Here is a 113,246-nt window from a genome sequence, read left to right on the forward strand (position 1 = left end):
GACGTCCCTTGCGATTGCTCGTCTGGCCAACAGTGTCCACAGTAGTTCCCATCAAAAAGTAACGGGAACTACTTTCGCAGAGCGAGTTGGCTAGGTACAGACGGTGCTGGGAGGACGCTTACGGGCCAAGCTCCACCGAGATATTGCGCGCGCCGGACGTTCGTTCAACGCGGCCGTGATAGCGCAGGGAGCCATCGCCCCATCTCAACACGTAGTCTTGCGCCACCCTCCACTCGGTCGATCGATGGTCGATGACGACGCGCATTTCTCCGGTCGCGTATTCGATCGAATGCCCCGGCTGTGGCACTGACACGCAAATGGGTTCTCCGTTGTAGGTCCTGCCGTAGGCATTGGCCAAGGCGCCACGATGTTCTGACTTCACGACTTCGCTGAACCCCAAGGAGCATTCGAGCAAGGGGCGGATCAGCCTCACTGGCCCCTCGTTGAAGCTCGACGAGGCGTCGCACCACCGCGCGCGCCGCGCGCGAACCCGCAATTCGCCAGCGGTCAAATCCACCGCGATCTCCAAACCATCCGCCGCGAACGTCCAGTCCGCCATGCGGCCGCTTTTGTCGCGCAGCACCGACTCTCCCTTGCTAAACCCCATGTCGCGACGGACCCGACTCCATCCGTCCGCGGCTGCGACTGCGATCAGCGGTCCCCAGGCGGCGAGAAGATAAGCCATCCCCCCCGCCGGGGGATAGCGTCCAAGCAGATAAAAAGACCCGAGGAATCCCCAGAAAAAGCAGAGGAACTTCAAGCTCCCCAGCGGAAACAACAGCGGGCCGAATCCCACTGCGGCGATGAAGACCACTCTCGACACCCATACGTTTCCGAACAGGCCCAGAACGACCTCGCCGACCGCGCTCAACGACAAAGCCGTGATCAGGCATCCCCAAACAACTCGAAGCAACAAACGCATAAGCTTTCCTCCACGTGGCCGTCGACCGGCTTAGATTGCTGCATGCCGAGGCCGATCGACGGCTGAGCCCGTTCAGTTGGCGACTGACCAGCCGGCGTCGGTTTTCACAAAGCGCGCGTTCGCCACGGTGCCCTGGGCAGTCGAGACGTCGCAATCGAAGCCTCCACGCTCGGCCTTTTCGCAACCGACGAGCTTGACCTTGGCGATCGTCTCTTTGTAATCCGGCGCGACCATCCTGACGCCGCTGGCTTCGGCTTGCTTGATCATCGCCTCGCGCACGTCCGACTCGCTCGGGCCGCCACTGCAGGCCGCCATAGCGATCGCGGTTGCGGCGATCAAAACTGCGCGAACGCAAACCATGGATGCATCCATTTCTTCTCCTTAGTTGTGTGGTTTGGATATCTGACGCGCCCGCCTTGGGGACGCTCCGCTCGCAGACGCGCGAATCGGTGAAGTGAAAACGAATATTAAACTAATTTGGTTGACAGTCAACTTTTAAAGTCCTTCAAAGCGCAGCGTCGACACTCGACCATTGAAGTCGAGGAGGCTTCATGCAACATTCAGTTCACACCCAGCCCAGCGACGCCGCGTCCAGCAACGTCTTGGGTATTCGCAAAACGATCGGCTTGGCCATTTCCAACGCTCGACAAAACGCCGGACTTACCCAAGAAGATGTCGCCGAACGCTTGGGCATTGGCCCCGAGGCGGTGTCGCGCTTGGAGCGTGGCATCGGCTCGATCACCGCCGAGCGATTGGTCGTCCTCGCGGACATGTTCGGTTGCCGCTCCGACCAACTCCTGTTGGGGTCGAGCTCGCGCCAAGACGATCAAGCTGCCGCAATCGCTCAGCTTCTTGATGGCTTGGCGCCGGCAGATCGCGCGTTCGTGCTCGAAAATGTCGAGCGCCTGACGGAATTCCTGCGCTCGAAGCCTTCGGGATCAAAAGGCCGCCGCCCGTAAGTGCGCGCGCGACTGTCCATCTCGACGCATGATCGAGACGTTATCGAAAGTTGACGAAAAAGAATTGAATTGGCGCGACAGATCTACAAAAGATCGCGCTTCAACGCGCTGGGCATTTGGCGACGGCGCCTCAGCTATCCAGGCTAGATCGCTAGATCTCGCTTTCAGCATGCAGAGATTCTTGCGGTCTCCGGTATGGCAATCGGGACGGGGAGCCGCTGAGCTTATCGTCATGGCGCGCGATGGCGATGAGCATCGACGGGGTCATGCCGCACGCAGTTCGAAACGATCGGCTCATGTGCGCCAGATCCGAGAAGCCGCTGTCGAGCGCGACCGCGGTCGCGCTGTCGCCCGAGAACAGGCCCGCGGTGGCCCGCAGCATGCGGTCGGCTTGCCGCAGCGACTGGGCGGTGAGGCCGACCTCTTTGAGGCGCCGCTCCATTGTGCGCTTTTGGCATCCGAGCTTTCGAGGCAGATCCGCCACGGGAGCGAGCCAGTCGTCTTCGATAGCGCGCGAAACGTCAGCCGCCACGCCATGGCCGCGCCCAAGAAACTCCGCCAAGCGCGACAGCGACGTCGGGCGATACATGCGCTGTCCTCCGCTTTGCACATGCTCGAGAACCGAGCCCATGACGCTGAGGGTTGCCGTCCTGCAGGGCTGGGGGTCGTCGCTGTCGGCGACCATCGCTCGGCTCGCCGCCAGGCTCCCGACTCCCCGAACACCGGGATAAGCTATCGTGACGCTGGTGCGCACGCCCAGGTTGGCGGCGGCGTTGTAGGCGTTATAAGCCATCAACGCGCTGGCGGGATGACGCAGCCCGGAGATGAACGAAATCGCCGGGTTGACGTCGGTTTCCAGAAAATCGTTGACCAGCCGCGCGACGCCCTCTTCTCCAATGCCTTCGCGAGCCCGCTGCCGGCCGGCCGCGTGATAGCGGGAATAAGCCAGGTGGCCGTGGATCGCATGGTGGACGGCGACTGCGAAGCGGCGCTCCTCAGTCCAACCGCGCCTCGCTTCCAGGGCATGAACGACAGTGTGATACGCGAACGGCTCCATGCGAACTTTCTGCCCAGCCGGGCGGGCGCTCCGCGAAAGCGGCGGCGCAGATCACAAAAAAAGCGCCGCGACACACTCGCGGCGCCCACCTTTGCTGATATCCAAAACTGGGGATCGGCCGTCGCGATTCGTCTCGCGTCTAGCGCGCGCAATTTTCGCACGCGCCGATATCGATCGCTTGAATCGGCGCGACACGCGGCCGGTTTCTTTTGGCGTTCAGGTCAAATCTTTGAAAGCCTCTTCGGTGATCTTCGCATTGATGGCGTCGTAAACCTTGTCTGCGAAGTCCTCCACCGCCTGAGCAAGATCGCGAGCATCCTGTCGGGAGACCGCCACTGGGTTTCCGTCTTGGTCATGGCCGCTTCGATGAACGATGTGGTGGCGCTTCTCGAGCGCCTCCTGAAACGCCTTGGTGCTCGGCAAGCGCACGCCCAAGCCGGCTTTGAACAATTGTCCGACCTTCTCCCAACGGTGCCACACGATATGCTGGAGATAGACCATCACCCGCTTCTCGATGCCGTCGTGCTCTTCGAAGATCTGCCCCAGCTTGATTTGCTGGTCTTTCAGCTCGGGCATGTTCGACACGATCCCTCTGAGCACGTCGCGGCTGGACTTGGCCCAATAGGCCATCGTCTCCCACAGATACGCTTCAAGCGCTGAAATGATCGCGCCGAACACCATGGATGGGAGTTGAGAGACGACGACCTCCGGACCTCGAAGCTCCAAAACGGCGAGCGCCTCACGCAGCCTGTCACGCAGTCGAGAAAATGGATCGTTCCTGTCTTCGACTTCCAGGTCGAAACGATCGTAATATTCCTCCGCCACGCTACGAATCGGCGCCCATTCCCAGCCCACGTCGCGATACAGTTCGTTCGCAAGCTTATCGATGACCTCGTCCTCGACGAGATCTCCGAATCGCTCTTGCAGCTCTTCCATGGGGTCGTAAGGCCCGCCCCAAATCCAAATGTAGCCGCCTTCCCTCGATTCGTAGGGAGTCTCTTCGGCCGGGTCACAGTAGCGCGCCAAGAACCAGCGCCGCATGAGCTCGATCTGCTCTTGGGCGTCCGCGACGGCGAGATCAGCGTCGCTCGGATCAAATGGTGGCTCGGACTTCCATTCCTCCGGGGAATCGGGGATATCCTCCAACAGCTTGTCTCCGCGCTGTCGATTGCCGCCCCCATCATTAGGTGGATTCATGGCGTCTCCTTGGAAGGGCCGATCGCAGCGGCGATCTCGCTCGCCTCGAAGCCGGCCTCGATCTTGTCAATCTCGCGCCGCAAGACGCTCACGAGGCCACTGCCAAAAGTGAGATGCTCCGCGATGTCGTCCCACGCCCGGCACGCCGCGTCCGCGGGGCGCATCCACTCGATATCGAACACGCCAAGACGTTCGATGACCGTCGAGACCGAGGCGGCCTCCACCATCCCGACGACTTGGCCATGCGCGTCGACCCAAAAGGCCTCGGGTTGCGCCAGCTCGCCCAACGTCGTGAACAGTTGGCCCTTGCGGACCGCCGCCTCGACAGTTGAGCTCACCTTGTTCGATCGCTGCCAGGCCAGCAAATCAGCTTTCTCATACAAGCATTTCTGATTGGCCCCAAGCGAGCCCCTTCCCCCGCCTTGGATGTATGTTGGGCCGGTGCCTTTCGCCCGCATAGCCTCCAAAGCGCTTACTGAGCTGCGCAGAAACACCGCCGCCTCACTCGTGGTCAACGCCACGGCGTCAGGCAACGCATGGAGGCGGGCCAGGACGTCAAGCTGCGCCAGTGGTTCATTCAGGTCGATCAGTTTCGGCATGTCGAGATTGGACAATGAATTACTCCAACTCTAGCATGGCGTTGCGTCGATCCAGAATGCCTCATCGCTCCGGCGCGCAAGCATTGCCCGCAAGTTCTATCATATATACTGTATATTTATACAGTATCAACTAGACAATCATGTCCATCAAAATGCTCAAGCTGCGGGCCCGCGGCGTCGAAGTTCCCAAGCGCTCCCTGCATGATCGATTCAATATCGCGCGCGCCGGATCTCTGGAAGTCCTCGACACCACGAGTCAAGGCCTGCATCGCATGGCGAAGATCGCCAAGTTCACCTATCGCGATTTCAACCGTGCGGTGGATGAGCTCTACGATCCCCATCTGCTTTGGTGGAACGGCGGACGCTTTGTCCTCAGCGGTTTCGAACGGATCAAGAACGAGAGCCTCGAAGTCGTGGACTTCGCGCAATCTTGGCTTTGCTTCCATGACGTCGAGCCTCCCACGGCGCCCGAAGGCCGCTGATGGTTCACCGCGCCCGAGTCACGGGTCACATGACAGTTCCAAGTCGCTTTCGTCAGCAATGGGACTCGTTTTGCGAGGCCGCCCGGAACGCGCTTTGGCGGCCCGACTTACGTGAGGCTCCGGCGCTGCGAGCATCGGCCAGTCTAACGGTTTGAGCGCGTTGTAGACGTTTGGCGCCTTCGCCAAAATCTCCTGCTCAATACGCGTCATCCACCCCCTCAACATCGCCCACTCAGCGCGGGTGTAGGTGTCCGTGACGCTGGCGTCGCTGTGGTTGAAGAAACGCTTGCGGACGCCCTCGGGCACGTCCAGCGTTGTCATCATCGCGCCGAAAGAGCGGCGTAAATCGTGACGGGTCAGCTTCTCGATCCCGGCTTCATCACGCAGCGCGTCAAGCAGCGTGGTCGCATCCGAGTAGTGGCCGCTTTTCGACTGTTTGCTCCGCGCGGGAAAGACGAAGCTGCGCGACTTTGCTTCAAAGCCGCGGCGCGCGCATTCCTCCGCCGCGGACGTCTGGCGTCGGCGCAGCAGCTCGGTCGCCATCGGCCCCAACGGCAAGCGATGGTTGCGGCCGTTCTTCGTGCGAGCGAAGAAGACATGCGCGCCATAGTCGTCGTCGCCATCCAAAACCACATGGCTGGCCACGCGGCGCTCGTCGCGCGAGAGCAGCTCGCCCCACTGGCATGGGGCATGCTCAGATTTGCGACATCCCCACAGCAACATCAGCACCAAATAGTGCACGCCGGTTTCGTTGTCGTTCACGGCACGCTTCGCCCACGCGACTTCAAGAAACTGTCCAATGGTTTTGGAGGGCGTCAACGGATTGCGCTTGCCCTTTTCCTCGCGGTCGCGCTCGACTTGCTCTCGCGAGCGAAACATCTTGTTGAGCGTCAGGACCATGAACGGATTCGCGCGAAGCAGCGGCTCTCGGCCAGCAGAGGCGGCATCCAGTTCTTCCATACCCATGGACCAACGCACCGCCGCCGTCGCCCATCGGAATGCTTGCTCGTTGGCAGTGGGGTGAACCGACTTGCTCTGCTCAAAACGCTGCTGGATCTCTTCGGCCGTTAGGTCCTTGATGCGCTTGGCCATCCACTTCCAGCCGTCGAATTTGCGAGCGGCGCGGTCGGCGACGCGCAGCGTCTCCTTGGTCGCTGGCCTCTGCGTTCGCGTCGCGAGGTGATGCCGGTATTTTTCGAAGGCCTCGCCAAGCGTCAGCTCCGCCGCGGAGCGCTTGCGCGCCGTCTCATTCGGATTTGCTCGGGTCTCGACGATCTCCAAGGCCATTTTGGCAGCCTTGGCACGGGCATTCGACAGCGCGCTCTTGGTGTCGGCCATGAAGTCCGCGACGTTGCCGACGGTGGGCATGAAGGACTTGCCGTGGACTTTTCTGCGGATGATGAACGTCTTCTTTTTTGCCACCCTGACGCCAAAGCCTGGCGGCGCCTCTTGGCTCGCGTCGTAGATGATGTAGTCCTTGCCAAAGGGGTTTGGCTCAAACACCAAGTCCCCCTTCGCATCGACGCCCACCGGCTTGGAATCAAGCCTTAGGCGCTTGATGAGGGCCATCGTCAGTTCTGTTTTCATCCCGCTCCTCGATGAAGGCAGTCCCCCGGCAACGGGGACTGAGCAAAAAGATTCACGTATAATTCTGTCCTCGTTCTCGCTGGCCGCTGAGGGGACTGAAAAACTTGATGCTTTTCCTTCCATTTCAATGACTTATGAAATGACTCTGCCAGCGGGGGACTAGGATTTATTATATCTAAGTTGCGTTCACTTTAGTTCCCTTTCCGCGCCCCTCAAACGCTGGGCACATTAGGGCAAACGAGGGCAACTTGGGGCAAACGAAGGAATCGAATTTTGCGTAAGTCGTTGAAAGATATGGACATTAGCTTTAACTGGAACTGGCAACGATGAGCGCGGTTTTGAAACCTCAGCACACACCGATGATGCAGCAGTACATGAGCATCAAGGCCGACTACCCCACCATGCTGGTGTTCTACCGCATGGGCGACTTCTACGAGCTGTTCTTCGACGACGCCGAAAAAGCCTCGCGCGTGCTCGGCATCACCCTCACCGCGCGCGGCAAGTCGGGCGACCAGCCGATCAAGATGGCCGGCGTGCCTTTCCACTCGCTGGACGGCTACCTGGCCAAGCTGGTCAAGCTGGGCGAGTCCTGCGCCATCTGCGAGCAGATCGGCGACCCGGCCCTGTCGAAAGGTCCGGTCGAACGCAAGGTGGTGCGCGTGGTCACCCCCGGCACCCTCACCGATTCCGACCTGCTGCCCGAAAAGGCCGAGCGTCCGCTGCTGGCGCTGTGCCTGATCAATCAACGCAAGACCGTCACCGCCGGCCTGGCCTGGCTGTCGCTCGCCAGCGGCAACCTGCGCCTGATGGAATTCTCGGGCGACGCGCGCGCCGTCGAACAGCGCCTGGCGCACGAACTCGAACGCATCGCGCCGGCCGAGATCCTGCGCGCCGATTGCGCCGACATGTTCGAGAGCGACGGCGCCAACGCGCACACCCAGCGCGTCCCGGAATGGCATTTCGACGTGGTCAAGGGCCACGGCGCCCTGCTCGAACAACTGGGCGTGGCCACCCTCACCGGCTTCGGCGCCGACGGCCTGGGCGCCGCATTCGGCGCGGCCGGCGCGCTGCTGCGCTATGCGCAATCGACGCAAGGCCGCGGCCTGCAGCACGTGCGCGGCCTCGCCTGCGAAACCGAAAACGAATACATCGGCCTGGACGCCGCCACCCGCCGCAACCTGGAACTCACCGAGACCATCCGCGGCCAGGAGTCGCCGACCCTGTTCTCGCTGCTCGACGGCTGCCGCACCGCGATGGGCTCGCGCCTGCTGCGTCACTGGCTGCACCACGCGCGCCGCGACCAATCCGTCGCCCGCAGCCGCCACCAGTCGATTGCTGCGCTGATCCACGCCGAAGCCATTGATGCGCTGTCGTCGACCCTGGCCCAGGTGCCGGACATCGAACGCATCACCACTCGCGTGGCCCTGCTCACCGCGCGGCCACGCGACCTGGCCGCCCTGCGCGACGGGCTGAAAGCCCTGCCGGTGGTGCGCGAGCAGGTGGCGCGCTGCTTCATCCCGGGCGATACCTCCCTGCTGCGCGAGATCCACGACGACCTGGCCACGCCGGGCGAGTGCGTCGACCTGCTCACGCGCGCCGTGATGGAAGAACCCGCCGCCATGGTGCGCGACGGCGGCGTGTTCGCGCGCGGCTTCGACGCCGAGCTCGATGAACTGCGCGCGCTGTCCGAGAACGCCGGCCAGTTCCTGGTCGACCTCGAGACGCGCGAGCGCGCCCGCACCGGCATCGCCAACCTGCGGGTCGAATACAACAAGGTGCACGGCTTCTACATCGAAGTCACCAACGGCCAGGCCGACAAGGTGCCGGACGACTACCGCCGCCGCCAGACCCTCAAGAACTGCGAACGCTACATCACGCCCGAGCTGAAGGCCTTCGAAGACAAGGCCCTGTCGGCGCAAGACCGCGCGCTGGCGCGCGAAAAAATCCTGTACGACCAGCTGCTGGGCGACCTGGCGCCGCACATCGGCTGCCTGCAGACCATCGCGCGCGCGCTGGCCCAGGTCGACGTGCTGGTGGCCCTGTCCAGCCACGCGCTGCGCCACAACTGGTGCGCGCCGGTCCTGAGCGACGCGCCATGCTTGACCATCGTCGAAGGCCGCCATCCGGTGGTGGAAAACCAGATCGAGCGCTTCATCGCCAACGACTGCAAGCTGTCCAACGAGCGGCGCTTGTTACTGATCACCGGCCCGAACATGGGCGGTAAATCGACCTTCATGCGCCAGGTGGCCTTGATCACCCTGCTGGCCTACGTCGGCAGCTACGTGCCGGCTACCCAAGCAACGATCGGCCCGATCGACCGCATCTTCACCCGCATCGGCGCCAGCGACGACCTGGCCAACGGCCGTTCGACCTTCATGGTCGAGATGACCGAGTCGGCCGCGATCCTGAACGGCGCCACCGAGCACTCGCTGGTGCTGATGGACGAAGTCGGCCGCGGCACCTCGACCTTCGACGGCCTGGCGCTGGCGTGGGCGATCGCGCGCCACCTGATCGACACCAGCCGCAGCTTCACGCTGTTCGCGACCCACTACTTCGAGCTGACCCAGCTGCCCGAGACTTACCCGAGCGCGTCCAACGTGCACCTGTCGGCGGTCGAGCACAAGGACAGCATCGTGTTCCTGCACGCGGTCCAGGACGGCCCCGCCTCGCAGAGCTACGGCCTGCAGGTGGCACAACTGGCGGGCGTGCCGCAACCGGTGATCAAGGCCGCGCGCAAGCACCTGGCGCGCCTGGAGGCGCAGGCGCTGGATGCGACGCCGCAGCGCGACCTGTTCGCGACGCCGCTCGTCGAGGAAGAGATCGGCGAGGCGCCGGCGCAGACGCTTGCTTCGGCGCCCCAGGACGACGGCCTGCGCGACGCGCTCGACGCGATCGACCCGGACGCGTTGACGCCGCGCGAAGCGCTCGAACGTCTCTACGAGCTCAAGCGCCTCGCCGTCTGATGGGAGCACGGCGCCGATCACTGCTGCTGGCCGCCCTGCTGTCCTTCACGCTGCTTGCCGGCGCGAAGGACAAGGCGGCCGACGGCGCACACCGGTTCGCGGTGATCGGCAACGACTCGGGCGAAGACGGCGAGGCGCGCCTGAAACAGGGGCTGGCCGATTCGTCCGAAAAATCGCTCGCCTTCGTCGTCATCAACGGCATCAAGGGCGAGAAGGAAAGCTGCGGCGACCGGCTGTACCAGCAGCGGCGCGACATCATCGAGCGCGCCCGGCGGCCGACCGTCGTGTCGCTGGCCGGCAGCGACTGGACGGCGTGCCGCAACTCGGCCAACCGCACCAATGCGATCGAGCGCCTCAACCGCCTGCGCGAACTGTTCCACGCCGAGCCCGAATCGCTGGGCCGCGAAAAAATCCACCTCACCCAGCTGTCGGCCAGCCCGCGTTTTCGCAGCTATGCCGAGAATGCGCACTGGAAGGTCGGCAAGGTGCTGTACGCCACCATCAATCTCCCGGCCAACAATAACCACTACCTGGAGGCGGCCGGCCGCAACAGCGAATATGAAGATCGCACGGTCGCCAACCGCTTCTGGCTGAACCGCCTGTTCGCGATCGCCCGCAGCGACAAGGCCGAGGCGCTGGTGCTGTTTTCGGAAGGCGCGGTGAGGCCGTTCTACCTGGACCAGCCGGCGGGACTACGCGGCCTGCTGCGGCGCGATCCGGTGGAGAAGGATGGCTTCGAGGCCGTGAGGCGCCAGATCCAGGGGCAGGCGGTCAAGTTCGAGGGCAAGGTACTGCTGGTCGACGGCGGCACGCCGCATGGGAAGAAGCCCGAGATCGAGTGGAAGGGCAACCTGGGACAGCTGTCGGTGGGAACCAAGGCGGTCGAGGTGAATGTGAAGCTCGGAAAAGAAGCGACGTTCGCGGTCGAAGACGCGAAGCAATGAGGCATCCGCGGCCCTGCGCGCTGCAGGAACCGCGAACGATTCGATGATTACTGCAGCGGCTGGCTACGGAAGTGGTCGCCCTCTTCGCTGTCGTCCATCTCATGATGATGACCGCCCGCGCCATGCACGTGGCCGTGCTGGATTTCCTCGGCGGTGGCCGCGCGCACGTCGATCACCGCCAGCTCGAAGCGCAGCGCCATGCCGGCTAGTGGGTGGTTGCCGTCCAGGACCACTTTATCTTCAGCAATCTCGGTCACGGTGAAGATCACCGGCTCGTCGTCGCCGCCTTCGGCCACGCCTTCGAACTGCATGCCGACTTCGATCGGCTCAGGCAGGCGCGCGCGCTCTTCGACCTTGACCAGCTCTGGCTCGTAGTCGCCAAACGCATCGTCCGGTTCGACCTGGATCGTCGACGAATAACCGACTTCCTTGCCGTCGAGTTCTTCTTCGATCTTCGGCAGGGTATTTTCGTAGCCGCCGTGCAGGTAGACCATCGGCTGCACGCCTTCTTCGATCAGGTTGTTCTGGGCATCCGACAGCTTGTAGTTAACCGTCACGACCGTGTCTTTGGCAATCTTCATCGCACATCCTTTCGTTGTAAGGCTCGGATTATACCCCCGATGGGTCCCGCGACCGGGTTCCACACGCTGCTCGGCTGGTTATAATGACGCATGAAAAAATTACCGCTTCTCGGGAATATCACTCCCGCCGAGTTTCTGCGCGATTATTGGCACAAGAAACCACTCCTGATCCGTGGCGCGATCCCCGGCTTCAAGCCCCTGCTCAAGTTCGAAAAACTGGCCGAGATGGCGCGCCAGAATCACGTCGAATCGCGCCTGGTAACCCAGCGCGAAGGCAACTGGGACATGCAGCACGGTCCGCTGGCAGAACTGCCTCCGCGCACCGAGCCCAACTGGACGATGCTGGTCCAGGGCGTGAACCTGTACGACGAACGCGCCGACGAGCTGCTGCGCCAGTTCCGCTTCGTGCCCGATGCCCGCCTGGACGACCTGATGATCAGCTTCGCCACCGATGGCGCCGGCGTCGGCCCCCACTACGATTCCTATGACGTGTTCCTGCTGCAGGCCCACGGCAAGCGCCGCTGGAAGATCGGTTCGCAGCAAGACCTGACCCTGGTCGAGGGCTTGCCGCTCAAGATCCTGGCCAATTTCAAGCCCGAAGAAGAATTCGTGCTCGAGCCGGGCGATATGCTGTACCTGCCGCCGCATTACGCCCACGACGGCATTGCCGAAGGCGAATGCATGACCTATTCGATCGGTTTCCGCTCCCCTTCGTTCCAGGAATTGGGAGAAGCCTTCCTGCAATTCATGGCCGACTCCATCGATTTGCCTGGCCGTTATGGCGATCCGGAATTGAAGCCGGCCAAGAACCCGGCCGAGATTCCGCGCGATATGCTGGACACCGTCACCGAAGAATTGAACAAGGTGCGCTGGGACGAGGAAGACGTGACCGTGTTCCTGGGCGAACACATGTCCGAACCCAAGCACAATGTCTTCTTCACCGGTCCGGCGAAACCGCTGACCGTGGGCCGCTTCATGGAAACCGCCGCCAAGCGCGGCATCAAGCTGTCCAGCAAGACCTTGATGCTGTACCGCGGCAATCACGTCTTCATCAACGGCGAATCGTTCGCCGTCGGTCGCGCCGACAAGGCAGTGCTGGACGTGCTGGCCAATGAGCGCCGCATCGATGGCGCCGTGCTCGACAAAGCCACCGACGACGTGCTCGAAGCCCTGTACACCTGGTATCAGGACGGCTGGGTCGAGCTGGGCTGAAGGACGAGGTGTCGATGAGCGAACCACGCACGATTGCCTTCGACACCCGCCTCGACTGCGAGGCGCACTTTCTCGCCTGCATCGAAGCGGCCCAGGCCACCCTGGCCGTCTTCGATCCGGATGTCGCGGCCTTTCCACTCGGCAGCACCAACATCGACACCGCGCTGCGGGCCTTTCTTGCCCGCGGCGGCCGGCTGCGCCTGGCGCTGCACGATCCGTCCCACATCGAACGCCACTATCCGCGCTTCCTGCGCCTGCTGCGCGACTACGGCCACCTGTGCGAGTGCCGGCAAACGCCACGCAGCCTGCGCCAGCTCACCGATTCCTTCTGTATCGGCGACGGCCGGCACATTGTGCGCCGCTTCCACAGCGACCACATGCGTGGCGAGGCGAGCTTCGACGATCCTCCTGCCTGCGAGCTGTCGCAGTACCGCTTCGAGGCAATCTGGCAAGAGTCACATCTGGCATTGCAAATATCCAGAACCGGCTTATGATCGCGCTCAATAATTGCACCAAAAACGCCAGATAGTTACATATCGCCGTGTTTCTTAGCCACGTTGCATCTTGTAACAATATGAAGCTTATTCGTCCGCAAATTTCTTTCGCTACGGCATGTGTTCGCTATTGCGAAACTGTAAAATTGTCTATAATATCAATCAGGAAGGTTCCGTTGCGTCTATGGCGTTAACGCTATTTTTGAAAGCACGAGAATTCCACCGAGAAATAATTACCGGTAATTATTAATCGCAACAAGTGTTCGACTCTTGTAAATACTAAGGAAAAATCATGAAAAAATCCCTGCTGATCGCCTCCCTGTTCGCTGTTACCCTGGCTGCTTGCGCTAAGAAAGAAGAAGCTCCAGTCGCACCAGCTGCTACCGAAACCCCAGCTGCTGCTGCACCAGCTGACGCAACCGCTACCCCAGCTGCTGACGCAACCGCACCAGCTGCTGCTGACGCTGCTGCCGCTGACGCTGCTGCTGCTGCCAACACCGCAACCGACGCAGCTGCTGCTGCTCAAGGTTCGGCTGAGCAAGCTGCTGACGCTGCTGCTACCACCAAGTAATTCGTTACTTCGGTAAGAAAGACCGGCCTGCGGGCCGGTTTTTTTACGTCTGTCGAATTCGGCCGGGGCTGGCGTCATGCCGCCCAATAAAAAACCGGCCACGCGGGCCGGTTTTTTCATGCACGAGGCAAAGATTACTTCAGCTCGGTATGCAGCAGGTTCAGGATCTTGCCCGCGGTCGGCGAGGTATCCGCCTGGCCTTCGTTGTTCTGCACCGTGACCTTGCTGACGTTGGCGCCCTGCTCGGTCTTGACCAGCACGCGGTAGCGCTGGGCTTCCTTGAGCTCGTCTTCCGACTTGCCGCCCCACGAGAACAGGCGCTTGAAGAAGCCTTCCTTCTGCTCGGCCGCGTCCGGATCGACGTAGCGCACGAAGTAGATGCCCTGCACGCGGTCGCGGTCTTCGACGGTGAAGCCGACGCGGTCCAGCGCCAGACCGACGCGGCGCCAGGCGCGGTCGAAGCCTTCGTCAACCTCGACGGTATCGCCCACCAGATTGGCGTGCTGCGGCGCCACCGGTGCATTGGCGACCGTCGCTTCGGCCGTCGCCACTTCCTTGGTGCCGGTCAGCATCGCGACCATGCGGCCCAGGAATTGCGATTCCAGGCCAGGATCGTTCGGACGCGAGGTCCAGGTGGTGGTTTCGCTCTGCGGGCCGGTCAGGACTTCCTCGGCGCCGCGGTGGCTGACCCAGATCTCGGTCGAGCCGTCCGGCAGGCGCTCGAGGCGGGTGCGGAACTTGTCGCGCTCGCCGGTCGAATAGGCGCGGTCGAACACGCGGCCGATCGCGTTGCGGATGAAGTCTTGCGGGATCTTCGAACGGTTCTCGACCCAGGCGGTTTCCATGGTGCCGGTCGTGGCCGACTCGGTCTCGATGGCGAAGCCCTGCTCTTCCCAGAACTGGTGCAGCTGCGGCCACAGCTGTTCCGGGGTCTGCTTGACCACCAGCCAGCGCTGGTCGCCGTTGCGCTGCACGCTGATCGCATCGCTCGAGATCGGTCCGATCTGCTGGTTGCTCGCTGCGACGCCGGGGACGAATCCGCCGCCCGTGCCGGCGGCAGCGGCCGCCGCCTGGCCGGACGCGGTGGCGACGCCACGGCCGTCAGGGATGGCGTAGCGGTTGTCGCGCTGCAGCTTGGTCAGATCGGGCGGCACGTCCAGCGGCGCGGCTTTCTTGGCGCCCTTGTAATCGACCTTGTCGCCTTCGAAGATGGTGGTGCAGGCCGCCAGGCTGAAAGCGAGCGCGGTCAGCGTCAGCACGCGCGCGGCAGCAGGAGCGGAAACCAGGGGCGAGAAATTGGAACGCGCGGAGTTGAATCCCGAGTACTTGCTTTTAGTCATGTCGTTCGATATCAGGTCAGGAACCCGAACCCTTGCGGGCCCGGGATTAGGAATGAACGCCGGCTTCCACCAGGGCGGCGCGCACGGTCTCGTGGTATTGGGCAGACAGCGGCGCGAGCGGCAGGCGCAGGCCGGCCGGCATCTTGCCCATTTCGGCCAACGCCCACTTCACCGGCACCGGGTTCGGTTCGACGAACAGCTTGGCGTGCAGGCCGAGCACGCGGTTGTTGATCTCGACCGCACGGGCGACGTCGCCGGCCATCGCGGCCACGCACAGCTCGTGCATCGCGCGCGGGGCAACGTTGGCCGTCACCGAGATATTGCCGGCGCCGCCGCAGAACATCAGGGTCATCGCGCTCGGATCGTCGCCCGAATAGACGGCGAACGATTTGTCCACCATCTTGAGCAGCTCGATGCCGCGGCCGATATTGCCGGTGGCGTCCTTGATGCCGACGATATTGTCGATCGGCGCCAGGCGCGCGACGGTCTCGTTGGCCATGTCGGCCACGGTACGGCCCGGCACGTTGTAGAGGATGATCGGCAGGTCGACGCTTTCCGCGATCGTGCGGAAGTGGCGGTACATGCCCTCTTGCGTCGGACGGTTGTAATAAGGAACGACCTGCAGCGAGGCATCGGCGCCGCATTCCTTCGCGTGGCGGGTCAGCGCGATCGCTTCCGCGGTCGAGTTGCCGCCGGTGCCGGCGATGACCGGGATGCGGCCGGCGACGTGATCGACGGCCAGCTTGACGAGTTCGCAATGCTCTTCCGGCGACACGGTGGCGGATTCGCCCGTCGTGCCCACGATGACGATCGCGTCGGTGCCTTCCGCGACGTGCCAGTCGATCAGCTTGCGCAAGGAATCGCGGTCAAGACTGCCGTCTTCGAACATCGGAGTGACGAGTGCTACGATACTGCCCTTAATCATAATCTTGGCCGTGCCATTCATTAAAAAATCTGATTGTAGCGGATAGCCCGCCCCTATGGTTCATTCCTGACCACAATATGGTCGAGCCGGGCCTCGGTTTTCGCAAATGCCGGACCGGCCGCGCACAGGCGCTGCACCTGGGCCGGATGCGGCCGCTCCACATGGCCGTCCTCGTAGGCCAGCACCTGCAATCCACCGTCTTGCGCCAGCCCCAGCAGCTCGCCGGGCGCCAGCAGGAAGGCAGGATTGGACGGTTTGCCGTAGATCTGGTTCCCCTGCGCGAAGGTTTCGTAGATCAGGATGCCGTCTGGCCGCAGGCTGGCCGCCAGGGAGGCGAACAGGGGCCGGTGCAGGTAATTGGTGACCACGATCGCCGAAAAACGTCCCGCCTCGAAGGGCCAGGGCGCACCCTCGGCCTCGAGGTCGTAGGCCATCGTCGTGACGTTGTCGCCCGCGCTGGCGGCCAGCGCCTCGGGCTTGAGGTCGAGCGCCAGCACTTGCAGGCCGCGCGCCGCCAGCAGGCGCGTGTGGCGGCCATTGCCGCAAGCCAGGTCGAGCGCCTCGCCCGGCGGCGCCAGCGAAACGAAGCGTTCCACCCACGGCGACGGCGGCAGCGTCTGCATGTTTACGCGTGGGGCGTCGGCTTGCATGGTCTCAGAACAATACAAAGGTGAACGGCAGGACCATGAGGTCCACGATCCAGCGGCCCAGCTGCATCACCGGCACCACCCAGTAGCCCACCAGTTGCAGGAACACCAGCCCCAGCACGATGAAGAAGCCGTAGGGCTCGATGCGGGCGAATTTCCAGGCCAGGCTGTTGGGCAGCATGCTGGTCAACACCCGGCCGCCGTCCAGCGGCGGGATCGGCAGCAGGTTGAAGGCCATGATCAACAGGTTCGTCAGGATGCCGGCCTCGGCCATGCGTCGCGGGAAGGCCTCGCTCACGCCGAAGAACACCAGCAAGGCCGCGAACAGCAACCACAGCGCGGCCATGATCAGGTTGGCAATGGGGCCGGCCAGCGCGACCCAGGCCATGTCGCGCTTCGGATTGCGCAGGCGGCCGAACTCGACCGGCACCGGCTTGGCGTAGCCGAACACGAAGGGCGTAAACAGATACATCATGATCGGAATCACGATGGTGCCCCAGATGTCGACGTGCACCAGCGGATTCAGGCTCATGCGGCCCTGGGAATAGGCGGTGTTGTCACCGAAAAATTTGGCGGCGTAGGCGTGGGCGGCTTCGTGCAGGGTAATCGCAAAAAGGACGGGCAGCGCGTAGACGGCGATGTTGCGTATCGTTTCATCCATAAGGAGGATTCTATCAGAGGCGAGTACGCACTTGTCCTGCGGAATTCTTAAGCGAGGATTACAGGCCGAATGCCGCCGGATCGCCCCTGCCCTCGCGCACCAGCTCCGGTTCGGGGCCGGTCAGGTCGATGACGGTGGTCGCCTCCAGCATGCCGGCGCCGCCGTCGATGATCAGCTCGATCTGCTTTTCCAGGCGCTCGCGCACTTCTTCCGGGTCGGACAGCATGTGGTCGTCGCCCGGCAGCTGCAGGGTGGTGCCGATCAGCGGCTCGCCCAGCTCTTCGAGCAACGCCAGCGTGATGCGGTTCTCGGGCACACGCAGGCCGATCGTCTTGCGCGATGGGTGCGACAGGCGGCGCGGCAATTCGCGCGTCGCCTCCAGGATCACCGTGTACGGACCCGGCATCGTCGCCTTGAGCAGGCGATATTGTGAATTGTCCACGCGCGCATATTGCGCGACCTCGGACAGGTCGCGCACCAGCAGGGTCAGGTGGTGCTTGTCGTCGACGCCGCGGATGCGGCGCAGCTTGTCGACCGCCGCCTTGTCGTCCAGGCGGCACACCAGCGCATAGGCGGAATCGGTCGGCAGCGCGACGATGCCGCCGCTGCTGACGATCTGCGCCGCCTGCTTGATCAGGCGGGCCTGGGGATTTTCGGGGTGGATCTGGAAATATTGGCCCATCTAAACGTCCTTGATTGATTAACGCAGTTGCTGGAGCGCGGCGATGCGCTGCTCCATCGGCGGGTGGGTCGAGAACAGCGCGCCCCAGCCGCCGCCGCTGCCGGAAATGCCCGACGCGGACATCGTCTTGGGCAACGCGCCCGGCGCCAGACCGCCCAGGCGGGCCAGCGCATGCTGCATCGGCACCGGCGTGCCCATCAGTTTGGCGGCGCCGGCGTCGGCACGGAATTCGCGCTGGCGCGAGAACCAGGCAACGATGATCGAGGCCAGCAACCCGAACACGATCTCGAGCACGATCACGCTCGCGAAGTAACCGATGCCGGGGCCTTCGCCCTCCTTGCGGAACAATACCTTGTCGACGAAGAAACCGACCACACGCGCCAGGAACACGACGAAGGTATTGACCACACCCTGGATCAGGGTCAGGGTGACCATGTCGCCGTTGGCGATGTGCGCTACCTCGTGACCGAGGACGGCTTCCACCTCGTCCTGGTTCATGCTCTGCAGCAGGCCGGTCGAGACGGCGACCAGCGCCGAGTTCTTGAATGCGCCGGTGGCAAACGCGTTGGGCTCGCCCTCATACACGGCGACTTCGGGCATGCCGATGCCGGCGCGCTCGGACAGGCGGCGCACGGTCTGCACCAGCCATTGCTCGGTGGCGTTGGTCGGCTGTTCGATCACGCGCGCGCCGGTCGACCACTTGGCCATCGGTTTACTCATCAGGAGCGAGATGATGGCGCCGGTGAAACCGATCACCACGGACAACACGGCCAGTTCGCCGACATCGATGCCCTGCGCCGAGACACCCCGGCCCAGGCCGAATATATTGATCACCAGCGTCAGTACCAGCACGACGGCAAGGTTGGTGGCAAGGAACAGAACGACACGCTTCATGGCAAACATCTCCAGTAAGTTCATGACAGGATGCCAAGATTGGGCTGGGCCGCGCAAAATTCAAGGCCCAGCCGTAGGGTGGACCGGGACGCGCAGTCGGCTTTGCCGTCCACGCGGTGATAGTTACCGGCTCCGCTCTCGCGCCGAATGATCTGGCTACCAACCGTCTATCGCTGCAGGAAAAAGCGCAGCATCTCGCGCGATGCGTTCGGGCCGAGCGCATCGGTGTGCGAACCGGCCGCATCGCCGCCCGCCCAGGCATGGCCGGCGCCGTGCACGATCCAGTGTTCCGCCATCGCCCGCCCTTCTTCGTCGCGCCAGGTGCGACAGGTAGCGCGGCGTCCGCCCTGCGTCGATTCCGTTTCGCTCGCGTGCAGCGGCGTGGCGCGCAGGCCGGCGTGGGCGCCGACGAATTGCTTCAGCACCGCTTCGCCGTTGCCCGGAGCGACCACGTGGTCGGCATCGCCATGGAAGACGATCACCGGTACCGCCTCGCGCAGGCTGCGCGCGCGGCCCGGATTCTTCATGGCTTGCAGGCCCGTGATCATGTCGCGCGCGCTGCCTGCCGGCAAGCCGGAATGGACGCCGATCGCGGCGAACAGTTCCGGATACTCGGCGCCGAGCACCGCCGCCATCGCGCCGCCGGCCGACATGCCGGCCACGAAGACCTGCGACGGCTCGGCATCGTATTCCCGCATCACCTGGCGCGTCATGCCGGCCAGGATGCCCGGTTCGCCCGCGTCGCGCGCCTGGTGGCCTGCTTCGAACCAGTTCCAGCAGTGGGAGCGGTTGGCGCGGCCATCCTGCTCGGGATACAGCACCAGGAAGCCGAACTCTTCGGCCAGCGCGTTCATGCCGGTGCCGACCGCGAAATCGTCCGGGTTCTGGGTGCAGCCGTGCAGCATGACGACCAGTGGACGGCGTCCCTCGGCCGGCCTGGCGGGAATGTACAGCTTGTAGCGGCGGCTGCCCGCTTCGCCTCCGTGGCTGCCGGCGATGAAGCGGCCGGGCAGGCGCGAGGACGACTTCGCAGCCGGACGGGGCCGTGACTTCGGCCTGCTCCAGGCCGGCGGCGGATTGAGGTCGACGAATTCTGGCGCTTGCGGCGCTTGCGGCGAGGCGTCGGTCTTTTGCTGGGGCGCCAGCAGGCCGGCCTGGGCCAGCGCCTGCTGGATGATGTCGGTGGCGGCCTTCGGGTCGCGCGCCTGCACGCGGCGCGCCGATTCCAGCATCTGGCCGATGAACTGTTCGAAAGGTTTCATGGGTTTGTCCTTCTTCATGATTGGAGGCGGTCGGCCAATGCTTCGCGCACGGCCGGCGATGCGATGAAGGCGCCCAGTACCTGGATCGAAGCGATCGCCTCGCGCGCCAGGCTGGCCGGTACGTCGTCCTCGATTACGGCCAGGCCGAGCACGTGGATCTCGAGCCGCTGGCCGTCCTGCACGACCTGTTCCAGCTCGCGCCGGCCGTAGCGGTACATGCCCATCACGTAACGCTTGCGCGTCACGGTCTGGCGGATGGCGTCCGCGTGCACCTGCAACTGGTTGCGGATCGCCGTGCGGACGAAGTCGGTGCGGTTCGAATAAAAGCCCTCTTCGACCAGCAGGTCGAGCTGGGCCAGGTCGACCAGGCCGACGTTGACGGTGACCTTGTCACTGTCTGGCAATTTTTGTTGCTGGGCGCTTAGCCTCATCTTTTTATACTCCCTATATACTCTGATTGGAGTATAAACCTGTTTTGACCGATGTGCCGAGGTTGTGGCGCTTTTGCCGCAGACAATAAAAAACCCGCCGCAGCGGGTCATCTCTCGAGTCCGTCCGGACTAGAACCAGTCGTGCCACACCGGCGTCACGCCGGATGGCAACGGCGGCAGCTCGGCAAACTCGACCCGCGCCTCACCCGGCGCATGGAAATCGGTGCCGCGCGATGCCAGGAAACCGTAGCGCCGCGCCACTTCGGCGTAAGCCTGGTACTGGTCCGGCGTATGGCTGCCGGTGACCACTTCGATGGTGTTGCCGCCCATCTGGCGGAACTCGTCGAACAGCACCCCTTCAGCCGTGGGGCTGAATTTATACCGGCCCGGATGCGCGATCACGGGAATGCCGCCGGCGCCGCGGATCCAGCCCATCGCCTCGCCCAGCGTAGCCCAGCGATGCGGCACATAGCCGGGCCGGCCTTCGGTCAGGAAGCGGCGGAAGACCTCCGACGTGGTTTCGCACACGCCGATCTCGCACAGGAAGCGCGCAAAATGGGTACGCGACATCAGGTCGGGATTGGCGACGTAGCGCAGCGCGCCTTCGTAGGCGCCGGGAATGCCGGCCTGTTCGAGCTGGGCCGCCATCTCGCGCGCGCGCTGCTCGCGGCCGTTGCGGGTCGCGGCCAGGCCGGCGACCAGGGCCGGATTGTCTTCGTCGACCTGCAGGCCGACCACGTGCACGGTCTCGTTGGCCCAGGTGACCGAGATCTCGACCCCGGCCACGAAGCGCATGCCCAGCTCGCCCGCCGCCTTGCGCGCGGCCTTGATGCCACCGACCTCGTCGTGGTCAGTGAGCGCCCACACGTCGACCCCGCCCTTGCGCGCATAAGCCGCCACGTCGGAAGGAGCGAGCACGCCGTCGGAGACGGTGGAATGGCAGTGGAGGTCGACTTTGAGCATGGGCGCAATGTGGTATCTGGAACGACACATTGTACGCGCATTTGGCTGCCCGCTATCGCGGTTCGAGCCCCACGCCCAGCCGCTCGGCAAACGCACGAAACGCCGGCGTCGCGAAGCCGTCGCGCCACACCAGGCAGGTATCGAGGCGCCCCAACGGCAGGGTCGTCAACGAAGCCGGCGCCCCGCCCAGCGCCAGCACGCTGGCCGGCAGCACCGTCACACAGGCGCCGGCGGCGACGCAGGCGATCATCGCGTGATAGGAGCTCATCTCGTGCACGCGCCAGGCCGGTGCGCCGGCGATGCCCAGCCGGTCTTCCGCCAGGCTGCGATAGGTGCAGCCCTGCGGGAAGGCGGCCAGCGACCGCGCCGTCACCTTGCGGGCGTCATCGACGCCGGCCTCGCCGGGCGGCATCAGCAACAGCAAGTCCTCGACCCAGACCGGCGTCGCGCGCAAGCCCATCTCGGCCAGGTCGGCCAGGTCGGCGCCGTCATCCGCCAGGGCGGCGAAGGCGCAATCGAGCGCCCCGTTCTTCACCTGCTCGATGAGCTGGCGCGACGGGCCGGTGCGCAGCGACAGCTGTGTGGACGGGTGGTCGACGTGGAAAGCGGCCAGCACGGCCGGCAAGCGGCTGGCCGCCGTGCTTTCCATGCTGCCGATCCGCAGGACGCCGCCCGAGGCGCCGTTCGACACGACCTGCCGCGCCTCGTCTTCCAGCGCCAGCAGGCGTTCGGCATAGACACGGAACTGCTGGCCCGCCGTCGACAGCGCGATGCGCTTGCCGGTGCGCACGAACAGTCCGGCGCCAAGGTCGCTTTCCAGTTGCTGGATCCGGGTCGTCACATTCGACGGCGCCCGCCCGAGCCGCGCCGCGGCCTGCGTGATGCTCAGTTCCGCAGCCACCGTGCAAAAAATGCGTAAAGATTCAGTTTCCATATATCTTTTCTCAAAACAGAATGATACCATCACTTCATTCCCCAATTGAGAATAACAGTCGAACGAAAGGAGCCGCCATGCAACCGTCCCATCCATTCTTTTCCCAGTTGTCCGTCGCGCATCCGATCATCCAGGCGCCGATGGCGGGCGTGAGCACGCCGCGACTGGCGGCGGCGGTGTCCAATGCCGGCGCGCTGGGATCCCTGGGGATCGGCGCGAGCACGGCCGCGCAGGCGCGCGCGATGATCGAGGAAACGCGGGCGCTGACAGGGAAAGCGATCCATGTGAACGTGTTCTGCCACGCGCCGGCCCACCGCGATGCCGCGCGCGAGTCGGCCTGGCTGGCCCACCTGGCGCCGCTGTTCGCCGACGCCGGGGCGGCGCCGCCCTCCTCGCTCGATGAAATCTACCGCAGCTTCAACGATGACGAAGAGTCGTTCCGGATGCTGCTCGACCTGCGCCCGCAAGTCGTCAGCTTCCATTTCGGCCTGCCGTCGGGCGAACGCCTGGCTGCGCTGCGCGCGGCTGGCATCCGCACGATGGCCACCGCCACCAACCTGATCGAGGCGCTGCGGATTGAAGCGGCGGGAGTGGACGCGATCGTGGCGCAAGGCATCGAAGCCGGCGGCCACCGCGGCATGTTCGACCTGGAGGCGACCGACGAACGGCTGAGCATGGCGGTGCTGGTGCGTCTGCTGGTCAAGGGAACCAGGCTGCCGGTGATCGCCGCCGGCGGCATCATGGATGGCGCCGGCATCAGGGCCGCGCTGGACCTGGGCGCGGCGGGCGCACAGCTCGGCACCGCCTTCATCCTGACGCCCGAATCGGCAGCGCACGAGGCCTACCGCGCCAACCTGCAAAGCGCACGCGCCGCCACCACCGTCCTGACCGCGGCGATCTCGGGACGGCCGGCGCGCGGCATCGTCAACCGCCTGACCACGCATGGCGCGTCCGGCATCCCGGCCGCCTACCCGGTCGCCTATGACGCGGCCAAGCAGCTGCACGCGGCAGCGGCGAAGTCGGGCAACCATGAATATGCGGCGCACTGGGCCGGGCAAGGCGCGCCGCTCGCGCGGGCCATGCCGGCGGCCGAACTGGTTGAGACGCTGGTGCGTGAACTGCATGCCGCCGGCGACGCCGCCTGATGCGGGCCAGCCCGCCCTCGCCCTTTACTTGATGGGCGAGCTGCAGCGCTACCGCGCGCAAGGCGGGCCGGTTGGCGCGGTGGCGCGGCGCTTCGCGCTGGCGATCGATGCGGCGGACGACGTCGGGATCGCGCCGGACGTCATGGACCGGCTCGCCATGCTGGCGCAGGCGCCGGAAGCGCTGGACGACGCCGAACTGCGCTGGGTGCGCAATCAGCTGCCGGAAATCGTGCGCCAGGTTGCCCTGATCAGTCCGGCACCAGCATGGAACGGATCGTCCCCTGCTTCGCCAGCACGTAGTCATGCCCCGCCAGCACCAGGTTCGTGGTCGGCTGGATCACCTTGACGTTGATGAAGATGGTGTCGCGCGTCTCGGCATACGAACCCACGACCACCGCCTGCGCGTTGTGCGTGCCCGCCACTTCGCCCAGCTCGCGGGTGAGCATCAGCTCGCCCTGGTTGCGCTTCAGATAGACGCTGTTGCGCAGCTTCATTTCCAGCACCGGCAGGCCGCCCTGGGCCAGGCGGGTGGCGATCTGCTCCGACACCACGCGACCCAGCATCGAAGAATGCTCGAGGGCGTCGATATTGACGAGGGTCGCCATGATCAGGGGCTGGTCGCCGGCCAGCTTGCCGGCCAGCTGGGCCTGCAAGGCATCGGCCGCACGGTAGTTGGCGGCGACGAAATCGTTCGCGCTCACCGAGGTGTAGTTGGGCTGCTCGACCAGCGCGCAGCCGCCCAGCAGCAGGCTCAGGCCCAGCACGGCCGCCGATGTTTTCAAAGTGCGCATATTCAGCTCAATGGTCCTTGACTGCGAAGGTCTTCGATGCCGGCGCCGGCGCGGCCAGCTTCTCCGCCAGCGCGGCGTCGTACAGCGCCAGATCCTCGTCACTGGTGTAATAGACCGAGGTATTGCGCGCGTAATAGCGTTGCTCGTCCGCGACCGAGACGGTCACGATCATCTCGGTCTTCGGCGTATCGCCCGGCGCGAACTGGGCGGTGAACCAGCGATGCGCGTCGTAGCCGTAGACGCCGGCCGTGAGCAGCCACTCGGGGCTGTGCTGGATGCTGGTCAGGACCCAGGCGCCGCTGGCCAGCGCGGTCGGCAGGCCGGCGTAGCGGTATTGCGGACGGTCGGCCGAGAAGGCGACCACTTGCGTGTCGAGCTCGATCTTGAGCGCCCCCGGCACCGGATTCTTGACGACCACGAAACCATCGTTGACCAGAGCCGTGACCAGATGCGACTTCAAGCCCGTGCTGAAGGTCGACGGTTGCAGCGGCTCCACGTACAGCGAGCGGCTGGGCGCCGTCTTCAGGGTCGGGCCCAGCTCGGTCGCCATATGGCGCGCGATCACGCCCCAATGGGCCGCCGCCTGCACCTTGGGCTGGTGCGTGCTGGGGAAATTGGTGGCCACGGGGGCCGGGCTGTAGGGCATGGCGCAGCCTGCGAGCAGCAGGCCGGCGGCGAGTGCGCAGGCGCCTCGGTAAGCCATCGTCAATCCTGTCGGTCTGTGGTGCGACCGGACTGGCGCACGCTCGGGGGCGACTGTAGCACAGAGGTTTCCCGTAGGCAATTTATGTGTCAGCGATGAGGTATGAATGCAACGACAACACGACGCCACTCCACCAGCGACCTTGCCTCGAGGCGCCCGTACACGAAAAGGTGATAGCGCAGCCCCACTTTCGCATCGGGAAAAGCGCGCCAATGCGCCCGATAATGCGGCGGCCGGCACTGCCCGGCGCACCCACGATCCCGACACAGCCGCACTCCCGCGGCACGACGCCACCGAAAGGACATCACCATGAGCAAGGCTCGCACCATCGACACCGTCACTGCCCGCGACGGCACCATCATCCACTTCACCGATTGGGGACACGGCACGCCGGTGGTATTCAGCCATGGCTGGCCGCTGTCGGCAAGCGCCTGGGAAGACCAGATGCTGTTCCTGGCCGAGCACGGTTACCGCGTGATCGCCCACGACCGCCGCGGCCACGGCCGCTCGACCAAGGCCTGGCACGGCAACGACATGGATACCTATGCCGACGACCTGGCGACGCTGCTCGATACGCTCGACATCACCGGCGCCACGCTGGTCGGCCACTCGACCGGCGGCGGCGAGGTGGCGCGCTACATCGGGCGGCATGGTACCCAGCGCGTCACCAAGGCGGTGCTGGTCGGTGCCGTGACGCCGCAGATGGTCGTGTCGCCCGCGAATCCGGATGGCGTGCCGATGTCGGTGTTCGACGGCATTCGCCAGGGCGTGCGCAAGGACCGCGCCCAGTTCTTCCTCGACCTCACCATCCCGTTCTTCGGCTTCAACCGTCCCGGCGCCGCGGTCTCGGAAGGCATGCGCCAGTCCTTCCTCATCCAGGGCCTCCAATGCAGCATCAAGAGCGCCCATGCCTGCATCAAGCAGTTTTCCGAGACCGACTTCAGCGCCGATCTCGCCAGGATGACGATCCCGACCCTCGTGATCCACGGCGACGACGACCAGATCGTGCCGATTGCCACCACCGCGCGCCGCGCCGTCGAGATGTTGCCTCAGGGGCGCCTGTCCGTCTACGAAGGCGCCGGCCACGGCCTGCCATCGACCCACAAGGACCGGCTCAACGAAGAGCTGCTGGCTTTCCTGCGCAGCTGACGTGCGCCTGAAAACACCTGCCCCTCCATGATGTAGTACATAACACGCGTTTTATGTGGCATGCATTACTTCATTAGTTAGGCATTTTTTATTTCTACTCTCTAGTAATTTTTCTTGCCACTAAAAGGAAAGCTCATGCTAAGCTAATAACACACATCAGGGCGAGGGGACTCCAGTGCACCTACCGGACAACGCAGCGGGCCGCATATGAACGGGGCTAACCTGGACCCCGTCCGCACCGGCCCGGTCACGGGAGCGGCCATGGATGCCCCCATCGCGGCCAGGCGCTTTCCCTGGCGCGCACTTGCCGCCGCCATCCTGGCCGGCGTCGCCATTGCCGGCTACACCGCCTGGCCGCGCGGGCTGGAGGTCGCGCGCGCCGACGTGCGCATCGCCACCGCCGAACCCGGCGCGTTTCGCGACGACCTGGTGGTGCGGGCCCAGGCGGTATCGCTGACCTCGGTGATGCTCGACTCGACCGAATCGGGCCGGGTCGAGGAAGTGATCGCACGCGATGGCCTCGTCGTCGCAAAAGGCGAACTGCTGTTTCGCCTGTCGAACCCGCAGCGCCACCTCGACTTGCTGGCCCGCCAATCCGAGCACGCCCAGCAGACTTCCAACCTCTCGGGCATGCGGGTCGCGCTCGAGACGAGCCGCGCCGAGCACCAGCGCCGCATCTCCGAACTCAGTTACGAAGCAGCGCAGGCGGGCAAGCACCACAAGCGCGCCGCCGAACTGGCCGCCAAGGGCTTCCTGTCGCCGGCCCAGGCCGAGGAAGCCGCCGACCGCCTGGCCCAGCAGCGCCACCTGCTGGCCGAGGCCGAGGGCGCGGCGCGCACCGACCTGGCCATCAAGCAGGATGTGGTGCGCCAGATGCAAAAGGCGATCGAGGGCCTGGAGACCGGCCTGGGCCTGGTCGGCAACACGGTCAACGCGCTCGCCGTGCGCGCGCCGGTGGCCGGCCGCCTGACCGACTTCCGCCTGCAGGTGGGCGAGACCGTGCGGCCCGACCAGCGCATCGGCCGCATCGACGACCCGGAACGCTTCAAGCTCACGGCCCAGGTCGACGAGTTCTACCTGAGGCGCGTGGCCATCGGCCACCGCGGCAGCGTCGAGGTCGACGGACGCGGCTACACGGTCGACGTCAGCCGCATCTTCCCCCAGATCAAGGATGGCCGCTTCGTCGTGGAGCTGGTCTTCGCCGAAGCGCAGCCCGACTCGCTGCGTCCAGGCCAGAGCGCCGATACCCGCATCACGCTCGGCGCGGCCAGCCAGTGCCTGCTGCTGCCCAACGGCGCTTTCGTCAACGATAGCGGCGGCGCCTGGGCCTATGTGGTGGCGGGCGATGGCCGCAGCGCCGTGCGCCGCCCGATCCGGCTTGGCCGGCGCAGCAATAGCCAGATCGAAGTGCTCGACGGCATCGCTGCCGGTGAGCGCGTCATCGTGTCGGGTGTCGCCGCGTTCGGCAAGGCCGAACGCCTGCGACTCATCGACTAGCCCCCACGCGGCGCGGCCGCATCGTCCAACAGGAGAACGCATGCTCAAGCTTGTCAACCTCAGCAAGTCATTCATCGGCGGCGAGGTCAGAACGACCGCCCTGGACCATATTTCGCTCGACATCCAGGCCGGCGAATACGTGGCCATCACCGGTCCGTCGGGATGCGGCAAATCGACCTTGCTGTCGGTGCTGGGCCTGTTCGAAACCTGTGACAGCGGCCAGTACTGGTTCGATGGCCAGGACGTCGCCGGCCAGGGCGAGATGGCGCTCAACGCCTTGCGGCGCGGGCGCATCGGCTTCATTTTCCAGGACTTCAACCTGCTCGAAGAGCTGACGGTGGCCGAAAACGTCGAGCTCGCGCTCACCTACACCGACGTGCCGAAGCAGGAGCGGCGCGAGCGCGTGGCGGCGATGCTGGACAAACTCGGCGTCGGCCATCGGGCCCGGCACCGCCCGTCCCAGCTCTCGGGTGGGCAGCAGCAGCGCGTGGCCATCGCGCGCGCACTGGTGGCGCGCCCCGCCCTGCTGCTGGCCGACGAACCGACCGGCAACCTCGATACCGGGCACGGCGATGAAGTGATGCGCCTGCTACGCCAGATCAACGACGAAGGCACCACCGTGGTCATGGTCACCCACTCCGCCGCGCACGCGGCCCAGGCCGGACGCACCGTGCGCCTGCTCGACGGCCGGATCGAAGCCGATGCCGCCGCTCATGCAGCCCTGGCCGAGGTGGCGCCATGAGACTAGACGATTTCCGGATCGGGCTACGCCACCTGGTGCGCGAGCCGGGCTACAGCGCCATCGCCATCCTGGGCCTCTCGGTCGGCTTCGCGGCCTGCCTGCTCCTGCTCGGCTATGTCCAGTACTCCTGGCGCTACGATGCCCACGTGCCGCAGGTCGAACAGATCTACGTCGTCAAGCAGCGCTTCAACGTCGACCCGGTGGCGCCCTGGTTCGACCAGGCTCCGCTGCTGCTGCGCACGATCGCACTGAAGACCCCGGGCGTGGACGACGCCACCGCATTCTTCCGCCCGGAGGCGCCGACCGTCAAGGTGGGCGGCGCCCTGCACAAGATGCCGAGCCTGCTGGTACTGCCCCATTTCGCCCAGGTGCTGGGACTGCGTGCGCTCGAGGGCGACCTGGAGGCGGCCCTGACCCGGCCCGAAGGCCTGGCGCTGACGGTATCGACCGCCCGGCGCCTGTTCGGCGCCGCGCGTGCGCTCGACCGGACCGTACAGATCGGCGACAAGGTGCTGCGCGTGGCGGCGATCTTGCGCGACCCGCCGGCCAATACCACCATTCCCTTCGAGGCTCTGTACGGCGTGAGCTCGGTCCTGAATAACCCGGGCATGCGCACCGAGCTGCAGACCGGCGAGCACGGCGCCTGGGGCCGTCTGCTGTTGCGCATCAAGAACCCGGACGCCGTGCCGCAGGTGGCGGCGGCGCTCCAGCGCGCGCTCGACACCGCGCCCGCAGTCCAGGGGGTGGCGCCGGACGTGCGTGCGCGCCTGGGCGACAGCAAGGTGATGGACCTGGCGCTGTCACCGCTGCGCGAAGCGTATTTCGACCGCGACGTGGCGCGCAATCCCGTCTCGCCGCCCGGCGATCGGGGCGATCGCACCACCGTGACCGGACTGGCCGTGGTGGCGCTGCTGATCCTGGCCATCGGCGCCATCAATTACGTCAACCTCGCCACGGTGCGCGTATTGCGGCGCCAGCGCGAAATCGGCATGCGCAAGGTGCTGGGCGCGAGCGTGCACCGGATCGTCCTGCAATTCATGGCCGAGTCGCTGCTGGTGTCGCTGCTGGCCACCGTGCTGGGCCTGGTGCTGGCCTATTTTGCCCTGCCCCTGTTCGCCGAGCTGGTCGACCGCGATCTGGACCGGCTGTTCGCGCCCGTCAATGTGGCGGCAGCACTCGTCATCGGCCTCGTGCTGGGCGTGGTCGCTGGCCTGCAGCCGGCCTGGACGGCGCTGCGCGTGCGCCCCGCCCAGGCCCTGGCCGGACGCGCCAATACCGAATCGCGCGCCGGTGCGCGCTTGCGCAAGGCGCTGACCGTGCTGCAGATCGCCACCGCCGTCGGCCTGGCCAGCCTGGCCATGGGCATCGCACTGCAAACCCGCTTCGCGGTCGATGCCTCGCCCGGCTTCGACGCCTCGCCGCTGCTGATCGTCGACCTGCCCGAGCGCGGCAAGAACAACGAGGCCGTGCGCGGCTTCATGGCGGCGCTCGGCCAGCAGCCCGGCGTACACAGCATGGTGCTGTCCGAGCACGTGGTCGGGCGCTCCGGCAGTGGCCTGATCCAGGACATCAAGCGCGACGGCGGCGCCAGCGTCTCGGCAGAAACGAAGATGATCGACACCAATTTCTTCGAGGTGTATGACCTGAAGCCGGTGGCGGGCCGCCTGTTCGATCCGCGGCTGGACCAGGAAAACGCGGTCGGGCCGGTCGTGATCAATGCCATCGCCGCCCGCCAGCTCGGCTTCGCCACGCCCCAGGCCGCGGTCGGCCAGACCTTGCTGCACCCGGGCGACGACGGCAAGATGATTCCGTATCGCGTGCTCGGCATCGCACCCGAACTGCGCTTCCGCTCGCTGCACGACGAGCCGCGCGCCACGCTGTATGTGCCCAATACCGACTGGGCCGGCGTGCTCAGCGTGCGCAGCACCACGTCGGTGCTCGATGCCGAACGCGCCGTGGCGGCGCTGTGGGACCGTTACTTCCCGAATGCCATCATGCACACCGAACGTGCGGGCGACGTGCTGGCCGCCAATTATGCCAACGACCGCCGCCTGGCCCGGCTGCTGGCGCTGGCCACGCTGATCGCGCTGGCGATCACGGCCTTCGGCATGGTCGCGCTGTCGGCCTCGATCGCGCAGCGGCGTGCGCGCGAAATCGTGCTGCGCAAGCTCTACGGCGCCGGCCGCGTCCAGATCGCCATGCTGCTCGGACGCGAACTGGGCAGCCTGATCGGCATTGCCGCCGTGCTCGGCCTGCCGCTGGCCTACCTCGCGCTCGGCCACCACCAGGCCGGCTTCGTCGAGCATGCGCCGCGCGTGTACTCGATGCCCTGGCTGGCGCTGGCCGGGGTGGCGCTGGTGACCTTGCTGGCCACGCTGCGCCATGCCTGGAGCGCGCTGACGATCAGGCCGGGAACGGTGCTCAGGTAGGGGCCAGGAACTCCTCGACCATGCTTGCCAGCAGTTCCGGCTGGTCGTGATGCAGCATATGGCCGGCCTGCGGCACCATGCGCGGCGTCACGTCCTTCAGGTAAGCCATCCGCCGGTCGACCTCGGCGCGCGCCTGGTCCTTGGCCCCCATCCAGCGCCACATATCGGTGTCCTCGGCCTCGACCCACAGCACCGGCGCCGTGATGGCGCTCCAGCAAGCCATGATTTCGTCGACGTGGTACAGCAGCGGCGAACTCATTTTATGCGCCGGGTCGCCCAGGATCTTCCACAGGCCGTCGCGGTCCTGCTCCGCCCAGTGGGCGGCAAGGAAGGCGGCGCGCTCCGGGGCCAGGCGTGGATTCGTCTTGCGCAGGCGCGCCGCCACTTCGTCGAGGCTGGCGTAGCCGCGCATCTCGGGCGGCTCGCGCAACTCGTCCAGCCACTTGGCCACGCGGCCCGGATACTGTTTCGGGTGCGTGGTCGGCAGGCCGAAACCTTCCAGGTTGATCAATCTCGCGATGCGCTGCGGCCGCACGCCGGCATAGATGCCGGCGATATTTCCGCCCATGCTGTGGCCGAGCAGGTTCACCGCCTCGTCCGGGGCATAGTGGTCGAGCAAGACGTCGAGGTCGGCCACGTAGTCCGGGAACCAGTAGGTGTCGGCGCCTGAGCGTGCGCTCTGGCCGAAGCCGCGCCAGTCGGGCGCGATCACGTGCCAGTCGCCTGTCAGACAATCGACCATGAACTGGAACGAGGCCGACACGTCCATCCAGCCGTGCAGCATGAACAGCTTGGGCGCGCCGGGCGAGCCCCAGTGGCGCACGTGCATGCGCAGGCCGCGAACGGTGAGGAATTCGGAACGGGAAGGTTTCATGCTATTCCTGAAATTAGTACGGTCGTTCGGATGATTATACGGGCCGGCGGTTGAATTCGCGCACTGCGGCCCCATCTGCCGGACTTCGGGACAGGACGGGGGCGGTAAAATAGCGCCATTTCCACCTCCGCGAGCACATCCATGGCGATTTACCAGCTGGGCGAGCATGCGCCCGAGATCGATCCGTCCGCTTATGTTGCCGATACGGCTACCCTGGTGGGCAGAATCACGCTCGCAGCGAATACGTCGGTGTGGTTCGGCGCCACGCTGCGCGGCGACAACGAGCCCATCACGATCGGCGAGAACAGCAATGTTCAGGAAGGGACCGTGATGCATACCGACCCGGGCTACCCGCTCGAGATCGGCAAGAACGTGACGATCGGCCATCAAGCCATGCTCCACGGCTGCACGGTGGGCGACGGGTCGCTGATCGGGATCCAGGCCGTGGTGCTCAACGGCGCGCGGATCGGCAAGGGATGCCTGGTCGGCGCCGGCGCCCTGGTCACGGAAGGCAAGGAATTTCCCGACCACTCGCTGATCCTGGGTTCGCCCGCGAAGGTGGTGCGGACACTGACACAAGAAGACCTGCTGCGCCTTGAAGGCACTGCCGCGAACTATGTTGCGCGCGGCCAGCTGTACAAGGCGCAACTCAAGAAAATCGGATAAAGAATGACGACTACGGATACTGGCACCACCAACAGGGACACCCTGCAAAAATTTATCTTCGACAATGCGGCCGTGCGCGGCGAGCTGGTCGAGATTTCGGACACCTGGCGCGAGATCCAGGCCCGTCACGCTTACCCGAAGGCGGTGCGTTCGGTGCTGGGCGAGATGGTGGCGGCCGGCGCCCTGCTGTCGGCCAACCTCAAGTTCAACGGTTCGATCGTGATGCAGATCCACGGCGACGGTCCGGTGCGCCTGCTGGTGGTCGAATGCGACGCCGACCTGCGCATGCGCGCCACGGCCAAGCTGGCGCCCGACGTCGAGATCGCGGACGACGCCACCTTGAACCAGCTGTTCAATGCGAACGGCAAGGGCCGTTTCGTGATCACGCTCGACCCGGCCGACAAGGTCCCGGGCCAGCAGCCCTACCAGGGCGTGGTGCCGCTCGACGGCGACGACATGGCGACCGTGATCGAGAACTACATGCTGCGTTCGGAGCAGATGGACACGCGCCTGTGGCTCGCGGCCGACGACCAGGTCGCGCGCGGCCTGCTGCTGCAAAAGCTGCCGCGCCACAGCGGTAAAGAAGATCAAACCAAGCAGGCCACCGAGGCCGAAGACCTGGAAACCTGGAACCGCGCCGCCATGCTGGGCCAGACCGTCAAGCGCGAAGAGCTGCTGTCGACCGACATCTCGACCCTGCTGCACCGCTTGTTCTGGGAAGAGACCATCCGCGTGTTCGACCCGGTGCACCCGCAATTCCACTGCAGCTGCAACCGCGAGAAGGTCGGCAATATGCTCAAGATGCTGGGCCAGGAAGAAGTCGAATCGGCGCTGGCCGAGTTGGGCGAACTGGGCATCAACTGCGATTTCTGCGGCAAGCACTACGCCTTCGACAAGGTCGACTGCGCGCAGCTGTTCGCCAGCGACAGCCCGGTGCAGACCATGATGCCGCCGAGCGGCAGTACGCATTAAGGACGCTGGCTCCGTTCCTTGCTGAAGCCAGCACGTCGTTACTGCCACTGGCAGTAACGACTCCCCGCGAAGGCGGGGACGACGAGCACACGCCAACAATAGGAGAATTCATTCAGCGCACGCAGCGAAAACCCTTGCGCAGCTCATCGGCGAACATCTCGGGCTGCTCCATCGCGGGATAGTGGCCGCCCTTCTCCACCTCGTTGTAATACATCAGCGTCGGATAGCGCTCCTGCACCCAGCGCCGGCTTGCCATGTGCAGGTCGCGCGGGAACTGGCTGAAGGCCACCGGCACGGCACTCTCGCGCTCCTTGAAGGTGCGCATGCTCTCCCAGTAGATGCGGGCCGACGACCCTGCGGTGCCGGTCAGCCAGTACCAGTCGACGGTGTCGAGGATGTCGTCCATCGACACGGCATGGGTCGGATCGCCGTCATGGTCCATCCAGCGCCAGTACAGGTCGAGCAGCCACGCCGCCTGGCCCACCGGGGAGTCGGTCAGCGCATAAGCGATCGTCTGCGGGGTCTGGATCTGCATCAGCTGGTAGCCGGACTGGTTTTCCTTGAAGTCGCGAACGCGCCGCAGCCCTTCTTCTTCCTGCGCGTCGCGCGCTTCCATCCCCTCGAATACCGGGAGCATATTGAAGTGCACGGCCTTGACCGCGGGCAGCCCGATGCCGCCCAGTTCATTCGTGATCGAATATCCCCAGTCGCCGCCCTGGGCCACGAATTGGTCGTAGCCGAGCCGCCGCATCAGCTCGACCCATGCGTGCGCGATGCGCTCCGGCGTCCAGCCGGGTTCGGGCGGCTTGCCCGTCAGGCCGAAGCCCGGCATCGACGGCAGGACGACGTGGAAGGCATCGCGCGGATCGTGTCCGTGCGCACGGGGATCGGCCAGCAGCTTGGCCGCCTTGACGTTCTCCACCACCGATCCCGACCAGCCATGGGTGATCACCAGCGGCAGCGCATCGGGTTCCGGCGAGCGGATGTGCAGGAAGTGGATATCGAGGCCGTCGATGGTCGTCGAGGATGGATCGAGCGCGTTCAGCCGCGCCTCGGTCGCGCGCCAGTCGTGCCGCTCGCGCCAGTAGTCGACGAGCGAGCGCAGCCTGGCCAGCGGCACGCCCTGGCTCCAGTCGTCGACGGTTTCCTTGTCGGGCCAGCGCGTGCGCGCCAGGCGCTGGCGCAAGTCGTCCAGGTCGGCATCGAGAATGGCGAAGGGATGCGGGCGGATTGCGTTGGTCACGGCTGGTCTCCTCGTTGGTCGTCAGGTTGGGTTTGCGCACGCTTGCGCTCTCTTTCGGCAAGCAGGTCTGCGATAGCGTCGTCACCGTAGTGGAGCGCCAGCTCCCGCGGCGTCAGGCCCGTATGCCCCCTGAGATCGTGGCGCGCGCCCGCGTCGCACAAGGCCCGTACCGCGTCGACCTGCTGTTGCCACACGGCGTCGTGAAGCGCCGACAGGCCGTTGTAGGCGCCCTGCGCATTCAGCTCGGGCAAGGCCCTGGCGCCGCGGCGCGGCTCGGCCAGCAGGCGCACGATGTCGGCATGGCCGAAATAGGTGGCGTCGTGCAGGGCGGTGCCGCCCATCAGGCCGATCATGCGGGTCGGATCGGCGCCGGCCTCGAGCAGCAGGCGCGCGATCTCCAGATGCCCCTCGCGCGCGGCGATGCCCAGCGGCGTATAGTTGTCGTCCAGGCTGCCGACCATCGGCACCTGCTCGTCGAGGTTCGCGCCGGCGGCGATCAGCCGCTCGACCTCGGCGCGGTCGCCGGCCTTGACCGCCGCGACGAGGGTCAAGGCGCCCACCCGCGCGGCGTCGGACTCGATCCTGGCCTCGATCAGGCGCGCGATGGCGTCGAGTCCGTCGCCCCTGGCGATGTCGAGCGCCGTCTGCGCCCAGTGGTTGCGGATGGCCGGCCTGGCGCCACGCTCCAGCAGCCGCGCGACGGCGCCGGCATGCTTGTGGAGCACCGCGTCCATCAGTGCCGTATTGCCGAGCACGGGCGATTGCTGGTCGATGAAGGCGCCGCGATCGAGCAGGAAGCCGATGACGTCGGCATTGCCGGACTGTGCCGCCTTGTGGAGCGCGCTCGCCCCCATGCGGGGATCGAGCGCCAGCACGTCGGCGCCAGCGGCGAGCAGCATCGACACCATGTACGACTGTCCCAGGCCGGCCGCGATCATCAGCGGCGTGAAGCCCTCGGGGTCACGGCGATCCGGATCGGCGCCGGCGCGCAGCAGTGCGCTCGCGGCGGGAAGGTCTCCCGCGCGAATGGCGGCGTGAAGGGGCATACCATCCTCCCGTATGATTGCTATCGAAAGCCACAATTGATAAGTTACCGATAGTAGGGAGAAATCGACAGGTCTGCCGTTAGATAGGACACAGATGCGGCCACAGATGGCGTCCATCGCGTTTCTGCCCAAAATGGTAAGCTGATGCTGTTATGACACTGTTGCATTTTCAGACATCAGCACCACGTACCCATTACTGACTTACGGAGGAAGCACATGAATATCGATATTGGCATCAGCACCGAAGACCGCGCAAAAATCGTCGACTCGCTGTCGCACGTCCTGGCAGACAGCTACATGCTGTACCTGAAGACCCACAACTTCCACTGGAACGTGACCGGCCCGATGTTCCAGACCCTGCACGTGATGTTCCAGGAGCAGTACACCGAGCTGTGGAACGCGCTGGACGACATCGCCGAGCGCATCCGCGCCCTGGGCCACTTCGCACCGGGCACCTACAAGCGCTACGCCGAGCTGTCGACCATCAAGGAAGAAGCGAACGTGCCGGGCGCGCAAGAAATGATCCGCCAGCTGGTCGCAGGCCAGGAAGCCGTGGCGCGCACCGCCCGCGCGGCCTTCCGCATCGCCGACGACGCCGACGACCAGCCGACCGCCGGCATGCTGGCGACCCGCATGGAAATCCATGAAAAGAATGCGTGGATGCTGCGCGCCTTCCTTGAGCAGGGCGCGGGCCATACCCAGGGTGAAGCGTCGTCGGATTCGAAGAACTGATGATGCGACTGCGGTCCGCATGAACCGCATGAACAGCTGGGGTCAGGTCTGACATTCGGACACGACCTCAGCTGTAATTGACGTCTGAGAATGGCAACTCAATGCCGCCAGGGCTGATATGGTTGAGGCCGTGTCCGAATGTCAGACCTGACCCCGGTGTCGTGACCCCGGTGTCGATGTCGAGAATGGCAACTCAATGCCGCCAGGGCTGATATGGTTGAGGCCGTGTCCGAATGTCAGACCTGACCCCGGTGTCGTGACCCCGGTGTCGATGTCGAGAATGGCAACTCAATGCCGCCAGGGCTGATATGGTTGAGGCCTTGTCCGAATGTCAGACCTGACCCCGGTGTCGATGTCGTGGACGGCAGAGCCGTCCACGCGTTCAACCAATTCTTGAATGGTCGTACAACCGGCTCAATCGCCGCTACGCCCACCACTCATATGCAGATCGACCACCTTCATGATCTCGAGCGTGAGATCGAGGTCGAACTCGCCTGACGCCAACGCAGCGCCCAGCTGTTCGCGCGGCACGCCGACCGCGGCGGCCAGCGCGCCCAGTCCCGGCGCCTGTGACACCGCCTTCAACGCGGCGCCAACGATGGCGCCATCGCCATCTTCGAAAGCATCGGCCAGGCAGTCCGCAATCGCATCGAGCGAATCGAGGCTGGCGGGGTCGATCGGGGAATTCTGTTCACTCATGACGATGGATCAGTGGGTCGGGGTCGCTTCCGGCTTGGCGCCGTTCTTCGACGGTGGAGGCGGAGGCGGCACGGTCATCGACTCGACCGGCTGCTCGTTCTTGCGCAGCACCTGCACGAAGATCTCGCCCTGCTTGATCATGCCCAGGTCGTAGCGCGCGCGCTCTTCGACCGCCCCCAGGCCGTCCCTCAGGTCGATGACCTCCGAGGCCAGCTTGGCATTCCTCGCGGTGAGCTGCTCGGTCTTGAGCCGCGTGGCCTCGACCTGGCCCTGCATGTCGGCCACGGACAGCCAGCCGCCCTTGCCGAGCCAGAGTGGGTACTGGATCAGCACGAGCAGTGCGGCAAGGGCGATCGTGATCAGGCGCATGGAGGCAAAGAGAGGATGCAATCTGGCCGGAGAACAGGAAGCGCAAGCGCCCTCCCCGCCCGCCGGCCAGGTGGATTACTTCAGGTTGTAGAACGCGTCGCGGCCAGGATAGCTGGCGATGTCGCCCAGGTCTTCCTCGATGCGCAGCAGCTGGTTGTACTTGGCCATGCGGTCCGAACGCGACAGCGAGCCGGTCTTGATCTGCAGGGCGTTGGTGCCGACCGCGATGTCGGCGATGGTCGAGTCTTCGGTTTCGCCCGAGCGGTGCGAAATCACGGCGGTGTAGCCGGCACGCTTGGCCATCTCGATGGCGGCGAAGGTCTCGGTCAGGGTGCCGATCTGGTTGATCTTGATGAGGATCGAGTTGGCGACGCCCTTCTGGATGCCCTCTTTCAGGATCTTGGTGTTGGTGACGAACAGGTCGTCGCCCACCAGCTGCACCTTCTTGCCCAGCGCGGCGGTCAGCGTTGCCCAGCCTTCCCAGTCGCCTTCGGCCATCGCGTCCTCGATCGAGATGATCGGGTACTTGTCGCACCAGGTCGCCAGCATGTTCGTGAAATCGGCTGCCGACAGCGACAGGCCGCCTTCGCCTTCCAGCACGTACTTGCCGTCCTTGAAGAATTCGCTGGCCGCGCAGTCCAGGCCCAGGGCGATGTCCTGGCCGGCCACGTAGCCGGCCTGCTCGATCGCCTGCATGATCAGCTTGATGGCTTCCTCATGGTTCGCGACCGACGGGGCGAAGCCGCCTTCGTCGCCGACGGCGGTGTTCAGGCCCTTCGAGTGCAGGATCTTTTTCAGGGTGTGGAACACCTCGGCGCCGTAGCGGATGGCTTCCTTGAACGACGGAGCGCCCACCGGGATGATCATGAATTCCTGGATGTCCAGGTTGTTGTCGGCGTGCGCGCCGCCGTTGATGACGTTCATCATCGGCACCGGCATCTGCATCGCGCCCGAACCGCCGAAGTAGCGGTACAGCGGCAGGCCGGCTTCTTCGGCCGCAGCTTTTGCAACAGCCATCGACACCGCCAGCATGGCGTTGGCGCCCAGGCGGCTCTTGTTTTCGGTGCCGTCGAGATCGATCAGGGTGCGGTCCAGGAAGGCTTGCTCATTGGCGTCCAGGCCCATGATCGCCTCGGAGATCTCGGTGTTGATATTCTCGCAGGCCTGCAGCACGCCCTTGCCGAAGTAGCGCTTCGGGTCGCCGTCGCGCAGTTCGATCGCTTCGCGCGAACCGGTCGAGGCGCCCGACGGCACCGCGGCGCGGCCCATCACGCCCGATTCCAGCAGCACGTCGCATTCGACGGTCGGGTTACCACGCGAATCAATGACTTCGCGGCCGATAATATCAACGATAGCACTCATGTTTCTCAGTCTCCAGGGGTGGGGAAATCGGGTGGTGGCATCCTGCCGCAGGACGCCTCCAGGATGCTCTTTTACTTGAACTTGGTTTCCATGAAACCGGTCTTCTTGACGATGCGGTCGATCTCGACGAGCGTGGTCAGGAGTTCCTTCATGTGGCCCAGCGGCACGGCGTTCGGACCGTCCGACAGCGCATTGGCCGGATCGGGGTGCGTCTCCATGAACAGGCCGGCGATGCCCGCCGCCACGGCGGCGCGCGACAGGACCGGGACGTGCTCGCGCTGGCCGCCGGACGAGGTGCCCTGGCCGCCAGGCAGCTGCACCGAGTGGGTCGCGTCGAACACCACCGGGCAGTTCGATTCGCGCATGATGGCCAGGCCGCGCATGTCCGACACCAGGTTGTTGTAGCCAAACGAGGCGCCGCGTTCGCAGGCCATGAAGTTATCTTCCGGCAGGCCGGCTTCGCGCGCGGCGGCGCGGGCCTTGTCGATCACGTTCTTCATGTCGCCAGGGGCCAGGAACTGGCCCTTCTTGATGTTGACCGGCTTGCCCGAACGCGCGCAGGCGTTGATGAAGTCGGTCTGGCGGCACAGGAAGGCCGGGGTCTGCAGCACGTCGACGACGCTCGCCACTTCGGGGATCATCTCTTCGTCGTGCACGTCGGTCAGGACCGGCACGCCGATTTCGCGGCGCACATCGGCCAGGATCTCCAGGCCCTTCTCGCGGCCAGGGCCGCGGAACGACTTGCCCGACGAGCGGTTGGCCTTGTCGAACGACGATTTATAGATGAACGGGATGCCCAGCGCCGAGGTGATCTCTTTCAGCGTGCCGGCGGTGTCCATCGCCATCTGGCGCGATTCGATCACGCAGGTGCCGGCGATCAGGAAGATCGGGTGCTCGAGGCCGACGTCGAATCCAGCGAGTTTCATGCTGCATCTCCTTGCAGTGCGGGCGCCGCATTGGCTGCGCCTGCCGCGGTATTGGTATTGGAAGCCTGGTGCGCCAGCGCCGCCCGGATGAACGACGTGAACAGCGGATGGCCGTTGCGCGGCGTCGACTTGAACTCGGGGTGGAACTGCACGCCCATGTACCACGGGTGCACGTCGCGCGGGAGTTCCATGATCTCGCACAGGTCTTCGTTCGGGGTGCGCGCCGACACGGTCAGGCCGGCAGCTTCGACCTTCGGCAGGTAGTAATTGTTGCCTTCGTAGCGATGGCGGTGGCGCTCGGTCACGACGTCGCCGTAGATCTCGGCCGCCAGCGTGCCCGGATTGACGGCGCAGGTCTGGGCGCCCAGGCGCATGGTGCCGCCCAGGTCCGAGCTCACGTCGCGCTTCTCGACCTTGCCGTCGTGGTTCTGCCACTCGGTGATCAGGGCGACGACCGGCTGGTCGGTTTCCGGATCGAACTCGGTCGAGTTCGCGTTCGGCAGGCCGGCCATATTGCGGGCGTACTCGATCAGCGCGACCTGCATGCCCAGGCAGATGCCGAGGTAAGGGATCTTGTTCTCGCGAGCGTAGCGCGCGGCCATGATCTTGCCTTCCACGCCGCGCTTGCCGAAGCCGCCCGGCACCAGGATGGCGTCGTACTTGGCCAGGTGCTCGCAGCCGCGGGTTTCGATTTCTTCCGAATCGAGGTACTCGATGTTGACCCGGCTCTCGGTGTGGATGCCGGCGTGGCGCAGCGCCTCGGTCAGCGATTTGTACGATTCGATCAGGTCGACGTACTTGCCGACCATGCCGATGGTGATCTCGTGCTTCGGATTTTCCAGCGTGTGGATCAGCTTGGTCCACATCGACAGGTCGGCCTTCGGCGCTTCGAGACCCAGGGCTTCGAGGATGATGTCGTCCAGGCCCTGGTCGCACAGCACCTGCGGCACCTTGTAGATGGTGTCCACGTCCCACACCGAGATCACGGCCTGCTCTTCGACGTTGGCGAACAGCGAGATCTTGGCGCGCTCGTCGTCCGGGATGCGGCGGTCGGCGCGGCACAGCAGCGCGTTCGGCGAGATGCCGATCTCGCGCAGCTTCTGCACGCTGTGCTGGGTCGGCTTGGTCTTGAGTTCGCCGGCCGAGGCGATGAACGGCACCAGGGTCAGGTGCACGAACGCTGCGCCCTTGCGGCCCGAGCGCAGCGACAGCTGGCGCGCGGCTTCCAGGAACGGCAGCGATTCGATGTCGCCCACGGTGCCGCCGATCTCGACCAGCGCGACGTCGACGCCTTCGGCGCCGCGGCGGATGTAGTCCTGGATCTCGTTGGTGATGTGCGGGATGACCTGCACGGTCTTGCCGAGGTATTCGCCGCGGCGTTCCTTGCGGATCACCGATTCATAGATCTGGCCGGTGGTGAAGTTGTTCACCTTCTTCATGCGGGTGCTGATGAAGCGCTCGTAGTGGCCGAGGTCCAGGTCGGTCTCGGCGCCGTCGTCGGTGACGAACACCTCGCCGTGCTGGGTAGGACTCATGGTGCCCGGATCGACGTTGATGTACGGATCGAGCTTGAGCATGGTGACTTTGAGGCCACGGCTCTCGAGGATCGCGGCGAGGGAGGCGGCCGCGATCCCTTTGCCCAGGGAAGACACGACGCCGCCAGTGACGAATACGAATTTGGTCATTGTGCTGATGGTGCCGAACGGCACGCGCGGGAAATTGAAATTATACCTTAAAGCTGCAAATACTTCTTGATATCAAGTCGCCAATATCCCGGAAGACACTGTCGTGGGCCGTTCACAAAACCACTATTCTGGGTGCATTTTCGTTTCGGTTGGGCAATAATTGTAACCGGTCGGCCGAGACAATATTTTACCGACAACATTTGTACAGACAGTTCTGGTGTCATAAGCACAAACGCCGCAAGGATGCCGCCAATCCGGCGGAAACCCCTACCTCAAATTACATAAAACATGGGCAATTTCATCAAACTCAACATCGGTACGCGCCTGGCCGCCGGCTTCGCGCTGACGCTACTGATGACCGTCATCATCGCCACCGTCGGCGTCTGGCGCCTGAACCAGGTCGCGCACGAGACTTCGTCGATTCTGGCAGAACCGCTGGCGAAGGAGCGCATGATCGCCGAGTGGTATACGCAGATCTTCGCCGCGGTGCGCCGCACTGCCGCCATCGTCAAGAGCAGCGACCCGTCGCTGACCGAATTCTTCAAGGAAGACTCGGCCGCCACCGGCAAGCTGTCGGCCGACCTGGTCAAGCAGATCGAACCCTTGATCAGCGGCGACGACGAAACCGCCCTGTTCAAGTCTGTCATGGAGCACCGCACCGCCTATAGCAAGGCGCGCGACGGCGCCGTCAAGGCCAAGGCCGACGGCAACGTCGAACTTGCGGAACAGATCCTGACCCAGCAATTCAACCCGGCCGCCAAGGCCTACCAGGAACGCGTCAAGGAACTGGTCGACCTGCAGCACAAGCGCATCGCCGCCAGCGCCGAGCTGATCGCCAATACCGCCAGCCGCGGCAACTTCGTGATCGGCTCGCTGGCCGCCGGCGCCCTGCTGCTGGGCGGCGTGTTCGCCTGGCTGCTGACCCGCTCGATCACCCGTCCGCTGCGCCAGGCCGTGCATGCGGCCGAGCAGGTGGCCGCCGGCGACCTGACGGTCGAGATCGACACCAAGGCGACCGACGAAACCGGCGCCCTGCTGCGCGCGCTGGGCCATATGAATACCTCGCTGTCGAAGATCGTCGACGAAGTGCGCAGCGGCACGCAAACCATCAGCGGCGCCTCGAGCGAGATCGCGGCCGGCAGTTTCGACCTGTCCAGCCGCACCGAGCAGCAAGCCGCGGCGCTGGAAGAAACCGCCGCCTCGATGGAAGAACTGACCGGCACCGTGCGCCAGAACGCGGACAACGCACGCCAGGCCAACCAGCTGGCGATTGCCGCCTCGAGCGTCGCCACCCAGGCCGGCCAGGCGGTCGACCAGGTGGTCGCCACTATGGGCTCGATCAACGATTCGTCGCGCAAGATCGTCGACATCATCTCGGTCATCGACGGCATCGCCTTCCAGACCAATATCCTGGCGCTGAACGCGGCCGTCGAAGCGGCGCGCGCCGGCGAACAGGGCCGCGGCTTCGCGGTCGTGGCATCGGAAGTGCGCACGCTGGCGCAGCGCTCGGCCGCCGCCGCCAAGGAAATCAAGCAGCTGATCGGCGACTCGGTCGAGAAGGTCGACACCGGCACCAAGCTGGTCGACCACACCGGCGCGACGATGCGCGAAGTGGTCGACTCGATCCAGCGCGTGACCGACATCATGGGAGAGATCTCGTCGGCGAGCCAGGAACAGATCACCGGCATCGACCAGGTCAACCAGGCCATGGGCCAGATGGACAATGCGACCCAGCAGAACGCGGCGCTGGTCGAGGAAGCCACCGCCGCCACCGCAGCGCTGCAAGACCAGGCGCAGCGCCTGGCGCAGGTGGTCGACGTGTTCAAGCTCGATCCGCGCCATGTGACCCCGGCGGCGCCGGTGACGCCGGTGAAGCGGCCGCCGGAACGTCCGGCGCTGGCCAAGCCGGTGGCGCGTGCGGCGGCCAAGCCGGCGCCTGTCGCCAAGCCGGCAGCCACCAAGACCACCGGCAAGCCTGCAGCACCAGCCAAGGTCAATGAGGCGGAATGGGAAGAGTTCTGATCGTCTACCGCCCCTAAAAGAAGCCGCCGTCCCTTTTCAGGCACGGCGGCTTTTTCATTGGCGCCGGCCTTCCAGCTGTTCCTTCACGTAGGCCAGCCACTTGTCGTTCGGATTGGGCCGGCCGCGCACGGTTTCGATGTGTTCGAAGCTGCGCCAGGTGGCAGGCTTGCCACGGAAAACCAGATACATCTCGCCCATCTCGAAGTCCGGTCGGAGCACGCAGTCGGAATCGTTGTACAAGCGACCTCCGCCCCGCCTCCAGAACTGTTCGTCGCTATGGTCGGTGGATGACGGCCGCGGCCGCGTTTCTCCAGCTGCGCCGACAACAATGAACCGCCGTACAGGTAAACCCTGAATGCGCTCTTGTACCTCGAACTCGTATTCCACCGTCAGGCGTCCTCCGCCTCCGGGAATCGATGTAGGCGTCTCCCTGACGACTTTGGCAACGGAGACATCCACGGCCATGGCGATCTGCGCTTCAGGCGTGACCATCTGCTCGAGTGGAGGCACACGACAGGCCCGGCTGGATGGACTTGCCAGGATGCCGAGCAGCAAAGCGGCGCACAGTTGGCTCTTCAAGAAAATTGTCGATGGCGGTGCGAACACGTTGCTTCTCCTGTTGACTGGACAGTTCATGCTAGCAGTTGTCTGCCTCGTCAAGATGCGCGCACTGTCACATCTCGGCTGAAACAGGCGCAACTCGTGTGTTGACATTCCATTTACCCCACCGCATACTTGCCGCTGATGTTAGCGTTATCATTCAAGGCACGGTGGACGTCTACTCTCCGTCGTCGCACAAAAATATACTCGGAGACAAACCATGCTCAAGCGCGCGCCTGAAGCCCTGGTTCCTGAAGAAAAAAGCGTCAGTAATACTCTTGGCTGGCGCGAAAAGCTCAGCTATGGCGTAGCTGATATGGGCTTCAATTTTTATTGGGCCAATATCGCGACCTTCCTGCTGATCTTCTACACCGATACCTTCGGCATCTCGGCGGCGCAAGCCGCCACCCTGCTCGCCTCGATCAAGCTGGTCAACGCCTTCACCGACCCGCTGATCGGCGCCGCCGCCGACCGCACCAGCACGCGCTTCGGCAAGTTCCGCCCCTACCTGGTCTGGATGTCGATCCCGCTCGGCGCCGCCGCCGTGCTCACCTACACCACGCCCGACCTCGACGCCGACGGTAAACTCATCTGGGCCTACGCCAGCTACCTGGCGATGATGGTGTTCTACACCTGCGTCAACATCCCGTATAACGCGCTGTCCGGCGTGATGTCGGCCGACCCGCAGGAGCGCTCGACCATCAACGGCCTGCGCTTCATCTTCGCCTTCGCCGGTTCCACCCTGGTGACCGCCGCCACGCCGGCCATGGTGGGGTGGCTCGGTGCCGGCGACGATGAACGCGGCTGGCAGCTGACCATGGTCGCCTGGAGCATCGCCGCCGCGCTGATGTTCCTGATCACCTTTGCCAACACGCGCGAGCGGATCGCCCCGCCGCCCGGCCAGAAGAGCGACGTGCTGCGCGACATCCGCGACCTGGCCGCCAACCGTCCCTGGGTGGTGCTGTTCGTGCTGGCCCTGGTGATCATGGTGACCATCACCCTGCGCACCACCACCTCGGCCTACTACTTCAAGTACGTGGTCGAACGCCCCGAGCTGATGGCCAGCTTCGTGCCGACCTATATGATCTTCGCCGCCATCGGCGCGGCCTGCACGCCGCTCATGACCCGCTACGTCGACAAGAAGCTGCTCATGATCGTCCTGATGAGCGCGACCGCGGTGTTCTCGGCCGCCTTCTTCCTGATTCCCGGCGACCGCATCGACCTGATGTTCGCGCTGCAGGCCGCTACCGGCTTCGTGCTCGGCCCCAAGTCGCCGCTGGCCTTCTCGATGTACGCCGACACCGCCGACTACAACGAATGGACCACCGGCCGCCGCGCCACCGCCATGACCTTCGCCGCCGCCACCTTCTCGCAAAAGCTCGGCACCGCGGTCGCGGTGAGCGTGATCGGCGCCGTGTTCACCGCGCTGGGCTACGTGCCGAATGCGGCGCAAACGACCGGCTCGCAAGCCGGCATCGTGTGGCTGATGTCTTTCGTGCCGGCCTCGTTCGCCCTGCTGGCGGTGCTGGTCATGTGCTTCTATAACCTCGACGGCAAGCTGCTGGCGCGCATCCAGCTCGATCTGGCGGCGCGCAAGGCGGCGCCATGAAAACACTGGAGATCCCATCCATGCTGCACCCGCAAGACGACCGTTATGTGCTGACCAGCCCCACCGCGATGCCGCAGGCCGGCGGCTTCCTGTGGAACCGCAGGATGATGATCCAGTCGACCTGCCGCGGCTATGCCACCGCCCAGTTCATGCAGCCGGAGCCGAGCAAGTATTCGCATGCGCCGAACATGCAGGCCAAGTCCTTCATGCAGCCGGAGCAGCATTACTATGCCCACCATCCGGGCCGCTTCTTCTACGTGAAGGACGAAGACACGGGCGAGCTGTTCTCGGCGCCCTACGAGCCGGTGCGCGGCGGCGTGGACCGCTTCGAATTCTCGGTCGGCCGCCATGACCTGCGCTGGACCGTCGAGAAATTCGGCATCCGCATCGAACTCGTGCTCGGCCTGCCGGTGGACGACGTCGCCGAGCTGTGGTCGATGGAAGTGACGAACCTGTCGGACCGCCCGCGCCGCATCAGCGTCTACCCCTATTTCACGATCGGCTATATGTCGTGGATGAACCAATCGAGCGAGTACCGCCACGACCTGGGTGGCATCGTCGCTTCCAGCGTCACGCCCTACCAGAAGCTGGAAGACTATTTCAAGAACCGCCTCTTCAAGGACCGTACGGTGCTGCTGTGCGAGCAGGCGCCGGACGCCTGGGAGGTTGGCCAGATCGCCTTCGAAGGCGAAGGCGGCCTGCATGCGCCGTCCGCGCTGGCGGGCGAACGCCTGGGCTGCGGCGACGCGCGCTACGAGACGCCGACCGCCGTGGTCCAGTACCGCCTGGCGCTGGCGCCGAGCGAAGCCACCACGCGCCGCTTCCTGTTCGGCCCTGCCTTCGACGATGCCGAGATCGCGTCCCTGCGCGAAAAATACCTGAGCGAACAAGGCTTCGCCGCGGCGGCGCGCGACTACGCGGCCTATATCGCGGAAGGAGAAGGCGTGCTCTGGATTGCGACCCCGGACCGTGAGCTCGACAACTTCGTCAACACCTGGCTCGCGCGCCAGGTCTACTACCACGGCGACGTCAACCGCCTGAGCACCGACCCGCAGACCCGCAACTACCTGCAGGACAATATGGGCATGGCCTTCGTCAAGCCGGCGGCGGCGCGCGCCGCCTTCCTGCACGCGCTGAGCCAGCAGGAAGCCAATGGCGCGATGCCGGACGGGATCCTGTTGTTCGAAGGCGCCGAACTGAAATACATCAACCAGATCCCGCACACCGACCACTGCGTATGGCTGCCGGTATGCCTGCGCGCCTACCTCGACGAGACGGGCGACGACGCCATCCTCGACGTGCCGGTCGCCACTCACGACGGCGTCGTCAAGAGCGCATATGAACGCATCTCGCTGGCGATGGACTGGCTGTTGCAGCGGCGCGATGCGCGCGGCCTGTCCTATATCGAGCAGGGCGACTGGTGCGATCCGATGAATATGGTCGGCTACAAGGGCCGCGGCGTCTCGGGCTGGCTGACGGTGGCAGCGGCCTACGCGCTGAACCTGTGGGCCGACGTGTGCGCGGCGCGCGGCGACGCCGCTTCGCTGACGCGCTACCGCGCCGGCGCCGAAGCGATGAACGGCGCCGCCGAAGCCCATCTGTGGGATGGCGCCTGGTTCGCACGCGGCATCACCGACGACAACGTCAAGTTCGGCGTCGCCAGCGACACCGAAGGCCGCATCTACCTGAACCCGCAAAGCTGGGCGTTCCTCTCGGGCGCCGCCAGCGCCAAGCAGCGCGCACTGATGCTGGAGGCGATCGACGAGCAGTTGCGCACGCCCTACGGCGTGCAGATGTTCGCGCCGCCCTACAGCGGCATGCGCGAGGACGTCGGCCGCGTCACGCAAAAGCACCCCGGCTCGGCCGAGAACGGCGCCGTGTACAACCACGCCGCGGTGTTCTACATCTACAGCCTGTACACGATCGGCGAAGCCGACCGCGCCTTCGACGCGCTGCGCAAGATGATCCCCGGCCCCGGCCTGGACGACTACCTGCAGCGCGGCCAGCTGCCGGTGTTCATCCCCAATTACTACCGCGGCGCCTACAAGGAATATCCGCGCACCGCCGGCCGCTCGAGCCAGTTGTTCAACACAGGCACCGTGGCCTGGGTCTATCGCTGCCTGATCGAGGGCCTGTGCGGCCTGAAGGGAGACCTGAAAGGCCTGACGGTGGCGCCGCAACTGCCCTCCAGCTGGGACGGCATGACGGTGACGCGGCGCTTCCGCGGCGCGACCTTCGAGGTCGAGATCAAGCGTGGTGCGGTCGACCGGGTCGAGGTGGCCTGCGATGGCATCGCCCTGCCAGCGGCCCGCATCGACAGGATCGAAGCGGGCCGCACCTACCGCCTGGATGTCACGGTTCCATGACCGGTCCGGTCATTGCATCGTATGCGTCTGCTGCTGCGTATCCACCGCGAACCCGCGCTGCGCGTCCCAGTAGGTGAACCAGTAGCGCACCACGTCCCCGATCTTCAGCCCGCCCGCCGTGTACGTGTTGTTGGCGCCGCTGAGCTGCATGCGCACGTTCTGCTGCGGCCCGTTGTTGACGGTGTAATGCACGTCGGCCCAGCTGCCGGTGGTGGTGCGGAACTGCAGCATCGTCGACGAGGTCTGGCTGACCGAGGTCGGGCCGCTCGGTTCCGGCTGCGGCGTGGTGCCGCCGCCGCCCGACTCCCACACGATATCGTCGATCGCGAACTGGAAGCTCGATGAGGGCAGCGCGCCGTCGATGCTCGAGATCATGAAGATATCGTGGAGCGACTGCGCCGCGACCAGGGGCCCGAGCAGGGTCGAGACGGGAATCGAGGCCTGGCCCCACTGCCCGTTGCGCGTCAGGCCATACGCCGTGGTATTGGCCGGGAAGTTCACCCAGTTCTGGTTCGTGTAGGTGTCGCCGATGCCGATCCTGAAGCCGACATTGGCCGGGATCCGGATGCGGAACTTCACGGTGCCGTTGGCGCGGTAGTTACTGAGGTTGCGCGCCTGGCGCGCCTGGATGCCGCCGCCGAACCACTGGCCCGGCGTCGTGTAGTTCCAGGCGATGACGTTGTTGCCCTCGAACGGTGCGGTGTTGCCGGCGCCGGTGGAGGCGGCGTTCCACAGGAAGATGTCGGAGCTCGTCCCCGCCACCAGCTTGTTGTTGACCGCCGTGGTGTCGGTGAACACGCCGAACTTGCCTGCGACTTCCGGCACGGTCTGGTCGCCCAGCTTCACCTGGCCCTTGCCGTCCATCTGGTACACGCGCACATAGTCGACGTACATGGTGCCGGGCAGCGGCGCCGTGACCTGGCCCGGGTTGGCGGCGTCGGTGAAGTTGCCGCCCACGGCCATGTTCAGCAGCAGGTAGAACGGCGCCTGCAATGCTGCTGAATTGACCGGCAGCGGCGCGTTGTACATATTGTGCTCGACGCCGTTGTCGACCGTCGTGAAGCGCATCTGGCTCTCGTCCCAATAGAAGCGGTAGATGACGAAGCGGTTCGCGAGCGAGTTCTGGGGCACGTACCAGTTCTTGGTCTGCCACGCGGTCGAGGCGGCGCAGCTTTCGTTGCCGGGCACGCAGGCGGCCTGCTGCCAGGTGATCACGTTCGAGCCGACGAAGTGGTTCGACGACGGCGCGTTGCCGTGCGCCCGCTCGGACGCCTTGTGGCCCGCCTCCATGATGTCGATCTCGCCGTTGCGCGGCCAGGTCTGCGGGCTCACGCCCAGCATCCACGCGGCCGGCCACAAGCCGGTGCCGAGGTTCGGCGCGGCCATGCGCACCTCGATCATCCCGTACTGCACCTGCACCTTGTTCTTGGTGTCGAGACGGGCCGAGGTGAAGACATTGCTGCCGATCGTCTGGCTGCGCGCCTGGATCGCCAGCGCGCGCGTTCCCGATTCAAAGGGCACGTTGACGATGCTGGCGTTATTGGGGCTGTAGTACTGCAGCTCGGCGTTGCCGTAGCCGCACAGGCCGATCTGGCAGCCGTTACCGTCCTGCAGATTCCACACACTGGTGTTCACGCTGTTGCCGTTGAACTCCTCCGACCACAGCAGCTGGCCGATCACCGGATTGGTGACGCTGGCCGCGGCCTGCGCCCCACAGGCCAGCAGGATGCCGGCTGCGAGCGCATGGAAAGGTTTCCATCTCGAGCGATGATTCTGGTTCTGGTTATTCACGTCGACTCCTCTTATCTCACTACAAGAAATGCGGCCGTGCCGTTTGGCCGTGCCGCGGCTCGCCAACTTATGCGTTGGTCTCGAATGCTGTCGTGCGGATTCGTGTGGAATACGGGATTGGAAACCTTTCCAAATCGGAAAGGAAAATATAGTCTGATTTTCTGGACGTGTCTATTGGATACGAATGGCGCGCGCGCGATTACCCCGCCGGCATATGCATGCGGGCGGGCAACTGGTGGCGCTGGATTACGAGCGGATGCTGGCGAGGATGTGCTCGACCAGTTGTTCCTGGCTGTCGCGGATGTCGAGGGTGATGCCGGTTTCGTCCGGCTGCAGGGGTTCGAGAGTGCTCAGCTGGCTGTCGAGCAGCGACGGCGGCATGTAGTGGCCGGGGCGATTGCTGACGCGCTCCAGGAGCAGACTGCGCTCGCCGGCCAGGTGCGCGAAGCGCACGTCGCCACCGGCGCCGCGCAGCAGGTCACGATAGGCGCGCTTGAGCGAGGAACACGACAGCACCGCCCCGCCCTCGCGTGCGGCGAGCTTGTCGCGCAGGTTCAGGAGCCAGTCGCGACGGTCGTCGTCGGTCAGCGCGGTGCCAGCCGACATCTTGGCGATATTGGCCTGCGAATGGAAGGCGTCGCCCTCGATGAACGGCACCCCAAGCGCGGCGGCCAGCTTTTCGCCGATGCTGCTCTTGCCGCAGCCGCTCACACCCATGACTACCCAGGCCATTCCCTTGTTGTCGTCTCGCGCTTGTGTCGTCATTTCTTTATGTTAACGCTAACATCGATAAGGCGATTGTAGCGTCTGCGCATAAAGGATGTAAAGCGCTCATGCACCACGGTTGGGCAGATGCGCGGCGCCGGTGCCTGCTGGTGGAAATTGGAGACGCCGCCCTGCCTCTGCTTGCCGACGCATAAAGCGTCATTTCGTCTTTGAAATGAATGGCTTACCTTTTCCCGATTCCATATGGCACAGCTCTTGCTGTCAGCATGGTCAGGCCGCGCCGTTTCATTTTTTGCGTCATCACCACTACCAGGGATCTTCGCCAATGAAAGATGAGAATCTGTACCGCCCCTATTCGACCGAGTCTTCACTCAACGGCTGCCCCTGCGGCAGGCACGGTTCCCAGGACGAGCACGATCGCCAGGCGCAAGCCGCCCGGCTGCGGCGCGCCGGCGATGCCGAAGCGCTGTCGGGCGACTTCGTCGAGGCGGCCGCGGTGCGCGCCCTGTTTCCCCATGACGCGACGCGACGCGACCTGATCAAGGCGGTGGGCGCGCCGACGCTGATGGCGGCGATCGGTTCGCTGCTGCCGCTGGCCAGCCTGCAGGCCAACGCGATGGAAAAAACGGGCGCGCTCGAGAAGAAGGACCTCAAGATCGGATTCATCCCGATCAACTGCGCCACCCCCTTGATCATGGCCGACCCGATGGGCATGTACAAGGCGCAGGGCCTGAACGTCACCCTCAGCAAGACCGCCGGCTGGGCGCTGGTGCGCGACCAGATGATCAACCGCGAGCTCGATGCCTCGCACTTCCTGGCGCCGATGCCGCTGGCGATGTCGATCGGCCAGGGCGGCACGCCGCAGCCGATGCGCGTCGCCACCATCCAGAACATCAACGGCCAGGCGATCACGCTCGCGCTCAAGCACAAGGACAACCGCGACCCGCGCAACTGGAAGGGCTTCAAGTTCGCGATCCCCTTCGAGTACTCGGTCCACAACTTCCTGCTGCGCTACTACCTGGCCGAGCATGGGCTGGACCCGGACCGCGACGTCCAGCTGCGCGTGACGCCGCCGCCCGAGATGGTCGCCAACCTGCGCGCCGGGAATATCGACGGCTTCCTCGGCCCAGATCCGTTCAACCAGCGCGCCGTGTTCGACCAGGTCGGCTTCATCCACATCCTCACCAAGGACATCTGGAACGGCCACCCCTGCTGCGCCTTCGGCGCCTCGCAGGCCTTCATCGACCAGAACCCGAACACCTTCGCCGCGCTGTACCGCGCCATCCTGAATGCCACCGCGATGGCGCACAAGGCCGAGAACAGGCCCGAGATCGCCAAGGCCATCAGCAAGCCGGCCTACCTGAACCAGCCCGAGACCGTGGTGCTGCAGGCGCTTTCCGGCCGCTTCGCCGATGGCCTGGGCAAGGTGCGCAACGAGCCGGACCGCGCCGACTTCGACGCCCTGCCTTGGTATTCGATGGCGACCTGGATGCTGACGCAGATGAAGCGCTGGGGCTACCTGAAGGGCGACGTCAACTACAAGGCGCTGGCCGAGCAGGTGTTCCTGCTGACCGATGCGCGCAAGCAGATGGCGGCCCTCGGCATGCCGGCGCCGGCCGCCGCGGCGAGCGGCTACCGCCCGTTCACGATCATGGGCAAGACCTACGACCCGGCCAAGCCGCAGGCCTACCTGGACAGCTTCGCGATCAAGCGCGCCTGACACCGGAGACGCCCATGCACAAGCAACTCAGGTTCAGGGCGACGCTGTTGTCGCTGGCGCTGCTGCTGGTCGTGGTCGGCGTGTGGCACATCGCCACCGCGCCGCGCGCCGCGGCGCCGGTGGCGGCGATGAGCGCCGAGGAAGCCGAATACGCGGCCCTGATGGGACAGGCGCCGGTAACCGCCGCGGCCCCGGCGTCCGATGCGGGCAGCGGCTTTCCCACGCCGGCCCAGTTCGCGCGGCTGGCGGCCGGCCACCTGGGCGATCCGTTCTACGACAACGGCCCGAATGACCGCGGCATCGGCATCCAGCTGGGGCATTCGCTGGTGCGCGTCGGCCTGGGCTATCTGCTGGCGATGCTGGTGGCGATCCCGCTCGGTTTCGTGATCGGCATGTCGCCGCTGCTGTACCGCGCGATCGATCCGTTCATCCAGGTGCTCAAGCCGATCTCGCCGCTGGCCTGGATGCCGATCGCGCTCTACACGATCAAGGATTCGTCGATCTCGGGCATCTTCGTGATCTTCATCTGCTCGATCTGGCCCATGCTGATCAATACCGCCTTCGGCGTGGCCGGCGTGCGCAAGGACTGGCTCAACGTCGCGCGCACGCTCGAGGTGTCGCCACTGCGCAAGGCCTTCCTGGTGATCCTGCCGGCGGCGGCGCCGACCATCATCACCGGCATGCGGATCTCGATGGGCATCGCCTGGCTGGTGATCGTCGCCGCCGAAATGCTGATCGGCGGGAACGGCATCGGTTACTTTTTATGGAACGAGTGGAACAACCTGTCGCTGGCGAACGTGCTCTTCGCCGTGCTCATGATCGGCATCGTGGGCATGGCGCTGGACCTGATGTTCGCCGCCCTGCAAAAGAAGGTGACCTATGCCGAATGACCGCTTCGTCCAGGTCGACGGCCTGGCCAAGACCTACCGCGCCGGCCAGCCGCCGGTGTTCGAGCAGGTGAGTTTCACGGTCGAGCGCGGAGAGTTCATCTGCATCATCGGCCACTCCGGCTGCGGCAAGAGCACCATCCTGAACGTGCTGGCCGGCCTTGAGGCAGCCAGCGCCGGCACCGTGATCATGGACGGCCGCGAAGTGACCGGCCCCGGCCTGGACCGCGGCGTGGTGTTCCAGAACCACGCCCTGCTGCCGTGGCTGAGCGTGGAAGACAATATCGGCTTCGCCGTGCGTTCGCGCCATCCCGACTGGCCGCGCGACAAGGTGCGCGAACACGGCGCGCGCTTCATCGAGATGGTCGGCCTCTGCGCCGCGGCGCGCAAGAAGCCGGCCGAGCTCTCGGGCGGCATGAAGCAGCGGGTGGGCATCGCGCGCGCCTTCGCGGTCGAACCCAAGATGCTGCTGCTGGACGAACCGTTCGGCGCGCTCGACGCCCTCACCCGCGGCACGATCCAGGACGAGCTGCTGGGCATCTGCGCGGCCACGCGCCAGACCGTCTTCATGATCACCCACGACGTCGACGAAGCGATCCTGCTGGCCGACCGCATTTTCTTGATGAGCAACGGCCCCCAGGCGCGGATCGCCGAGATCGTGGTCAACACGCTGCCGGCCGACCGCAGCCGCGCCACGATCCACCGCGAGCCCCAGTTCTACAAGATCCGCAACCACCTGGTCGATTTCCTGGTGCGCCGTTCGAAGATGCTGCAGCAGTCCGGCGCCGACGGCGCCGAGCCGCCTGAGACGCGCATCGTGCATCCCGGCCTGGAAGACGATGCCGCGCCCGACCATTACCCTGCCCGGGCTTCGGCCTGAGCGTCCGCCTTTAATACCACCACATCGATGGAGCCAAACATGATTTCATGCCGTGAAGACGTCACCAAAATGATCTTGTCCGCCAAGGTCCGCAAGGGCATCAAATGGCGCGACGTGACCGAGGCCACCGGCCTGTCGAAGGAATGGACCACCGCCGCCTGCCTGGGCCAGATGACCTTGACCAAGTCGCAGGCCGAGGCGGTCGGCAAGATGTTCGAGTTGTCCGACGAAGCCATCGCCTGGCTGCAGATCGTGCCCTACAAGGGATCGCTGCCCACCGCGGTGCCGACCGATCCGCTGATCTATCGCTGGTACGAACTGGTGAACGTGTACGGCACCACGATCAAGGAACTGATCCACGAAGAATTTGGCGATGGCATCATGAGCGCGATCGACTTTTCGATGGATATCCAGCGCACCGAAGATCCAAAAGGCGACCGCGTCAACGTGGTCTTGTCGGGTAAATTCCTGCCTTATAAAACCTACTGAACCTCGCCGGCTCAGGCGCTCTCGCGCTCGCGCAGGGTAAATCCCAGGTCGATGCGCTTGCGTTCGGGCTCCTGGCCCTTGATCACCTGCAGCAGCAGGCTGGCGGCTTCGAAGCCGATCTGGTAGCGCGGCGTGTCGATGGTGGTAAGCGACGGCATCATCCACGCCGACGCCGGCAAGTCGTTGAAGCCGCAGACGGCGATCTCTTGCGGGATGCGGATGCCGTGGCGCTGGCAGTGGTAGACGGCGCCGTGGGCCAGGTCGTCGTTGCAGCAGAAGACGGCGTCGCAGTCGGGCATGTTCGCCATCATCTGCCCCATCAACTCGGCGCCGAGCGCGATCGTGGAACGTTCCGGCACCATCAGCTCGAGCCGTGGGTCGGCCAGGCCCGCCTCGACCATCGCGGCGCGGTAGCCGTCGGCGCGGCGCAGGGTGCGTTCATCGAGCTGGGCGCCGATGAAACCGATGCGGCGGTAGCCCTTCTTGAGCAGGTGGCGCGTCATCTCCATGCCGGCCTCGAACTGCGAGAAGCCGACCGACAAGGCGCCGGCATCGTCGGACAGGTCCATCATCGACACCGACGGCACCTGCGATGCTTCCAGCATCTTCGTCACGGCCGGGCTGTGGGTCTGGCTCGAGAACAGGATGCCGTCCGGGCTCGATTGCAGATAGGTGCGCAGCAGCTTTTCTTCCTCGGCCTGCGAATAATAGGTATTGCCGATCAGGAGCTGGTACTGGCCCGGCGCGACGGCGTCGTGGATGCCTTCGAGGACGGCGGTGAACACGGCATTGGAAAACGACGGCACCAGCACCACGATCACATGCGATTGCGACGAGGCCAGCGCGCGCGCGGCTCGGTTGGGCACGTAGCCGAGTTCCGCCACCGCGCGCTCCACCTTGACGCGGGTGACCTCGGAGACCATCTGCGGCTGGCTCAGCGCGCGCGAGGCGGTCATGATCGACACGCCGGCCATGCCCGCCACCTGCTCGAGCGTCGCCCGTCCCGTTCCCCTGCCCCTGCTGCGGCTCGTTTTATCCATGGTCATCCTGTGGTGGCGTTCTTCATTCCTGGTTCCATTCTATCAACAATGACCGGGCCTTTTGTGGCGGCCCTGGCCGGCATGGAAACCGGCCCGAAAGTCAGTTAGTGATTTTGCTGATTTATCGTTGTATTTTTGCTGAATTCATGGCTTGAACCGCAGACGGTGCCATTGGCTGTCGCTATACTTTTTCACGCTCTGTTGCCCTGTTGAAAGAACCCATATGCGCCTGAACACCCCGATCACCGCTAACGAATACCAGCTCGCCGACGGCAAGACCATCGTTTCGACCACCGATTTGCAGGGCAATATCCGCTATGCGAACCCGTATTTCGTGCAGGTGAGCGGCTTCACCGAGGAGGAGCTGATCGGCGCGCCGCAGAACATCCTGCGCCATCCGGACATGCCGGTAGAGGCCTTCGCCGACATGTGGCAGGCGATCCGCGCCGGGCGGCCGTGGAGCGGCATGGTCAAGAACCGCTGCAAGAACGGCGATTATTACTGGGTGTATGCGAATGTGACGCCGGTGCTCGAGAACGGCCAGGCAACCGGCTATATGTCGGTGCGCACCAAGCCAACGCGCGAGCAGGTACGCGAGGCGGCGGCGCTGTATGCCGAATTCAAGGCCGGCAACCCGCGCGGCCTGGTCTTGCGCAACGGCCGCGTCGAACACGGCGGCCTGCGCGGCCGCCTGGCGGCGCTGGGGCGGCTGCCGCTGCGCACCCAGGTCAACGGCGGCATGGGCCTGTTGACGCTGCTGCTGGCGGCGATCACGCTCGAATGCTGGCGCGACGGCCTGCCGGCGTGGACCTTGTTGTCGCTGGCCGCTTCGCTGGTGATGGTGCTGGGCCTGTGGGCCAGCCTGCGCCGCAACGTGCTGGCGCCGCTGGCCGAGGCCTCCGGCTTCGCGCGCCGCCTGGCCGGCGGCGACCTCACCTGCCGCCTGGCGCCGCGCCGTGACGACGAGATGGGCCAGCTGGTGGCGGCCCTGCGCCAGTCTGCGGTGAACCTGTTCAGCGTGATCGGCGACGTGCGCGCCAACTTCGACGAGATCCGTCACGCCACCGGCGAAATCGCGACCGGCAATATGGACCTGTCGAGCCGCACCGAGACGCAATCCTCAAACCTGCAGGAGACGGCGGCCAGCATGGAACAGCTGACCCATAACGTGGCGCAAAGCGCCGACAGCGTGAACGCAGCCAGCGACCTGGCGCGCCGCGCCGCGGCGACGGCCGGCAACGGCCAGCGCACCGTCACCGAGGTGGTGAGCACGATGGAAGCGATCAGCGCCTCGTCGCACAAGGTGCTCGACATCGTCGGCATGATCGACGGCATCGCCTTCCAGACCAATATCCTGGCCCTGAACGCCGCCGTGGAAGCGGCGCGTGCGGGCGAACAGGGCCGCGGCTTCGCGGTGGTGGCGGGCGAAGTGCGCACGCTGGCCCAGCGCAGCGCGGTGGCGGCCAAGGAGATCAAGGCGCTGATCGACGCCTCGATCGTCGACGTCGAGAGCGGCAACCGCCTGAGCGTGGCGGCCGGCGCGGCGATCCAGGAAGTGGTGAGCGCGGTCGACCAGGTGACCCGCGTGATGGACGAAATCGCGGGCGCGACACGCGAACAGTCGGGCGGCATCGGCCAGGTGAACCAGGCGGTGACGCAGCTCGACGCGATCACGCAGCAGAACGCGGCGCTGGTGGAGGAAGCGGCCGCCGCGACGGCGACCTTGGCGCGGCAGACCGACGAGGTGTCGCAAGCCTTGCAGGTGTTTCAGTTGCAGGCGGGTGCGCCGCTGCGGACCGCCCGCGTGGCCGTCGGCAAACGCACCATGAAATTGGCGACCGCCTAATCAACAAAAATCCCTGCTGCGCGCATCCAGCCCTCCCAGCAGGTGCGACAAGTCCACCAGCCGCTTGGCCACCAGGTGGCGCACTTCTCCCTGGCGCTGCCAGATGCCGTACACCCCGAGCAGCGGCGCGTTGAGCACTTCGCGCCGTTGCTGCTCGACCAGGGTCGGCCACACGATCACATTGACGTTGCCGGTTTCGTCTTCGAGCGTCATGAACAGCACGCCCTTGGCCGTGCCGGGACGCTGGCGCACCGTGACCAGGCCGCAGGCGCGCGCCAGTTGGCCATCCTGGAAATCCATCAGGCTTGAAGCCGGCATGAAGCGCTGCTTGAGCAGGCGCGCGCGCAGCAGCGCCAGCGGATGGCGGCCGAGCGTCAATCCCTGCGCGCGGTAGTCGCCGACGATCTCTTCTCCTTCGCTCGGTGCCTGCAAGGCCGGCGTTTCTTCACGCGGCACGGTCGGGCGCAACAGATCCTTGTCGGGCGCCGCGCCCGAGGCCTGCCACAGGGCTTCGCGCCGGTGCCCGGCCAGCGAGCGCAGGGCGTTGGACGCGGCCAGCACCTGCAGGTCGCCCCGGTCGAGATGCGCGCGCCGCGCCAGGTCGGCCACGCTGTCGAAAGGCCGCACGGCGCGCGCCTGCTCGATGCGTTCGGCCGCCTCCTGGCTCATGCCGCGCTGTAGCGAGAAGCCCAGCCGCACCGCCGGCTGGCGCGAGCGGTCGACGGGGTCGTACTCTTCCAGCGCCGAATCCCAGCCGCTGACGGCGACGTCGACCGGCCGCACCTCGATGCCGTGGCGGCGCGCATCCTGTACCAGTTGCGAGGGACTATAAAACCCCATCGGCTGGCTGTTGAGCAGCGCGCAGAGAAAGGCGGCCGGCTCGTGGCACTTGAGCCATGAGCTGGCATAGGCCAGCAGCGCGAAGCTGGCCGCGTGCGATTCGGGGAAGCCGTACTCGCCGAAGCCCTGGATCTGGCTGAAGATCGCCTCGGCGAATTCCTGCTGGTAGCCGCGTTCGAGCATGCCGCCGACGATGCGCTCGTAGTATTTTTCGAGGCCGCCCTTGCGCTTCCAGGCCGCCATCGCGCGCCGCAGTTGATCCGCCTCGCCCGGCGTGAAGCCGGCGCCCAGGATCGCCACCTGCATCACCTGCTCCTGGAAGATCGGCACGCCCAGGGTGCGGCCGAGCGCGACCTTCATCTCGGGGCTCGGATACTCGACCGGCTCAAGGCCCTGGCGCCGGCGCAGGTAGGGATGGACCATGCCGCCCTGGATCGGGCCGGGCCGCACCACCGCCACCTCGATCACCAGGTCATAGAAGCGGCGCGGCAGCATGCGCGGCAACATGCTCATCTGCGCGCGCGATTCGATCTGGAACACGCCGATGGTATCGGCCTGGCAGATCATGTCGTAGGTGGCGCTGTCCTCGAGCGGGATGTCCTGCATCTCGAACACGTCGCCATAGCGCTGGCCCACCAGCTCCAGGCCGCGCCGCATCATCGACAGCATGCCCAGCGCCAGCACGTCGACCTTCATCAGGCCCAGCTCTTCGAGGTCGTTCTTGTCCCACTGGATGACGCTGCGGTCCGCCATCGTCGCGTTCTCGATCGGCACCAGGCGCGAGAGTTTCCCTTTCGCGATCACGAAGCCGCCCGGATGCTGGGACAGGTGGCGCGGGAAGTTCAGCAGCGACTGCGCCAGCGTGGCCCACTGGCGCGACAGCGGCGCCTCGGGATCGAGGCCGCTCTCGGCCAGGCGGCCCAGCAGATCGGCGCGGCTGTCGAACCAGTGATGGGTCTTGGCCACCTTCTCGACGATGGCAAGGTCGATGCCGAGCGCCCGCCCGCTGTCGCGCAGCGCGCTCTTGGGCCGGTAGCTGATCACCACCGCGGCCAGCGCCGCCCGCTGGCGGCCGTACTTGTTGTAGATGTACTGGATGACCTCTTCGCGCCGCTGGTGTTCGAAGTCGACGTCGATGTCGGGCGGCTCGTTGCGCTCGCGCGAGATGAAGCGCTCGAACAGCAGGCTGGCGCGGGCCGGATCCACCTCGGTGATGCCGAGGCAGTAGCACACCGCCGAGTTGGCGGCCGAGCCGCGGCCCTGGCACAGGATGTGTTGCGAGCGCGCGTAGCGCACGATGTCGTACACCGTCAGGAAGTAGTGTTCGTAACCCATCTCGGCGATCAGTTCGAGCTCGTACTCGATCTGGGCCTGCACCTTGGCCGGCACACCGTCGCGGAAGCGCCGGTGCGCGCCGATCCAGGTTTCGCTGCGCAGGTAGCTGCTGGCATCGTGGCCTTCGGGGACCACCTCATCCGGGTATTCGTAGCGCAGTTCGTCGAGCGAGAAGGTGCACAGGCGCGCGATGCGCACCGTCTCGGCCAGCGCCTCGCGCGAATAGATATTGGCCAGGCGCAGGCGCGCGCGCAGGTGCTGCTCGGCGTTCTGCGCCAGGCCGTAGCCGCAGGCGCCCACCGGTTTGCCCAGGCGCGTTGCGCTCAAGGTGTCCTGCAAGGGCTTGCGCGAACGGACGTGCATGCAGACGTGGCCCAGCGCGACGATCGGCAGGCCATGCTGCCAGCCCACCTCTTCCACCGTGGCGCGGTGGGCGTCGTCGAAAGCGCGGTGCAGCTGGGTGAGACCGAGCCAGGCGCGGCCCGGGAAGGTGGTGGCCATCCATGCGGCCTGGGCGTGCAGGCGGTCGACGTCCTGGGCTTCGTGGCCGGGGTATGGCGGCAACAGGATCGCCAGGCAGTCGGGCATGTGTTGCAGGTGCGCGTATTCCGGGACGGGATTGGCCAGGTCGTCGGGCGTGAGCAGATAGGTGCCCTTCTCGCTGCGCGTGCGGCCGATCGTGATCAGTTCGGACAGGTTGCCGTAGCCGTTGCGGTTTTGCGCCAGCAGGATCAGCGAGGGGGCCGGGGCGCCGTCAGGGTTCTTGAGGTGGAAGTGGGCGCCGATGATCAGGGGCAGGTTGGCGCTTTTCGCTTCGGCGTGGGCGCGCACGACGCCGGCCAGCGAGCATTCGTCGGTGAGGGCCAGCGCGAAGTACCCCAGCTGCACCGCGCGCGCGACCAGCTCCTCGGCGTGCGAGGCCCCTTGCAGGAACGAGAAGTTCGAAAGGCAGAACAACTCGGCGTAGGGGGGCAGCGTCTGGGCTTGGGATGCCGGGGGCTGGGCGGTGGGGGTGGGCTTGGTCACGCTGGGGGGGGGCTGCTGAACAGCCAATACTGTATAAAAACACAGTATAACCGAGCTGGGGGATGTGGCTGGGGAAGTGGTGATTCATGCAGGATATTTCTGCGCAGGCACTAGAAATACCCTTTATGCATTGACGATTGTGAAGCCAAGTGATTTCATTTCTGATCGGAAATTTCCGTGTTTATTTGGGGAGGTTTGAAAATATGATGGCAAAACTCTTGGCCCGCTCGATTCAGTTAATTTGCGCGATCGGTATGGTTTTCGGCATGGCGACCGCGATGGCGCAGGATGCTTCCGTCGTGATGCATCATGCGGGAGCGGTGGATGGCGAACACGTGGTCGTGGTTGCCTACAGCGACCCTGCGGGCGAAGTTGGCAACGGCATCGATCCTCCAATGGAGATCAATAACTTCCCGGAGGCCGATGTAGTTAATGGTATGGATCCTTCAATGGAGATCAACAATTTTCCAGAGGGTGAAGTTACCAATGGAATGGATCCACCAAAGTAATACCATGACTACGCGGCCTCGACCTCACAGCTTACACCTGTGCAGGAAAAGGTCGCGGCATAGGACCGAGAGTCGAGCCAGCAATATCCTGCGGCCCCATCCGCGCACGCAGGCTGGACACACCACCACCCTGCCCACGCCGTAACATCGGTTGGTCCGCACTGACCATGCGCTCATACGCAAGCATGAGTGCGGTGCCGCCCGTGGAATTGATGTAGTCGAGCATGTCCATTGTGGTCTCGTAAGCCCAGTCCGAGAAGCTCTCGCCCAGTTCGCTCCCTGCCGTCGCACCGGCACTCGTGACACCGCCCTGCACTTTCGTCAGGATCGTAACGATGGCCCACGAGATCCCCATCCATCCAGTCGTCGCAAGCGTCATGCGCAGCACCGGCATGAGGATGCCCGCCTCGTGAATCGCCTTGAGCACGCCCAGCAAGGCGCTCGCCGGCATCGCGCGGTTGCAGTCGATGGTCGCGATCAGGATCGCGATCCTGTTCATCACGCCAGGATAGCGCCGCAGAAAGCGGTACAAGGCGAGACCGATCTGCTGCTGGTCGCCGAGCAGCCGGCCAAGGCCGGCGGCTAGAAAGCAGCCGCCTGTGAGCTTCCAAACGACTTTCACCAGCTTCATGTCGACCGGACCGTCCAGCATCGTCGCGCTGGCGAAGGCTTGCAAATGGCTGGCATTGCCGGCCCGCGTGGGGTTCAGCAGCAGGTTGAAGCAGGTGGAAAAATTGGTCTCGTAGCTGCCGTCCACTGCAATGGCGCCGCTTGCGGTCACCGCGAGGAACGGCGCTCCCGCGCCACCGACGACGCCGATATTGATGGCGCCATTTGCCTGGAGCGATGCCATCAACTGGATCGCATCCTGTGCGCTGCCGCCGGCACGCAAGGTGCCGTCGCCGTCCGCGCTCAGGTAGCTGCCGTCACGGCATTGCAGGGTAATGGCGGGTGCATCCAGGGCCTCGGGTACGCCAATGGTGAACACCTCGGCCGCGTCACTCGAGGTCCCGAGCGCCGTGATCTGGCCGTCGGCGGCGATCGACCAGTAACCGCCTGCCGCGGTCTGGAGCTTGATCTCGTCGCCGGTGGCGAGCGCTCCGGCCAGCGAGACGAAGTTTCTGTCAGTGGTGAACGTTGGCTCGGGCTGGGTGATCGAGACCGGCGTATCTTCGGGTACGTTGACGCTCGATACCCCCGCCACGCCCCAGCTATAAACCATCGAGAACGACTTGACGGCGGCCGGCCAGGTGTCGCCGAAGGTCGAGCTGTCGGCCGTGAACGACAGGCTTCCATTCTCCACCAGCGCGGCGACTTTTTCCGTGACGTCGACCGGCCCGTAGGCGGCGGCGATGATGTTCAGGGCGCGTGGGTCGAGCGCCGCCTGTCCGGCGGGAGCGGCCGGGTCGTAGTCGATGTGTAGAAGCTGGTTCTCGGTCGTCGCGGCTATTTCTGGCTTACGGTCGGCGTACTGGTAGACCACGTGCAGGGTCTTGCGCATGGCCGGCCAACCGTCGCCGAATACGCTGCTGGAGGCGGCGACGGACAGCCTGCGACGGCTCACGCTGGCGCGGACGATGTCGGTGACGTCCTTCAGGCCATAGAAGGCGCTCAGGATGTGCAGCGGCGGACGGTAGCTGAGCGCATAGGGATTGTCCTCGACGACGATGTCGATGAATGGAATCTGGCCGCAATAGCTGGCCACGATGACGAAGGTGTTGCGCTTGCCTTTGCCGTCCTCGCCGAAGGTGGCGCTGTCGGCGAGCAGGGATAAGGTTCCAGCCGAGCGGTCTACAAGGTTGCGTACCGTCGCGCTCACGTCGGCGCAGCCGAAGCTGGCGCCCCATACGGTCAGTAATGGCTGGGCGGCGGCGTCTTGCTGCGCTGGGGCCGGAGCCCGGATAGCTTGCTCGAACTGCTGGGCGCCGATGTTCAGCGTCTGGCCTTCCGAAGCCGTCGCCACGAACGTTGGGCCGCCGTCATAGCGATAGACGACGGTGAGCGTCTTTTCGTGGCCGAGCCAGGTGTCGCCGAACGTCCGGTTGCTCGCCAATAAAGACAGGGTCTCTGGAAAAGCTTGACGGTTGACCTGCTTGATGACCTGCGCGGTGACCTGCTTGAGTCCATAAGCCGCGCCAACGATCTGCAGAACGCCTGTGCTCTGGGTAGCCATACTTGAATCTTCTTTCCGGAATGAATAACATGCTTTGCGACAAGTGCGATGGCAGGCGCGACGATCTTCGTGACGTCCTCCCTCGTGGTACGCAATAGTTCGCAAACTCCGTGCCACCCTGAAACATGGCGTAAAAGCAACAAAATCAAGGATTTAGTCGACTAGCTATGCCTGTTGGGTGTAAAACAGCGGGTGTTTTTACATGTCAACGAGGAAGTTGACACGCTGGTTGCCTGAATCGAGGTTAAGAATGTGTATTCGGCAAGTTTCTTTTCCTGTAGCATTTACGGCGCCTGCGCCGACCTAACGAGCCGCAAATGACTTCATCGCCTGACTTGATTGCCACTCCCAGTACCGAGCGATACCGCCTCGGTAAGCTGCTTGGCAAAGGCGGTTTCGGCGATGTGCATGAGGCGTGGGATCCGGCGCTGCAGCGCAGCGTTGCCATCAAGCGCCTGAAGCCTGACTTGGTGCGCGACCAGCCGGACAACCTGCTACAGGAAGCCCGCCTTGCGGCGTCGCTGCGACATCCTGCGTTCATCCAGATTTATTCGCTTGAAGACGACGGGCATAGCAAGTCGATCGTGATGGAGTTGGTCGCGGGGAAAACCCTGCATCAGTTGCTGTCCACGACCAAGCTGTCGCGGGATCAGATACTCGATATCGTTTGTCAGTTGGCGGATGCAATGGCGCAGGCGCATGCGGCGGGCTTGACTCATGGGGATTTGAAGCCGGCGAATCTGATGCTCGAGCCTTCAGGGCAGTTGCGGATCATGGATTTTGGGCTGGCACGCAAAATCGATCCGCTGGCGACCGAGTCGGGGGATGTGCTGCAGACGCAGGGCACTATTGCTTATCTGGCGCCTGAAATCTTGAATGGCAAGCATCCAAGTACGCTCAGCGATATTTATGCTGTTGGCGTGTTGATGTACGAGATGATGCATGGGGAGAGGCCGTTTGCGCATTTGCATGGGTTGGCGTTGGCTGCAGCTCAGGTGCAGTCGTCATGCGCCCAATGGACATTCGCTCCAGATGCAGATCAGGATATGGTTGCGTTGGTACGCTCGATGTGCGCACCAGATCCAACCACGCGCACACCGACAATGGAGATTGTCAAAGAGGCTTCACAAGCTTTGCGTAAGCACGAGCCGACGCCCAAGTTGCCAGTATTTTCCAAGACAACTAAGGTACCGTCGCTGTCCGATCGTGCATGGCGCAATATTGGTTATAGCTTAGTCGCGTCCGTACTCATGCTGTCCGGTTTAGCATATTTTTTAGACACCGAAAGCCCAACCCGCCAATGGCTGCAGCCGGTATCAGATGCAGCACGAATGTCGAATGGCATGGCTGCATTGCGCCACTTCGATCGTGATGGTAGCCTCGACATCGCGATCGAGAATTTCGGCGCAATTTTACAAAGCCAGCCGGACCATGCGGCTGCAGCTGCAGGTATAGCATTAGCCTATGCGCTACGGTACGCGGGGGACCGCAGCGATGCAACCTGGCTCCAACGAGCTGATGCAAGTGCCCAGGCTGCATTAGCATTGGATGACCAACTAGCACTTGGTTATGCCGCCAAATCGTTTGTCCGATCGCAGCAAGGTAGGGATGAGGAAGGCCTACGACTTGCTAAGCTCGCATTGCAACTAGACCCATCAAACCTGTTCGCGCTCAACATTAGAAATGGGGCTCTCATATATATGCAGCGCTACGCGGAAGCTGAAGCCAGTATTGAGTTCGCACGCAAAGCTCATCCCTTGGAACGATTATTTATTGATCAACTAGGAGAATTACGTTTCCGCCAAGGAAATTATTTTGAAGCGGAACAGGCTTTCCGACATAGCATTGAAGTCGAGCCAGATGCGGTATATGCCTACGCGAACTTAAGCATCACTCTGACGAGAGCAGGACGAACTGACGAAGCCCTGCAAGTGCTTCAGCAGGGTCTGCACGTGCGTCCCAACGGACAACTCTACAGCAATCTCGGGAATGCATTGTTTAGCCGAGGGGATTACATTGGGGCAGCCAAAGCATTCGAGCATGCAGTGTCGATTTCGAAAGGTAACAGCATCGCATATCTGCGATGGGCTAACCTCGCGGATACGTTGCGTTGGATTCCCGGTCGGGAGCGAGAGTCCCAGCAAGCCTATCGCAAAGCAGCGACACTGATACAACCGTTGATCGAGCGTGTCCCAGATGATCCCACACTAGCTTCGCGTATGGGATTGTATGCTGCCAAAATGGGAGATATGACTACCGCATCGCTTATGAGCGAGAAGGCTGTGAATGCGAAGCCCCAAAATGCAGATATCCGTTTTCGAGCAGCTGTAGCTTATGAAGTCACAGGACAACGTGATGCCGCTCTGACTGAGCTGACCAAAGCTCAACAGCTTGGTTATCCAATGAAATTAATCGGCACCGAGCCCGATTTGTTAGCGCTGCGGCGTGATCCGCGGTTTGATTTACTTGGAATGGGAAGGAAAGAATGACACAACCATTGATGGCATTGACAGCACGGTTCGACGTCAACCAAATTGACGACGGAATTGACTGGTTGTTCGCTGATCTCGACTCGGCCACCACTGTTGGTCACCTCGCAGCAGAAGCTTATTGGAACCGCGATATTGCTTTCTCGGCTGGCCAAGAGTTTCGAATCGCAATCACTGCGAGCGACCAAGATAAAACTGATTTTGAGTCACTTGAGGTCATCGACTGCTGTCTAATCACACGCCCACGCATCCTGTCCTGCGGACCAGATGAACGCACATATTATGCTCCGCCATCACTATTTGTCGGCCCTAATGGAAAGCAACTCGGTGCCCTCTTCCAGATTGAGCCATCGGAATTCTCCGTGCTCAGCACAGGCATTGATTCGAAAAAGGGACGTAAAATCACCCTGCTTTGGGATGGAAGTTTAAAGGTAGGACCATATAACGGGTACTGGGAAATATCTTTCTATGTCACGGTCCGAATAAAACGTGCTACTGGAGAAAAAGAACAACTTCGAGTTTTCTATTTCGACCCAGAAGGCGAGGTCGGAAATGGGACTTACCCTCCTAGGTAACAGTGCTCAAGCTTTCTCAGTGACGCCCAACAGCCCTAAATGACGCCGCAGCGCCTCTGCCGGCGTCATGAGCCGGGAAGCACACCGTTGGAGATCACCCCCACAAGCCTCCCAGGCTGCACGAATCTCTTCCTCCGAAATATTGGCAGGAAAACGAATCTGAGGGTGAGCCTCCAGCAATTTGTAAACCGTAGGCCGCGAAATACCCAGCGCCTTCGAAGCAGCCAGAATTTGCCACTGACTCTTCTCCATCGCCTCCACAAGATCGTCACTGCTCAACTCCGACGCCTTGCGCCGCACCGGCCTCGACGCGGAAGCGGAAGCCGCAGCGGGAACAGGCAAAGGCTTCACCACAGGCATCATTACCGCCTGTTCCAACACCGGCACAATCCCCGCCCGCAAATCCAGCGCCATCCTCCGCATCGCCTGCGCCAACTGCCGCACATTCCCCGGCCAGCCCCCATTGAACACCTGACTCAGCAACTCGAACGGCAAACTCCACCCATCCCCCGGCGCCTCGGCCTCCAGAAAATGCCGCACCAATACGCCAATATCCTCACGCCGCTCACGTAGCGCCGGCACCCGAATCACAAATGCCTCAAGACGCCGCCGCAAGGCCTGATTGAATCCACCCTCCCCCAGATCCTGGTCGGTGGCGGCAACGATCCGCGCATTCGACCTCGCATCCGCGCCCGCCCCAAGTGGCCGATATTCGCCACTCTCCAGCACGCGGAGCAGCATGGCCTGCACCGACGCCGGCGTATCCCCGACCTCGTCCAGGAACAAGGTCCCATCCTCGGCCTCGGCAAACCACCCGCGCCGACCACTGGTCGCCCCGGTGTACGCCCCTTTGACCGCACCAAACAGTTCGGCCGCCGCCAGCGACTCACTCAAAGTCGCCATATTGATCGCAACAAACCGCCCGCTCCGACGCCCACTGAGCGCGTGAACCGTCTGCGCCGCCACCTCTTTACCGCTGCCGGTCTCGCCCAGCAACAGCACCGGCATGCTGGTCCCCGCCACCTGCGCGATCGCGTCGCGCATCTTGGTCGCCCCATCGCCAACGCCAATCAGTCCAGGCACGTTCACCGCGCGCGGCAGGCTGCGCATCAAATGCAGGCACACGAAGATCTGGCTCCCGAGCCCGATCACGATGCCGCGCTCGAGTTCACTCGCCGTGAAGCGGTCGGTCCCGTTTGACGGCCGCCCATTGAGCTCCAGCCCCATCTTGCCGCGCACGTGATCGATCTGGATGCCGCCTTCGGCCACGAAGCGGATGTGCACCGGCTCGCGCGTGATCGAGCGCTCGCCCAATGGCGTGCCGTCATGCCCTGCGCCAGGACGTACGGAAAGCGGCGCGAACAGCGGCGCAAACCGGTTCAGCGCGATCGCGCCGCCCGCGGCCGGGCCCAGCATCTGCTCACCGATGCGTTCCCGCTGCGGATGCCACAGGATGGTAAGCGCAAGCACCGGCGCCGAGGCGAAGTCCTCGGCCATACCATAGCTGGTCAGTGTCGCGTCGGGATCGCTCACGCTTGTCCGCTCACGACGTTGGCGCCGAGGGCATCGAGATTTTCCTGAAACATGGGCAAGGTCAGCACAATTCGCCTGATGAAAGATATACACAAATTCTAACCGATCGGAACGCCCTGGCGACCTCTCCCGACCCGGCAAAATTGTCATGATTCGGTCAGCGCGAACAGCCGATTCAATCTATGATCCATCCGCCCCCGCTCGCCACGCCAGACCAGAAGGAAACCCATGCACATCCATACCCTGCGCTGCTTCGGCGCCACCGCAAACGCCGGCAACCCTGCTCTCGTCATCGAAGACGACCAGTCAAACCCCGACGCACGCCAGGCCTTCTCGCGCGCGCGCAACACCACCTGCGTCTGGATCGATCCGCCACAGGAAGACGGCACGGCGGCCATCGTCGACTTCTACTACCCGCACACGCGCAGCCCCCTGTGCCTGCACGCCACCCTGGCCGCGGCCGCGCGGCTGTTCGCGCGGCCAGGCATCAACGAGCCACTGACGCTGAAGACCGCCATGCACGGCCAATCGCTCGCACTGACCCGCGAGGGAGAACACCTGTTCGTACGCCTGTCGCCGCAGCCCGCCCCGCAACCGGCACTCACGCCCGAGCTGCCTGCCCGCCTGCTCGGCATCCCGGCAGCAGCCATCGTCAGAGCACCGCAAATCGCCTCGATCGGCAGCCCGAAACTACTCGTGCAAGTACGCGACCCGGCCACCCTGCACGCGCTGACGCCCGACCTGGAAGCGATCACGCAGTGGGGCAAGGAAAACAGCATGAACGGCCTGTATGCCTACGCAAGCGACACGGATGCACGGGTCTTCGAAGGCCGCAACTTCAACCACCTCGACCCACGGCTCGAAGACAGCGCCACCGGCGTCGCGGCCGGCGCCCTCACCGTCCTGCTCGGCCGCGGATTGACCGTGCGCCAGGGCCGTGCTACTGGCCACGATTGCCTGATCCGCACCCGGATCGACGACGGCGCCGTATTGGTCGGCGGCCGCGTCGAGATGGTTTGACACGCCAAATTGTCACGCTTTGTCATCACTTGGTCGAATAAGTTCTAGCTATAGCCATACATCGTTGTGTTATTGATACATTACGATGGTTACCGAAGAAACAATTGAGTAATATCCAAATTTCCTTCGGAGAAAAACGTGATTAAACTCAAAATAATGTCTGGTTCGGTGCTGTTGGCCTTATATGGTAGCGCAGCCCTGCTTTCCCTCGTCCCTGCCATGGCCCATGCGCAGACCACGCCAGGCGCCTCCAGTGGCGATGTGATCCCCAGCGTCAGTGTGGTCGGCTCGCGCCGCGTCGGCGCCGCATCGAGCACCGACACTCCGGTGGCGATCGATTTCATTCCGATGACCAAGGCCGCCGAGCAAAGCGGCCAGTTCGACCTGGCCCAGGTGCTCTCCAACCTGTCGCCCTCGTTCAACTCGACCCGTCAAACCGGCGCCGACGGCGCCGACCTGATCGACTCGGCCGCCCTGCGCGGCCTAGGTTCGGACCAGACCCTGGTGCTGGTCAACGGCAAGCGCCGCCACACGGTGGCGCTGGTGAACCTGTTCGGCGCGCGCAACCGCGGCAATACCGGCACCGACATGAACGCGATCCCCGTGATGGCGATCCGCGAAGTGCAGGTCCTGCGCGACGGCGCCGCCGCCCAATACGGCTCGGACGCGATCGCCGGCGTGATCAATATCGACCTCAAACGCAGCCTGGGCTGCGAATCGGTGCTCGGCTACGGCCAGTACACCGCGGGCGACGGAGAAAACTGGCTGGCGTCGGCCTACTGCGGCGTGGCGGTGGCCGGCGGCGTGCTGGGCATCACCGGTGAATATTACGATCGCGGCCGCTCCAACCGCTCCGAAGCGGGCAATCCGCGCATCATCGGCGACACCAAGTCCGAGAACCAGACCGTCTACCTGAACGGCGAATTCCCCACCGGCCCCGGCAAGCTGTATTTCACGGCCGGCGCGCAAAAGCGCGACGCTTCCTCGGCCGCCTGGGCGCGCGAAGGCCTGGGCTCCGAAGACATCCCGTCGCGTAACTCGGCGGCGATGTACCCGGACGGCTTCGTCCCCTTCATCGACGGCGACGTCGACGACCGCTGGGGCACCGTCGGCTACCGCTGGGCGGTCGGCGAATGGAATGCCGACGTCTCGCAGACCTATGGCTACAACCGCCTGAAGTACGACATCAACAACACGCTCAACGCCTCGATCGCCAACCTCGACCTGCTGGGCGGCGGCCCGGGCGTCAGCGCCAGCCGCTTCTACGCCGGCGGCTTCTCGTTCCAGCAGTCGACCACCAACCTCGACATCAGCCGCTTCTACGGCGATGTACTGAAAGGCATGAACGTCGCCTTCGGCCTCGAGCACCGCCGCGAGAACTACAAGATCTTCGCCGGCGAGACCGGCTCGTGGATCGATGCTGACGGCGTGGGCGAAGGCGGCAATGCCGGCAGCCAGGGCTTCCCGGGCTTCCAGCCGGGTGACGAGACCGACAGCGATCGTCACAGCAACGCCGCCTATGCCGACATCGAGCTTGAGGTGACCGACCGCTTCAAGGTGCAGACCGCCGTGCGTCACGAACGCTACTCGGACTTCGGTTCGACCACCACCGGCAAGCTGGCCGGCGCCTACCGCCTGGCGCCGAACGTGCTGCTGCGCGGCTCGGCCAGCACGGGTTTCCGCGCGCCGTCGCTGCAGCAGATGTACTTCTCGTCGACCTTCACCGACTTCGTCGGCGGCCAGCCACTGGACGTGGTGCTGGCGCCGAACGGCGGCCCGGTGGCCAATGCCGCGGGCATCCCGCAACTGAAGGACGAGGAATCGAAGAGCTATACGCTGGGCCTGACCTGGTCGCCGACGCAATCGACGTCGGTCACGGCCGACCTGTACCGCATCGACATCGACGACCGCATCGTGCTGTCGGGCCGCTTCGACGCCGACAACTACCCGGCGCTGGGCGCCACCCTGCAGCAGCTGGGCGTGGGCCAGGCGCAGTTCTTCGTCAACTCGGTCGACACCAAGACGCAGGGCCTGGACCTGACCGTATCCAACCGCGCCAAGGTGGGCGCGGGTAATCTGACCACCTTCCTGGCTGTGAACTTCAGCAAGACCGAAGTGCAGCGCGTGAAGGCGCCGGCGGCACTGGAAGGTTTCGAGGACGTGCTGCTGTCGGAACGCGAGCGCCTGTTCATCGAAGAAGGCGCGCCGCGCCGCAAGGCCACGCTGGGCTTCGACTGGACGCAAGGCCAGCTCGAGACCTCGCTGCGCGTGATCCACTTCGGTCCGCAGACCCTGGGCACCTTCTCGGGCCCGCCGGTGCCGAACCAGCACTATGAGTCGAAGACCTCGGCCGACCTGTCGTTCACCTGGGCCTTTACGGAGAAGACCCGCCTGACGGTGGGCGGCACCAATATCTTCGACGTCAAGCCGACCCGCCAGGATCCGAACGAGACCGACAACGGCTTCAAGTACGAGAGCGTGCAGTTCGGCCTGAACGGCGCGGCGATGTTCGCGCGCCTGGCGCACAAGTTCTGATCGGCCCGCGATCGGATAGCAAACGGCCCGCGATCATCGCGGGCCATTTTTATTCAGGGCTTGCCGAAGCGCTCGGCCAGCAGGCGAAGCAGGACGAGGTAGACGACGCAGGCCAGCAGGAACAGCGCACCGTGCGGCATGGCCCGCTTCACGTACTCATACGAAAAGCCGAGCAGCACGATGCCGATGATGTAGATATGGGCCTTCCGCATGGTCATCCTCGCGCGTCGAAAAGACGATACACGGTAGCATGACCGGCGCCGATATATCATGCCTGTCTTTTGATTCAACAAGAATGTCATGCAAAAACTGATCGCCGAACTGATGCGGCTTTATCTTCCCGCCGACGCGCCACCGGCCGACGTGCTGACGCTGCATGTGCTCGGCCAGCAGAACGTGCCGATCAGCCTCACGGGCGGCGACGACCAGACGCGCGCCATGATGATCCCCTTCCGCAAGGCCAAGGGCCTCGAGGGCGACGCCCACTGGCTGCGGCTGTGCGAAGTCGCCAACACGCTGCAGGAAACGCTCGGCCTGCCCGCGCCGGCGGTGAGCATCTCGGGCGGCGACGCTTATTACCTGTGGCTGTCGCTGGCGGAGCCGGTGCCGGCCGACCAGGCCCAGACCTTCCTCGAACGCCTGCGCGACGCATACTTCCCCGAAATCGAACTGGACACCGACGCAGTACGCGCGCCGATCGCGCTGCCGCCCTGCCTGCATCCACGCACCGGCAAGTGGGCGGCGTTCATCCATCCGGGCATGGGCGCCTCGTTCGCCGACGAGCCGGGGCTGGACATGGCGCCGCCACCGCTGGGCCAGGCGGCTTTTCTCGAAGGGCTGGAGAGCATCGGCAAGGAACAGTTCGAGCAGGTGTTCCAGTCACTCGATGGGGCGCAGCACGGCAAGCCGGTGGCGCCGCAAACCCCTGCCGCCGCGTCGGCGCCGTCCGTTTCACGGGATGCGGCAGCGCCAGGCCTGCTGCTGAAGGACGCGACACTGGAAGACATCGTGCGCCACCTGCATGCGATGAATATCGAGCCGACGTTCCGGCATCTGCTTCCGTCGGATCGTTACGACTAGGGGCGTGGCGGCCCCTTACTTGGTGACGGCAATCATCGAGCGTTTGCCGCCCTTGAAGGTGTACAGCGTGATGGTGCCATCGCGAATATCGCCGCGCTGATCGAACGCGATCGGCCCGGTCACGCCCTTGTACTGGATCTTGGCCAGCACCGGCAAATACCTGGCCGGCGCCGACGATCCCGCCTTCACCATCGCCTCGGCCATGGCCATGGTCGCGTCATAGGCATACGGCGCATTGATCTGCACGTCGATGCCGAAGCGCTTCTTGTAGTCGGCGCGGAACTTGTCCATGCCAGCCTTGGCGTCGCCCTGCACGCCGCCCGCTTCCGCGCACACCACCTGGCCGTCGGTCATGGTGCCGCCCGACAGCTTGAATATCTCGTCCGAGCAGATGCCATCGCCGCCCATCATGCGCACGTTCATGCCCAGCTGCTTCATCTGGCGCAGCATCGGGCCGGCGGTCGCGTTCATGCCGCCGAAGAACACCAGATCCGGCTTGGTGGCGCGGATGCGGGTGACGATGGCACTGAAGTCGGTCGCCTTGTCGTTGGTGAACTCGCGCGCGACGACGCTGCCGCCGGCTTTTTGCAGGCTGCGCGAGAACTCGGTCGCCAGGCCCTGGCCGTAGGCGGTGCGATCGTCCACCACCGCCACCCTCTTGGCCTTCATCGTGCCGGTGGCGTAGCGGCCCAGGGCCTGGCCCAGCTGCACGTCGTTGGCGATCACGCGGAAGGCCGTGTTGTAGCCCTGCTGGGTGTATTTCGGGCTGGTGCTCGAGTGCGAGATCTGCGGGATGCCCGCGGTGTTGTAGATCTTGGAAGCCGGGATCGTGGTGCCCGAGGTCTGGTGACCGATCACGCCATTCACCTTGGCGTCGACCAGCTTCTGCGCCACGCTCGTGGCCTGCTTCGGATCGGCCGCGTCGTCTTCGGCCACCAGCTGGAAGGTGACCTTCTTGCCGCCGATCGTCACGCCTTTAGCGTTAAGCGCCTCGATCGCCATGCGCGCGCCGTTCTCGGTGTCCTTGCCAAAATAGGCGACCGGGCCGGTCAATCCAGCCACGTGGGCGATCCGCACCACTTCCTGGCTCGAGGCCGCGCCGGCGGCCATCGACAACACGGCCACCGCCATCATTTTCTTGTTCATCGATTCCTCGTTGTTTGCAATGCGGGCCGTGCGCGGCCCGCGGAACCGATCATTCTACCGCGAGGGCGAAGTGAACGTGACGACCGCCTTCAATCCACCCAGGCGCGTCGATGCGTCCAGCGCCAGCGTCGCCCCGTGGCGCTCGGCGATCGCCTTGATGATGGCCAGGCCCAGCCCGCTGCCGGCGGCATCGCTGCCGGCCACGCGGTAGAAGCGGTCGAACACGCGCTCGCGCTCCTCGGGCGGGATGCCTGGCCCGCTGTCCTCGACCTGCACCACGATCCTGCTCCCCTCGTGCTGGACCGAGATGTCGACCGTGCCGCCGCCAGGCGTGTACTTGACCGCGTTGTCCACCAGGTTGCGCAGCAGAATCTGCAGCGCGTCAGGCTGGCCCTCGACAGTGGCCGGGTCGGCCTGCTGCACGCCCAGGTCGACGCCCTTGGCGGCGGCCACGCCGGCCAGGTCGGCCACGGTGCGGCGCGCCAGGTCGGCCAGGTCGACCGGACGGGCGACGGCGCCTTCAGCGGCGGTAGCCTCTTGCCGCGCCAGCACCAGCAGCTGCTCGACCAGGCGCGTGGCGCGGTCGATGCCGGCGGTCAGGCGGCCCACCGCGATGCGGCGCGCTTCCGGGTTGTCGGCGCGGTCCAGGCTCTGCGCCTGAAGGCGTAGCGCGGCCAGCGGCGTGCGCAGCTCATGCGCGGCGTCGGCCACGAAATGCTGCTGGGCCTCAAAGGCGGTCTTGACGCGGCCGAACAACAGGTTCAGCTCCTGCACCAGCGGACGCACCTCGTCGGGCAAGCCGTTGTCGGACACCGGCGACAAATCGTCGGCCTGGCGCGCGGCCACCTGCGAACGTACCCGCGCCACCGGTTGCAGCGAGCCGCTCACGACCCACCACACCACCAGCATCAGGATCGGCATCATGACCGCGATCGGGCCCAGCGTGCGCAGGGCAAGATTGCCGGCCATATTGCGGCGCACCGCCAGGTCTTGCGCGACCTGCACGGTCTGGTTCGAGGTCTGGATCGAGAACACGCGGTAGGTGGTGCCGTTGGCGCGCACATTGGAAAAGCCCAGCACCGCGCGCTGCGGCAGGCGCGCGCGCGAGACGCTGTGGAACATCTGGACGCCGTCGGGAGACCACATCTGCACCACCATGTCGTCGTTGCCGCTGGCGCTGCTCTCGGCTTCCATGCGCGCGCGCGCCTCGTCGTTCGACAGCGGCGTGCCGGAGCGCAGCGACAGCGCCATCTGCTGCATGTGGTAGTTGAAGATCTGGTCGGCGTCGTGCAGCGCGGTGCGATAGGCGATCGTCGCCTGCGCCACCGCCGCCAGCGTGATCGCCGCGAGCAGGAACCAGAGCAGGCGCCCGCGCAGCGAGTGCGTCATTTTCATGCCTTGGGCACCATGTAGCCGACGCCGCGCACGTTCTGGATCAGGTCACTGCCCAGTTTCTTGCGCAGGCCGTGGATATAGACTTCGACCGCGTTGCTGGAGACTTCGTCGCGCCAGCTGTACAGTTTTTCTTCGAGCTGGGCCCGCGACAGCACCGCGCCGGGACGCGCCACCAGCGCCTCGAGCACCGCCCATTCGCGCGCCGACAGCGACACTTGCGTGCCATCGACCAGCACTTCGCGAGTGGCGGGATTGATGCTGATGTTGCGGTACTCGAAGATCGGCTCGGCGCGGCCGGCGGCGCGGCGCAGCAGCGCGCGGATGCGCGCCAGCAGTTCGTCGAGGTCGTAGGGCTTGAGGACGTAGTCGTCGGCGCCGGCGTCGAGGCCGGCGATGCGCTGCTGGACCGAGTCGCGCGCGGTGGCGACCAGCACCGGGGTGCGGTCCTTGCGCGTGCGCATCGAGCGCAGCACTTCGAGGCCATCCTTGCGCGGCAGCCCCAGGTCGAGCAGAACCAGGTCGTAGTTCTGGTTCTGCAGCAGGGCCGTGTCGGCCATCTCGCCGTCCTTGACCCAGTCGACGGCGTAGTGCTCGGCCCGGAGCAGGTCGAGCACCACTTCGCCGATCATCGTATCGTCTTCTACCAGCAGTAGCCGCATGAAATTCCCTATGATGAAGCCCGTGCGGGTCGAGGACGCTGTGCTTCCTTACCCGATCCGCACCGGAATGAAGATTTTGTCACTGCCGCGCTGGATCAGCAAGGCCACCGACTTGCTGGCCTTGGACACCATGTCGCGCACCTGCTCGACCGAATTCACCGGCCGGCCATTGACCGAGATGAGCACGTCGCCCGGCTCGATGCCGGCCATCATGGCGGCGCCGGAAGTGTCCTCGATCACCAGGCCGTTGGCGATGCCGCTGCGGCGGCGCTCGACGGACTCCAGCGGCCGCAGGGTAAGGCCCAGCTTGGCGCTGTTGTCGGCCACCTCGGCCAGTTCCTGTTCCTGGCCGCGGCGCGGCTTGTCGGCGGCATTGCCCAGGGTCGCATCGATACGCACCAGTTTACCTTCGCGCCAGACATCGAGCGCCACCTTGTCGCCCGGCTTGGCCAGGGTCAGCATGGCCGGCAGCTCGATCGACGAAACGATGTTCTTGCCGTTGGCGCGGCGGATCACGTCGCCCGACTTCAGGCCTGCGCGTTCGGCCGGGCCGCCGCGTTCGACGCTGAAGACCAGGGCGCCTTCGACCGTCTCGAGCTTGAACGAGTCTGCGAAGGCCTGGCTGACCTCCTGCACACCCACGCCCAGCTTGGCATGCTGCACCTTGCCGGTGGCGACGATCTGGTCCTTGATGCGCACCGCGAGGTCGATCGGGATCGAGAACGACAGGCCCTGGTAGCCGCCGGTCATGCTGTAGATCTGCGAGTTGATGCCGACGACTTCGCCGCGGGTATTGAACAGCGGGCCGCCCGAGTTACCCGGGTTGACCGCGACGTCGGTCTGGATGAACGGTACGTTGGTATCCGAAATCGAACGGCCGGTGGCGCTGACCACGCCGGCGGTGACGGTGCTTTCCAGGCCGAACGGCGAACCGATGGCCAGCACCCACTCGCCCACCAGCAGCGACTGCGACTTGCCGATCGGCGCCACGGGCAGGCCCTTGGCGTCGATCTTCAGAACGGCCACGTCGGTGCGCGGGTCGGAGCCCAGGACCTTGGCGCGGAATTCGCGGCGGTCCTGCAGCTTGACGGTCACTTCGTCGGCGCCTTGCACGACGTGGGCGTTGGTAAGGATGACGCCGTCCGGGCTTACGATGAAGCCCGATCCGGCGCCGAAAACGGGAGCCTCACGACCGCGCTCGGCGCGCGGGTCCTGAAACTGTCGGAAAAATTCGTAGAACGGGTGGCTCGGGTCGAGGTTCGGCAAGCCGCCGCGATTGGCGGTCTTGGTGCCGCCAACGACGCGGATGTTGACCACCGCCTTGCCCTGCTGGGCGGCGATGCGAGTAAAGTCTGGCAGGGCCACGGTCGACGCTGGAGCGCCCGCGGCAGCGGCCGGCGCAGGCGCCGGGGCGGGCGCGGCGGCTGCAACGGCAGGCGCACTTTCGGCCGCGGTATTGGCCACGGCATTATTGTGATTGACAGCGATGGCACCGACCGCGCCACCGATGACGCCTGCGGCACCCAGGGCCAGCATGAGGCGTTTGGCAGTGATGGCAGTAACGGCACTTGGGTTCGACATGGTGTGTGCTCCTGGTGAAAATGTGTTGAATCGATGTTGAGTATCGATGGACGTATCTTCGCGCAGCCGCCTTAGATCATGCTTAAGTTGACAAGGCGAGGGGCTTAGGCGCGCCTTAAGGATGAGCGAAAATCGTTATTTCGTCAGCCCAAAAAGGGTCGTTCCCGCGGAGGCGGGAACCCAAGTCTGCCCGCGTTACCTGAACGCTCGCAAATTAGGTTCCCGCCTGCGCGGGAACGACGTGGTCAAGCTAACGGCAGACCGGGATCAAGCGGCTTCGCGCTGTTCCAGGGTCTTGACGTTGTCGCCGCTGATGACGCCGGCGGCATCGCCGATGGCGATCTTGCGCGGCTTCAGGGCTTCGGGCACTTCGCGCACCAGTTCGATGGTGAGCATGCCGTTGTCGAACGACGCGGTGGTGACCTTCACGTGGTTGGCCAGCTGGAAGCGCTGCTCGAAATCGCGGGCGGCGATACCGCGGTGCAGGAACGTGCGCTGGACGTCGTCCTTCTGCTTGCGGCCGGTGACGTGGAGGCTGTCACGCTCGGTGACGATCTCGATCTCGTCGCGGCTGAAGCCGGCGAGCGCCATCACGATGCGGTATTGGTCTTCGCTCACCAGTTCGATGTTGTATGGCGGGTAGCTCGGCTGCGCTTCGGCGCGTTGCTCGAGCAGGCTGGCCAGGCGATCGAAACCGATGGCGGAACGGTACAGGGGAGTCAGGTCGAAAGTACGCATGATAGTCATATCCTTGTGAAGTTAAGCGATAAGGGACGGAACCTCTTTTGAGCATTCCGTTGGGACCAATCTAATGTCATGCCAAACGATTTTCAAGTGATACAAAATACGGATTTTTAGGCCATTTTGTAAATTTTATTTGCATGATGTATCAACGGAAATTTGTGTTGGATGGGGTGCTACACTCGCCGGCTTACCCTTGGCTTTCCGCTTCACGATGACACCTTTCCCCTTCCTCGCCCGCGCCGCCCGTCCGTTGACCGCCCTCGCCTTTGCTCTCGCACTTGCCCTGCCCGCTTCCGCACAGGTCCCTGCCGTCGGCAATGACCCGTATCCGGGCACGATCGCGCTGCACGTCGACGCGAGCAACCTGTCGCAGCAGATCTTCAGCATGCGGCTGTCGATGCCGGTGCAATCGGGTCCGATCACCCTGCTCTATCCCCAGTGGGCGCCGGGCAACCACGGCCCCAATATCCCGCTGACCCAGCTGGCCGGCCTGAAGTTCAGCGCGGGCGGCAAGCCGCTCGAGTGGACGCGCGACCCGGTGCAGGTCCACGCCTTTCATGTGACCGTGCCGGAAGGCGCCACCGAGCTGGTGGCCGAATACCAGTTCCTGTCGCCGCTGGACACCAGCCAGGGCCGCATCACGATGACCGACGACATCCTCGGCGTGCAGTGGCAATCGGTGGCGCTGTACCCGGCCGGCTACCACGCGCGCCGCATCACGGTGCAGCCGACGCTCACCCTGCCCGCCGGCTGGCAGTTCGCCAGTTCGCTGGCGGTCGAGGGCCGCACTGGCGACGAGGTGCGCTTCAAGCCGCACGACCTCGATACCCTGGTCGATTCGCCGCTGTTCGCCGGCCGCTATTTCAAGCGCATCGACCTGGCGCCGGGCGCCAAGAATCCCGTCATGCTGAACGTGGTGGCAGACAATCCCGAGAGCCTGGAAGCGAAGCCCGAACAGGTCGCGCTGCACCGCGCGATGGTCGACCAGGCGGTCAAGCTGTTCGGCTCGCGCCACTACAAGCAGTACGACTTCCTGTTCGCGATCTCGGACGAATTCGGCGGCATCGGCCGCGAGCACCAGCAGTCGAGCGAGAACGGCGTGCGGCTCGGCTACTTCACCGACTGGGGCCGCAACGAAGCCGGCCGCGAGCTGCTGCCGCATGAATTCGTGCACTCCTGGAACGGCAAGTTCCGCCGCCCCGCGGGCCAGGACGTGGCCAACTTCAACACCCCGCTGCAGAACGAACTGCTGTGGGTGTACGAGGGCCAGACCCAGTTCTGGGGCAAGGTGCTGGCCGCGCGTTCCGGCCTGGTGTCGCAGAACCATGCGCGCGAAGCGCTGGCGATCGACGCGGCGCGCTACGACAACACGCAGGGCCGCGACTGGCGCGCGGTGCAGGACACGGTCAACGATCCGATCATCAACGGCCGCAAGCCGATCGGCTGGGGCAACTGGCAGCGCAGCGAGGACTACTACACCGAGGGCATGCTGATCTGGCTCGACGTCGACACCAAGATCCGCGAACTCTCGGGCGACAAGCGCAGCCTGGAAGACTTCGCGCGCGCCTTCTTCGGCATCGAGGACGGCAGCATCGACGCGGTGTACTACACCTTCGACGACGTGGTGGCGGCGTTGACCAAGGTGCAGAAGTTCGACTGGGCGCCGTTCCTGCGCGCGCGCCTGGACGGCCACGGCCCGGGCGCGCCGCTCGACGGCCTGGCCCGCGCCGGCTGGAAGCTCGTGTACGCCGATGCCCCGAGCAACGCCGTCCGCTCCCTTGAAGAACGCACCCGCAGCGCCGACTTCACCTATTCGCTCGGCTTCTCGGTGCGCAGCAATGGCGACGTCACCGGCGTGGTATGGGACGGCGTGGGTTTCCGCGCCGGGCTGGCCGCCAACACCACCATCGTCGCCGTCAACAACCGTGCCTACAAGGGCGACGTATTGAAGGCGGCGGTGCGCGCCAACAAGGACGGCAAGGCGCCGATCGCCCTCCTGGTACGCAAGGGGGACAACCTGCGCACCATCACGCTCGACTATCGCGACGGTTTGCGGTATCCGAAGCTGGAGCGCATTCCGGGCACGAGGGATCGCCTGGATTCCTTGTTCAAGGCGGTCAAATAATCTTGACCTGTCTTTGCCGCTGCGGCTAAGATGGACTCATGACTTTCATCGTGACCTCCCCTGCCAGCTATTACGCCTACCGCACCTCGCGGCGGTAGGGGCTGTCACGCAACCCGGTCCGCCTCAGGCGGACCACGCATGGGCAATCGGTCATCCTGGGGCGTTCCACCACCAGGAAACCACATGCCCCACTCTTCCGACCTGCCTGATTTGCTGCAGCTGCTGCAGGAACGCGGCTTCATCCACCAGTGCACCGACGCGACCGGACTGCGTCACGCGATGGCAAGGCCAGTCACCGCCTACCTCGGCTTCGACGCCACCGCCGACAGCCTGCACGTCGGCCACCTGCAAGGCCTGATGCTGATGCGCTGGCTGCAGCGCGCCGGCCATCGTCCGATGCTGCTGATCGGCGGCGCCACCACCCGTATCGGCGACCCAAGCTTTCGCGACACCTCGCGCCCGGTGCTGGACGCCGCCGCCATCGACGCCAATATCGCCGGCATCAAGGGCGCCTTCACGCGCTACCTCGGCCCGGATGTCGACGTGCTCGACAATGCCGAGTGGCTGGACGGATTGGGCTACCTCGACTTTCTCGGACAGGTCGGACGCCACTTCAGCGTGAACCGCATGCTGACGTTCGACGCGATCCGCTCGCGCCTGGAACACTCGCTGTCCTTCCTCGAATTCGGCTACACCCTACTGCAGGCCTACGATTTCGTCGAGCTGGCGCGCCGCCATGGCTGCACCTTGCAGATCGGGGGCGCCGACCAGTGGGCCAATATCATCAACGGCATCGATCTCGGACGACGCCAGTCAGGGCTCGACCTGTACGGCCTGACCATGCCGCTGCTGGCCACCAGCGACGGCAAGAAGATGGGCAAGTCGGCCGACGGCGCGGTGTGGCTCAACGCAGATCGCCTGTCGCCCTACGGCTTCTGGCAATTCTGGCGCAATGTGGACGACCGCGACGTGGAACGCTTCCTGGCGCTGTTCACGGAGCTCCCGATGGACGAGGTGCGCCGTCTCGGCGCGCTGCAGGGAGCAGAGCTGAACGAGGCCAAGATCGTCTTGGCCAACGAGGCGACGCGGCTGGCGCACGGGCAGGACGCGCTCGATGTCGCGCAGCGTGCGGCGGCGGCGGCCTTTGGCGGCGCGGATCGGGACGACATGCCGACGCATGCGATCGATGCGGCGCGCCGCAGCGCGGGCGTGACATTGGCGGAACTGACCGTGGAAGCCGGGCTAGCCGCGTCGCGCGGGGCCGCGCGCCGCCTGGCAGCGGGCGGCGGCTTGCGTCTGGATGGCGTAGCGGTAGCGGATGCGGACCAGTTGCTTGCGAGCGACCGTGCCGAATGGGTGCTGTCGGCGGGCCGCAAGCAGCACGTGCGCGTCGTTATCGCCGCCGAAGAACAGGAGATCTACTAGTTTCAGACACTGCGCAGGCGCGCGATCAGGGGCAGCAATTGCCGGTGCAGTTCCGGGTCGCCGCAGGCGATGACCGAGCCGCCGTGCTGCGGATCGCCGCCGTCCCAGGTGGTGATCACGCCGCCGGCGCCTTCGACCACGGGGATCAAGGCCTGCACGTCGTGGACGTCGAGGTGTGCTTCCAGCACCAGGTCGACCAGCCCGTGGGCCAGCAGGCCGTAGGCATAGCAGTCGCCGCCGAAACGCACGATCTGCGCCTGCGAGGCGATGGCGTCGAACACCGATTGCTCGGCGACTTTCGCGCCGGCCGCGGGCACGGTCAGCATCACGCGCGCCTGCGCGAGGGTCGGGCAGCGGCGCGCGCGGATCGGCGCGCCGTTACACCAGGCGCCATGCGGCGTGCCGATGAAGCGTTCGCGCGTAAATGGCTGGTCGATGACGCCGATGACCGGCTTGATGCCGTCGTTGAGGGCGATCAGCGTGCCCCAGATCGGCAGGCCGGTGACGAAGGCGCGCGTTCCGTCGATCGGATCGAGCACCCACTTCCATGGGCTGGCGCCATCGACGCTGCCTTCTTCCTCGCCGACGATGCCGTGCCCGGGATAGCGCGCGGCGATCAACGCGCGCATCGCCCGCTCGGCGGCGCGGTCGGCCACGGTGACCGGGTCGAACACCGCCCCCAGGCCTTGCGCGGCCTTGTCCTCGACGACGAGGTCGGCGCGAAAGTGCGGCAGGATGGCGGCGCCCGCGGCGTCCGCGAGTTCTTCGGCAAAGGCGCGCAGGACGTCCAGCTGCGCGCTGTCGATCAGCATATTCACCCTGTCACTTCCATTTGCCGCGCTGGTTCACCAGCGTCTTCTTGCCTTCGGTGACCACCAGGCGGCCGTCCGCGAACACGGTATAGCTCACGCGGCCGGACTTGAACACATAGCCCTGGAAGGCGCCGGGCGTGACGCCGTCGGCGGCGAGCGAGTGCATGGTCTTGCCGCGCAGGGTGATCGCCTTGCCGGATTTCTTGCTGGTGCCGACGTAGCGCACGTCGTCGCAGGTGACGTTGCCCTCTTCGCACTGCTGCGTGATCTTGACGGTGAAGCCCGGCGTTTCCAGGGTTTGCTGCGCCTGGGCGTGGGCATGGGTCGACGCGGCCAGCGTCAGGGCAGCCAGGGCTGCCAGGTTCGTGAATCGCTTCATGGGTCCTCCGGTCGGCTTCGATGGGCGGATTATGCCTCATCGACGTGGCTCGACCGTTCGCCAAGTCTCTTATGGCTCGGCGCGGCCCAGGTCGAGATAGCGCGAGGCCCAGGCGGCGATCACGTCGGCGATGTAGACGGCGTCATGGCGGCGCCTGAGCAAGTGATCAGCGTCGTCGAGCGAGACGAAGCTTTTGGGATGACGCGCGGCCTGGAATATCTGCTCCGCGTTGGCCACGGCAACCGTGTCGTCCGAAGGCGAATGCATCACCAGCAGCGCGCGGCCCAGGTCGCGGATCTTCTGTTCCAGGCGCTGCTCGGCGACGTCTTCCAGGAACTGGCGCTTGATCGTGAACGGGCGACCAGCCAGCTGGACATGCGCGACGCCGTGCGTGGCGATGGCGTCGATGTGCTCGCGGAACATGCCGGTGACGTGGTGCGGATCGCTGGGCGCTGCGACCGTGGCGACGGCCCGCACTTCGGGCATGCTGGACGCCGCGGCCAGCACCGCGGCGCCGCCCAGGCTGTGGCCGACCAGGAGCTGTGGCGCGGCGTACTCGCTGCGCAGGAAGTCGGCGGCGGCCACCAGGTCGGACAGGTTGGACGAGAAATTCGTGTTGGCGAATTCGCCCTCGCTGGCGCCGATGCCGGTGAAGTCGAAGCGCAGCACGGCGATGCCGTGGCGCGTCAGGCCCTGCGCGATGCGGGCCGCGGCGAAAACGTCCTTGCCGCAGCTGAAGCAGTGGGCGAACAGGGCATAGGCCTTGACCAGGCCCTCGGGCGCGTCGAGGCGCGCGGCCAGCATCTGGCCGTCGGCGCCTTTGAAGTGGACTGCTTCGCCTGCCATATTGATCTCCTTTTCGCATGGCCCGTTACGAGGACGCGGCGAAGCAACGATAGCATGGCCCGCGCCACGCCCGGCATCCATCATCGGCTATATGCGCTGCGCGCCTGGCCCCGCCTGGCCGTGGCGCTCCAGCCGGTGCAAGGTGGCGGCCACGTGCTGGCCGAACATGCGGGCGGTCTTGATGTCGCCCGGAGGGAAGTCATGCGCCGGCGCGCCGTGTCCGGCCTGGGCCATCATGCCTGTCCATGATCCGAGCCGGTTCGCTGCCTCTGGCTCCGGCACGCCGGCGTGCTGCTCGGGCAGGAAGGGATTGCCGACCCAGAGCATCCCGTGCTGCATGCAGAAGGTGAGCATCGACAGCAGCGTGGACTGTTTGTCGCCGGCTGGCAGCGAAGACACGGTGAAGCCGGCCGCCAGCCTGCCTGCGAGGCGGCGCGAACGCCACAGCCCTCCGGTCGCATCCATGAACAGCTTGAACGGGCCGGAGACGCCGCCCAGATAGGTGGGCGAGCCGAAGATATAGCCGTCGTACTCGAGCAGCATGGCGCTCTCGCGCGCCACGTCGGTGGCTTGCAGTAGCACAGGGCAGGTGCCGGCGATGGACTCGGCGCCGGCGGCCACATGGCTGGCGATGTGCGCGGTGTGGCCATGTCCGCTGTGGTAGACCACGGCGAGCTTGCGGACCGATGGGGCGGATGATGGTGCTTGCGGCATCATCGCGCCACCCCGGCGACGAGCCTGGCGCACAGATACAGGGCGAATCCGAACAGGATGTGGTTGGCCACGCTGCGCAGGCAGTTGCGCAGCGGCGTCGGCGTGCGCGAGGCGGCGATGCCGGCGCCCATGGCCGGCTGCATCACGAACAAGGGCGCCACCACGGTGGCGAAGCCAAAGGCCAGCGCCGGCGCCAGCTTCGGGTCGCGCAGCCAGTCGATGCCGGCCAGCGCCACCAGGGCGGCGGCGAAGCCGATGCCGATCGCGTAGTGCGCGATCCAGCCGAAGGCCGTTTCGTGGCGCACCGGGTGCGCCTTGCCGATCGCCGCATGACGCAAGCGGCCGCGCAGCAGGTGGCCGATCCAGCGTCCCAGCAGCGCCATGCCGAGCGTCGGCGTGCCGAGCCGGCGCAGCAGCGCCAGCCAGGCGTCGAGCAGCGCGGTGGCGCCGCAGCCGATGAGCACGATCGCGATGATCTCGTTCATATTGAATTCTCCTTCGTGGTTGACGGGGCAAGCGATGCGTCCCACTATAGAAGTTGAAGTCAACTTCAAGTCAAGAGAGATTCCATGGATATTGCTGAGGTCGCGAAACGAACGGGAGTGCCGGCATCGACGCTGCGTTACTACGACAAGCGGGGCCTGGTCGCTTCAAATGGACGGCAGGGATTGCGGCGCACGTTCACGCCCGAGGTGCTGGACCGGCTGGCGCTGATCGCGCTGGGACAGGCGGCGGGTCTGTCGCTCGACGAGATACAGGCGATGTTCGGGGCTGGCGCCGAACCGGAGGTCGACCGGCGCATGCTGGCGGCGAAGGCCGACGAGATCGACGCACTGGTGCTGCGACTGACGGCGATGAGCAAGGGCTTGCGGCATGCGGCGGCGTGCCCGGCGCCGAGGCATATGGAATGTCCGACCTTCAAGCGGTTGCTGGCCGCGGCGGGATCGGGCGCCCTGGAACGGCGGCATCGCCTCGCGGCATCGCTCCCGCGAAGGCTTTCATCACCCGAATAATCCATGCAGGAACCAGCGCGGCGCCGCATCCTCGCCCGTGCCGTTGATGCGCTCGCGATAGATCCAGTACAGCGCGTGATCCTGCCCCTCGGCGATGAAGTAGTCGCGCGTCTGCGTCTGGCTCCACCATCCGGCCTCGATGCGTTCGGGATTGGACGCCACCCGCAGCGGCGAACCGTAGAACGGCCGGTGGTCGCGCATCAGGAGCGCGATCGGCTTGGCCAGCAGCCAGCTCGGGCGCGGCAGGCTCTGCACATCGGGCGGCATCTGCGCCGCGCGGGCGGCGGCGCTCACCTTCTGCTGCACCGGCACCCAGGCGTTGGCGACTTCGGGCCGGTAATCGGCCACCGGCAGCGCCTGCAAGACATTGTCTGTCCCCAGGCGCGCCACCAGCAGCTCGATCATGCGCATCCGGTCTTCTTCGGTGCCGCCGGGATCGGGAAACAGCGAATCGGTCGGCGGCGCCATCGCCTGCAATTGCTGCGCTTCCAGCCCGATGCCGATCACGGGCGCCTCGAGTTCGAGCTTGGCCAGGCGCTCGCGCAGCAGGCGCAGCAGGTGCTCGTCGCGCCAGGTGGGTTCGGCCAGCGCCACCTCGACCAGGGTCGGTGGACGCGCCATGCGGCCGCGCTCGTGGTCCAGCGACAGCCGGATGCGTTCGACCGCCAGCTGGCGCGCGCACAGCCAGCCCGTCATCTGCAACACCAGGCGGTGGGCGCCGGCCAGCAGCAGCTCGGCCTGTTCGAGCCGGTCGAACAATTCGAGCCGCGCATGGAAACGCTCCGGCGGCGCCACCCACTGGAACAATTCGGCGTTCTGGCCATAGGCGGCGTCGAGCATGTCGAGCAAGGCGCGCCCGCAGCGCCGCTGCAGGCCGGGCCGCGGCAGGCGCCGCAGCTCGTCCAGGCGGCGGCAGCCGATGCCCTCGAACCAGCTGGCGAACGGCCGCGCCGGCGGCAGCAGGCCCACCGGCAAGCGGTCGAGGCGCCGCACCAGCGAGTCCATCGTGAGGGCGCGGCCCGCATTGCGGCGCGCCAGCAGCCAGGCCCCGCGCGCGGTGGGCGCGCAGGCGATGCAGGCCGTGAAGCCGAGCGCCGCCATATTGGCGCGCACCCGCTCGCACAGGCGCCGGATGCCGCCGAACAGGCGCAGGCTGGCGCCGATATCGAGCAGCAGCGTCGCTTCTTCGGCCAGCGCCACCTGTGGCGTGTACTGCAGCATGGTCATGGCCACCGCATCCATTGCCTCGGCTTCGCGCTCATGGCTGCGCAGTTCGATGCGCGCTTCGGGCATCAGCATCAGCACGCCGCCGCGGCGCATGCCGATCTGCACGCCGGCAGCGCGCGCCGCCGGCGACAGCGCCATCACCCGCTCCTGCTCGAGGATGACGCTGCCAGGGTCGGGGCCGCCAGCAGTGCCGCCGGCCTCGCTCTCCGCCTCACTGAACCAGCGTGGGCTGAAGACCTCGAGCGGTAGCTGGGGTAAATACAGGCCGATCCAGAGGCGCATGGCGTTGCAGTAGTGAAGATCCAAGAGGAAGGAACAGCGGCGCCTCGCGCTGCGGTCCCCGGCGTTTGACGAAGTCGATATTCATGCCGCCGGCCGCCGGCCGCAGCGCAAGACGCAAAGGCGCGGGAGATGCATCTTGCGCCGCCGCCAGCGGACGGAGCATGAAAAACAGCGTTTCGCCGCCTTGCGCCGCCAGGTGCAGGCGGCGCAGATTGTCGTTACGCATATGGTTAGCCCAGAACAGCAAGGCACCGCAACTGCCGCTGCGCAACACCTGCTCGGCCGCCCACAACGCATCCGCGGTACGCGTCGTGCGCAGCCACAGCAACTGCGATGGCTCCAGGCCGAGCGCGGCAAGCGCCAGGGCCTGGGGTGGATGGGGCGGCTGCAGCAGCACGATGCGGCGTTCGGCGCAGGCGGCCAGGGCCGGCCGCAGCAGGCGCATTTCGCCGATGCCGGGCTGCTGCAAGTGCAGGTCGACCAGGGTGCCGCCGGGCCAGCCGCCGCCGGGCAGCTGGCTCGAAAGCGTTGGGTGGCCGGTATCGATGCAGCGCGTGTCGGCATGCGCCAGCTGCGACGCGCGCCACAGCGATGGGTGCACTGCCTCTGGTGCGGCAAGGATGGCTGAGTGAGTCATAGATCAGGCTTATCAGACAAATACTGTATAAACGTACAGTACTCGCTGAAGTCGCGTTTTGCAAGACCTATTCATTTTGGCTATACCAATTAGGTCACTGGTATTGACCAAAAACAAACGTCTCTCGGTACCTGCCTATTCAAGCCAGCGACCTCGATGCGCGCCAGCCCTCCAGCACCCACACGATGGCCCAGGCATACAGCGCGAGCATGACGAACAGGCTCACCCGCACCAGCGAGGCATGGCCGACGTCCTTCCCCACCACGCTATCCTCAATGGCCGGGCCCAGCAGGATCAGCATGGTCACCAGGGCATTGCTCCAGAACGAGGGTGGCAGCGACGATGCCTTGAGGCCGAACAGCCGGGCTCCGCTCCAGAGCGCGGCGGCGGCCATCCACAGCACCAGCATCCACAGGGTCGGCAACAAGGCCAGGCCGAACCAGGCCACGACAGCCATGCCCGCGCCCGCCAGGGTCGAGCCGACCAGCACCCGCCCCGCCGAGCGCGCGCCGGTCGAGCTGGCCTGCTGGCCCAGCAGCACCGACTTGATGATGGCGGACAGGTAGAAAGCCGGGTGGATCAGGGCCATCACCAGCACCGGCATGACCACCAGCGTGGCCTGCATGGCGCGCCACCTGGCCGCGTGCGCGGCAACGGCGGGGGGCGCCGGCCTGGCGGCTGGGTCCGCTCCATCAGGGAACAAGGCATGCGACAGGCTGCCGACCAGCACCCCGAGAAACATCCCCAGCGCGATGGCGGTGCTGATCGCCGGCACCAGGGCCTGGTCGACCACGCCGGCCACCGGAACCAGGGTGAAGGCAATCGCCACGATATTCGCCAGCGGGCTGCCGCTCTGCAGGCCGACGAAGAACACCGCATACAGCAGCAGCGCCGTCAACAGCAGCGCAACGCTGGCGTAATGCTCCAGCAGCGGCACCATCAGTACGCCGGCCGCCAGCACCGCGGCGACCAGCAGGGCCATCACCAGGCCCTTGAGCAAAGGCATCGGCGGCCCGGGCTTGCTCAACATCAGCACGGTCATCACGCAGAGCACGAACGGCGACGGCAGCGCCAGGCCATAGGCGAGCAGCACGGCCAGCGCCAGGCCGATCGCCAGCCGCAAGACCGCCTTGTCAGCGCGCTCCATCGTCAATAAAGATAAGAAAGGTAGCTCATCAGGCGGATGAAGACGGCGCCCAGCCAGTTCATCAGGCCGTAGTCATCCGTATACACCAGCACGTCGGCCTGCCCCCCGATCCTGGCCGCGCGCAACTGCGCGCGCTCGGAGGGATCGAACTCCACGGCGACCGGAAAGCGCTGCGCCTGACGCAGCCAGTCGCGGCTGTTGTCGATCTCGGGCAAGGTGCCGGCCTTGGCCTCCCGGCCCGCATTGACCCCGCTGCCCACGCTGCGCACCCGCCCCTTCAAGACCTTGCCTGGCACGACATCGAGCACGATGGCGACCTCGTCGCCCGGCGCGATATTGCCGAGGTTATTCTCGGTCATGTCGGCGCTGATCCAGAGGTCGTGGACGGCGATCAGGGTCATCGCCGCCGAACCGGCCTGCACGACCTGGCCGACATCGGTGCGCAAGTCGGTCACCAGGCCGCGTGCGGGCGCGGTCACGGCGGTGCGCTCGAGATCGAGCTCGGCCTTCTCGACCGCCGCGCGGGCGCTGAGCAGCTGCGCATTGCGCTCTCCGGGATCGCCGGCCGCCTCCTCGGCGCGGCGCAGCTCCGCCTGGGCGGCGATTTCCTGGCTGCGCGCCGTGGCCAGCGAAGCGCGCGCATTCTGGACCCGGCGGATCGACAGCGCGCCGGGGTCTTCGGCAAAGATCTGCTCCATCCGGCCCGCATCCTGCTTGGCGAACACATGCATGGCCTTGGCGGCCTGCAGCGCCGCCGCGGCCGCCTTGACCGCCAGCGCCGAGGCATTGACCGAACGCCGCACCGATTCATAGTCGGCCAGGCTGCGCCGCAGGGCGATGCGGTAGGTGCTGGGGTCGATATGGAACAGAAGCTGGCCTTCCTCTACTTCGTCGTTGTTCTTGACGTAGACCTCGTGCACCATCCCCGTCACCTCGGACGCCACCGGCACCACGAAGGCCTGCACCCGGGCCTGCGAGGTGTACGGCGTCAGGCGATCCGCCACCAGATACCAGCCCAGGCTGGCCACGATCAGCGCCAGCACGACGATCATCCCCACCCGGCTTTTCTTGCCCGGCCGCGCCGGCGCCGGCGCGCTGGATGCCGCCGGGACGGGCGTCGGCGCTCCCTCGCCGGGCGGCGCTGACTGTTCCAGCTTGACCGGTTCCGGGCTCATGGCCTGCGCCCTCCGTCAGGTGCCTGCAGGGCCTCGGCGCCGGGCGCCGGCAAGGGCGCGCGCAGGACGTCCTTCCAGTCGCTGCGCCGCTCCATGACGGCGCGGGTCGCCTCGTCCACAGGTGGGCGGCTCCTGCCCTGCTCCCAGCCCCCGCCCATGGCTTTATAGAGGGCGATCAGGTTCTGCGCCAGGCTGCCCTGGCTCGTGGCCAGGAGCTCTTGTTGGCTATACAGGGAGCGCTGTGAATCGAGCACGCGCTGGAAATCGGTCAAGCCTTCGCGATACTGAAAGCTGGCAATATCCAGCGAACGCCGGGCGGCCTTGACGCCATCCACCAGCAGCACGATCTGCGCGCCCGTCCGGGCAAAGCCGGCGGCCGCATCGTCGACCTCGCGCGCCGCATTCAGCACTGCCCCCTGGTACTGCTCATAGAGCTGCTGGAAGCGGGCGTCCTGCACCAGCACGCCGTTGCTCAGCCGGCCATGGTCGAACACATTCCACAGCAGGCCCGAGCCCAGCGCCCAGTTCAGCACCCGCGGCGCCCCATCCAGCGAGGTGGCCGACAGCCCCACCGATCCCAATAGCGAGATCGAAGGATAGAGCTCGGCCGCGCTCACGCCGATCAGGGCGGACTGGGCGGCAAGCTGCATCTCCACCGCCCGCACGTCCGGCCGCCGCCGCAGCAGATCGGCGGGCAGCTCGGTAATCAGGTCGGCCGCCACGCCCACAGGCAGCCTGGTCATCGTGCGCTGGCCGTCCTCCCTCGGGCTCATCTCGGGCAGGGGGCCGGGCGCGCGCGCCAGCAGCGTGCTCAAGGCGTTCTGCGCCTGGCGCAGGCCGATCTCGAGCGGAGGGATCGTGGCGAGGGTGCCCAGGTACAAGGTCCGGGCCTGCTGCACATCCAGCTCGGCCTCGTTGCCGCCGCGGAACAGCAACTCGGTGATCTGCAAGCTGCGCAATTGCAAGGCCGCATTGTCGCGCGCAATCGCCAGCCGCTCCTCGGTGGTGCGGATCGTGTAATACAGGCTGGCCACCTGGGCCGCCATCAAGACCTGGACGTCGTCGTAGCGGGCGATGCTGGCCAGGTAGCCGGCGTCGGCCGCCTCGATGCCGCGCTTGAACTTGCCCCAGAAATCGAGTTCCCAGCTGATGTCGAGATGGGTGTCGAAGTTGCTCAGGCTGCTGTCCGGCCCGCCTGCCCGCCGCTGCCCCACGCGCAGCAACTCGCCGCTGAGCTGCTGGCCCTGCGGATAGAGCGTGCTGCCGGCAATCCCGAGTTCGGCGCGCGCTTCCATGATGCGCAGGCCGGCGGCGCGCACCGTCGGGTTCACGCGCTGCGCCTCCGCGATCAGCGCGTCGAGCACGGCATCGTCGAAACCGCGCCACCATTGCTGGGTCGATCCGCGTCCCTGCGCGCCGGCGCCGGATTTCAGCGAGGCCAGCGAGCCGCCGTCCCAGCCAGCCAGCGCGGCCGGCATATCGGGACGTTCGAAGTCGGGCCCGACCGTCGTGCAGGCGCCCAGCAGCGCCGCGCCCGCCAGCGTCAACGTGCCCCTGCCCGACCGCTTCCCGAGCGCGCCGCGCACGGCTACTCCGGCGGCGCCGCCGCAGGAACAGGCACGGGCGCCGGCGCAGGCGCGGGCGGCGCCACGGCATCGGGGCTGTTCGCCACCCACCACATGAAGGCCTGGTAGCTCAGGGCCAGGAAGACCGCGCCGACGAACATCCCCAGCAGGCCGGCGCTGGCCAGGCCGCCCAGGGCGCCGAGCAGGATCACGGGCATCGGCGCATCCACGCCGCGCCCCAGCAACAGCGGCTTGAGCACATTGTCGAGCGAGCCGGCGAGCAGGAGCAGCACGGAATACGTGATCGCCTGCGTGCTGCCGTAGTCCCCGCTGGTCCAGAGATAGATAATCACCGGCAAGGTCGCCAGGATGGCCGGCACCTGCACGATGCCCAGCACCAGGATGAGCAGGGACAGCAGGCCGGCGAACGGCACACCGGCGATGATGAACACCAGGCCGATCACGATGGCCTGGATGAAGGCCACGCCCAGCACGCCCAGGGCCACCGCCCGGATGGTCGACGTGCACAGCAGGGCGAACTCTTCACCGCGCTCGACGCCCACCATGCGCACGAAGATGGACCTGATGGCGTTGGCGCCCGCCCGGCCCCAGGCCATGATGATGCCGGCGATGATGAACGAGAACAGGAACACCAGCATCGCGCCGGCGATGCTGGCCACCACCTGCAGCGCCCTCCTGGTCAGGTCCGCCACTTGCGCATGCCTGCTGCGCAGCAGCGCCGGCAAGTCGGTATAGGCCTCCAGCCATACTTCGTGGATGCGCTTGCCGACCAGCGGCCATTCGGCCACATTGGGCGACGGCGCGGGAACCTTCAGGGTGCCGGAGCGGATGCTGGCGACGGCGTCCTGCAGCGATTCGCCGAGCGAGGTCATCAGGATCGCCGTCGGCACCCCGATCAGCACGATGCCGGCGATCACCAGCAGGGTGGCCGCCAGCCCCTGCTTGCCCGCCATACGCTGCGCCAGCTTCTGGTGCGCCGGATACAAGGTCACCGCCAGGACCACCGACCAGACGATGAGCGACAGGAAGGGAGCGAAGATGCGGTAGCTCAGCAGCGCCAGACCGAACACGATGCCGGCCCGGATGAACACATCCAGCAGCTTTCTCGACAGGCGTTCTTCGAGGTTGGTGTCGAGCTTGTCGGGGGCGTTCACGGGGCGGTCCCTTTCTTTGCTGGCCTACTCCATGAACCACCCATGGCTCACGATCAGCGACTGGCCGGTGAGCGCATTCGAGGGGAAAGCGGCGAAGAACAGCGCAACCCGGGCAACGTCCTGGACGGTCGTGAACTCGCCATCGACGGTTTCCTTGAGCATCACGTTCTTGATGACCTCGTCCTCGGAGATGCCCAGCTCCCGCGCCTGCTCGGGAATCTGCTTGTCGACCAGAGGCGTGCGCACGAAGCCCGGCGCGATCAGGTTGGCGCGCACGCCATGCTGCGCGCCTTCCTTGGCCATGACCCTGGTCAGGCCTTCCAGCCCGTGCTTGGCCGTGACATAGGCCGACTTGAGCACCGACGCTTCCTTCGAGTGCACGGAACCGATATAGATGATGCTGCCGCCACGGCCGCCCGCGTACATATGCCGCACGCAGGCGCGGGTGGTGAGGAAGGCGCCGTCGAGGTGAATCGCCAGCATCTTGCGCCAGTCGGCAAACGGAAACGCCTCGATCGGATGCACGATCTGGATGCCCGCATTGCTCACCAGGATATCGATGCCGCCCCATTGCGCGACCACCGCCTCGATGCCGGCCTCGACCTGCGCTTCATTGGCGACGTCCATGGCCACGCCCAGCGCCTCGTGGCCGGCGTCGCGCATGCCGGCGGCGGCGAGTTCGGCCGCCTCCAGGTTGAGGTCGGCGATGGCGATGCGCGCGCCTTCGCGCGCATAGGTGAGCGCGATTTCCTTGCCGATGCCGCTGGCGGCGCCGGTGATGACGGCAACTTTTCCTTCGAGCTTCATGACATCTCCCTGGAATACCTGTCAGATGCTCGACCGCTCGCCCGGTTCGGACAATTGGACCTTGGTCGCATGATCCTGGCAAGACAGGCGCCGCACCTTGTTTATTGACGTACTGCCACCATCTGGGTAGTTTCGCCCTTGACCACCGAAACGGAGACGCCATGGATGACGACATTCTGGTCAGCAAGGCCGGCACCATCGAACGCTGCTGCCGGCGTGCCCGCGACGAGTATGAAAAAAACCCGGATACTTTCCCTGATGACATCACGCGCCAGGATGCCGCCACCCTGAACGTGATCCGCGCCTGGGAAGCGGCGATCGAAATGGGCGACTATGTGATCGGCAACGCCCGTCTCGGCCTGCCGCAGGACGAGCGCGAAGTCATCACCCTGCTGGCAGAGCACGGCTGGATCGCGCCCACCCTGGCCGAGGATCTCAAGCGCACCGGCGAGTTCTGCCGCGCCGAATGGGATCATCAGGCGTCACCGCTGCCGGCCCTGGTGACCATCGTCAAACGCGGCCTCGACGATTTCACCGATTATTCGGCTGCCTTGCTGGGCGGCGCCCGTATCATCGAATAGACTTTCCAGCCAGTTGTCGGCGCGAAAAACAGGCGCCAACTGGTATGATTCGCCTTTTTCCGGGGGTGGCTCTCCCATTGTCCGACATGACAGCCAGCCATCCCGCACCTGATTACCAAGAAAAAAATGAGCACACCTTCCAATCTGCCCGGCTTCTTCAGCCGCCTGTCGATCGCCTTCGGCGCCCTGTTCAAGTCCCTCGGCGACGCCGAGTTCGCCGCGCGCGTGCGCGATGACGGTGTCGGCCCGACCGCCGCACCGGCGCCGGCGCCTACCCCGGCGCCGGCCCCTGTCCCGACCCCAGCCCCGGCCCCGACGCCACTGCGCGCGCCAACCCCGGATTCGGCCCTGCAACTGCTGAGCCTATTCCAGCGCGAAGCGCGCCTGATCGACTTCGCCCACGAAAATCTCTCCGCTTATTCGGACGCCGACATCGGCGCCGCCGCCCGCGTCGTGCACGAAGGCTGCGCGCGCGTGCTGCGCGAGCATTTCGCGATCGAACCGGTGCGCCTTGAATCCGAAGGCAGCCGCGTCACCCTGAACGAAGGCTTCGACGCCGCCAGCGTGCGCCTGACCGGCAATGTGGTCGGCAAGGCGCCGTTCACCGGCACCTTGAGCCACCGCGGCTGGCGCGCGGCCAAGGTCACGCTGCCGCAGCTGGCCGAGAGCCACGATGCGCGCGTGCTGGCCCCGGCGGAGGTGGAACTGTGAGCCAGCCTGACAACGCACGCTATGCCATCGGCATCGACCTGGGCACCACCCACAGCGCCCTCTCGTATGTCGACCTGCAGGCCAGCGAAGGCGAGAAGGCCGTCGACGCCGTGCTGCCGATCCCCCAGCTGACCGCCCCCGGCACGATCGAGGCGCTGCCGCTGCTGCCGTCCTTCCTCTACCTGCCGCACCCGGACGAGATGCCGGCCGGCGAACGCGCCCTTCCCTGGAGCCAGGGCGAAGAGACGGCCGTCGCCGGCGAAATGGCGCGCAGCCGCGGCGCCACCACGCCGATCCGCCTGGTGTCGTCGGCCAAGAGCTGGCTGTGCCACCCTGGCGTGGACCGCCGCGCCGCGATCCTGCCGCAGGACGCGCCTGAAGAAGTCACCAAGGTGTCGCCGCTGGCGGCATCGACCCGCTACCTCGAACACCTGCGCCAGGCCTGGAACACGGCGCACCCGGAAGCGCCGTTCGACCAGCAATCGGTCACGGTCACCATTCCCGCCTCGTTCGATCCTGCCGCGCGCGAACTGACCGCGGAAGCGGCGCGCCAGGCCGGCTTCGCCCCCACCCTGCTGGAGGAGCCGCAGGCGGCCCTGTACAGCTGGATCCAGGGCAGCGGCGGCCGCTGGCGCAAGCAGGTAGCACCGGGCGACATCATCCTGGTGGTCGACGTCGGCGGCGGCACCAGCGACTTCTCGCTGATCGCGATCCTGGAACGCGACGGCAAGCTCGAACCGCACCGCGTGGCCGTGGGCGACCACATCCTGCTGGGCGGCGACAATATGGACCTGGCCCTGGCCCACTTCGTGGCGCGCAAGCTCGCCACCAATGGAACGCAGCTCGACGCCTGGCAGATGCGCGCTCTCACCTATGGCTGCCGCAGCGCCAAGGAAGAACTGCTGGCCAATCCCAACGCCACCACCCATCCGATCGTGGTGCCGAGCCGCGGCTCGAAGCTGATCGGCGGCTCGATCCGCACCGAACTCACCCGCGAGGAAGTCACGTCCTTCATCACGGATGGTTTCTTCCCGCGCGTGGAAGCGTCGGCACGTCCGGCCGTGCGCGCCCGCGCCGGCCTGACCCAGCTCGGCCTGCCGTATGCGCAGGACGCCGCGATCACGCGCCACCTGGCCGCCTTCCTGGCGCGCCAGGCCGGCGCCACCGCCGAACTCGAAGGTTTCAACGGTCGCGTGAATGCGGAACATACCTTCCTGCATCCGAGCGCGGTGCTGTTCAACGGCGGCGTGTTCAAGTCGGGCATCCTGGCCCAGCGCGTGATGGACACCATCAACGACTGGCTGTACATGGAAGGCGCGGAGCCGGCACGCATGCTCGAAGGCGCCGACCTCGATCTGGCCGTCGCGCGCGGCGCGGCCTATTTCAGCTATGCCCGGCGTGGCGGCGGCGTGCGCATCCGCGGCGGCACGGCGCGTTCCTACTACGTCGGGGTCGAATCGTCGATGCCGGCCATCCCCGGCATGGAGCCGCCGCTGGAAGCCTTGTGCGTGGCGCCGTTCGGCATGGAAGAAGGCAGCGAGCTCGAATTGCCGGGCCAGGAATTCGGCCTGGTGATCGGCGAGCCGGTGACCTTCCGCTTCTTCGACTCCACCGTGCGCCGCCAGGACCGCATCGGCGAGGTGCTGGAATTCTGGGGTCCGGACGAGCTGCAGGAACTGAACGAAATCCAGGCCACCTTGCCGGCCGAGGGCCGTGTGGCCGGCGAAGTCGTGCAGGTGAAACTGCATGCGCTGGCCACTGACGCCGGCACGCTGGAACTGGCGGCTGTCGCCCGTGACGGCCAGCGCTGGAAGGTCGAATTCGACGTTCGTAGCGCACCCGACGCCTCGTGACGTACCTGGTAGGCATCGACCTCGGCACCACGAACACGGTGCTGGCCTTTGCTCGCAACGGCAAGGGCGCGATCGAGCTGTTTTCGATCGACCAGTTGGTGGCGCCCGGCGAAGTCGCCGGCGCGCCGCTGCTGCCGTCGATGCGCTACCACCCGGGCGTGGACGAACTCGCGCCCGGCGAGCTGCAACTCCCCTGGAACATCCCCGACGTCGCCGGCGTCGAACAGGTCGCCCTCGGCCGCCTGGCGCGCGCGCTCGGCGCGGCCACGCCGGGGCGCCTGGTGGCCAGCGCCAAGAGCTGGCTGTCGCATCCCGGCGTCGACCGCATGGCGCCCATCCTGCCCTGGGGCGCAGACGGTGACGTGGCCAAGGTGTCGCCGGTGGCGGCCAGCGCCAGCTACCTGGCCCACCTGCGCGCCGCATGGAACACGCGCTTCCCCAAGCAACCATTGGAACGCCAGCAGATCGTGCTCACGGTCCCCGCCTCGTTCGACGAAGGCGCGCGTGCGCTGACGCTGGAGGCGGCGAAGCAGGCCGGCCTGCCGGACGTGCGCCTGCTGGAAGAACCGCAGGCGGCGTTGTACGACTGGCTGTACCGGCATCGTACCGCCCTGGCGCAGGACCTCGGTGATGCGCGCCTGGTGCTGGTGGCCGACGTCGGTGGCGGCACCACCGACTTCAGCCTGGTCAAGGTCGAAACCAGGGATGGCGAGCCGTCGCTCACCCGCATCGGCGTGGGCAACCACCTGATCCTGGGCGGCGACAATATGGACCTGGCGCTGGCCCACCTGGTCGAGTCACGCATGGCCGAACAGGCTGGCGAAGACGCCACGCGCACCCGCCTGTCGAGCGCGCGCCTGGCCCAGCTCACCGAACGCTGCCGCGCCGCGAAGGAGCAACTGCTGGCCGACGGAGCGCCTGATAGCGTCACCGTCACCCTGCTCGGCGCCGGCAGCCGCCTGATCGGCGCCAGCCGCAAGGCCGACCTGCGGCAAGAGGACATCGAGCGCATCGTGCTGGATGGTTTCTTCCCGCTCAATGCGGCGCAGGATGAGGCAAAACGCGCGCGCGGCGGCATCGTCGAATTCGGCCTGCCGTATGCGAGCGACCCGGCCATCACGCGCCACCTGGCGCTCTTCCTGCGCCAGCACGCGGCCGCCGCGCGCGAGGCGCTTGGCCTGCCTGACGACGGCACGCTGCCAGTGCCCGACACGGTGCTGCTCAACGGCGGCGTGTTCAGGGGCACGGCGCTGGCGCAGCGGCTGGTCGATACATTGACGGCGTGGCGCGCTGCTTCAGTCCGCGTGCTGCACAACGAGAACCCCGACATCGCCGTCGCCCGCGGCGCCGTGGCCTATACGCTGGCGCGCCAGGGCCTGGCCCCAGCCATCGAAAGCGGCGCCGCGCGCAGCTACTACCTGCTGCTCGATGGCGAGGCGCAGAAAGACAAGCTGCGCACCGTCTGCCTGCTCCCGCGCGGCACGCCGGCCGCACTCGAGGTGGCGCTGGCGGACCGCAGCTTCGCGCTGCGCGTGGGCCGTCCGGTGCGCTTCCACCTGGTCTCGACCATCGCCGACAGCGGCGCGCCGCCGCAGGCCGGCGACCTGGTCGATCTCGATCCATCCGAGGTGGTGCGCCTGCCGGCGATCGCCACCGTGCTGCGCGCCGCGCGCGGTGCGCCGACCGAGATCCCGGTGCGGCTGGTGACGACGCTGAGCGAAGTCGGCACGCTCGACGTGCATTGCGTGGCCGAGGATGGCGGCCAGCGCTGGCAGCTTGCCTTCCAGCTGCGCGGCAATGACGACGGCGACGGCGACACGCAGGAAGAAGTGCTGCCCCTGGAGCTGGATGCGGCGATCGAGAAGATCGAGCGCGTGTTCGGCGCCCGCTCGAAACAGGTCGACCCGAAGGAAGTGAAACAGCTGCGCGCCGGCCTGGAGCACCTGTTAGGGGCGCGCGAACGCTGGACCACGCCCCTGCTGCGGCGCCTGTTCGACGCCATGCTGGCGCGCGCAAAAGGCCGGCGCCGATCAATCGAGCACGAGCGCGCCTGGCTGAACCTGGCCGGCTACAGCCTGCGTCCCGGCTTCGGCCACCCGCTCGACGAATGGCGCATGGAGCAGTTGTGGGCGATGTTCGAGGGCGGCGTCCAGCACCACAAGGACAGCCAGGTGCGCGCCGAATGGTGGACCCTGTGGCGCCGGGTGGCGGGCGGCCTGTCGACCGAATCGCAATTGCGCGTGCTGGACGATTTCGCCTTCAACCTGCAAGCCGACGAATCGGAGCGCGGACGGCGACCAGTCACCCTGGTCGACGGCGGCGAAGAAGACATGCTGCGCGTCGGCGCCTCGCTCGAACGCATCCCGTCGGCCTACAAGGCCGAAATCGGCGAATGGCTGCTCGGGCAGATCGATGACATCCCATCCGGTGGCAAGCTCGACGCCCGCGCCAGCGCGCGCTATGGGCGATACCTGTGGGCCCTGGGCCGGGTCGGCGCGCGCCAGTCGTTCCAGTCGAGCGCCCACGAAGTGGCGCCGCCCGACGTAGCCGAAAGCTGGCTGGTAAAACTGCTGCAACTGGACTGGCGCAAGGTGGAGCCGGCCGGCTTCGCCGCCGCCCACATCGCGCGCATGACGGGCGACCGCTCGCGCGACATCGGCGAAACGGTGCGCGAAGATGTGCTGCGCCGCCTGGCCGCCAGCGGCGCGCCGCCGATGTGGACGGCGATGGTGCGCGAGGTGGTGGAACTGGACCAGGCCGTCGAGACGCGCTTGCTGGGCGACGCCTTGCCGCCGGGATTGAAACTGCTGCGCTGACGCCATACCCAAGCATCCAGGTCGGGATACCTTGAAGAGCAAAACTTACTATGCTAAGTTTTGCTCATCAGGTAATCAGGGAATCGCTTCCCTGCATGTCCATGACCACGTCCTCTGTCCCTTCCGCGCCGGTCGAAGACTGGCATGCGATGCCGGCCGACGCCATCCTGCGCCAGCTGGCCTCCACACCCGACGGGCTCGACCCGGCCGAAGCTGCGCGCCGCCTGGCGCTGCACGGTCCCAACACGCTGCCCTCTCCACCGCGCACGCCCGCCCTCCTGCGCTTTCTGCTGCAATTCAATAATGGCCTGATCCTGTTCCTGCTCGCCGCCGCAACGCTGGCCGCCGTGCTCGGGCACTGGGTCGACGCCGCCGTGATCGTCGGCGTGGTCACCGTGAACGCCATCGTCGGCTTCGTCCAGGAAGGCAAGGCGGAGCAAGCCCTCGGCGCCCTGCTGGCCATGCTGGCGCCCACTGCGCGCGTGGTGCGCGCCGGCCAGCACGCGACCGTCCCGGTGGCCGCGCTGGCGCCGGGCGACGTGGTGCTGCTCGAAGCCGGCGACCGCGTCCCCGCCGACCTGCGGCTGCTGCGCGCCCGGGCCCTGCTGGTCGACGAAGCGATCCTCACCGGCGAATCGGTGGCCAGCGTCAAGACCGGCCACGCCGTCGACGCCAATGCGGCGCTGGGAGACCGCGAAGGCATGGCGTATTCCGGCACGCTCGTCGCCGCCGGCCAGGGCCTCGGCTTGGTGGTCGCCACCGGCAGCCATACCGAGATCGGCCGCATCAGCACCATGCTCGGCAAGGTCGAGCCGCTTACCACGCCCCTGCTACGCCAGATCAACGGCTTCGGGCGGCGCTTCACGGTGCTGTCGATCGCCGTCGCCGCGCTGCTGTTCGCCTATGCGGTCGGTGTGAAAGGGATGGACTGGGTCGAAGCGCTGATGATGGTGGTGGCGATCGCGGTGGCGCTGGTGCCGGAAGGCCTGCCGGCCGTGATCACCATTACCCTCGCCATCGGCGTGCAGCGCATGGCCGCGCGCCACGCCATCGTGCGCCGCCTGCCGGCGGTGGAAACGCTGGGCGCGACCACCGTGATCTGCTCCGACAAGACCGGCACCCTGACCCGCAACGAGATGACGGCCTGCCGCGTGGTGACGGAAGCGGCCAGCATCGGCGTGAGCGGCGCGGGCTATTCGCCCGTCGGCACTTTCGAGCTGCCCGAGGATGGCGCCGGCCTGCCGGCCAACGCGCGCCATCTGGTCGAAGCCGGCCTGCTGTGCAACGACGCCCACCTGCACGAGGGTGAGAATGGCTGGCGGGTCGATGGCGATCCGATGGAAGGCGCGCTGGTGGCGCTGGCGATGAAGGCCGGCCTGGAGCCGGACGCCTTGCGCGCCGGCCATCCACGCGCCGACGAGATCCCGTTCGACGCCCAGCACCGCTTCATGGCCACCCTGCACGGCCTGGCCGACGGCGGCGCCGAACTGTTCGTCAAGGGCGCGCCGGAGCGCGTGCTGGCCATGAGCGGCAGCCAGCTCGATGCGGCCGGCGCACGGCTGCCGCTGGACGCCGCCTGGTGGGAAGCCCAGATCGCCTCCGCAGCCTCCAGCGGCGAGCGCGTGCTGGGCTTCGCCCTGCGCCGCTTCGCGCATGCGCCGCAGCAGCTGGACTTCGATGTCGTGGACGAGCTGGTGTTCCTGGGGCTGGTCGGCTTCATCGATCCGCCGCGTCCCGAGGCGCTGGCCGCGATCGCCGATTGCCGCAGCGCCGGCATCGCGGTCAAGATGATCACCGGCGACCATGGCGCGACCGCCGCCGCCATCGCCGCCCAACTTGGCCTCGCCGAACAGCCGGTGGTGGCGACCGGCCGGGACGTCGATGCCGTGTCCGACGCCGAGCTGCGGACCCTGGCGCGCCGCACCCACGTCTTCGCCCGCACCAATCCCGCCCACAAGCTGCGCGTGGTGCGCGCGCTGCAGGCCGAGGGCGAGGTGGTGGCGATGACGGGCGACGGCGTCAACGACGCCCCGTCGCTCAAGCAGGCCAACGTCGGCATCGCCATGGGCAACAAGGGCACCGAGGCGGCCAAGGAAGCGGCGCAAATCGTGCTGGCCGACGACAACTTCGCCTCCATCGTGGCGGCCGTGAGCGAGGGACGCACCGTCTACGACAACATCCGCAAGGTCATCGCCTGGACCCTGCCGACAAACGGCGGCGAGGTGCTGGCCATCGTCGCGGCGCTGGTGCTGGGCCTGACCCTACCGATGACGCCACCGCAGATTTTATGGATCAACATGATCCTGACCATCACGCTCGGCCTGGTGCTGGCCTTCGAGCCGGCCGAGCCGGGCGTGATGGGACGCCGGCCGCGTGATCCGCAGGCGCCGCTGCTGTCGCCCTTCATGCTGTGGCGGGTGGCCTTCGTGTCGGTGCTGTTCACCGCCGGCGTGTTCGCCGTGATGGCCTGGGCCGAACGCCGCGGATTGCAAACCGAGGCGGCGCGCACGATGGTGGTCAATATGCTGTGCGTGCTGGAGATTTTCTACTTGTTCAATGTGCGCTACCTGCACATGCGCTCGTTCACCTGGCGCGGCGCGCGCGGCACGCCGGCGGTCCTGTGGGCGATCGCGCTCGTGGTGGTGGCGCAATTGGCGTTCACCTACCTGCCGTGGATGCAGGCGCTGTTCGATACCCGCGCCGTGGCGTTCGTGGACGGCGTGGCGATCCTCGGCATCGGGCTGGCGTTCATGGTGGTGCTCGAGGTCGAGAAGCTGCTGCTGCGGCGCTGGAATGTGTTCGCGGAGATCAGCTGACGCCGGCCAGGATCAGCGACACCGGCGTGCCGGTGCGCGGATGCAGCGGCTCGCGCATCTCGACCACGCGCAGGCCGTGCCGCTCGAACAGCGCGATCCAGCTCGAGATCGTGCGGAAGTACCAGGGCGGCGCGTCCTGGAAGTCAGTGCTGAAACCGGCCCAGCTGCCCGCGCGCCAGCCGTCGGCGTAGGGCGCGTCGCCGCAGGCCATCAAGGGGTGGACGGTCTGCACGATCAGCGTTCCGCCGGCCCGCAGATAGGTCGGCGCGGCGGCGAACAGGCCGTCGACCGCTTCATGTCCGATCAGCGAGAAGTTGGCGACGGCGACGTCGGCCGCCAGCGCCAGCTCGCCGGCCGCGATCTCTTCATACGACAGCACGCGGAAGTCGCCGCCGCCGGCGGCACGGGCTTGGTCGACGAGACCGGCGATCGCATCCACGCCAACCATTTCCACCTCTGGCAGCGCGCGCACCAGCCAGCCTTCGCCGCAGCCGAGATCGACGCCTGTGCGCGGCGCACGCGCGCGCACCGCCTCGACGATGGCGGCATTGGTCACCAGGGTGCGGCTCTCGATCTCTCCGCTACGCACCGCACTGGTCCAGGGAGTCGCATTGCGCGACCACGATTCGAGGATTGCTGCATCGGTATGACTGGCCATATTCCCTCCTTGGCACCGATTATGCACCAAGCGGACGCATCGTCCCGGCACGGCGGTCGTGGTTTTCAGTGAACCTTTTTTATCGTCGACACGAGATAATGCGGGGTCGATTCCGGATGATGCCTGCCCATGCCCCGATCAAGATACGCCTGCCTGACTGCCCTCGCCTTCTTCGCCACCGCGGCCAGCGCCGCCGCCGACGCCACCCGGGTATTCGTCGAGAACGGCGAACTGCATTATTCCGGCTACCTGGACGATGCCGCCAACCAGCGCCTGTTCGCCCTGTACGACAGCCTGGCCATCAAGCCGACGGTGCTCGCCATCGAGAGCAAGGGCGGCATCGTCGACTTCGGCCTCGACCTGGGTGACTGGGTGTACCGGAAGGGCCTGGACGTCAAGGTGAGTTCGTACTGCCTGTCTTCCTGCGCCAACTATGTGTTTACCGCGGCGCCGCGCAAGACTGTCAGCAACGTGGCCGTCATCGGCTTCCACGGCGGCATCAGCAGCACGAAGTTCGACCTGGGAGACGAGCGGCAAGCCGCCTACGATGCCATGACCAGTGAACAGCGGGACGCATTCCGGGCCGGCCACCGGAAGGAAATCCAGCCGCTGCTCCAGCGCGAAACCGACTTCTTCAAGAAGATCGGCGTCAGGCAGGACATCACGACGTATGGACAGGCAAGCCGCTTCGACCTGCCCGACATGGACGGATGGACCTTCACCAGGGAGGACTTCGCCCGCTTCGGCGTCGACCGCATCGAAGTGATCGACGGGCCATGGCGACCGGCAATGCCCGGCAACGCCATCACGATCACCACGATCGAGGTCGATTAGGCGCCGGCGCCGGCGCTGGGCGGCGTCGGCCATCGGCTGGATCGGGTAGACTGGCCGCCGTCGAATCCACGCACCTGTCATCGCCGTCCCATGAAATCACCGCAACGCCTGCCGATCCTGCTCGTCGCCGTCACCGCCGCAGCCATCACCTTCGCCTTCATCAAGAAGCCGGCCGAGCAGGTGGCGCCGCCGCCGCCGCTGATTTCGCTGGAAAAAATGGGGCATCTGGTGTCGCTCAAGATGAATTACTCGGACGTCATCGAGTTCACGCAGCCGAACGCGGTCGACATCCCCTGGTCGCAATGGGAAGTAAGGCTGGGCAGCACCCGCGTGCTGCTCGTCGCGCGCGGCGATTGCACGATCGCAACCGACCTGCGCCAGGCGCGCTACGAAGACATCGACGAGCGCGCCCGCACCCTCACCATCGTGTTGCCGCCGCCGACACCGCTGCAGGCGCGCATCAGCCACGAGGCGCGCAACCGGGGCGGTTCATATTTCTATGCGGTCACCGAGCAGGGTTTGCAGGCCTTCATCCCTTCCGCCCAGACCCGCACCACGGCGATGAACAATGCGCTGGGCACGGCGCAGAAGGCGGTGCAGGCGGCCTGCAGCCAGAGCGCCGTGCTGAATACGGCCAAGGAAAACGCGGCCACCGTCATGCAGGCCACCCTGGCCGCCACCGGCTGGATGCCGACCGTCATCTGGGAACCGCTGTCGGGCGCCAAGCCCTGATCTGTCGCGGCATGTCGATGCGGCCGATGATCGAAAAAGGCAATCGATAAATTTAGTTACTATCTATCACTATTGATAGATAATACTCGATCCATTTTTCGACCGGATTTCACATGCATGCACGCTTGCTTCATCGCCTGACCTTGTCGACGGTGCTTGCCAGCGCCATCCTGGCGCCGGCCTTCGCACAGAAACCCCTAAGCCGCGCCGAGGCGGTCAAGATCGTGGCCGACATGCGGCGCCTGGTCATGCCGGGCGCCATCGAGCGTACCGAGGCGGTGCGCATCGGCGGCATCGACCAGTGGATCTCGGTGCGCGGCGTCGACCGCCGCAATCCGGTGCTGCTGATGATCCACGGCGGCCCGGGCTATGTGTCGATGCCCACCAGCTGGTATTTCCAGCGCGGCTGGGAAGACTTCTTCACCGTGGTGCAATGGGACCAGCGCGGCGCCGGCAAGACCTACGCCGCCAACGATCCGGCCGTCATCGCGCCGACCATGAAGCGCGCGCGCATGCTCGCCGACGCCGAGGAAATGGTGCAATGGCTGCGGCGCGAGTTCGGCAAGGAGCGTATCTTCGTGCTCGGCCACTCGTGGGGCAGCTCGCTCGGCATTGAGCTGGCCAGCAAGCACCCGGAGTGGCTGCACGCCTATATCGGCATGGGCCAGGCCACCAACGGGCCGGAGGGCGAACGGCGCGGCCTGCGCTTCGCGCTCGACGCCGCGCGGCGCGACAACAACGCCAAGGCGGTGGAGGAGCTCGAATCGCTCGGCCCCTACGCAACGCCGGGCCGTCCGATCGTGCTCAAGGACCTGTACCTGCAGCGCAAGTGGCTGGGCTATTACGGCGGCGCCATCCACGGCCGCAAGGACTTCTCCCACGAAGGCGCGGCGGCGCGCCTGGCGCCCGAGTACACCGACGCCGACCTGCGCGCCATGTGGGCGGGCAACGAATTCTCGCAGGACCACTTGCTGGCCGAAGTCGTCTCGACCGACTTCAGCGGTCTTAAACGCTTCGACTGCCCGATCATCATCTTCAATGGCCGCTACGACTACAACGTCTCGTCGACCGTGACCGCCGAGTGGTTCGAGACGGTGAAGGCGCCGCACAAGAAACTGGTGTGGTTCGAGCGCTCGGGCCACGAGATGTTCAATGAAGAGCCGGGCAAGATGCTCGATTCGCTGCTGCGCCACGTGCGGCCGATCGCCGAAAAGGCGGGTGACGTGGCGCCATGAGGCCGGTCTGGCGCTGTGCTCAACGTAAACACGACACCCAAAAAGACGCACGTACTACTACGTACGCAATCGGCATAGGCATTCGTGTAAAATCGTTTCAGCAGGTTATCGAAACAACCGCGTAATAATTCAACTATATAGGTGACAAAACCATGCGAGTCTTCCCGTCCAAAGGAAAATCCCTCGTCTTCGCTCTCGCAGCAACCGTCCTCTCCGCCAGCGCCTTCGCCCAGAACTGGCCGACCGGCACCGTGACCGTGGTCGTGCCATGGCCGGCCGGCGGCCCGTCCGACATCGCGGCACGCCCGCTGGCGAAAGGCCTGACCACCGACCTGAAACAGTCGTTCGTGATCGATAACCGCGGAGGCGGCGGCGGCAATATCGGCACCGCGGCCGTGACCCGCTCGAAGCCGGACGGCCAGACCCTCCTGATCACCTCGAGCGCGCCGATCGTGATCAACCCGAGCCTGTACAAGAAGATGGCCTTCGACCCGGCCAAGGACCTGATCCCGGTCACCAACCTGCTGCGCGCGCCGCTGGTGCTGGTCGCCCACCCATCGGTGCCGGCCAAGAACGTCAAGGAACTGCTGGCCCACATCCAGTCGAAGAAAGGCCAGTTCTCGTACGCGTCGGCCGGCAACGGCACCCCGCAGCACCTGACCGGTGAACTGTTCCGCGGCGTGACCAAGCTCGACATGGTGCACGTGCCCTACAAGGGCTCGGCGCCGGCGATTTCCGACCTGCTGGGCGGCCACATCCCGATCATGTTCGACTCGACCATCGCGATCATGCCGCACATCAAGAGCGGCAAGGTGAAGCCGATCGCCATCTCGGGCAACAAGCGCTCGCCGCTGCTGCCGGACGTGCCGACCTTCGCCGAAGCGGGCCTGAACATCGAGTCCTACGCCTGGTACGGCCTGTTCGTGCCGGCCAAGACCCCGAAAGCGATCGTCGACAAGATCAACGCCGAATCGCAGAAGGTCATGAAGCAGCCTGACTTCCAGCGCGTGCTGGCCGACACCGGCACCGAGTACGTGGGCGATACGCCGGAAAACTTCGCCAAGTTCGTGCAGGCCGAAAGCGCGAAATGGTCGAAGATCGTGAAAGACAGCGGCGCGACCGTCGACTGATTCACACGATCCTGTAGTACCCAGTAAAACGGGTGACGCGGCAATGCCGGGTCACCCGTTTTTCGTTGGTCAAGCCCGCTTTTCCGTCAACGTCACGCGGTGGAAGTGCGACGACGTCAGCCCCACGCCCGCCGCATCGAACACGTCGAGCACGTTCTGGTGCAGATGATTGCGCACCTCGGCGCGCGCGCGCGGGCTGTCGGCCGAGGAATGCGCGCACAGCCGGTATTCGACATAGAAATCCGACAGCGCCGCCTGCACGATGAAGGGCTTCGGTTCGGCCGCGATGCCAGGCGTCGCCGCGGCCGCCTGTTCCAGCAGCGCGTGCGCGGTGCGCCATGGGGTTTCGTAGGCGAGCGTCACCTTGACCTCGGTGACGAAACCGTCGTCGAGCACGCCGTCGCGCGAGAAGTTGCTGGTGGTGTTGGACAGCACCCAGGCGTTGGGCATCAGGACTTCTTCGCCGCTGCCGGTGCGCAGGCGCGTCTCGAACATGCCCATGTCGACCACCGTGCCCTCCTTGTCGCCCACGCGCACGTATTCCCCCTTGCGCAGCGAGCGGGTGTACATCAGGATCAGGCCCGCGGCGCCTTGCGCCACGATGCTCGAGGCGCCGATCGACACCATCAGGCCGGCCAGCACCGTCACGCCCTGGAAGGCCGCCGTGTGCGAACCGGGCAGGTAGGGATAGGACATCGCCAGCGCGAACAGCGCGATCACGATATTGACCAGGCGCCGGGTCGGCGCCGCCGTGTCCTGGTCCAGCCAGCCCACCTGCAATTCGCCGCTCTCGACCCGCTTGAACACCGAGGCCGCGGTCAGCATCACCAGGCGCGCCAGCGCGGCGATGACCAGCACCACCAGCAGGCCGGGAATGGCGGCCGCCATCGACTGGCCGATCCCCACCGCCAGCTCGACCAGGTAACCCTTGAGCCACTCGCCCCAGCTGCGGGTGTAGGCGAATTCGCCAAGCAAAAAGCTGATCCAGATATAAGTCGCCAGCAGGCGCAGGCCCCACACCACGGCCATCGTCACCTGGCGCAGGAAGCTCACATACAGCTGGGCGTCGAGCAGGCGCACGTTGCGAAAGCTCACCCGCGCCAGGCGCACGCCGAGCAGGCGCTCGAAGCGGCTCTTGACCGCGCTGCGCAGCAGCACCAGCGCGCGCAGCACGACGACATAGGCCAGGGTGGCGGCGACGCACAGCGCGGCGGCTTCGACCAGCACGCGCGGGTCGCTCGCCTCGCGCCGCGCCGCCAGCGCGCGCTCCAGCTTGCGCGCGCTGTCGTGCGCGACGTCCTGGGTCGTGTCGCCGGCCAGCGCATTGATGTCGCCCGGCGTCACCAGGAACAGCGGCGCGCCGTCGAGCAGCACCTGGCTGCCCTCGGCCAACCCGTTGACCGTGGCACGCTGCGGGCCCTTGCCCAACAAGGCCTTGTCGAGGCGCCGCTGGGCCGCTTCGAGGCGGTCTTGCGGCGAGTGGCCGGCCAGGGCGGCGCGGAACACGAAGACCTTGCGGGTGGCGACGGTGAAGTCGGCGCGCACGGTCGGCTGGGCCGGTGCGGCTGCGGTCGTGGCCGGCGCAGTTTCGGCCTGAGCGGCCTGGGCGGACCAGGCGAAGGAATACAAGCCCAGCAAGGCCAGGACAAGGAGTGCGCGGAGGATCGCCATGGAAAAACACAAATCGGTAAAAACGAAATGTTACCTCAGAACACTTCCGCTCAGCAGTCAACCATCCTACTTACAACAGACCAGCACCAATATCTTGCTAACAAGCTACCGTGTTCCGTGTCTTTTCGATAACGACTAACATCTTCGCCACTACCTGGCTGCGTTTGCAGCCCCACCCCATCGAGGAGCAAGCATGAGTTCGGAAGACCAGAAGCCAGAAGGCGTGACGCCGTCGCGCCGCCGTTTCGTCAGTACCGTTGCCGCGGGCGTGGCCGCCTCGGCCGCCGCCGTCCCGGCCCTGGCCCAGCAAGCGACCGGCGGCAACCAGCCGGCGCCGGGCGCGGCGCGCGAAGCGGCCAAGCGCTATCCGCGTCCGCCCTTCCCCAAGCAGGACCAGCCGTGGCCGGCCCTGGCCAGCAAGATGACGCCGCGTCCCGACCATGGCGAAACCACCTATCGCGGCAGCGGCCGCCTGGCGGGACGCAAGGCCCTGATCACCGGCGGCGACTCGGGCATCGGCCGCGCCGCCGCGATCGCCTATGCGCGCGAAGGCGCCGACGTCGCCATCGGCTACCTGCCGGCTGAGGAACCGGATGCGCGCGAAGTCATGCAGCTGATCCGCGATGCGGGCCGCAAGGCGGTCGCCATTCCCGGCGACATCCGCGACGAAGCCTTCTGCAAGAAGCTGGTGGAAACGGCGGTGCGCGAACTGGGCGGCTTGGACATCCTGGTCAACAATGCCGCGCGCCAGCAAAACAACAATTCGATCCTCGACATCACCAGCGAGCAGTTCGACTGGACCATCAAGACCAATATCTACGCGGTGTTCTGGATCACCAAGGCGGCGATTCCGCACATGTCGGCCGGCAGCGTCATCATCAATACCTCGTCGCAGACGGCCTACGATCCGCCGGAAAAACTGCTCGATTATTCGGGCACCAAGGCCTTCGAGGTGGCGTTCACGAAGTCGCTGGCCAAGCAGATGGCATCGAAGGGAATCCGCGTGAATGCGGTGGCGCCGGGGCCGGTGTGGACGCCGCTGCAACTGGCGGGCGGCAATTCGCCGGAGGGGCGCGAGAAATTCGGGGAGGATACGCCGATGAAGCGTCCGGGCCAGCCGGCCGAGCTGGCGACGATCTACGTCACGCTGGCCTCGGACGAGGCGAGCTATACCACCGGCCACGTGTATGGCGCGGCGGGCGGTGGCGGACAGCCGTAAGTACTTGCTTCAGCCTACCCGATGCTGCCGGGCAGGCTTCAGCCGCGGCGCAGCAGGCGCGCCAGCAGCGAGGCGAAGGAACGGGTGCGGATCAGTTGCCCCAGGGGGCCGGCGTTGGTGCAGCGCGAAATGACAGTCATCTCTAATTCCTCCTGGACATAGCTTGGCAGATTAGCCATGCCAAGCTCACTCATCTGTGCGCTGCCTCGCATAAGGCTTCAGCCTGCTCGGCGCTAGCGCGCGCGCCTCGATCCGCTAGCGTCCTATCATGAACCCTTCGTAGGGCGAGGGTCTGCTCCAATCGGAGTGACCGTCGCATTGTTCGCAACGTCAATAGACAAGGAGGAACATATGGGCTACGCAGACCGCGATAAATACGGTATCTACAAGGACAGCAACAATATGGGTCCGGGACCGTCCCTGATGGGCGCCGACACCCTGATCGGCGACAGCGTCGTCAATGCCGCTGAGGAAGATCTGGGCGACATCAAGGAAATCATGCTCGATATGCAGACCGGCCAGGTGGCCTACGCCGTGCTGGCCTTCGGCGGCTTCCTGGGCATGGGAGAAAAACTGTTCGCCGTGCCTTGGCAGGCGCTGCACCTGGACACGGTCAATAAACGCTTCGTGCTCAACGTCGACAAGGACCGTCTCAAGACCGCGCCGGGCTTCGACAAGGATGCCTGGCCGGATATGAGCGACCTGAGCTGGGTTAGCGGCATCCACAGCTTCTATGGCACCGACCCGAACCGTTCGGGCGCACCGACCATGGGGCCGGGCGTGCCGATGGGCGGCATGGTCGGTGGCGCCGGCACCGGCAGCGCCACCTATGCGGGCGGCGCGATGGGCTCGAGCGTGGGCGCCGGGCACGCCGGCTCCAGCAGCCTGGGCGGCGCGGGCGCCGGCATGGGCGATTCGCGGGCGAACCAAGGTCCGGGCAGCAGCACCGATCCGCGCTCCGGCAACCTGGGCGATGACAAGGATCTGAGCCGCATCCGCGGCAGCAATATCGGCTAAGGCCGCATGAAGGACGGCGGCGCGGCCGTCGTCCTTCGTGTCATCATCCTGCCCCCTCAGCAGAACACGAAATCCTCGTCCGACCGGGGAACCCTGCGCAGCACGTCGCGCACCACGTACCCTGCCAGTCCGGCCAGGGACACCACCAGCAACCACAATCCAGACATGATCGACTCCTCGTGCACAGCCCGCTTTCGCACGGGTGTGCGAAACTAGTTTAAAAAAGGGAGGACGACGCCCCCCCGACTCGACCTTATTCCAGGTCGCTGAAACTCCGATAGGTGGAAATGAGGCGGTTGAACGCCCGCTGCGCCCGTTTTGGCGCATCTGCGTCATGCAGGAAGCGCGCGTCGTGCATCACACCGATCACGAGGCTGTAGATCTCGAACACCAGCTGTTCGGGTTCGGTGTCGGGCCGCAGATGCCCTGCTTCCATCGCCTGCAGCACCGTCTTGCGCAAGGTCGCGCGCCAGCGCAGCACGCCCGCCTCGATGCGCTCGCGCAGCGGATGCGGCATGGGAATGTCGTCGAACTCGAAAGCGCCGGCGGTATAGAGGCAAGAGCCGCGCGTGGTTTCGCCGGCAATCTTCTTGAGCCACAGATTGACCATCGTGGACAGGCGCGGCAAGCCGCGCGACGCGGCCAGCCCCGGCATGAAGATCTCTTCGGAAAAGCGGCGATCGTACTCGTCCAGCACGGCCGACTGCAGGGCCTCGAGCGAGCCGACGCGCGAGAACACGCCGCTCTTGCTGATGCCGGTGCGCTTGGACAGCTCGCCCAGCGACAACTGGCCGATGCCCTCGGTCGACGCCATGCCCACCGCCGCATCGAGGATGGTGGCGTAGGTGGCTTCGCTTTTGGCCGTGGTATTCATGCAACTACTTTAGCACAGGTGTGCGAAACTACAAGCGGTTTTTCGCCGGACCGGACCCGCAAGCGTCCAGTCCGACGAACAACTAGCGCAACATCGACTCCCACACCTTCTGCAATCGCTTGGCCGACACCGGCATCGGCGTCCTCAGCTCCTGCGCGAACAGCGACACCCGCAGCTCTTCCAGCATCCACCTGAACTCGACCATGCGCGGATCGTTGTTCTTGCCCGCCATATTCTTGAGCGTGCGCTGGAACTGGCTCGCCGCCGTCTGCCACTCGGCCATCAGCTGCGCATCGCGCGACGGATTGCCGCGCAGCTTCTCGAGACGGACGTTGATCGCCTTCAGGTAGCGCGGGAAGTGCGCCAGCTGGCTGTACTCGTTGTCGGCGATGAAGCGCTTGTGCACCAGCGCCTGCAGCTGCGCCTGGATGTCCGACGCCACCGCCGAAGGCAGGGCCTGCACGCGCTTGGGCAGGCCGTGGTACTCGCCCAGGATCTGCCCCGCCAGGCGCGCCACCTCGTTGATGAGGAGGCCTATACGGCCCTTGCCCTCGTCCTTGCGTTTGTTGAACGAAGCCGCGTCGACCGGCAGCGGATCCTGCAGGCAGGCGATGTCGATCGCCTTGGCCACGATCTGGTCGCGCAAGTCTTCCTGCGAGCCGATGTTCATGAACTGCATGCCCATGCCCTGCAGGCCGGGAATGTTCTTCTCGGCGAACTTGAGCTGCTCCTTGAACTGCAGCGCAAACAGGCGGCGCAGGCCCACGCGGTGGGTGCGCGCGGCCACGTTCGGATCGTCGAACACCTCCAGGTCGCAATGCGTGCCCTTGTCGACCAGCGCCGGGAAGCCGATCAGGGTCAGCTTGCCCTGGTTGATCTCCAGCAGCTCCGGCAGCTCGCCGAAGGTCCAGCCGGTGAGGCCCGTATGCTGGCGGCCCGATGCCGATTCCTGTGCAGGCGCGGAGGCCGGCGCGGTCTGCGGCGCAACGCCTTTGCCTTTGCCGGCAGGTACAGCGGGTGCGCCAGGCGCAGCCGCCACCGGCCGCGCCGCCTGCGCACGCGCATTGGCCGCGCTTGGTGTCGCTTCCGCCATCTTCTGGAAGCTCTGGCGCGCCTGTCCGCCCAGCTCGGCCTGGAGCGTCGCCAGGTTGCGCCCCATCTCCAGCTGGCGGCCATGCTCGTCGATGACCTTGAAGTTCATGAACATGTGCGCCGGCAGGGTCTCGAGCTTGAAGTCGGCGGTCTTCACCGCCACGCCCGTTTGCGCGCGCACGTCCATGATCAGCACGTCGACCAGGTCGCCGCGCCCGAAGGCATTCGCCGCATGGATGCGGTCGACGAACTTGGCGGCATATTCCGGCAGCGGCACGCAGTGGCGGCGCAGCTTCTGCGGCAGGGACTTGAGCAGCAGGTGCACCTTTTCCTTGATCATGCCCGGCACCAGCCAGGCTGGCCGCTCTTGCGGAATCTGGTTCAGCGCGAACAGCGGCACGGACAAGGTCACGCCATCGCGCACGCTGCCCGGCTCGAAGTGGTACGTCAGGCCCATCTCGATGCCGGTGACGACCATCGTCTTCGGGAACAGCTCGGTGGTGACGCCGGCCGCCTCGTGGCGCATCAGTTCTTCGCGGTTCAGGTAGAGCAGCTTCGGATTGTCGCGCGCCTGGTCCTTGTACCACTTCTCGAAACCGGCGCCGTTCACGACGTCGAGCGGGATCTCCTTGTCGTAGAAGGCCGCGATCAGCTGGTCGTCGACCAGCACGTCCTGGCGGCGCGACTTGTGCTCGAGGTTCTCGATGTCCTTCACCAGCTTGTGG

Annotated in this window: 100 protein-coding genes (1 of these 100 running past the window's edge); 44 read left to right on the forward strand and 56 right to left on the reverse strand. The window is 65.6% G+C overall.

The genetic code is table 11. The features are described from left to right. Positions 1–118 precede the first annotated feature (118 nt). Positions 119–922 (reverse strand): hypothetical protein, encoded by an 804-nt coding sequence (locus J3U95_RS17750; RefSeq protein ID WP_208279998.1) that lies wholly within the window; start codon positions 920–922, stop codon positions 119–121. A 72-nt stretch (positions 923–994) separates the two neighbouring features. Beyond that, positions 995–1,294 (reverse strand): hypothetical protein, encoded by a 300-nt coding sequence (locus tag J3U95_RS17755; protein ID WP_208279999.1) that lies wholly within the window; start codon positions 1,292–1,294, stop codon positions 995–997. Between the two features lie 179 nt (positions 1,295–1,473). On the opposite strand from J3U95_RS17755, the gene J3U95_RS17760 reads away from it, so the two are divergent. After that, positions 1,474–1,881, forward strand: coding sequence for a helix-turn-helix domain-containing protein (locus J3U95_RS17760; protein WP_208280000.1), 408 nt, complete (start codon positions 1,474–1,476; stop codon positions 1,879–1,881). Positions 1,882–2,032: 151 nt separating this feature from the next. Here the strand turns inward: J3U95_RS17760 and J3U95_RS17765 are convergent, their stop codons facing one another. The 3 genes from J3U95_RS17765 to J3U95_RS17775 all read right to left on the reverse strand — a co-directional run bounded on the left by J3U95_RS17765 (position 2,033) and on the right by J3U95_RS17775 (position 4,749). Next, positions 2,033–2,938 (reverse strand): AraC family transcriptional regulator, encoded by a 906-nt coding sequence (locus J3U95_RS17765; RefSeq protein WP_208280001.1) that lies wholly within the window; start codon positions 2,936–2,938, stop codon positions 2,033–2,035. A 216-nt stretch (positions 2,939–3,154) separates the two neighbouring features. After that, positions 3,155–4,135 carry a hypothetical protein gene (locus J3U95_RS17770; RefSeq protein ID WP_208280002.1) on the reverse strand — a complete coding sequence of 327 codons (981 nt, stop codon included), beginning with the start codon at positions 4,133–4,135 and terminating at the stop codon, positions 3,155–3,157. Continuing rightward, positions 4,132–4,749 (reverse strand): helix-turn-helix domain-containing protein, encoded by a 618-nt coding sequence (locus J3U95_RS17775; RefSeq protein WP_208280003.1) that lies wholly within the window; start codon positions 4,747–4,749, stop codon positions 4,132–4,134. Before J3U95_RS17775 ends, J3U95_RS17770 begins: the two co-directional genes overlap by 4 nt. A gap of 125 nt (positions 4,750–4,874) precedes the next feature. On the opposite strand from J3U95_RS17775, the gene J3U95_RS17780 reads away from it, so the two are divergent. Further along, positions 4,875–5,216, forward strand: a complete 342-nt coding sequence (locus J3U95_RS17780) for a hypothetical protein (protein ID WP_208280004.1) — start codon at positions 4,875–4,877, stop codon at positions 5,214–5,216. Between the two features lie 18 nt (positions 5,217–5,234). Here J3U95_RS17780 and J3U95_RS17785 read toward each other — a convergent pair whose 3' ends face one another. Next, positions 5,235–6,803 carry a tyrosine-type recombinase/integrase gene (locus J3U95_RS17785; protein ID WP_208280005.1) on the reverse strand — a complete coding sequence of 523 codons (1,569 nt, stop codon included), beginning with the start codon at positions 6,801–6,803 and terminating at the stop codon, positions 5,235–5,237. A 374-nt stretch (positions 6,804–7,177) separates the two neighbouring features. On the opposite strand from J3U95_RS17785, the gene mutS reads away from it, so the two are divergent. Beyond that, a complete protein-coding gene (gene mutS / locus J3U95_RS17790) occupies positions 7,178–9,766 on the forward strand; it encodes a DNA mismatch repair protein MutS (protein WP_229519918.1) in 2,589 nt (862 codons plus the stop codon). Then, entirely contained in the window at positions 9,766–10,710 is a 945-nt protein-coding gene (locus J3U95_RS17795) for a hypothetical protein (RefSeq protein WP_208280006.1), read from the forward strand. Before mutS ends, J3U95_RS17795 begins: the two co-directional genes overlap by 1 nt. A gap of 47 nt (positions 10,711–10,757) precedes the next feature. Here the strand turns inward: J3U95_RS17795 and J3U95_RS17800 are convergent, their stop codons facing one another. Next, positions 10,758–11,291: an FKBP-type peptidyl-prolyl cis-trans isomerase gene (locus J3U95_RS17800; RefSeq protein ID WP_208280007.1), complete on the reverse strand. Its 534-nt coding sequence runs from the start codon at positions 11,289–11,291 to the stop codon at positions 10,758–10,760. A gap of 90 nt (positions 11,292–11,381) precedes the next feature. On the opposite strand from J3U95_RS17800, the gene J3U95_RS17805 reads away from it, so the two are divergent. The 3 genes from J3U95_RS17805 to J3U95_RS28770 all read left to right on the forward strand — a co-directional run bounded on the left by J3U95_RS17805 (position 11,382) and on the right by J3U95_RS28770 (position 13,568). Next, entirely contained in the window at positions 11,382–12,503 is a 1,122-nt protein-coding gene (locus J3U95_RS17805) for a ribosomal protein uL16 3-hydroxylase (RefSeq protein WP_208280008.1), read from the forward strand. Positions 12,504–12,517: 14 nt separating this feature from the next. Beyond that, positions 12,518–12,997 carry a DUF7931 domain-containing protein gene (locus tag J3U95_RS17810; RefSeq protein WP_208280009.1) on the forward strand — a complete coding sequence of 160 codons (480 nt, stop codon included), beginning with the start codon at positions 12,518–12,520 and terminating at the stop codon, positions 12,995–12,997. A gap of 292 nt (positions 12,998–13,289) precedes the next feature. Then, positions 13,290–13,568: a hypothetical protein gene (locus J3U95_RS28770; RefSeq protein WP_370662081.1), complete on the forward strand. Its 279-nt coding sequence runs from the start codon at positions 13,290–13,292 to the stop codon at positions 13,566–13,568. A gap of 134 nt (positions 13,569–13,702) precedes the next feature. On the opposite strand, the gene bamC is transcribed toward J3U95_RS28770, so the two are convergent. From bamC to J3U95_RS17865, 10 genes are all read right to left on the reverse strand, one after another. Beyond that, on the reverse strand, positions 13,703–14,908 hold the full coding sequence (gene bamC / locus J3U95_RS17820; RefSeq protein WP_208280011.1) for an NlpB/DapX family lipoprotein: 1,206 nt from the start codon (positions 14,906–14,908) through the stop codon (positions 13,703–13,705). A gap of 46 nt (positions 14,909–14,954) precedes the next feature. Continuing rightward, entirely contained in the window at positions 14,955–15,833 is an 879-nt protein-coding gene (dapA, locus tag J3U95_RS17825; protein WP_208280012.1) for a 4-hydroxy-tetrahydrodipicolinate synthase, read from the reverse strand. Positions 15,834–15,886: 53 nt separating this feature from the next. Then, on the reverse strand, positions 15,887–16,456 hold the full coding sequence (locus tag J3U95_RS17830) for a class I SAM-dependent methyltransferase (protein WP_229519919.1): 570 nt from the start codon (positions 16,454–16,456) through the stop codon (positions 15,887–15,889). Positions 16,457–16,487: 31 nt separating this feature from the next. Beyond that, the gene (locus tag J3U95_RS17835; protein ID WP_109346836.1) at positions 16,488–17,141 is read right to left on the reverse strand and encodes a site-2 protease family protein; all 654 of its coding nucleotides are present in this window, start codon (positions 17,139–17,141) and stop codon (positions 16,488–16,490) included. 58 nt (positions 17,142–17,199) lie between these two features. Next, positions 17,200–17,823 (reverse strand): L-threonylcarbamoyladenylate synthase, encoded by a 624-nt coding sequence (locus J3U95_RS17840; protein WP_109346835.1) that lies wholly within the window; start codon positions 17,821–17,823, stop codon positions 17,200–17,202. A gap of 18 nt (positions 17,824–17,841) precedes the next feature. After that, a complete protein-coding gene (htpX, locus tag J3U95_RS17845; protein WP_208280014.1) occupies positions 17,842–18,717 on the reverse strand; it encodes a protease HtpX in 876 nt (291 codons plus the stop codon). Positions 18,718–18,884: 167 nt separating this feature from the next. After that, positions 18,885–19,979: an extracellular catalytic domain type 1 short-chain-length polyhydroxyalkanoate depolymerase gene (locus J3U95_RS17850; RefSeq protein ID WP_208280015.1), complete on the reverse strand. Its 1,095-nt coding sequence runs from the start codon at positions 19,977–19,979 to the stop codon at positions 18,885–18,887. Positions 19,980–19,993: 14 nt separating this feature from the next. Continuing rightward, positions 19,994–20,410 (reverse strand): ribbon-helix-helix domain-containing protein, encoded by a 417-nt coding sequence (locus J3U95_RS17855; protein WP_208280016.1) that lies wholly within the window; start codon positions 20,408–20,410, stop codon positions 19,994–19,996. 129 nt (positions 20,411–20,539) lie between these two features. Further along, positions 20,540–21,373, reverse strand: coding sequence for a 3',5'-nucleoside bisphosphate phosphatase (locus tag J3U95_RS17860; protein WP_208280017.1), 834 nt, complete (start codon positions 21,371–21,373; stop codon positions 20,540–20,542). 52 nt (positions 21,374–21,425) lie between these two features. Further along, positions 21,426–22,307, reverse strand: coding sequence for a LysR substrate-binding domain-containing protein (locus J3U95_RS17865; RefSeq protein WP_208280018.1), 882 nt, complete (start codon positions 22,305–22,307; stop codon positions 21,426–21,428). A 77-nt stretch (positions 22,308–22,384) separates the two neighbouring features. On the opposite strand from J3U95_RS17865, the gene J3U95_RS17870 reads away from it, so the two are divergent. Both J3U95_RS17870 and J3U95_RS17875 read left to right on the forward strand, forming a co-directional pair. Next, positions 22,385–23,452, forward strand: coding sequence for an NAD(P)H-dependent flavin oxidoreductase (locus J3U95_RS17870; protein ID WP_208280019.1), 1,068 nt, complete (start codon positions 22,385–22,387; stop codon positions 23,450–23,452). Next, a complete protein-coding gene (locus J3U95_RS17875) occupies positions 23,430–23,798 on the forward strand; it encodes a hypothetical protein (RefSeq protein WP_208280020.1) in 369 nt (122 codons plus the stop codon). The genes J3U95_RS17870 and J3U95_RS17875 overlap by 23 nt, the downstream gene beginning before the upstream one ends. Here the strand turns inward: J3U95_RS17875 and J3U95_RS17880 are convergent. Together J3U95_RS17880 and J3U95_RS17885 are read right to left on the reverse strand one after the other, a co-directional pair. Continuing rightward, the gene (locus J3U95_RS17880) at positions 23,701–24,243 is read right to left on the reverse strand and encodes a FlgO family outer membrane protein (RefSeq protein ID WP_208280021.1); all 543 of its coding nucleotides are present in this window, start codon (positions 24,241–24,243) and stop codon (positions 23,701–23,703) included. The genes J3U95_RS17875 and J3U95_RS17880 overlap by 98 nt on opposite strands. A gap of 7 nt (positions 24,244–24,250) precedes the next feature. Continuing rightward, positions 24,251–24,946, reverse strand: a complete 696-nt coding sequence (locus J3U95_RS17885) for a hypothetical protein (protein ID WP_208280022.1) — start codon at positions 24,944–24,946, stop codon at positions 24,251–24,253. Positions 24,947–25,255: 309 nt separating this feature from the next. On the opposite strand from J3U95_RS17885, the gene J3U95_RS17890 reads away from it, so the two are divergent. The 4 genes from J3U95_RS17890 (at position 25,256) to J3U95_RS17905 (ending at position 30,763) form a co-directional block, all read left to right on the forward strand. Further along, on the forward strand, positions 25,256–26,095 hold the full coding sequence (locus J3U95_RS17890) for an alpha/beta fold hydrolase (RefSeq protein WP_208280023.1): 840 nt from the start codon (positions 25,256–25,258) through the stop codon (positions 26,093–26,095). 261 nt (positions 26,096–26,356) lie between these two features. Next, positions 26,357–27,592: an efflux RND transporter periplasmic adaptor subunit gene (locus tag J3U95_RS17895; protein WP_208280024.1), complete on the forward strand. Its 1,236-nt coding sequence runs from the start codon at positions 26,357–26,359 to the stop codon at positions 27,590–27,592. A gap of 40 nt (positions 27,593–27,632) precedes the next feature. Continuing rightward, complete coding sequence (locus J3U95_RS17900; RefSeq protein WP_208280025.1) at positions 27,633–28,334, forward strand: ABC transporter ATP-binding protein; 702 nt, start codon at positions 27,633–27,635, stop codon at positions 28,332–28,334. Next, positions 28,331–30,763, forward strand: a complete 2,433-nt coding sequence (locus tag J3U95_RS17905; RefSeq protein ID WP_208280026.1) for an ABC transporter permease — start codon at positions 28,331–28,333, stop codon at positions 30,761–30,763. Before J3U95_RS17900 ends, J3U95_RS17905 begins: the two co-directional genes overlap by 4 nt. On the opposite strand, the gene J3U95_RS17910 is transcribed toward J3U95_RS17905, so the two are convergent. Beyond that, positions 30,756–31,637, reverse strand: coding sequence for an alpha/beta fold hydrolase (locus tag J3U95_RS17910; RefSeq protein ID WP_208280027.1), 882 nt, complete (start codon positions 31,635–31,637; stop codon positions 30,756–30,758). The genes J3U95_RS17905 and J3U95_RS17910 overlap by 8 nt on opposite strands. Before the next feature lie 141 nt (positions 31,638–31,778). On the opposite strand from J3U95_RS17910, the gene J3U95_RS17915 reads away from it, so the two are divergent. Beyond that, positions 31,779–32,303: a gamma carbonic anhydrase family protein gene (locus J3U95_RS17915; RefSeq protein WP_208280028.1), complete on the forward strand. Its 525-nt coding sequence runs from the start codon at positions 31,779–31,781 to the stop codon at positions 32,301–32,303. Positions 32,304–32,306: 3 nt separating this feature from the next. Further along, positions 32,307–33,275, forward strand: a complete 969-nt coding sequence (hslO, locus tag J3U95_RS17920; RefSeq protein ID WP_208280029.1) for an Hsp33 family molecular chaperone HslO — start codon at positions 32,307–32,309, stop codon at positions 33,273–33,275. A gap of 112 nt (positions 33,276–33,387) precedes the next feature. On the opposite strand, the gene J3U95_RS17925 is transcribed toward hslO, so the two are convergent. Together J3U95_RS17925 and J3U95_RS17930 are read right to left on the reverse strand one after the other, a co-directional pair. Further along, on the reverse strand, positions 33,388–34,518 hold the full coding sequence (locus J3U95_RS17925; RefSeq protein WP_208280030.1) for an epoxide hydrolase family protein: 1,131 nt from the start codon (positions 34,516–34,518) through the stop codon (positions 33,388–33,390). Further along, positions 34,515–35,564 (reverse strand): ankyrin repeat domain-containing protein, encoded by a 1,050-nt coding sequence (locus J3U95_RS17930; protein ID WP_208280031.1) that lies wholly within the window; start codon positions 35,562–35,564, stop codon positions 34,515–34,517. Before J3U95_RS17930 ends, J3U95_RS17925 begins: the two co-directional genes overlap by 4 nt. A 216-nt stretch (positions 35,565–35,780) precedes the next feature. On the opposite strand from J3U95_RS17930, the gene J3U95_RS17935 reads away from it, so the two are divergent. Next, on the forward strand, positions 35,781–36,296 hold the full coding sequence (locus tag J3U95_RS17935; protein WP_208280032.1) for a Dps family protein: 516 nt from the start codon (positions 35,781–35,783) through the stop codon (positions 36,294–36,296). Positions 36,297–36,710: 414 nt separating this feature from the next. Here the strand turns inward: J3U95_RS17935 and J3U95_RS17940 are convergent, their stop codons facing one another. From J3U95_RS17940 to pyrG, 5 genes are all read right to left on the reverse strand, one after another. Then, positions 36,711–36,995 (reverse strand): helix-turn-helix domain-containing protein, encoded by a 285-nt coding sequence (locus J3U95_RS17940; RefSeq protein ID WP_208280033.1) that lies wholly within the window; start codon positions 36,993–36,995, stop codon positions 36,711–36,713. A 9-nt stretch (positions 36,996–37,004) separates the two neighbouring features. Further along, positions 37,005–37,364 carry a cell division protein FtsB gene (gene ftsB / locus J3U95_RS17945; protein ID WP_208280034.1) on the reverse strand — a complete coding sequence of 120 codons (360 nt, stop codon included), beginning with the start codon at positions 37,362–37,364 and terminating at the stop codon, positions 37,005–37,007. Between the two features lie 75 nt (positions 37,365–37,439). Beyond that, the gene (eno, locus tag J3U95_RS17950; protein WP_109346819.1) at positions 37,440–38,726 is read right to left on the reverse strand and encodes a phosphopyruvate hydratase; all 1,287 of its coding nucleotides are present in this window, start codon (positions 38,724–38,726) and stop codon (positions 37,440–37,442) included. A 71-nt stretch (positions 38,727–38,797) separates the two neighbouring features. Beyond that, on the reverse strand, positions 38,798–39,652 hold the full coding sequence (gene kdsA / locus J3U95_RS17955; RefSeq protein ID WP_208280035.1) for a 3-deoxy-8-phosphooctulonate synthase: 855 nt from the start codon (positions 39,650–39,652) through the stop codon (positions 38,798–38,800). Continuing rightward, positions 39,649–41,337: a CTP synthase gene (gene pyrG, locus J3U95_RS17960; RefSeq protein ID WP_208280036.1), complete on the reverse strand. Its 1,689-nt coding sequence runs from the start codon at positions 41,335–41,337 to the stop codon at positions 39,649–39,651. Before pyrG ends, kdsA begins: the two co-directional genes overlap by 4 nt. A 288-nt stretch (positions 41,338–41,625) precedes the next feature. Here pyrG and J3U95_RS17965 point away from each other — a divergent pair, with 288 nt between their 5' ends. Continuing rightward, the gene (locus J3U95_RS17965) at positions 41,626–43,359 is read left to right on the forward strand and encodes a methyl-accepting chemotaxis protein (protein WP_208280037.1); all 1,734 of its coding nucleotides are present in this window, start codon (positions 41,626–41,628) and stop codon (positions 43,357–43,359) included. Positions 43,360–43,413: 54 nt separating this feature from the next. Here J3U95_RS17965 and J3U95_RS17970 read toward each other — a convergent pair whose 3' ends face one another. Next, a complete protein-coding gene (locus J3U95_RS17970; RefSeq protein ID WP_208280038.1) occupies positions 43,414–43,965 on the reverse strand; it encodes a hypothetical protein in 552 nt (183 codons plus the stop codon). 214 nt (positions 43,966–44,179) lie between these two features. Here J3U95_RS17970 and J3U95_RS17975 point away from each other — a divergent pair, with 214 nt between their 5' ends. Both J3U95_RS17975 and J3U95_RS17980 read left to right on the forward strand, forming a co-directional pair. After that, positions 44,180–45,568 carry an MFS transporter gene (locus tag J3U95_RS17975; protein WP_208280039.1) on the forward strand — a complete coding sequence of 463 codons (1,389 nt, stop codon included), beginning with the start codon at positions 44,180–44,182 and terminating at the stop codon, positions 45,566–45,568. Next, on the forward strand, positions 45,565–47,934 hold the full coding sequence (locus J3U95_RS17980) for a GH36-type glycosyl hydrolase domain-containing protein (RefSeq protein ID WP_229519920.1): 2,370 nt from the start codon (positions 45,565–45,567) through the stop codon (positions 47,932–47,934). Before J3U95_RS17975 ends, J3U95_RS17980 begins: the two co-directional genes overlap by 4 nt. A gap of 9 nt (positions 47,935–47,943) precedes the next feature. Here the strand turns inward: J3U95_RS17980 and J3U95_RS17985 are convergent, their stop codons facing one another. After that, positions 47,944–49,725, reverse strand: a complete 1,782-nt coding sequence (locus J3U95_RS17985; RefSeq protein WP_208280040.1) for a glycoside hydrolase family 16 protein — start codon at positions 49,723–49,725, stop codon at positions 47,944–47,946. Between the two features lie 246 nt (positions 49,726–49,971). Then, positions 49,972–50,457, reverse strand: coding sequence for a gluconokinase (locus J3U95_RS17990; protein WP_229519921.1), 486 nt, complete (start codon positions 50,455–50,457; stop codon positions 49,972–49,974). Between the two features lie 319 nt (positions 50,458–50,776). Here J3U95_RS17990 and J3U95_RS17995 point away from each other — a divergent pair, with 319 nt between their 5' ends. From J3U95_RS17995 to cynS, 4 genes are read left to right on the forward strand one after another with little or no spacing between them, the layout of a single operon-like run. After that, positions 50,777–52,171 carry a CmpA/NrtA family ABC transporter substrate-binding protein gene (locus J3U95_RS17995; protein WP_208280042.1) on the forward strand — a complete coding sequence of 465 codons (1,395 nt, stop codon included), beginning with the start codon at positions 50,777–50,779 and terminating at the stop codon, positions 52,169–52,171. 14 nt (positions 52,172–52,185) lie between these two features. Next, the gene (gene ntrB, locus J3U95_RS18000) at positions 52,186–53,061 is read left to right on the forward strand and encodes a nitrate ABC transporter permease (RefSeq protein WP_208280043.1); all 876 of its coding nucleotides are present in this window, start codon (positions 52,186–52,188) and stop codon (positions 53,059–53,061) included. Then, positions 53,051–53,938 carry an ABC transporter ATP-binding protein gene (locus J3U95_RS18005; RefSeq protein WP_208280044.1) on the forward strand — a complete coding sequence of 296 codons (888 nt, stop codon included), beginning with the start codon at positions 53,051–53,053 and terminating at the stop codon, positions 53,936–53,938. The genes ntrB and J3U95_RS18005 overlap by 11 nt, the downstream gene beginning before the upstream one ends. A 39-nt stretch (positions 53,939–53,977) precedes the next feature. Next, positions 53,978–54,427, forward strand: a complete 450-nt coding sequence (gene cynS, locus J3U95_RS18010) for a cyanase (RefSeq protein ID WP_208280045.1) — start codon at positions 53,978–53,980, stop codon at positions 54,425–54,427. Positions 54,428–54,438: 11 nt separating this feature from the next. Here the strand turns inward: cynS and gntR are convergent, their stop codons facing one another. Next, the gene (gntR, locus tag J3U95_RS18015; RefSeq protein WP_208280046.1) at positions 54,439–55,467 is read right to left on the reverse strand and encodes an HTH-type transcriptional regulator GntR; all 1,029 of its coding nucleotides are present in this window, start codon (positions 55,465–55,467) and stop codon (positions 54,439–54,441) included. A 223-nt stretch (positions 55,468–55,690) separates the two neighbouring features. On the opposite strand from gntR, the gene J3U95_RS18020 reads away from it, so the two are divergent. Then, positions 55,691–57,313 carry a methyl-accepting chemotaxis protein gene (locus tag J3U95_RS18020; RefSeq protein WP_208280047.1) on the forward strand — a complete coding sequence of 541 codons (1,623 nt, stop codon included), beginning with the start codon at positions 55,691–55,693 and terminating at the stop codon, positions 57,311–57,313. Here J3U95_RS18020 and J3U95_RS18025 read toward each other — a convergent pair whose 3' ends face one another. After that, entirely contained in the window at positions 57,314–60,514 is a 3,201-nt protein-coding gene (locus J3U95_RS18025; RefSeq protein ID WP_370662082.1) for an error-prone DNA polymerase, read from the reverse strand. Between the two features lie 149 nt (positions 60,515–60,663). Here J3U95_RS18025 and J3U95_RS18030 point away from each other — a divergent pair, with 149 nt between their 5' ends. After that, positions 60,664–61,023: a hypothetical protein gene (locus J3U95_RS18030; RefSeq protein WP_208280048.1), complete on the forward strand. Its 360-nt coding sequence runs from the start codon at positions 60,664–60,666 to the stop codon at positions 61,021–61,023. A gap of 31 nt (positions 61,024–61,054) precedes the next feature. Here J3U95_RS18030 and J3U95_RS18035 read toward each other — a convergent pair whose 3' ends face one another. Next, positions 61,055–63,196 carry a hypothetical protein gene (locus tag J3U95_RS18035; protein WP_208280049.1) on the reverse strand — a complete coding sequence of 714 codons (2,142 nt, stop codon included), beginning with the start codon at positions 63,194–63,196 and terminating at the stop codon, positions 61,055–61,057. A gap of 317 nt (positions 63,197–63,513) precedes the next feature. On the opposite strand from J3U95_RS18035, the gene J3U95_RS18040 reads away from it, so the two are divergent. Then, positions 63,514–65,685 (forward strand): serine/threonine-protein kinase, encoded by a 2,172-nt coding sequence (locus J3U95_RS18040; RefSeq protein ID WP_208280050.1) that lies wholly within the window; start codon positions 63,514–63,516, stop codon positions 65,683–65,685. After that, positions 65,682–66,260 (forward strand): hypothetical protein, encoded by a 579-nt coding sequence (locus J3U95_RS18045; RefSeq protein WP_208280051.1) that lies wholly within the window; start codon positions 65,682–65,684, stop codon positions 66,258–66,260. Before J3U95_RS18040 ends, J3U95_RS18045 begins: the two co-directional genes overlap by 4 nt. Before the next feature lie 6 nt (positions 66,261–66,266). Here J3U95_RS18045 and J3U95_RS18050 read toward each other — a convergent pair whose 3' ends face one another. Beyond that, on the reverse strand, positions 66,267–67,793 hold the full coding sequence (locus tag J3U95_RS18050; RefSeq protein WP_208280052.1) for a sigma 54-interacting transcriptional regulator: 1,527 nt from the start codon (positions 67,791–67,793) through the stop codon (positions 66,267–66,269). Between the two features lie 228 nt (positions 67,794–68,021). Between J3U95_RS18050 and J3U95_RS18055 the strand changes: the two genes are divergently transcribed. After that, positions 68,022–68,813 carry a PhzF family phenazine biosynthesis protein gene (locus tag J3U95_RS18055; RefSeq protein ID WP_208280053.1) on the forward strand — a complete coding sequence of 264 codons (792 nt, stop codon included), beginning with the start codon at positions 68,022–68,024 and terminating at the stop codon, positions 68,811–68,813. Between the two features lie 156 nt (positions 68,814–68,969). Beyond that, positions 68,970–71,348 carry a TonB-dependent receptor plug domain-containing protein gene (locus J3U95_RS18060; RefSeq protein ID WP_229519930.1) on the forward strand — a complete coding sequence of 793 codons (2,379 nt, stop codon included), beginning with the start codon at positions 68,970–68,972 and terminating at the stop codon, positions 71,346–71,348. Positions 71,349–71,401: 53 nt separating this feature from the next. On the opposite strand, the gene J3U95_RS18065 is transcribed toward J3U95_RS18060, so the two are convergent. Next, positions 71,402–71,560: a hypothetical protein gene (locus tag J3U95_RS18065; RefSeq protein ID WP_187271681.1), complete on the reverse strand. Its 159-nt coding sequence runs from the start codon at positions 71,558–71,560 to the stop codon at positions 71,402–71,404. A gap of 88 nt (positions 71,561–71,648) precedes the next feature. Here J3U95_RS18065 and J3U95_RS18070 point away from each other — a divergent pair, with 88 nt between their 5' ends. After that, a complete protein-coding gene (locus tag J3U95_RS18070) occupies positions 71,649–72,428 on the forward strand; it encodes a hypothetical protein (protein ID WP_208280055.1) in 780 nt (259 codons plus the stop codon). Positions 72,429–72,443: 15 nt separating this feature from the next. Here the strand turns inward: J3U95_RS18070 and J3U95_RS18075 are convergent, their stop codons facing one another. The 5 genes from J3U95_RS18075 to J3U95_RS18095 form a co-directional block, all read right to left on the reverse strand. Further along, positions 72,444–73,574, reverse strand: a complete 1,131-nt coding sequence (locus J3U95_RS18075) for a branched-chain amino acid ABC transporter substrate-binding protein (protein ID WP_208280056.1) — start codon at positions 73,572–73,574, stop codon at positions 72,444–72,446. Positions 73,575–73,628: 54 nt separating this feature from the next. Next, complete coding sequence (locus tag J3U95_RS18080) at positions 73,629–74,969, reverse strand: ATP-binding protein (protein ID WP_208280057.1); 1,341 nt, start codon at positions 74,967–74,969, stop codon at positions 73,629–73,631. Next, entirely contained in the window at positions 74,966–75,628 is a 663-nt protein-coding gene (locus J3U95_RS18085; protein ID WP_005662855.1) for a response regulator, read from the reverse strand. Before J3U95_RS18085 ends, J3U95_RS18080 begins: the two co-directional genes overlap by 4 nt. A 48-nt stretch (positions 75,629–75,676) precedes the next feature. Then, positions 75,677–77,209, reverse strand: a complete 1,533-nt coding sequence (locus J3U95_RS18090; protein ID WP_208280058.1) for a Do family serine endopeptidase — start codon at positions 77,207–77,209, stop codon at positions 75,677–75,679. 267 nt (positions 77,210–77,476) lie between these two features. Continuing rightward, entirely contained in the window at positions 77,477–77,947 is a 471-nt protein-coding gene (locus J3U95_RS18095) for an Hsp20 family protein (protein WP_005662858.1), read from the reverse strand. 217 nt (positions 77,948–78,164) lie between these two features. On the opposite strand from J3U95_RS18095, the gene J3U95_RS18100 reads away from it, so the two are divergent. Further along, entirely contained in the window at positions 78,165–80,078 is a 1,914-nt protein-coding gene (locus tag J3U95_RS18100; protein WP_208280059.1) for a M61 family metallopeptidase, read from the forward strand. Positions 80,079–80,261: 183 nt separating this feature from the next. After that, positions 80,262–81,503 carry a tyrosine--tRNA ligase gene (gene tyrS, locus J3U95_RS18105; protein WP_208280060.1) on the forward strand — a complete coding sequence of 414 codons (1,242 nt, stop codon included), beginning with the start codon at positions 80,262–80,264 and terminating at the stop codon, positions 81,501–81,503. A 2-nt stretch (positions 81,504–81,505) separates the two neighbouring features. Here tyrS and hisN read toward each other — a convergent pair whose 3' ends face one another. The 5 genes from hisN to J3U95_RS18130 form a co-directional block, all read right to left on the reverse strand. Beyond that, the gene (hisN, locus tag J3U95_RS18110) at positions 81,506–82,315 is read right to left on the reverse strand and encodes a histidinol-phosphatase (RefSeq protein ID WP_208280112.1); all 810 of its coding nucleotides are present in this window, start codon (positions 82,313–82,315) and stop codon (positions 81,506–81,508) included. A 10-nt stretch (positions 82,316–82,325) separates the two neighbouring features. Further along, on the reverse strand, positions 82,326–82,694 hold the full coding sequence (locus J3U95_RS18115) for a hypothetical protein (RefSeq protein WP_208280061.1): 369 nt from the start codon (positions 82,692–82,694) through the stop codon (positions 82,326–82,328). A 69-nt stretch (positions 82,695–82,763) separates the two neighbouring features. Then, complete coding sequence (locus J3U95_RS18120; RefSeq protein ID WP_208280062.1) at positions 82,764–83,540, reverse strand: alpha/beta hydrolase family protein; 777 nt, start codon at positions 83,538–83,540, stop codon at positions 82,764–82,766. An 87-nt stretch (positions 83,541–83,627) separates the two neighbouring features. After that, a complete protein-coding gene (locus J3U95_RS18125; protein ID WP_208280063.1) occupies positions 83,628–84,257 on the reverse strand; it encodes a flavodoxin family protein in 630 nt (209 codons plus the stop codon). Continuing rightward, the gene (locus J3U95_RS18130; protein ID WP_208280064.1) at positions 84,254–84,739 is read right to left on the reverse strand and encodes a DUF2938 family protein; all 486 of its coding nucleotides are present in this window, start codon (positions 84,737–84,739) and stop codon (positions 84,254–84,256) included. Before J3U95_RS18130 ends, J3U95_RS18125 begins: the two co-directional genes overlap by 4 nt. An 84-nt stretch (positions 84,740–84,823) precedes the next feature. On the opposite strand from J3U95_RS18130, the gene J3U95_RS18135 reads away from it, so the two are divergent. Continuing rightward, positions 84,824–85,267 (forward strand): helix-turn-helix domain-containing protein, encoded by a 444-nt coding sequence (locus tag J3U95_RS18135; protein WP_208280065.1) that lies wholly within the window; start codon positions 84,824–84,826, stop codon positions 85,265–85,267. Here the strand turns inward: J3U95_RS18135 and J3U95_RS18140 are convergent. The 7 genes from J3U95_RS18140 to J3U95_RS18170 all read right to left on the reverse strand — a co-directional run bounded on the left by J3U95_RS18140 (position 85,256) and on the right by J3U95_RS18170 (position 93,282). Next, positions 85,256–86,776 carry a Y-family DNA polymerase gene (locus J3U95_RS18140; protein WP_229519922.1) on the reverse strand — a complete coding sequence of 507 codons (1,521 nt, stop codon included), beginning with the start codon at positions 86,774–86,776 and terminating at the stop codon, positions 85,256–85,258. The genes J3U95_RS18135 and J3U95_RS18140 overlap by 12 nt on opposite strands. After that, on the reverse strand, positions 86,706–87,413 hold the full coding sequence (imuA, locus tag J3U95_RS18145; RefSeq protein ID WP_208280066.1) for a translesion DNA synthesis-associated protein ImuA: 708 nt from the start codon (positions 87,411–87,413) through the stop codon (positions 86,706–86,708). The genes J3U95_RS18140 and imuA overlap by 71 nt, the downstream gene beginning before the upstream one ends. A gap of 139 nt (positions 87,414–87,552) precedes the next feature. Beyond that, positions 87,553–88,560 carry a DUF2955 domain-containing protein gene (locus J3U95_RS18150; RefSeq protein WP_208280067.1) on the reverse strand — a complete coding sequence of 336 codons (1,008 nt, stop codon included), beginning with the start codon at positions 88,558–88,560 and terminating at the stop codon, positions 87,553–87,555. A gap of 2 nt (positions 88,561–88,562) precedes the next feature. After that, the gene (locus tag J3U95_RS18155) at positions 88,563–89,735 is read right to left on the reverse strand and encodes an HlyD family secretion protein (protein ID WP_208280068.1); all 1,173 of its coding nucleotides are present in this window, start codon (positions 89,733–89,735) and stop codon (positions 88,563–88,565) included. Next, positions 89,732–91,321: an efflux transporter outer membrane subunit gene (locus J3U95_RS18160; protein WP_208280069.1), complete on the reverse strand. Its 1,590-nt coding sequence runs from the start codon at positions 91,319–91,321 to the stop codon at positions 89,732–89,734. The genes J3U95_RS18155 and J3U95_RS18160 overlap by 4 nt, the downstream gene beginning before the upstream one ends. 2 nt (positions 91,322–91,323) lie before the next feature. Then, entirely contained in the window at positions 91,324–92,475 is a 1,152-nt protein-coding gene (locus J3U95_RS18165; RefSeq protein ID WP_208280070.1) for an AI-2E family transporter, read from the reverse strand. Positions 92,476–92,499: 24 nt separating this feature from the next. Further along, the gene (locus J3U95_RS18170; RefSeq protein ID WP_208280071.1) at positions 92,500–93,282 is read right to left on the reverse strand and encodes a 3-hydroxybutyrate dehydrogenase; all 783 of its coding nucleotides are present in this window, start codon (positions 93,280–93,282) and stop codon (positions 92,500–92,502) included. A 161-nt stretch (positions 93,283–93,443) separates the two neighbouring features. Between J3U95_RS18170 and hepT the strand changes: the two genes are divergently transcribed. The 5 genes from hepT to J3U95_RS18195 all read left to right on the forward strand — a co-directional run bounded on the left by hepT (position 93,444) and on the right by J3U95_RS18195 (position 102,059). Further along, a complete protein-coding gene (hepT, locus tag J3U95_RS18175; RefSeq protein ID WP_208280072.1) occupies positions 93,444–93,863 on the forward strand; it encodes a type VII toxin-antitoxin system HepT family RNase toxin in 420 nt (139 codons plus the stop codon). Positions 93,864–93,989: 126 nt separating this feature from the next. Then, on the forward strand, positions 93,990–94,574 hold the full coding sequence (locus tag J3U95_RS18180; RefSeq protein ID WP_208280073.1) for a DUF2760 domain-containing protein: 585 nt from the start codon (positions 93,990–93,992) through the stop codon (positions 94,572–94,574). Next, a complete protein-coding gene (locus J3U95_RS18185; RefSeq protein WP_208280074.1) occupies positions 94,571–96,427 on the forward strand; it encodes an Hsp70 family protein in 1,857 nt (618 codons plus the stop codon). Before J3U95_RS18180 ends, J3U95_RS18185 begins: the two co-directional genes overlap by 4 nt. Beyond that, positions 96,424–99,243 (forward strand): Hsp70 family protein, encoded by a 2,820-nt coding sequence (locus J3U95_RS18190; protein ID WP_208280075.1) that lies wholly within the window; start codon positions 96,424–96,426, stop codon positions 99,241–99,243. The genes J3U95_RS18185 and J3U95_RS18190 overlap by 4 nt, the downstream gene beginning before the upstream one ends. Before the next feature lie 95 nt (positions 99,244–99,338). Continuing rightward, positions 99,339–102,059 carry an HAD-IC family P-type ATPase gene (locus tag J3U95_RS18195; RefSeq protein ID WP_208280076.1) on the forward strand — a complete coding sequence of 907 codons (2,721 nt, stop codon included), beginning with the start codon at positions 99,339–99,341 and terminating at the stop codon, positions 102,057–102,059. On the opposite strand, the gene J3U95_RS18200 is transcribed toward J3U95_RS18195, so the two are convergent. Beyond that, positions 102,052–102,717 carry a methyltransferase domain-containing protein gene (locus tag J3U95_RS18200; RefSeq protein WP_208280077.1) on the reverse strand — a complete coding sequence of 222 codons (666 nt, stop codon included), beginning with the start codon at positions 102,715–102,717 and terminating at the stop codon, positions 102,052–102,054. The genes J3U95_RS18195 and J3U95_RS18200 overlap by 8 nt on opposite strands. 129 nt (positions 102,718–102,846) lie before the next feature. On the opposite strand from J3U95_RS18200, the gene J3U95_RS18205 reads away from it, so the two are divergent. The 4 genes from J3U95_RS18205 to J3U95_RS18220 all read left to right on the forward strand — a co-directional run bounded on the left by J3U95_RS18205 (position 102,847) and on the right by J3U95_RS18220 (position 106,648). Beyond that, positions 102,847–103,551, forward strand: coding sequence for a hypothetical protein (locus tag J3U95_RS18205; RefSeq protein WP_208280078.1), 705 nt, complete (start codon positions 102,847–102,849; stop codon positions 103,549–103,551). A gap of 90 nt (positions 103,552–103,641) precedes the next feature. Next, on the forward strand, positions 103,642–104,283 hold the full coding sequence (locus J3U95_RS18210) for a DUF4230 domain-containing protein (protein ID WP_208280079.1): 642 nt from the start codon (positions 103,642–103,644) through the stop codon (positions 104,281–104,283). 113 nt (positions 104,284–104,396) lie between these two features. Further along, entirely contained in the window at positions 104,397–105,518 is a 1,122-nt protein-coding gene (locus J3U95_RS18215) for an alpha/beta fold hydrolase (protein ID WP_208280080.1), read from the forward strand. Positions 105,519–105,670: 152 nt separating this feature from the next. After that, positions 105,671–106,648 carry a Bug family tripartite tricarboxylate transporter substrate binding protein gene (locus J3U95_RS18220; protein ID WP_208280081.1) on the forward strand — a complete coding sequence of 326 codons (978 nt, stop codon included), beginning with the start codon at positions 105,671–105,673 and terminating at the stop codon, positions 106,646–106,648. Between the two features lie 69 nt (positions 106,649–106,717). Here the strand turns inward: J3U95_RS18220 and J3U95_RS18225 are convergent, their stop codons facing one another. Continuing rightward, positions 106,718–108,319: a mechanosensitive ion channel family protein gene (locus J3U95_RS18225; protein ID WP_208280082.1), complete on the reverse strand. Its 1,602-nt coding sequence runs from the start codon at positions 108,317–108,319 to the stop codon at positions 106,718–106,720. 193 nt (positions 108,320–108,512) lie between these two features. Between J3U95_RS18225 and J3U95_RS18230 the strand changes: the two genes are divergently transcribed. Then, the gene (locus tag J3U95_RS18230) at positions 108,513–109,538 is read left to right on the forward strand and encodes an SDR family oxidoreductase (protein WP_208280083.1); all 1,026 of its coding nucleotides are present in this window, start codon (positions 108,513–108,515) and stop codon (positions 109,536–109,538) included. Positions 109,539–109,889: 351 nt separating this feature from the next. Beyond that, a complete protein-coding gene (locus tag J3U95_RS18235) occupies positions 109,890–110,555 on the forward strand; it encodes a PRC-barrel domain-containing protein (protein ID WP_208280084.1) in 666 nt (221 codons plus the stop codon). 253 nt (positions 110,556–110,808) lie between these two features. Here the strand turns inward: J3U95_RS18235 and J3U95_RS18240 are convergent, their stop codons facing one another. Together J3U95_RS18240 and hrpA are read right to left on the reverse strand one after the other, a co-directional pair. After that, positions 110,809–111,429, reverse strand: a complete 621-nt coding sequence (locus J3U95_RS18240; RefSeq protein ID WP_208280085.1) for a TetR/AcrR family transcriptional regulator — start codon at positions 111,427–111,429, stop codon at positions 110,809–110,811. Between the two features lie 82 nt (positions 111,430–111,511). After that, positions 111,512–113,246, reverse strand: partial view of an ATP-dependent RNA helicase HrpA gene (gene hrpA / locus J3U95_RS18245; RefSeq protein WP_208280086.1) — the 3' portion only. 2,339 nt of this gene lie beyond the right edge of the window; 1,735 of the gene's 4,074 nt are visible here — the last part of the coding sequence; its start codon lies off the right edge, out of view; the stop codon is at positions 111,512–111,514.

Origin of the sequence: Massilia oculi, from assembly GCF_017582745.1 — a bacterium.
Taxonomy (GTDB): domain Bacteria; phylum Pseudomonadota; class Gammaproteobacteria; order Burkholderiales; family Burkholderiaceae_D; genus Telluria; species Telluria oculi_A.

What these genes read in the sequence shown, in the direction of transcription:
- J3U95_RS18180 (WP_208280073.1), top strand. Translation starts at nt 93,990, where the DNA reads ATGAGCACACCTTCCAATCTGCCCGGCTTCTTCAGCCGCCTGTCGATC.
- J3U95_RS18115 (WP_208280061.1), bottom strand. Translation starts at nt 82,694, where the DNA reads ATGAAGCGATTCACGAACCTGGCAGCCCTGGCTGCCCTGACGCTGGCC.
- J3U95_RS18230 (WP_208280083.1), top strand. Translation starts at nt 108,513, where the DNA reads ATGAGTTCGGAAGACCAGAAGCCAGAAGGCGTGACGCCGTCGCGCCGC.
- J3U95_RS17930 (WP_208280031.1), bottom strand. Translation starts at nt 35,564, where the DNA reads ATGCCCCTTCACGCCGCCATTCGCGCGGGAGACCTTCCCGCCGCGAGC.
- J3U95_RS17940 (WP_208280033.1), bottom strand. Translation starts at nt 36,995, where the DNA reads ATGAGTGAACAGAATTCCCCGATCGACCCCGCCAGCCTCGATTCGCTC.
- imuA (WP_208280066.1), bottom strand. Translation starts at nt 87,413, where the DNA reads ATGACTCACTCAGCCATCCTTGCCGCACCAGAGGCAGTGCACCCATCG.
- J3U95_RS18095 (WP_005662858.1), bottom strand. Translation starts at nt 77,947, where the DNA reads ATGCGTACTTTCGACCTGACTCCCCTGTACCGTTCCGCCATCGGTTTC.
- J3U95_RS18045 (WP_208280051.1), top strand. Translation starts at nt 65,682, where the DNA reads ATGACACAACCATTGATGGCATTGACAGCACGGTTCGACGTCAACCAA.
- J3U95_RS17890 (WP_208280023.1), top strand. Translation starts at nt 25,256, where the DNA reads ATGAGCAAGGCTCGCACCATCGACACCGTCACTGCCCGCGACGGCACC.
- pyrG (WP_208280036.1), bottom strand. Translation starts at nt 41,337, where the DNA reads ATGACCAAATTCGTATTCGTCACTGGCGGCGTCGTGTCTTCCCTGGGC.
- J3U95_RS18130 (WP_208280064.1), bottom strand. Translation starts at nt 84,739, where the DNA reads ATGAACGAGATCATCGCGATCGTGCTCATCGGCTGCGGCGCCACCGCG.
- dapA (WP_208280012.1), bottom strand. Translation starts at nt 15,833, where the DNA reads ATGATTAAGGGCAGTATCGTAGCACTCGTCACTCCGATGTTCGAAGAC.
- J3U95_RS17915 (WP_208280028.1), top strand. Translation starts at nt 31,779, where the DNA reads ATGGCGATTTACCAGCTGGGCGAGCATGCGCCCGAGATCGATCCGTCC.
- J3U95_RS28770 (WP_370662081.1), top strand. Translation starts at nt 13,290, where the DNA reads ATGAAAAAATCCCTGCTGATCGCCTCCCTGTTCGCTGTTACCCTGGCT.
- J3U95_RS18120 (WP_208280062.1), bottom strand. Translation starts at nt 83,540, where the DNA reads ATGGCAGGCGAAGCAGTCCACTTCAAAGGCGCCGACGGCCAGATGCTG.
- J3U95_RS17770 (WP_208280002.1), bottom strand. Translation starts at nt 4,135, where the DNA reads ATGAATCCACCTAATGATGGGGGCGGCAATCGACAGCGCGGAGACAAG.
- bamC (WP_208280011.1), bottom strand. Translation starts at nt 14,908, where the DNA reads ATGACTAAAAGCAAGTACTCGGGATTCAACTCCGCGCGTTCCAATTTC.
- J3U95_RS18235 (WP_208280084.1), top strand. Translation starts at nt 109,890, where the DNA reads ATGGGCTACGCAGACCGCGATAAATACGGTATCTACAAGGACAGCAAC.
- J3U95_RS18240 (WP_208280085.1), bottom strand. Translation starts at nt 111,429, where the DNA reads ATGAATACCACGGCCAAAAGCGAAGCCACCTACGCCACCATCCTCGAT.
- mutS (WP_229519918.1), top strand. Translation starts at nt 7,178, where the DNA reads ATGAGCATCAAGGCCGACTACCCCACCATGCTGGTGTTCTACCGCATG.
- J3U95_RS18100 (WP_208280059.1), top strand. Translation starts at nt 78,165, where the DNA reads ATGACACCTTTCCCCTTCCTCGCCCGCGCCGCCCGTCCGTTGACCGCC.
- J3U95_RS17935 (WP_208280032.1), top strand. Translation starts at nt 35,781, where the DNA reads ATGAATATCGATATTGGCATCAGCACCGAAGACCGCGCAAAAATCGTC.
- J3U95_RS18085 (WP_005662855.1), bottom strand. Translation starts at nt 75,628, where the DNA reads ATGCGGCTACTGCTGGTAGAAGACGATACGATGATCGGCGAAGTGGTG.
- J3U95_RS17870 (WP_208280019.1), top strand. Translation starts at nt 22,385, where the DNA reads ATGCAACCGTCCCATCCATTCTTTTCCCAGTTGTCCGTCGCGCATCCG.
- J3U95_RS18215 (WP_208280080.1), top strand. Translation starts at nt 104,397, where the DNA reads ATGCATGCACGCTTGCTTCATCGCCTGACCTTGTCGACGGTGCTTGCC.
- J3U95_RS17855 (WP_208280016.1), bottom strand. Translation starts at nt 20,410, where the DNA reads ATGAGGCTAAGCGCCCAGCAACAAAAATTGCCAGACAGTGACAAGGTC.
- J3U95_RS17795 (WP_208280006.1), top strand. Translation starts at nt 9,766, where the DNA reads ATGGGAGCACGGCGCCGATCACTGCTGCTGGCCGCCCTGCTGTCCTTC.
- J3U95_RS18040 (WP_208280050.1), top strand. Translation starts at nt 63,514, where the DNA reads ATGACTTCATCGCCTGACTTGATTGCCACTCCCAGTACCGAGCGATAC.
- kdsA (WP_208280035.1), bottom strand. Translation starts at nt 39,652, where the DNA reads ATGAAACTCGCTGGATTCGACGTCGGCCTCGAGCACCCGATCTTCCTG.
- J3U95_RS18125 (WP_208280063.1), bottom strand. Translation starts at nt 84,257, where the DNA reads ATGATGCCGCAAGCACCATCATCCGCCCCATCGGTCCGCAAGCTCGCC.
- J3U95_RS18210 (WP_208280079.1), top strand. Translation starts at nt 103,642, where the DNA reads ATGAAATCACCGCAACGCCTGCCGATCCTGCTCGTCGCCGTCACCGCC.
- J3U95_RS18060 (WP_229519930.1), top strand. Translation starts at nt 68,970, where the DNA reads ATGTCTGGTTCGGTGCTGTTGGCCTTATATGGTAGCGCAGCCCTGCTT.
- J3U95_RS18080 (WP_208280057.1), bottom strand. Translation starts at nt 74,969, where the DNA reads ATGAAAATGACGCACTCGCTGCGCGGGCGCCTGCTCTGGTTCCTGCTC.
- eno (WP_109346819.1), bottom strand. Translation starts at nt 38,726, where the DNA reads ATGAGTGCTATCGTTGATATTATCGGCCGCGAAGTCATTGATTCGCGT.
- J3U95_RS17990 (WP_229519921.1), bottom strand. Translation starts at nt 50,457, where the DNA reads ATGGCCTGGGTAGTCATGGGTGTGAGCGGCTGCGGCAAGAGCAGCATC.
- J3U95_RS17875 (WP_208280020.1), top strand. Translation starts at nt 23,430, where the DNA reads ATGCCGCCGGCGACGCCGCCTGATGCGGGCCAGCCCGCCCTCGCCCTT.
- J3U95_RS18020 (WP_208280047.1), top strand. Translation starts at nt 55,691, where the DNA reads ATGCGCCTGAACACCCCGATCACCGCTAACGAATACCAGCTCGCCGAC.
- ntrB (WP_208280043.1), top strand. Translation starts at nt 52,186, where the DNA reads ATGCACAAGCAACTCAGGTTCAGGGCGACGCTGTTGTCGCTGGCGCTG.
- J3U95_RS18065 (WP_187271681.1), bottom strand. Translation starts at nt 71,560, where the DNA reads ATGCGGAAGGCCCATATCTACATCATCGGCATCGTGCTGCTCGGCTTT.
- J3U95_RS18170 (WP_208280071.1), bottom strand. Translation starts at nt 93,282, where the DNA reads ATGAAGCTCGAAGGAAAAGTTGCCGTCATCACCGGCGCCGCCAGCGGC.
- J3U95_RS17965 (WP_208280037.1), top strand. Translation starts at nt 41,626, where the DNA reads ATGGGCAATTTCATCAAACTCAACATCGGTACGCGCCTGGCCGCCGGC.
- J3U95_RS18195 (WP_208280076.1), top strand. Translation starts at nt 99,339, where the DNA reads ATGTCCATGACCACGTCCTCTGTCCCTTCCGCGCCGGTCGAAGACTGG.
- J3U95_RS17975 (WP_208280039.1), top strand. Translation starts at nt 44,180, where the DNA reads ATGCTCAAGCGCGCGCCTGAAGCCCTGGTTCCTGAAGAAAAAAGCGTC.
- J3U95_RS17810 (WP_208280009.1), top strand. Translation starts at nt 12,518, where the DNA reads ATGAGCGAACCACGCACGATTGCCTTCGACACCCGCCTCGACTGCGAG.
- cynS (WP_208280045.1), top strand. Translation starts at nt 53,978, where the DNA reads ATGATTTCATGCCGTGAAGACGTCACCAAAATGATCTTGTCCGCCAAG.
- J3U95_RS17905 (WP_208280026.1), top strand. Translation starts at nt 28,331, where the DNA reads ATGAGACTAGACGATTTCCGGATCGGGCTACGCCACCTGGTGCGCGAG.
- J3U95_RS17895 (WP_208280024.1), top strand. Translation starts at nt 26,357, where the DNA reads ATGGATGCCCCCATCGCGGCCAGGCGCTTTCCCTGGCGCGCACTTGCC.
- J3U95_RS18220 (WP_208280081.1), top strand. Translation starts at nt 105,671, where the DNA reads ATGCGAGTCTTCCCGTCCAAAGGAAAATCCCTCGTCTTCGCTCTCGCA.
- J3U95_RS18005 (WP_208280044.1), top strand. Translation starts at nt 53,051, where the DNA reads ATGCCGAATGACCGCTTCGTCCAGGTCGACGGCCTGGCCAAGACCTAC.
- J3U95_RS17800 (WP_208280007.1), bottom strand. Translation starts at nt 11,291, where the DNA reads ATGAAGATTGCCAAAGACACGGTCGTGACGGTTAACTACAAGCTGTCG.
- J3U95_RS18090 (WP_208280058.1), bottom strand. Translation starts at nt 77,209, where the DNA reads ATGTCGAACCCAAGTGCCGTTACTGCCATCACTGCCAAACGCCTCATG.
- J3U95_RS17850 (WP_208280015.1), bottom strand. Translation starts at nt 19,979, where the DNA reads ATGAAACCTTTCGAACAGTTCATCGGCCAGATGCTGGAATCGGCGCGC.
- J3U95_RS18075 (WP_208280056.1), bottom strand. Translation starts at nt 73,574, where the DNA reads ATGAACAAGAAAATGATGGCGGTGGCCGTGTTGTCGATGGCCGCCGGC.
- J3U95_RS18035 (WP_208280049.1), bottom strand. Translation starts at nt 63,196, where the DNA reads ATGGCTACCCAGAGCACAGGCGTTCTGCAGATCGTTGGCGCGGCTTAT.
- hisN (WP_208280112.1), bottom strand. Translation starts at nt 82,315, where the DNA reads ATGCTGATCGACAGCGCGCAGCTGGACGTCCTGCGCGCCTTTGCCGAA.
- J3U95_RS17840 (WP_109346835.1), bottom strand. Translation starts at nt 17,823, where the DNA reads ATGGGCCAATATTTCCAGATCCACCCCGAAAATCCCCAGGCCCGCCTG.
- J3U95_RS17995 (WP_208280042.1), top strand. Translation starts at nt 50,777, where the DNA reads ATGAAAGATGAGAATCTGTACCGCCCCTATTCGACCGAGTCTTCACTC.
- J3U95_RS17885 (WP_208280022.1), bottom strand. Translation starts at nt 24,946, where the DNA reads ATGGCTTACCGAGGCGCCTGCGCACTCGCCGCCGGCCTGCTGCTCGCA.
- J3U95_RS17750 (WP_208279998.1), bottom strand. Translation starts at nt 922, where the DNA reads ATGCGTTTGTTGCTTCGAGTTGTTTGGGGATGCCTGATCACGGCTTTG.
- J3U95_RS18135 (WP_208280065.1), top strand. Translation starts at nt 84,824, where the DNA reads ATGGATATTGCTGAGGTCGCGAAACGAACGGGAGTGCCGGCATCGACG.
- J3U95_RS17830 (WP_229519919.1), bottom strand. Translation starts at nt 16,456, where the DNA reads ATGCAGACGCTGCCGCCGTCGCCGTGGGTGGAACGCTTCGTTTCGCTG.
- J3U95_RS18150 (WP_208280067.1), bottom strand. Translation starts at nt 88,560, where the DNA reads ATGGAGCGCGCTGACAAGGCGGTCTTGCGGCTGGCGATCGGCCTGGCG.
- J3U95_RS17785 (WP_208280005.1), bottom strand. Translation starts at nt 6,803, where the DNA reads ATGAAAACAGAACTGACGATGGCCCTCATCAAGCGCCTAAGGCTTGAT.
- J3U95_RS17880 (WP_208280021.1), bottom strand. Translation starts at nt 24,243, where the DNA reads ATGCGCACTTTGAAAACATCGGCGGCCGTGCTGGGCCTGAGCCTGCTG.
- tyrS (WP_208280060.1), top strand. Translation starts at nt 80,262, where the DNA reads ATGCCCCACTCTTCCGACCTGCCTGATTTGCTGCAGCTGCTGCAGGAA.
- J3U95_RS18205 (WP_208280078.1), top strand. Translation starts at nt 102,847, where the DNA reads ATGCCCCGATCAAGATACGCCTGCCTGACTGCCCTCGCCTTCTTCGCC.
- J3U95_RS18055 (WP_208280053.1), top strand. Translation starts at nt 68,022, where the DNA reads ATGCACATCCATACCCTGCGCTGCTTCGGCGCCACCGCAAACGCCGGC.
- hslO (WP_208280029.1), top strand. Translation starts at nt 32,307, where the DNA reads ATGACGACTACGGATACTGGCACCACCAACAGGGACACCCTGCAAAAA.
- J3U95_RS18070 (WP_208280055.1), top strand. Translation starts at nt 71,649, where the DNA reads ATGCAAAAACTGATCGCCGAACTGATGCGGCTTTATCTTCCCGCCGAC.
- hepT (WP_208280072.1), top strand. Translation starts at nt 93,444, where the DNA reads ATGGATGACGACATTCTGGTCAGCAAGGCCGGCACCATCGAACGCTGC.
- J3U95_RS17765 (WP_208280001.1), bottom strand. Translation starts at nt 2,938, where the DNA reads ATGGAGCCGTTCGCGTATCACACTGTCGTTCATGCCCTGGAAGCGAGG.
- J3U95_RS17865 (WP_208280018.1), bottom strand. Translation starts at nt 22,307, where the DNA reads ATGGAAACTGAATCTTTACGCATTTTTTGCACGGTGGCTGCGGAACTG.
- J3U95_RS18225 (WP_208280082.1), bottom strand. Translation starts at nt 108,319, where the DNA reads ATGGCGATCCTCCGCGCACTCCTTGTCCTGGCCTTGCTGGGCTTGTAT.
- J3U95_RS17755 (WP_208279999.1), bottom strand. Translation starts at nt 1,294, where the DNA reads ATGGATGCATCCATGGTTTGCGTTCGCGCAGTTTTGATCGCCGCAACC.
- J3U95_RS17980 (WP_229519920.1), top strand. Translation starts at nt 45,565, where the DNA reads ATGAAAACACTGGAGATCCCATCCATGCTGCACCCGCAAGACGACCGT.
- J3U95_RS17780 (WP_208280004.1), top strand. Translation starts at nt 4,875, where the DNA reads ATGTCCATCAAAATGCTCAAGCTGCGGGCCCGCGGCGTCGAAGTTCCC.
- J3U95_RS17760 (WP_208280000.1), top strand. Translation starts at nt 1,474, where the DNA reads ATGCAACATTCAGTTCACACCCAGCCCAGCGACGCCGCGTCCAGCAAC.
- J3U95_RS18155 (WP_208280068.1), bottom strand. Translation starts at nt 89,735, where the DNA reads ATGAGCCCGGAACCGGTCAAGCTGGAACAGTCAGCGCCGCCCGGCGAG.
- J3U95_RS17910 (WP_208280027.1), bottom strand. Translation starts at nt 31,637, where the DNA reads ATGAAACCTTCCCGTTCCGAATTCCTCACCGTTCGCGGCCTGCGCATG.
- ftsB (WP_208280034.1), bottom strand. Translation starts at nt 37,364, where the DNA reads ATGCGCCTGATCACGATCGCCCTTGCCGCACTGCTCGTGCTGATCCAG.
- J3U95_RS18200 (WP_208280077.1), bottom strand. Translation starts at nt 102,717, where the DNA reads ATGGCCAGTCATACCGATGCAGCAATCCTCGAATCGTGGTCGCGCAAT.
- J3U95_RS17860 (WP_208280017.1), bottom strand. Translation starts at nt 21,373, where the DNA reads ATGCTCAAAGTCGACCTCCACTGCCATTCCACCGTCTCCGACGGCGTG.
- gntR (WP_208280046.1), bottom strand. Translation starts at nt 55,467, where the DNA reads ATGGATAAAACGAGCCGCAGCAGGGGCAGGGGAACGGGACGGGCGACG.
- J3U95_RS17835 (WP_109346836.1), bottom strand. Translation starts at nt 17,141, where the DNA reads ATGGATGAAACGATACGCAACATCGCCGTCTACGCGCTGCCCGTCCTT.
- J3U95_RS17900 (WP_208280025.1), top strand. Translation starts at nt 27,633, where the DNA reads ATGCTCAAGCTTGTCAACCTCAGCAAGTCATTCATCGGCGGCGAGGTC.
- J3U95_RS18140 (WP_229519922.1), bottom strand. Translation starts at nt 86,776, where the DNA reads ATGCGCCTCTGGATCGGCCTGTATTTACCCCAGCTACCGCTCGAGGTC.
- htpX (WP_208280014.1), bottom strand. Translation starts at nt 18,717, where the DNA reads ATGAAGCGTGTCGTTCTGTTCCTTGCCACCAACCTTGCCGTCGTGCTG.
- J3U95_RS17805 (WP_208280008.1), top strand. Translation starts at nt 11,382, where the DNA reads ATGAAAAAATTACCGCTTCTCGGGAATATCACTCCCGCCGAGTTTCTG.